Raw genomic sequence first — 110107 nt, 5'->3', positions numbered from 1 at the left:
CTCGCTGAATTCGACTCAAATCCTGGCTCGTCAATATTTAGATGCGTTTGCCCTGACCCTTGATCTGATGTGGACTCCTTATTTTCCCAATCAGGGCGATGATTGGGAAAAGTTGAGATATGTTGCAGGTTTAGGTTGGTGGGTATTCAATTATGGCGATCGCCGAGTAGTTGGTCATAATGGTTCAATATTAGGATTCGCAAGTAACATTACCCGCTTTATTGATGACAAAATTACTGTGATTTTACTTTGCAATCTAGATAAAATTTCTCGACCAGATGCGATCACTAAGAAAATTGCTGAATACTACTGTCCAGTTCTTACAGAACTAGTGCTTCAGCCTCCATTAGGGGAGAGGGAGTAAAACCAGTTACTCCTGACTCTGCCAATTTTGAATTTTGGATTTAATGAAAAATCTAAAATCGAGTAACTCCTATGGCGATATCTTAGCGGGTTTCAAATTTCTGGCTTTATAGAACATTTCTAAGCTATTGCGATCGCCTACAAAACGCCAGTGCCAAGGCTCATAACTCACACCTTGAACATTATCTTTGGGAAATGACATTTCAAAGCTAAAACGTGCTGCATTTGCTTGCATCCAACGATAAGCCTTGGTATTGTCAAAGTTAGTTTGGAGATTAGTTGCTGGTACTGCTCCGTCTCCAATATCCACAGCATAACCTGTGTGATGTTCGCTATGACCAGGAGGAGCGCTGAGGGCAGCTCTTTCTGCTGGCGTCTGATTTCGCTGGGCACCGACACCAAAAAATAACTGCTCCTGGTCTTTGACTGAGCGAAAGCCAGAAATTGGTACTAAAATTACACCTGCACTCCGCGCTGCTGCTACCATCTCCTCAAACTTTTGGGCAGCAGATTTTCGCATTCTAATGCCCCTATTTGCGGAGATGGTTACTAGTTCTGACTCAGGGGCTTCTGGGTATGGAAAATGCCCTAACACAGTATCACTAGAATTATTAGAAGCTGCTGGAGTCGCAGGAGCAGAAGTAGCTGGTAAAGGTTGAGAATCAGCGGTTTTTTTGGGTGCAGTGACAAAAAACAAAAAACCGCTAATTAAAGCTAGCAGGATAAATCCTGTTACTCCCCCAATTAGCATAATTCTGGGTTGCAACCAAATTTTAGGTGTTGCACTAGGGGTATCGCGTACAGCCACTGGAATATCATCACCAAGGTCATTCGATGAGTTTTGCGGTCTTCCAGAAAACCCTGCCTTATTCAAGGGTAAACTCCTGTTTTTGTGGGATAGCCATAACAGATTTTGCACTGGACAAAAGTAGACGTAACAGGTAGCATTTTACATCTGTGGTTATTAGGCGCAATCTTGACAAACCTTTTAGAACTATACGTCAAGCTGGGAGGATTAGTCCTGGTAGGTTTTATTCTGGGACGCAAACTACCTGTGACAGTTCCTACACATTTAGGACAGTTTCTTTTTTGGGTGGGAGTACCTATAAGCATAGTATCGTTTTTGCGTCAATCTAGCTTGTCGGGTCAAATTTGGATTGCACCTGCGATCGCTTACCTAGCCATTGTACTAGGAGCATTTTTAGCTTGGTTAGGGATTAAAGGACAAGCCTATTTTAAAAATACCGTCCCCCAACAATCAACTCAGACTAGCTTGATATTAGCCGCAATGTTGGGTAATACAGGTTATCTTGGTTTTCCCATTACTTTAGCAATGGTAGGCAAGGAATACTTTGCTTGGGCGTTATTTTACGATTTACTAGGTTCATTCCCAGGAACTTATGCCTTGGGTGTGTTACTTGCAGCTAGTTTTGGTGGCGGTGTCCAGAATCATTGGCAGACGACTGCTAGGGCTATGTTAATTAATCCTGCCCTATGGAGTTTCGGATTTGGCTTGCTAGTTAGAGAAGCGACAATTCCCACAGTTGTAGAATTCTGCTTGGAGAAATTTGCTTGGTGTAGTGTAGCTTTATCTCTGGTGTTAATCGGAATGCGACTAGGGCTGCTCAAATCTTGGCGTAGCCTACCACAAGCAGGGATGAGCTTGGGAATTAAAATGCTGCTAGTTCCCTTGATATTGGGCAGTATCCTACCACTGATCGGATTAACTGGGCCGATAGCAAAGATAATCGTGCTACAAATGGCCATGCCTCCAGCTTTCGGCACACTGGTAATTGCTGAGACGTTCAATCTCGATCGCGATCTGGCAGTTACTGCCTTAGCTGCTGGGGCTATAGTATTGCTGCTTACTCTCCCAGTTTGGCTGTGGCTATTTTGATTTTGGATTTATTTATTGTGATGTATATCAGTTAAACTTCTACTGGATGCTGCCCATAATATGGTAAAGCCTCTGACCAATTAGGACACTTGCCCTCTTGCCAATCGAGATTAGCTAGTTCCAAAATACTTGTCACCGTCGCAGCTAATCCAGATTGGGCTTGAATTAGCTGATAATTAGTGTTCCAATTCGCTAAAGTTTCCTGCCATGCTTCTGGTGTCAACACTCTATCTGGTAAACATACTTTTAGTTGAGAAGTATTTGACTTAAACTGATAAATAGCAGCAAAAATTTGACCTCGTTGTGCTGGCATTTCCACAGCAATAGTTTTGGGATTTTGATTTTTGGCTGCTTCTGACCAAGCTACCGCAGCCAAAGTTGAAATCGCAAATACAGGAATATCTAACTGTTGTCCTAATGTCCGAGCAGTGACAACACCAATCCGAGTTCCCGTAAAGCCGCCTGGGCCTTTTGCAACTGCGATAAAGGACAAATCTGCCCAAGTTTGCGGTTTGATGAATTCAATTAAATATTGATGTATGAGGCTAGATAAATCACGCCCCAAATTCCAAACTTGAGAGCGAGTTTCACCTGCAAAATTACTAATTTCTAGCCCCAATTCAGGAGTGGTCGTGTGCAGTGATAAAGCGTATTTCGCTGTTGTGAGATGTTTGAGTTCTGTAGCCAAAGTTAATTAAAATATTGATTTTTCTATAGTTAACTTGATATCTCTATTCAAGCACATCATAGTTAGGAATTTTTACTTTGTTTTCATCCCCGTGAGGACGAGGATACCAAAATTATTAGTTTCCATCCCCGTGAGGGGTAAAGGAATCAAAACATTAAACTGACTCGCGTCACCCAAAGCAACAACATCCCATTCCATCTTAATCACATCATCTTGAGTCCGAATGTTGACATGGATGGCAGGTTAATTCGGATCAAAATTTGGTATTTGAGTGCAGTGAGGCTCTTGGTGCTGCCTTCCTACGGCAATAAATTTAAACTTGAAAGACTACTTGCGATCGCCTGTGGAATATCTTTAGGTGTAGCACCTGTTGTTTACATCGTTATTTTTTGGTCAGGTCAGGGAACTCTATAAATACAGTTCAGTAATTTGCCCAGCACCAACCAGAGAAAGGCTTGCTGTAGGGTGTGGGCTGCTCTGAACCGGATTCTAACGATATTTTGAGTTTTGAGGAGCGGCTGATGGATAAATCAATTATTCAGTTGGTTGACGAATTACCGACTGACAATATTACTGTCAAAGTTTTAAAGGCTCTTGATTATGTCGCACCAGGTGAATGGAGCAATTTAACGGGGTTTGAGAATAATATTCGCACCATTACTGGAGAAACCGATGCTAAGGTAATTCAGAAAATCCGCGATCGCGCTGTCACCTTATACGAAGATCCTCAACAAGGCTACGGGTTCGCAATCAAACTTTATCAAACGATTGATAAAGCAGACACAGCTATGGGAGCAGCGGCTTTAGCAAATAAAGTTAGTGAGAAAATCGGCTTTCTGTCTTTTTTAGGTAAAATTACTCCCAAAGCTGATGTCACTCAATCCATTGACTTGGTACTAAAAATAGCTGTCGAAATTATCGCCTTTTGCAAACTAAATGGTATTCCTCAACCTAATCCTCAAGAGTTTGCTAATTCCCTTGCTAATAACTATCAAAATGCATCCCTAATGCGGATGGTAGCTCTAGTTTGTCTAGACGGAATTCTGCCATTAGGCCCCGACTTCCTCAGCAAAATTCACGGAGTTATTAGTGGTACTGATACTAGCGTCATAGCTCAAAATCCCGTTTTCTTAGCTGTTAATAACTTTCTCCCAGGCAGTAATCCGTCTGATAAAGTTGGTTTTATCAGTCAGGGTTTCAACTCCGTGCAAGGCTGGATGAATAACTTAGTATCCAAGACAGGCGTAACCCCGCAATCAATTTCTAGTAATTTGGGTAATTTTATTCAGATTGCTGATGATAATTTAGATTTGGTTGCAGCATTCCTAGATCAAACTACCAATTACTATGAGCATACGGGAATTCAAACTGTAGCTCGCAGTTTGATTTTGCAAGCATACACTTTAGTGAAAGAGGAAATTAAACAAGAAGAGCAAAAGCCGATCCAAGATGTCTCATCTGCTGTCAAGTCAGATAAGAATCAGTATGAAGTAAGCAAAACAGTGGAAGTCTGGGATAATGAAGACGAGGATTGGTATCAGGGAACAATTGAGAAAATGCAAGATGACCAATTCTTTATTCATTACCTTGGTTACGGTTCATCTTATGATGAGTGGGTGGGCGAAGATGACATTCGCACTCGCGATCTTCGCGCTGCTGATGACAATGGATATGCAGTAGGTCAAAAGGTAAAATGTTGGGATGATGAGCAAGAGGCTTGGTATTCTGCAACTATTGAGCAAATCCAAGGTCAGCAATACTTTCTTCATTACATTGGTTATGACTCATCTTATGACGAGTGGGTTGATAACGATGAGATTTCCTAACTAGTTGAATTAGCAATTAGCACGGGGCAAAGACGATAGCAATATCTCCAATGGGCTACGTCTACTCGCCCGGTGCTAGTGTATGGTACTTTTAAAAATTCCTAATTGAATTACGAATTACGAATTACATTGATACTTGCGCTACGATATCCCCTATTGCTTTTGTGCAATGTACGTGAGGAGTAGTGCAGGTCAAACACATGACAAAAGAATTCAATACACAGGATGCTCGGAATCTGGTGGCGATCGCTAACCAATTCGCCCAACTGGGGAAGGTTATAGGCGTTAAAGCATTTGGCAGTGGTAATATAAATGACACCTTTTTAGCAACTCTAGATTCCTCAAAGGAACAACATTTTGTCTTGCAACGCATTAACACACAGGTGTTTCGTCAGCCACAACTGATTATGCAGAATATGCGTACCTTAACTGAACACGTTCAAAAAAGGTTGCAGGATACACCCCTTAATCGTCGCTGGGAAGTGCCACGCGTACTGTTGACCAAAAACGCTCAAGACCACTGGAAGGATGCAGACGGCTCATTTTGGCGGGCAATCAGCTTTATTCAAGGCTCCCAGTCCTTTGATAGTATGTGCGATCGCTCCCACGCGAAAGAAATCGGTTATGCCTTGGGGATGTTCCACAATCTGATCAGTGATTTGCCAGCAGAAAAACTTGCTGACACCCTTGAAGGCTTTCATATTACACCGTTTTATCTCCAGCATTACGAGGAAGTTTTGGCAAAAACTAGTGCGTCTCAATCTTCGGAAGTTAATTATTGTTTACAGTTTGTTAGCGATCGCCAAATCTTTGCACATATCCTAGAAAATGCCAAAGCTGAAGGTAAGCTACCCCTACGTCTGATGCACGGCGATCCCAAAATTAATAACATGATGTTTGACATTGTTACCCAGCAAGCCGTCAGCGTCATCGACCTAGACACCGTAAAACCCGGTCTGGTACATTACGATATTGGTGATTGCCTGCGATCGGGTTGCAATCCGGCTGGCGAAGAAACCGAGAATTGGGAAAGTATTTATTTCGATACCGATCTGTGTCAGGAAATCCTCCAGGGTTATCTCGCTGTGGCTAAGGCATTTCTGACCGAGAATGATTATGCATACATCTATGATGCCATCCGTCTAATTACTTTTGAACTAGGACTGAGATTTTTTGCTGATTATTTAGCAGGGAATGTCTACTTTAAAGTTAAGCACCCAGAACATAACTTAGCAAGAGCGATCGTTCAGTTTAAGCTGACTGAAAGTATTGAATCTCAAGAAACGCAGATTCGCAATATTATCAAAGATATGAAATGAACAACCAGACATTTTCCCTGCAACCCTTCCCTTCTACCGAGTCTTCTCCTAATTTGAAAATTACAGGCAATATCTGCCGAAATGCTAATCAACTTACCATCTGCTACAACCTTGGAGGCGATTTAAAAGAAATTGCAATTGTTCCACCATCAAATGCACCATCACGCAAGTATGAACTGTGGGGAGACACTTGTTTTGAGTTCTTTCTTGGCATCAAAGATTCTCTACGGTATTGGGAATTTAACCTCTCTCCCGCCGGACACTGGAATATCTATCGCTTTGATGGGTATCGTCAAGGAATGCAAGAGGAAACAGCTTTTGAAAAGCTACCATTTAGTGTTCATAATCAAGCCGACGGTTTAGCACTTGTGTTAGATGTCGATTTGGATAAAATCGTCTCGGCAGAACAAGAAATTGAAATTGGTATTACTACCGTTATCAAACACAGAGATGGTGAGGTGACTTACTGGGCGTTAACTCATCAAGGTGCGGAGGCTGATTTTCATCTCCGAAACAGCTTTATTGCAACGTTGTAAGTTATACCGAAAATTAATCTAAAAATACTAATAGAGTATCGACTCCTGAGTGTCAACTCATTTCTAACTGCTATAGAAGTCTTTTAACTGTTAGTTTGACATCTCTAAGTAAGAAAGGTGGGAAAGGTGGGAAAAGTAGGATCTTGAGTAAAAACTGTTGACAAGCTGTCAAATAACCTGTTAGTTTTCAAGTGGCTCTCAGGCACAATAAATTTAAAAGTAAACGGCTTATGCCTTATCAAATAGGAATTATCTGTTTTTTGATAATTCATCCAAGAGAGTCATAGCACACTCAATTACACAGTTTTAAAATAACCAAAAAGAGTCAAATCATATGTTAAAACTATTTTCAACAAAGAAACAAGCAATAAAACAAGTACCTACAGTCACTCAAGAAGAACTAGAATTGTTTGAAGAACTAGATGATGCTGATTTATTAACTATAGTTGGCGGAGTTGATGCCGTAATTGCTATTGGTTCTCCTGGAGTTATTTCGGGGAACGTTATTCAAGTACCTGTTCATGTACCCATTAATGTTTGTGGTAATACTATCAATGTGATTGGTCTACTTAACCCAGCTTTCGGGAATACTTGTGTAAATGCGTAACCATTTGCGCTCTATTGACTATTACGATTAAATGGCGATCGCAAGCATATTAGATAAATCTTTAAAAGGTTAAGGGATTTTTTTTGAAAAATTAATACATCTAAATCTGAAGTAAATTAAGCATTATAATATGCTTAAATCAATGCAACTTCAATTAATGAACAAAGAACTTATGACAAACAACAAAATTGCTGACTTGGAAACTAGCTTGTTTGAAGAATTGAGTGATGCAGAATTAATGGCAGTAGTAGGAGGTCTCGATCTATCTCCTCAGTTAGGATTAGTTCAAGGAACTCTCAATAAACCATGTATAGGTTTACCTGCTAAAATTAATGCTCAATCCCTACTTGGTGTAGTAAATGTAGGAGTTCAAGATATTAATATTTTAAGTAACCCACAAAATCAACAATGTACAGAGAATTCAACACAAGCAAAAGGAGATGAACCCCTGTCACACATACTAGATAATATACCAGTTTTGTCTTAAAATGGTTCTGCCGGTAGCTGAAACTTAGATGGTATATATAGCTATTGACTATTACGATTAAATGACGATCGCAAGCATTATGTATTCAATCTCTCTGATAAGTTCTTTGGTGGTTGGCAGTGTATTTCTGGTGACTGGTGTTATCAAAGCACTTGCACCAACAAGGTTTCTTATCCACATCAGTCAATTGCAGTTATTTCCACAAAAAGTGAATATAGGTGCAGCGATCGCTTTTACAATTATAGAGTGTGTCCTGGGAATATCCCTGATTTTGCGGCTGTTTCCCCAGTGGCTATTTATCGGTACAATTGTTTTACTATTGCTCCTATCAAGTTTAACTTACTGGAGTACTTCGACCAAACGCACAGATGATTGTGGTTGTTATAACGGTATAATTGATATCAGTCCCAAACAAAGCTTACTCCTCAATGCTCTCTACATTACTTTGATGGGGTTGGCTTGGTTTTATCCGGTTGCCGATATTTTAACTGTTTCCCAACAAGTGACAGCATTATTGATTTCTTTAACAACAAGTTGTCTATTAACTGCTGTTTCTTATGTGTATTTCTGGAAGAAGAAAAAACCTATTCTAGACTTAGATCCGCTTAAGGTTAATCGTCCTTGGCAACCCCAATGGCTAAAAGAATATCCCGAAAGTTTAACAACAGAAGAAAAACTGGTTGTATTTTTAATGCCTGGTTGTCCAACGTGCAAAAACTGGCTCAAAGTGCTAAAAGTCGTTCACCAAAGAACTGATTTACCTGATGTAGTAGCGGGAATTCCCCAAACATCAGAACAAGTTGAAGAATTTGTTCAATCTAATAATATCAACTTTCCGGTAGTGGCAATGAGTCCTACCGTCGTGGCACGCTTAACCAATGCTTTTCCAACTGGTGTATTGTTAGAGGAAGGTATAATTCGAGAGAAATGGTTGGGAGTAATGCCGCTAACCTTCGTGAAACGCGTTAAGCCAAGCTTATCTGTTCCTAGCAGCTAATTCTGAATCTGGTGCATCTTTGCTAACGCCGCGCTCTCGCTGGAAATCGGCGCACCCTTCAGCTTAAAAGAGCAAATTTATGTCTCGTCAAAAACGTACATCGCGCGTTTTAGAAAAAGCTGAATTAAGAGCATCTGAGATGAAGGTGTCTGCTAAATAATTTCGCTTAAGACAAGAGACGCGATAAATCGCCGTCTCTACAATAATTAGATAATAAATAAACTAATTTACTTCTTTCGTTTGATAGAGTTAATTAAAATATAAATAGGATATATAAATAAAAGCAAATTATCAAATGTTAGCTTTATGCAAACAAAATATAGCAATATTCAGGGTAGAAAATCTAGTAAAACAAAACAATTGCAACAGTATTTTAAACAAAATCAACCAAAAGATAGATTCATTTTGCCGAAATTTGTTGAAATACTCGCTGCAATTACTAAAGAAATTGTCTCTGACCAAGACAGGATGCTGCTGGCAGGAGTGCAGACAGAAGATGTATCTGTGCAACTGTTTGAGGATGCGGTTTCTGGGAGAGCTAAATGAACTCAAAATATAACTTTCAATACTTTCAAGGGAGTTCTCTTTCCGATCTGTTTGCTCAAGATATCACAGATGCATCTTATGGGTTTATTCTAAATTACCCTGCAACTGCAAGTTGGGCTGCTTATCCCAACCTGGAAAAATATTTTATTCAAGATGGCAGTAGTGAAGCCACCAAAACCTCCTTTGACAAGATTTGCCAAAAGGAACCTTGGAAAATTTTAGCTGTATTAGGCGATCGCATTCCAGGAATTGCGATTAATCCGCCGCCAAAGTCGCTGCTTGCATACTGGCAAGAGCATTTCGGCTTCAGCTACTCCAATAGGTTGATGATGGATCGCTTAACTTATTTGGACGATCTCAGCCACAGCGATGGCTGCGCCAACGCCAAGGGCGAACGCTTTGACAAACTCATCACTCTATTTCCCTTTGATCGTCTAAAACCTGAAAAACACGCTATTGATTCAGACACTCATTACCGTTTACTCAGCAAAGTAACCCTAGCCGAACTGGGGGTGCAATGTCCAAAATACGAGAGTTACGATTTACACACTTGTAATCTAGAAGACATTTATTTACCACAATTTCCCTACTTAATTAAAACGTCCCACGGACTCTCAGGAGAAGGCACTTATATCATCAAAAGCCTCAGCGATCTGAACTACTGTCTTGAAGAAATCAAGAAATATCTGGATATTAAGTTGCTCGATAGGATTATTGTCTCGGAGTTCGTTAAGAATGAGATACAGAATTACTGCGTACAGTTCTATGTCAACAAAACGGGAGAGATAACCCTCATCGGCACTACCAGCCAACTCGTCACTCCAGAAGGTAACTATTTAGGGGGACTGATTGACTACCGCAACACTGACATGAGCAAGTTCTTTGAGATGATTGCCGCTATTGGTGAGTATGCTCACAAACAGGGTTATTTCGGCGTGATTGGGTTCGATGTGCTTGAAGATCGAGACGGACAATTCTATGCAATCGATGCCAATTTCCGAGTCAATGGATCGACTCCGTTATGCTTGCAGCGTCACACCCTACTGGGACTGGGAAAGGAAGTTGCTAAATATTCTAGTAGCTACCGCATGGAAGGAACGTTAGATTTAATTTTAGTCACCTTAAAACCAGAACTAGATCGCAAGGACTTGATCGTTTTGTCGGCTTTAGAGAGGGTCAAATACGGAAAATTTTACACCGAAATTTATGCGATCGTGACTGGAGAAACTATCCAGGAAATGCAGCAGATCGAGCAGAAACTACAGAATAAGGGATTACAATGGCTCCCTTAAACTTAGCAGTCTAGGAGCATTCCAGCCAATGACAGACTATCAACGCACCTTACCGCCTCTGTGGATAGGTTCGGCGATCGCTTTCTATGCCTTTATTGCCATTGGCATCGCTGAAGCAGGATTAGGAGTTCTTCTACCCTCGATTCTGTCTACCTATAACCTGACTCCAGCAACCGTCACCCTGCTGTTTCTCAGTCAAATTAGCGGTTACATTCTGGCAGCATTTACCAGCAGTATCGTGAGTAGTCGGTTGGGGTTAGCGCGAATGCTGTTGATTGCTGCGGGTGCGCTGACGATCGCACTGACGATCTATGCTACCTCACCCTCCTGGTTTCTTATGGTTGCGGCTGGATCGGGGTTAGGATTGGGCATTGGGTTGATTGATGCAGGTATTAACACTTACGTTGTGCAAGATTCCCGCAGTGCCAGTTTGATTGGTTTGCTCCATGCTTTCTATGGTGTCGGGGCACTTTCAGGCCCCGCGATCGCTACTACTTTGTTAGCAGTTGGCATGAACTGGCGACAAGTTTATGGGGTATTAGCCGGGATTGTCAGCCTATTAATTGTGAGCGTCCTGGGCGTAATCATTTTCAACTACACACCAATGACAGTAAGGGTATTGCCATCAAAGACAACTGCGTTAGAAAATCTGGGCAGAGCGCTGCAAACTCCGATAGTACTGCTAACTGGGTTACTTTTGCTAGTTTATGTTGGTACTGAAGCCTGCATCGGCAACTGGGCATACACCGTGCAGTCTGTCGCTCGTCACACTCCCACGCTGATTGCTGGTTACAGCGTTAGCGCCTATTGGGTGGGATTAACATTGGGACGTTTCATCTTAGGTTATTTTTTGCAACGGCTTGGAGCAGTCCGCACAATCAGTATGTCGCTCAGTCTTGTAATCATTGGATTGCTTGCTTGGTGGCAACTGCCAGATCAATTGATTAGCTTGCCGTTGATAGGCTTTGGGTTGGCAGCCATCTTTCCTGCAACCATTTGGTTAATCCCTCAACGATTACCTGCTCTCCATGTTCCTGCGGCTGTTAGCATTGCCACTAGTGCCGCCAGTTTTGGGGCTGCGATCGTACCCACTGGAGCCGGTTGGGTTGCAAGTTGGACAAGTTTAGAAATCATCCCAATGTTGATGCTGCCATTAGCGTTTCTAATGGTAGGCTTACATTGCTGGCTAGTACAACATTCGGTAAAAGGCAAGTAATACCAATTTGAAAAAAGAATGCGACAAATAGACCATTTGTAGAGACGCGATGAATCGCGTCTTTAGCGAATGGCACAAAGAAAAGCTACATCTAAAACGTGACAATTTTATGCAAACTTATATTTAGTGAGACAATTCAGCTTTCACATAGTCAGCCAATCGAATTGCCAACGCAACAATGGTAAGCGTCGGATTAGCATAGCCTCCTGTAGGGAAAACAGAGCTACCTGCCATAAATAAATTAGAGATGCCGTGAACTTGACAATTTGCATCGACTACTCCTTGTTTTGGGTCGTGATGCATACGCGTTGTACCCATATTGTGATGGGTACTAAGAGAAGCAACTGGACGATCTCCATCCAATTCAATCTGCAACTCACCCAGTCCGGCACTAGCAAATTCTTGTGCAAATACTAACTGCGATCGCTTCACACTATTAATATCTATTTCGCTCCAATAATTAATTAATTTTGCTTGCGGACAACCCAGCTTATCTAGTTGATTACTGAGTGTCACCCGATTATCTGGATTTGGGGTTTGTTCAGTTTGGCTGAGAACTTCAAACTTTGTATATTTCTGTTCATTACCTTCATGGTCAGACCATCCTCCATGACTTAAATCAGGGAATAAATATTCCTTTTTGAGATTATATTTATACCAATCAGCTACTAAATCATCAATATTCGTAATTACATTTTGCAAATGCTGAAAAATATTTTTAGGTAACTGTCTTTGTCGAACTGAAGAGAACAAAATTTTTGCAGAAGCCTTTGCTGCCGATCTATACCTTTCATCTCTGGGATATAGCAACGCGGTCATATTTAGTAATTTCTCGCGGCGCATCACTTGTTCCGTGAGAGCAAATTTCCCCATCACTGTGACATTATTCACGCGGCGTAAGTCATACAAAGCCATCGAATTAAAGATTTTGCGATTTTGCGGAAAAAGCATACCACAACGAATAAAAGGATGATCCATAAAGAATCTACCCACTAAATCATGTTGATTGCCTAATCCATTCTTTTGAATTCTGTTTGATAGTAATAATAAACGCGCGTTTTCAATCCCACCTGCGGCTAAAATAAATACTTTTGCAACAACCCAAAATTTCTTACCAGATAAACAAGCAACTTGCACGCGTTTCACTGTTTGGGCTGTTTCGTCTGCCTCAATTTCTACCACATTGGCGTTGAGGAATGTAGTTATATTAGGAGATTGATTAATTTGATGGCGATATTCATTGGTGAAAATATCGCGCGGGCCAAACTGAAACATACTAGTAGTAACTCGGTCACTTGTGAAATGTGTCCGAGGAGATTGAGCATTTTCCCAAGCCTCAGCCTCATAAGCAAAAGAACCGAGTTTACAGACTGATTGAGCGCGCTCATAAAATGGATTCAGGTGAGATTTACTAAAAGGCCAGCCACTGTATGGAACCCAATCTCGTTTTTCAAAATCTATTTCGTCTAACGGTACGTGCCTCAGACCAAGTTGATTTTTATTAATTTCAATATTCCAGACATTAGCCATTCCACCAAATTGACGATGACGCATATCTTGCAGTGGTGGAAAAGGATCTCCAACCGTTTCGCCTTCACCAAGAGATGCAGTTTCTTGATTAAATTCCAAATCACCACTTTCTAGTAAGCACACTCGAAAGTCTTGCCCAATTAATTCTCGTGCGAGTGTAATTCCTGCTGGGCCAGCACCAACTATACAAACTTCAGTATTGATAATTTCATCTATTGGCAATTTGCGGCTATCAATCAACATTGATTTAGTTCCTTTTGCATAAATATTTTTTGTCTAACGCAGACGCGCAGAGAGTTTTATAATGATTTATCGCATTAATTACGAGGTATAAATGTGTTTGTAGTAAGGACTTTAGTCCTGAATTTTTAAGCCCTAAAGTCCTTATTACAAACCTATCAAAACTTTTGCGATAGAGGACTAGGCATTACAGAGCGAATTGCACTAATAAAATTTTGAGCATAATTCTGCGTTGAGAAATCGAGGGCGCGTTGTCTGGCAGCGACTCCCGCACTTTGGGCAAATTCTTGCTCGTCAAGATAGCGGAGAATTGCGATCGCTAATTGCTCCGCATCGCCGTAAGGTGTTAATAGTCCATTCATCCCATCGGTAATAATTTCTGTTGGGCCGCCTGCACTGCCAGCAATTACAGGTTTACCCAGCGCCATCGCCTCAATAATCACAATCCCAAATGGCTCATTATCTGATGCATGAACAAATACATCCATTGCCTGCACCCATTCTGGGATATTACGCTGTAGTCCAGCCATAATTACTTGGTCTTTCAAACCTAAAGCGGTGATTTCGGCTTTTAAGAAGTCCTCATAATCCGGTTCCAAATCGTGCTTACCACCAACCACCACACAATGGGCATTGGGATACTTCTGTAAAATTTTGGGCATCCCTTGCACCAATACGTGCATTCCCTTCCATCGTTGCAATCGTCCCACAATTCCAATCAACGGCCCGTGTAAAGGTAGGCCTAGTTTTCGCCGTGCTTCTTCTGGAGTTGGTAAAGCATTTGGCTCAAATCGGTCTAATGCCACACCAGGATAAACCAAAGGTGTTGGTCTGTGGGGCCAAATCTCTGCCTGTGCTTGCTTACCATCTTGCGAAAGAGTGATAATTGCCCGCGCTGGAATTAAAGTTGCGAGTCGCACCAACCAAGTTTTATCACTAGGTACTTCTAGTTGATACCACACAGCAGGCAAGCCCGCCAACATTGCCGCCAAACCTCCAGATATATGCGTAATCCACATCCAATTGACAATTATATCTGCACGTTCGCGGCGAGCGATCGCAGCTATCCGCAAAACAGCACCAATAAAACGGTGGATTTGGCGTAAACGTCCACTTTCCACAACTCGCGCATCAATACCGAGAGACTTTACTTGTGCGACCATCGGGCCATCTTCTAAAAATATCACCAGCCACTCAACACCAGCATTACGTCCCTGCTGCACCAAATCCCAAAGCATCATTTCACCACCGCCTCGTTGTTCGGCTAGTGGCATAACAATAATTACTTTCATAATCTATAAGAGTCCTATTTAAGTTGTAATATTTATCAGATTCCTGACTTATTAAAGAAGTCGGGGATCTTGGGATTGCTATAGTACTTATGTCCTGCCATAGCCATAGCTAAAAATCCCCACAGAATCATCCCAGCTACACTCAACATACCGCTACCGATAACTAACTGTGAAGCAGAACTGATACCAATGGCGCGGGCAGCACTGATAAAGCTATCGAAACGACCTTCACCATAGCTGCTAACACTAACAATTAACAAAATTAATCCACCCATATAAAAGATGGCTCCAAACCAGCCAAGGGTGAAAAACATATCTAAAATGCCACTATCAATTACTACTACTTCAATTTGACCAGTTTTTTCGTTGACCTTCCAAATATTTCCTAAGCCGTTACCTAGACCATTAGAAAGAGCTAAACCAAGGTTTTTGTCGTAACTTCCCGATCTATCTTTAAAGCTGCCATCTTCTTGAAGATTAGAAAAAGTTTCTAAACGAGTTGCTACAACTCCAGCAATTGGCTCGATGGTTGTCAACGGTATAACACAAATTGCCATGACCACAATTATGGTAATTAAGCGCATTTGAATTTTAGCTTTGACTGAACCCATAATCATAATTATTCCAAATAACCAGCCCCCCCAATTAGTCCGTGCTTGTGTTAACAGAAAGGACAAGTAACCAACAGCTGAAGCTGGAAAAATTAAGTTGCCTGAACTGGTAAATAATAACAGTAACCCAGCCTGCATAACGGAACCAAAGGGGCCGACTGAGTGCAATGTACTCCAGACGCGCATCCCAAAAGGTACAGGATTTCCAGAACTCATGAATAGTTTTGATTGTATTAGCCAGTACCTATCCCACTCAGGAGCTACCACAAATTGATATACGCCATAAGTTCCTAAAATCAACACACACCAGAGAAATGTTCGCTGAATGTTCTGACGATAGCTGGGATAATCTCGCCAGTTAATAAATAAGTGAAAAGCGAAGATAATCGGACTGAGCCAATCCATTAATCCGCGCGCTACAGGGATAGGTGGGTTATAAACCAGACCGATGAGAAAGCCATAAAACACTCCGATAAAAGCTAAAACAAACGGCAAAGCCCCTTGACGAGAAGCGCGGGGAAAGTGTCGGAAGAATGTTGCTATAGTGACAAATACTACTAAGTAGGGTGCTATGAGCATTTGACGGGTAGGGTCCCAACCCACTCGATAGTCAACTAAGCGGGTAGCTAAAGGTGTGAGAAACCAGATCCACCAGGTAAAACTGACGTAGAGAATGGGATGCCGCAAGTATAAAAATACCGCTACTAGTAAAGCTGTCACCGGGTAAATTAGGCGTAATGCGGCAGTAGCACCAGCAAAATAGCAAACTACAGTTAGTAGTATAAAGCCTGCGATCGCCATCCAACCCTGTAGCGATCGCTCTTCGGGAGAATAGCTTTCTTGTGAAAAACTATTGAAAAGTATCTGTCTAGAATTCATTCAATTTTAGATTTTGGATTTACCAAAGGTTTGCAGTAAGGACTTTAGTGCTTAGAAAATAAGGACTAAAGTCCTTACTACAAACTTATTTACCCATCAATTTCAACTTGACAGACCACTATAGCTAAGAAGAAATTGAATTCATTTTTAATTACGAATTACGAATTACGAATTGTTTATATCCTTGCCAACGCCCACGCCAGGATGCTAATAACTTTTTCCCAGCCAACTGCCCTTGGCTGGGTAAAAATCTCAGCCATTGTACTAAGCCCAAACTATCGCATGTACCCACGAATATTGCCCAGAATAAAAATACAATCCGGCGGATAAATGGTAAATGCTCTAGTAAAACTAAGGTTTCATTATGAACTAAATTAATAAAGGCAATTTCATTAAAGTTATTTCGCTGATCTTCATCAAAACGTTGTGCTGGATAATGATCTACAGCAACGTTAGGATCATAAATTATTTTCCAACCAGCCCGCTTTAATGCCAGGGTAAATGCCATTTCAAAGTGTACCTGCGCTCCAGTACCACGCATCCGTTCGTCAAAGCGCAGTTGTCCAATTGCTTGGGTACGAAAACTCATGTTCACGCCCTTGAGAATATCCACTTCACGGGGTTCTCCCACTCCCAGATGATGGTTGCCAATGACTCGCCCAAACCACTGCAACTGTCCTACTACTGGACGGGATTCGTCTTCTAATTTGCTGCCGTGGTGTATCCAATCACGCCCTCCCAGACCGCCAAGGCGACTATCGCAGGTAAAGTAAGCGGCAATACGCTCTAACCAATCGGGGTGAGGTGCGGCATCATCATCAGTAATGGAAACAATATCGCCCTCCACTGCTGCTAGTCCGGCGTTCAGGGCTGCTACTACCCCTGATTGTGTTACTTTTACGGTATGCAATGGCAGATTGTGCGCTGTGTATTGGGCAAGAAATTGCCAAGTTTCTGCATCCGTATCGCGGACAACCACTATCACCTGATCGACTGGTTTAGTTTGCTCCTGTAGCGCCAAAAGGCAGCGTGAGAGGTCTTGTGGACGACGATAAGTCGGTATCAGAACGGTGTTCCGCATTTTTGCTTAACTCCTCGAATAGATCCACATAAGTTTGTGCCATAGTAGTCCAGCTGTGTTGTTCTGCGACAGAACGAGCAGCTTGACTCATTTGCTGCATCAAGGCAAAATCGCTTACCAAGGACATCATCGCCACAGCCAAAGCATCGATATCATTTGAGTCGGTTAAGACAATGCCACATTCTGGTGTCACCAACTCTGCACCTCCGGTAGCTGTGGCAGTAATTACTGGTAGTCCTGAAGAAAGTGCTTCTAACAATACGAGGCTACAAGCTTCATATCGGGAAGGAAAAATAAATAAATCTACTGACCGCATAATTTCGGGGATATCACGGCGAAATCCGAGAAAATGCACGCGATCGCTTAATCCCAAGGATGCCGCTAATTGTGGGAAGGGACTATCTTCTATATGACCTACCACTGCCAGATGTAAATCGGGAACTTGCACCAAGGCTTGTAGGACTGTATCTAAATTTTTTCTAGGTGTGCGGATGTCTCCGGCGAACAGGGCTAAGGTGACATTCTCCGGTAAACCTAATTTTTGGCGATTGCTTTCACCGGGGGTAAACTCTTCTAAATCAACGCCATTGACAATTACCCGAATCCGAGAACGCGGTACACCAATGTTGACTAATTCTTGGGCTACCTTTTCGGATACAGCTACGACAACCTGCGCTTTTTGGAAAGCCTGTTTTTCCCAACGGGCATTAAAAGCCGTAAACAGCCATTGGTAAAAACCATATAAATCGCGGCGGTTGCGAGAAATATGAACAGGCGATCGCAACCATGAACTATGGACAAAATGTACAGCATTCACATCAGCCGCAGCCAGATTAATTGCTCCATTGACTTTAACTAAATCAATATCAGAGCGATGTTTCCGTAACCAATCTGCACTTTTTTGGGCAAAGATGAAATTACGTACAAATTCTGTAGGATAGCCTTTGACTGGAATTTTAATCCAATTAACTTGACTATTCTGTTCTAGTTCTGGTGCAACTTCACTAGCTAATAATGTCAAGTGATGACCACGACGAATTGCTTCATTAGCAACCTCATAGTTTACCCGCCCCTGACCATCACCTTTTTTGATTTTATGAGTGACAATACAAAGTTTCATCCACTATCTTCCTGAATAATATAAACTTACGAAAAACGCAAGCAAAGATTTAAAAGCATTCTGATTTTTATTACCCTGTGTCCTCTGTGTCTCTGTGGGTTATAAAAAATAATTTCTAATACTCAGATATGATTGCCCGATTATTTCGATGTTTTCATCAACTTACTTGCTAAAAAAGGCGGTGTAAAACTAAGACCAAGTGCTGCCAGATTTCGCACATTAAATTTTTGTTTATTCAGCACCTGCCAAAAATGAGAACGTGCTGCTGTTATCTGTTCACTTCGTAGTAAACCAATTCCCAAAGTGGTATTAGCTTCTAACCATTTCTGTTGAAAATGAGTTCTAAATTTCTGTAGACGAGGGTCTTCCATAAAGACTTGATAACAAAATATTTCGCTTTTAGCTTTGCGGATTTTTGCTTGCACATCTCGACTACCACTGAGCATAGTATCAGTTTGCTCATGGGCACGATATCGCGTCAATCTTTCTGGATAATAGTAAGCGCCATGACCAGATATACAGCACAGATAAGTTAAATATAAATCCCACATCCCGCCAACTTCTGAGGGAATACTATACCAATCCACCAAATTATTGCGAATCACGCAAGATGCCGCAGTAGGTATACTTTTATCTATCAACCCAACTTTATAGAAAGGTTGATGAATTCCTTTCGCTAGTTTATCTCGCTTATAACCCCGTGTATTTTCTTCAGTTCCAATCTCATTAATTATGCCATTAGCATCTATGATATATTGGTCGCAAAAAGCGATGATCAAATCAGAATTTGCTTCTAGTGGTGGTACAAGCTTTGCTAAAAAGTCTTCATTCCACATATCATCGTCATGGAGACTAGCAACATATTTCCCCTGCGCCATCTTGAAGCCATACTGCTGATTAGCTAACATACCCACATTTTGCTGCTGCTGCCAAAACTTGATGCGTGAATCACCAAAAGATGCGACCAGTGCTTGGGGATTTTCTGAACTACAATTATCAGAAATAAGAATTTCAATGTTTTGATAAGTTTGTTTTATAGCACTAGCGATCGCTTGCTTGAGATACTCTGGTCGATTATAAGTAGGGATAATAACGCTAACTAAAGGTTGTTGAGATTCTTGATGCGATGACATATTTTTGTCTCTTGATTTTTTTAAGTAAAAGATGCACCAATTGATATTTTTATCCAAATCTAATTACTTAGCTTGAGGGATACTATATCTATATAAACTTTTAGCTCTAGAAGGAAATTCATCTATTGTTTTTGTATAAATTGTCCGCAGCTTTTTGACATGAGCAGTCATTGTAAATTCCTTCATCAATAAAGTATGACCTTGTTCACCCATGTATCGGCTTTTTTGATGATCTAGATACAACTCATTCATGGCATCAACCAGCTTTTGGATATCATTACCTGGAACAAGAATACCCGTTTCTCCATCTCGTAAATGTTCTGGAATCCCTCCGACTGCACTACCTATTACAGGTCGATAACGAGAGTAAGCTTCCAGAGTTACAAGACCGGCAGGTTCAGGCCAAACACTGGGAAAGATGACTGCAAAACACTGTTGATAAAGTTTATTTAATTTATTAGAATCGCACCAACCATGCCAAGTGATTCGCTTACTTAATCCCAATGTATTTGCTAACTTTTCTAAGCGGGGTCTTTCCCATCCTTCACCTGCAATATCAAGTTGAATTTGCGGATCTGTATGTATTAAAGTTTTGAGTAGCCATTCTAGACCTTTATCAGAAACAATCCGTCCAGCAAACAAAATTCTATGATTTTGGTGAACTTCTAAACTCAGAGGTGCTGTTGCTGTTTGCGGTACAGAGATGCCACAGTGTAGCGTTACAGTTTGCTCAGAAGGTACACCGTTTTGAATCAACTCTTGTCGAACGTATTCGCTATTAGCAATAAAAGTAATTTTTACCTTTTTTAATACATCTAAAAACTGCTGAGTAGTTTGAAGTTCTTTAAGAGTTCTTAACGGTCTACGGCTACCACATTTATCTACTAATTTACCCCAGGTACATCCTAAGTAAGAAAAGTTGCGATCGCAGATTGTCCGCTGCCCTGCTAAATACTTTGTGCCGCTAGGGCAGTAGAATGAGTGATTATGTACGCTGAAAACTGCGGGACACTCGCCTGTAAGCTCCAATAGCAAATCTGGGCTGTGAATGTGCAGCAATTTAAACTGACTTTGGTCAACATTTTTAAGCGATTTTATCACGCGATCGCTAACATCAGGTGGTCGATGTTCAAACAGAGATGCTAAATAAGTTTCAACACCTCCGCCCCCACCTACCTCAAAATTTGAGCATTGATAAATCAGGTCTTGGTCAAATGTTTTCTGGTACATCTTTTCTATTACTGTTAAGTATATGGTACTAATTTAAATAGTTTTTAATAACTTATTTTTATAAATAACAAGACTTTAGACTCATATTTTTCGTGATACTGATGAAGATACATAGCTAGGGGTTACGGCTGTAGCGATGTACAGCCGATTAATATTTTGCAAGTATTTTAGAAATTAGATATTACTTCTAATCTGATTGTCTTACTTCATACTGCATTTGATGATATTTCCAAAGCTTACCTTTGAGTTCCAGGAGTTCTTGATATTTACCTTGCTCTACTATCCGTCCTTGTTCTAAAACTACAACTTTATCTGCCTTAGAAATAGTAGAAAGACGGTGAGCGATCGCAATTACTGTTTTCCCAACAGATAGCTTTTCTAAGGAATCTTGAATTAAGCGCTCGGATACAGAATCTAAGGCGCTAGTTGCCTCATCCAAAATCAAAATTTCTGGGTTCCGCAGTAAAGCACGTGCAATAGCAATTCGCTGCCTTTGTCCTCCAGATAACCTAACACCCCGATCTCCTAATTGGGTATCAAAACCTTCGGGCATTTCCAAAATAAATTCTAGTGCATTTGCTAGTTTAGCCGCTTCTTGAATCTCTTCATTACTAGCTTCTGGAGTCCCGTAAGAAATATTCTGCCAAACATTAGTATTGAAGATAAAAGTATCTTGACTAACGACAGATATTTTGCGACGTAGGGAGTTAATTTCAAACTGCCGGATATCCATTTCATCAATGTAAAGATATCCATCTGTAGCATTATAAAATCTGGGAATTAAATCAGCAAGGGTTGTTTTACCAGCACCAGATGCTCCGACTAATGCTGTCATTTTTCCCTTTTCAATCGTCAGGGTAATATTATGCAGCACTAGATTATCATCATCATAGCCAAAATCCACAGATACTAAATCTATTGACCTGTTTAATCCCTTAAACTCAACTCTGCCATTTTGGAAATAATATTTTTCATCACTTTGCAACAGATTTTTAATGTTGTCTGCCGAACCATGTAGAGTACTAAGATATGCTCTCGTGCCATTAATATCTTGAACAAATGGTATAAAGCGAAATAGTACAAAGAAAAAGGTTAGCAAAGAAGCAACTTGTAGTGTTCCGTTGGTAACAAGACTAGTGAATGCTAAAATAATCATTCCGACCAATACCGTAGTCGCTACCCCTTCGGCAATTGGCTTCACAAGTGTCCAGGTGAATACAACTTTTGTTGTAGTACTTATTACCTTGTCACTAGCTTTATAGTAACGCTGACGCTCAAATTCTTGAGTACCACAGGAGTGAACAGTGCGAATACCATTAATAAATTCTATGGCTGTTGATGTAAAATTAGCATTAGCAGTTGTCATGCCAAAACTTGATTCTCTGACTCTAGCATTCAGATTTGACAGCCCCACACCTAAAAGTGTAAATAGTAATGCTGATATCAGCGTCAGTTGCCATGATATCAAAAACATTGATATTAAGTAGACAAAGGTTGTCAATCCTCTAGTTACTAAAAATGCTCCACCACTGAAACCCTGTCTGATCCTCTCGATTTCTGTGGTAATTGTATTAATTAGTTCCCCAGAACGGGTTTTGGCAAAGTAACTTAATGATAAGGATTGTAGCTGTTCAAAAATTTGTTTACGTAAGCGATCGGCAAGATGTAATTGAGATAATTCAGTATAAACTTGAGAAAAATAATTGAAGGTAGCACGTAACCAAGTACTCAATAAAATCAGCAAAGATACGCGGTATAGACGATTAATTGCCGATGTCTTAGCTCCCAAAATCCAAATATCAAACCAGCTTATTCCTGTTTGGACAGGTTGAGCATTAGGACTAGTTAAGCTTTGCAAAAAAGAAAGTAAGAAACCAATACTTACACCTTCAAAAGTTGCCGCTAGAACCGAGAATATTAGAGCTAAAGTGGCAATTTTGCGGAAGTGTTTAAATTCTCGCAATATCAAATAGTTATCCTGCCAGAAGCTAGTAGCTTTGAGCAGATTACCGAGTGGTTGAGGAAGTTTGAAATGCATGAATTTTATAATAATAGTTTGGCAAGGTAGATAGACCGCCATAGATGCTACGTAAGTAATTTTTTCTGTGGCCCTAGTGCGGTAGATGAAATCATCAATTACCGCACAGATAAGTTACAGTGTTTGGCTATCCAGATGTAACAGGTGAGACTGCGCCTCTACTTCCCATGAAGCCGTAATTTCTGGTAGTTTATTTAGCTGTACTGCATCTTCTAAAGTCCAACAATAAGATCCGGTCAAACTCATGTCACCCCGCAGCACATTAAATAACTGGGGTAGATTGTCAAGACCATATTTATGCATCCAACGCCCTAGTGGAGTGATGTTGTGCTTTGTAGTTGTGCAAAACCTGATCGCCCGAAAGAGTTTACCCCGTTCTCCAACATGCCACTCACGACAAAAAAGTGACCCTGGCGAGTAAACCTGCATTAATACAATCAATCCCAACATTACTGGACTGACCAATAGCAGCAACATGAAAGCAGCAATCCAATCAATTAGTCGCTGCAATTGTCTCCAGGGTTGGTTAGCCAGTTTATTGCCAGGGGATATGCTTAGGAATATTGGTTTTTTAGCTGCTTCACATGCATCTGCCCAAAATTTGAGCAAAGCCTCGCCCAATTTTGGATCTATGCTGACCAAACTTACTGGAGAATGTTGTAAGCATTCTACTAGCGATCGCTTATTATCTAATGCAGGTAAATATGGTTGTTTAACTCGTCCAAGCGGCTTCACCAACAACTTACCCCGCCGCCACTGGAGTGTGCAGTACGCACGATTATCTTGGTGTGACTGGGTTACATCATATAAATTCTGTAGAATTGGAATTATTGAAGTTGTCATAATGTCTTTGGGTTTATACAGGAGTGAATTACTGAGGCGTTATCAAAGACCCAAATCCGAATCTTGTTGTAAGTCCAAAAAGTTGGAGATAATTGAGGGCAAAAATATGCTATAGTATTTGCCACTCGGCCAAGCACATATTGCGTAGAATTCTGCTGATGTAGAGATTTACAAATTAGACAGATACTAATTACATAGGTAGCAATCACCGCTACTATTAACATTCATGGGCAAATCTTGATTTTCCGGAAACTACTGACAGTAGAGAAGTGTAGAGGGAAATTACCCATGAATCTATATCTACGTTTAATTACGCTGAGGCGTTCATTGTCTCGATAGATTTGAAAAACCAGTCTGCTCTTGTCTTCTAGCCTTTATGAAGGTGCTTTAATCTCTAGAATATAAGACTATTTAGAAATAGCGATCGCTCAAATAAACTCTTTATTTACTCTTTAAAGAGCCAGTGATTTCTCTGAAAAACCATAAAGATAGCATAAATATACTGAATTTTTCCTGATCACAACAAAATTCAAGTTTGATTATAAATGCGAAACGCAAAATCCCCGACTTCTCTAAGAAGTCGGGGATTTATCATCTAGCAGTACTAGTACTACGGCGTAAATAATCCACCCATTTGAAATGTCTAAAACCTTTACAGAACAGTAATTACGAATTACGAATTATGCAAAGCAGTACTAGCTACTTTTCTACAGCTTGACGTAGAGCTAATTGCTGTTGTTTGATATTTGGTACGTAATTACTGCTAGAGTTTGATACCCCATTCGCTACAACCCCAATCAGATTTAACTTACTCAGCATGGCTGTAGCTTGAGTCAGCTGACTTCGCGTCACAATACCAATACTTGCCACCATGACCACGCTACGACAAGATGATGCAGTAAGCATAGCATCCACCAAGCCGAGAACTGGGGGAGCATCTATCAGTACCAAATCATAGTTTTCCTCAAATGCTGCCATTAATTGCATCATCCGAGGGGAACTCAACAGATTTGCTGGATCAGCAGGTTTGGGGCCAGCGGTTAAAATATCGATGAAGGCGGAGCCTGAGTATTGAAGACTAATTTGATTAGGTAGAGTTGCATCACTCGCCAATAAAGTTGAAAGCCCCTGCTCATTAGGAAGATTGAGTTGTTCGTGCAGGCTAGGATCGCGTAAATTGGCATCAATCAGTAACACCCTTTTGTGTAAACGGGCAGCACTCATTGCCAAACCCAACGCCAAAGCTGATTTCCCCTCATCGGCTAAAGCCGAGGTGATCATCAAAGATTTTAAATTAGTAACAGTATTTAAAAGTTCAATGTTTTTGTAAATCAGATCCAGCGATTCCCAACGCGGTGGAGATTGCAATACCTGAATTGTCCAAGGAGCAAGAACTTCTGGCTTACCAAAAGGCAACTTGATCATTGATTCTTTCGGTTTGGCTGGCGGTAACTTGGGAGTTGTTCCCAACAACGGCATGGCCATTTGCTTCTCTAATTCAGCAGTGGTGTGAACTGCATCATCAGCCGATTCGCGAATAAAGGCAGCAATGCCTCCTAACATTAACCCAACTACAGCACCTAACAGCAAGTTCTGTTGGAGATTGGGGCCTAATTGTGCGCCTTTTTGGGGATCTTCTACCACTTCCCAATTAAATCCACCTTTGGAAAGTTCTTGCCGTAATTGTTGTTCTGCTCTTAAAAGCTGCTCTAATCTTTCACGACTAAATTGCAACTGTGGTAGCATCCGATTGTAATAAGCCAACAGAGGTGGGAAGCGTTTGATTTCAAAACGCAACTCGTTTTCTTTCTGAGCCAAAGTTTGATCGCGAGCAGTTAAAGCAACTATAGTGGTCTGCGTTTCTACTAGCTGACCGGCAAGGCTGAGATCAATTTCACCAAGTTGTCCTCGTTCAAGAAGAGAGTCTCCAGAAGTGAATGCACCAGCAGACTTTCCGCCTAAAGTTCTTCCTACCTCTTGTTGCAATAATTCCTTCTGGCCCTGAAGCTGTTCTTTGAGCTTTTGCACACTTGGAGTTTGATCTGTAAAGCGTAAGCGTTCCTGTGCTAATGCCAGTTCACTTTTTTGGATTTCGTTCAATAAGCTTTGGTAGCGAGTAGACTGACTCAGACGAGAAGCAACTAGAGCATTTTGAGGAGAACGGTTAAGTTGTTCTTCTAAAGATTTTTGGCGTGCCAAAGCTTCTCCATATTGAGAACGAGTTGTTTGTCGTTCTTGGGCAATATTGTTCAAAGCTGTTTCAATCGCTTTGGCTTGCGATTCTGGATCGATTAAGTTTTGATTTCTCCGAAATCTTTGTAAATTTGTCTCAGCCGCGTTTACTTCTTCACTGGCTTTACTTAACTGTTCCCTGATGATTTGCAGACCTTTTTGTAAACGCGAATTCTGTTGTTGCTTGTTATATTCCACATAAACTTGTCGAATTGCGGCCAAAACTTTTTGGGTCTTTTCTGGATCTCCAGCAGTGTATTCAACTTGAAATATTTTAGTAGCGACATTATCTTCTTTGCTCCTTAATTGAGTTAAGACCAAAGAAGCTTTAATTTCACCTGAACTTATATCTGGATAATCAGACTGAAGTTTATCAACTGCTTTTTGGATAAGTCCTGAACTTTGCATCAAATTAAGCTGGGTAGCAGTATCTATAACTACATCCGAGTCAGTAAACTGGTTGTCTAAGCCAGCACCTTCTTTCTTACCTTGATAGTTAGGTTCTACTAGCAGTTGCATGGAACTTTTATAAGTAGGCTTTGTCTTTACAGTTACTATGCTGGCAATAGCAATACAACTAATTAGTACTGCTAAGAACCAAGGAAATCTCCGCACAAATACGGCAAACATTTGTCCGTAACTTGGTTCACTTTCAGAAGCTGCACTTATTTGAGGATTTAGACTAGTTTGAACCACTTTTATTATCCTTGTCTTCAAGACTTACGCTAAGAGATTCTCCGAAGAATACCTATTTTTTCCGAACCGCCAAGGACGAGAGAGAAAATAAATAGGTAATCTTATTGTGAAAAGAGATTCAGAAATCAAATGAATAATTGATGCACACCACAAGCTTGGTTAATAATTTGCTCAACCTTACCAAAGAAGGCATTCTCTGAAAAGTTTGCTACTGCATGATTACGGATGCGATCGTAATCCCAAGAAATGCCCTTGGCTTCTATTAATGCAAGTTGTAAAGATTCCGGTGTTTGTCTTTTGAAAAAGACTCCTGTTTCACCTGGAATTTGAGTATCTAATACTCCACCGGCTCCGTAGGCGATGACTGGTGTACCGCTAGCATTAGCCTCTACTGGAACTAATCCGTAGTCTTCTAATGCTGCGACAATAATAGACTTGGCTTTGGAAAACAAGTCTTTGCGGGTTCTATCACTTACGTGTCCCAAGAACACAATATTTTGTAATGCTTTGGATTTTAACCGTGCTTGTTCTGGCCCATCACCAGATATTAATAGCCGCCACCCTAACCAATTAAAAGCTTCGACTATTATATCAAGTCGCTTATAACTGATCATCCGGGCAGAGGCCAGATAATATTCATCTTTTATATCAGAAAAAACAAATTTGCTAGTATCAATTGGATAGTTCACCATCATTGCCTTTTTGCCATAGATATTTTCAATCCGGCGGGCAACAACACTGGAATTAGCAATGTAAAGGTCAGGTTCCTGTGCATATTTCAGGTCTACCTTTCTCATTACTTGAAAAACTTGTTCGATTAAAGGAGCAAAATATCTATAATCTCCGTACTCTCTTAAATAAGTTGCTGTATCCCATAAAAAACGGGTGACATTATGGCAAAAGCAAATGTGGCGGGCATTGGGGTTTTTTCGCACTGCTTTGGCGAAGCTAGTACTACTGCTAATAATTAAATCGTAGTCTTGCAAATCCAAGGCACGAAAGGCAGGAAAATATAGAGGAGCCATTGACCGGAAATATTTTGCTGCCCCAGGAATCTTTTGCAAGAAGGTTGTGTTGACTATGCGATCGCCTAGATCGATAGTTTTTTGGGGATCGTACAAAGATGTGAAAATATCTGCTTCAGGATAGCGCTTACAAAGCAGTTCAAACACACGCTCTGCCCCACCTCGCTGGGTTAAATAATCATGGACGAGAGCAATTTTCATGAATTTGACCTAAAGTTTCGATCGGGTTTGTTTGAACGCTCCCCAGCAAGTTATTATCAACAACTTTAGTGTCCCGCAGTATAGCTTTCTATCCTCTTGATGAAATTATTGTTACAAATACGTTGGTAGGGGCGTCGGAGATCCCCCCAACCCCCCTTAAAAAGGGGGGCTTTTTCTTCTTTTTACCCCCTTAAAAAGAGGGTCGCCGCAGGCGGGGGGATCTTATCCGAAACGTATTAGGGGCGTACAGCTGTACACCCCTACAGCCAATTCATTTGTGGCAAATATCTTTGAAACCGATATTATCCAACTGCTACTAAGATTTTTTCTGGAGCGAAATAATTGTTTTGCTCAGTTCGTAGTTGGTCGCAAAGTCTGCCTTCAGGTAATTCTATATCCTCGTATGTGAGGACTTGATCCTTAGAAATATCTCGTTTGAGGCGACACCCTTCAGCTAGACCGATTGGTAGAAGATTTTGCTGTTGGACGATATCGGAATTTTCACATTGTCCGTAGGTCATGTAGTAGCCGATGCCATCTATGGTTTCTCCTGCTTTCAGGTCGATTTTGGCAGTGGTGACAACATCTACTAGCGGGCCTGCTAGTGGAGACATAACGGCATCACCGAAGAGAACAGCACGCGCTACGGACAAGGGAACTTCAAAATGACAGAGGTGATAAGGAGTATAGAAGCTGTAAAGTGGGCCTTCACCTAATTTGTATAAGTTGAGATAATGCTGTTGCTTGGGGTCGTCGTGAGTGGCAAATACATATACGCCTGGGCCTGGTTTTGCTCCAACTACATAATCGACAATGCCGCCCAGTTCTTTGAGTTGTTCAACATCATATATATGGGTCATTTCATCGACATAACCGTTGAAGTCATATCCCAGCATTCCCCGTTTGGCGACTTTCATGCCTGTGGCATTGGCAACGATCGCTTGCTCAAAGGAAATTTTAGTTCCATCGGCGAAGCTAGCCACCATGTGGGGCTTTTGACCCCAACGTTTAGCAAATCCTTCCTGGGTGGTGGGATTGCGATAGGGGTCTTGGAGTCCTTTAATGTTACCGCACAATAAGGGAGTTAAACCAATGCTTTTTACAAAGCGGTAAAGGTTCATTTGTACCCCTGGCTGATCGCCATCACAAGCGCTGAGAATGACGCCTGCTTTGTCGGCATACACTTTCAGAATGGGGCCAATGGTGCCGTCGAGTTCGGCATTCATCATGATCACATGCTTGCAATGAGCGATCGCTTCCATGACGATCCCAGCGCCAAATTCCACTGCACCTGTGACTTCGATTAATGCATCGATGCCCTCAGCCCGACACAGTAACTTAGCGTCTTCTGTGACTGCATATTTACCGTTAGCGATCGCATCTTCTAATTCGCTGACAGTTGCAACAACTTGAATATCTTCAATTCCTGCTTCCGAATAAGCTTGTTTCGCTGCACCAATCTGGCGATTAGAGATAGCAACTAACTCCATTCCTGGCACCGAATTGACAATTTGGTTGGCAATTCCTCGACCCATAAAACCAGCACCAATCATTCCCACTTTAATAGGGTTTCCTGCTGCTGCACGGGCTTGTAAGGCGCGATCGATAATAATCATGAACTAAACTCCTTTTTGGAACTGTTTGTTGTGTTACAAATTCTCGATAATTTTGCACTTAATAATTTGTTACAGCTAAATATTAAGTACATTTGGTGTTAGCGACATCTTAAACCAAGCGACTAGAAGTCGCGGCTACACAGGCAAAACCCACGGAGGTGGGTTTAATATCATGTTCGGGTAAAGACTTATCATTTAGACCGCAGGAGTGCAGGGGGCAGGGAGAAAGAGGTTTTCCTGACTTTTTGCACGGATGCGGTAATCACAAGTAATTAACCGGATTTGATATAAAACCCTTAATTTTTCCTTAGTCCGCGCAGGCAGACTTGGTTTGTATAGCCAAGCCAGTGCGGTCTTGGGGGTTTCCCCCATGAGCAACTGGCGTGCGATTTCTAATCGCCAGGGCTAAATACTAACCAGTTGTTTGCTAGATGTCTGTTTTTTCTGGCTGTGATTTTCGATAATTTGCTCCACAGCATTTTTGTAGGCTTGGGCAAACTTTTCTTTGGTATGATTTGCTCTTGCGTATTCCCATGCCTTCCGAGACATCAGCTTGAGGTCTTCAGCAGGTAAATTAGAAATACTTCTAACTTTCGCCTTAATTTCTTCAAGGGAAAGGTTATCGAAAATCACACCAAAATCATGAACATCTACACCAGATTCGTAGCTTAAAATCGGAATTAATCCGGCTTGTAAGCTAGTGATTACTGCTCCTGCTTGCCCCTCAGAAACGGAAGGATAAACAAGTCCCAAACAATTATTTGTAATTTTTAAAAAGTCAGGGCTGCTAACATCAATCCAACCATAGGTATGAATGTTGGGTGTTTCGTATAGTTCTTTATAGAAAGCTTGCTCAAACTCTTTATCATTACTTACCGGGCCACAAACTGTTAAATGGTATTCCGGCATTTGGGCAAAAGCATCTAAAACTAAGTCTAATCCTTTGAGAACTAAAGCGCTACCACCAAACCAGAGAAAATTCTTTCTTACCCCTTCAAAGTCTTTCTCGTCAGGAGAGGGATAAACGAATGACGAAGAAATGGGAATACGATACATTGGTTTGTTCGCATATTTGAACGTATCAACTGTGAAATTGTTACCTAATACGGTAGCGTAATCAGCATATTCAATTCCTAAATTGGGCGTCTCAAATCGCTGTGGACGTAAGGTAATTCCTCTCCGCTGTTGGAGTTCTAGAAGTCTGTTGCATTCCGCTGCATTGCGAAAAATCATATTAGCAATGTCAACGTGGAAAATCTTGATGCAATCTTTATTCAGTTTTGGTGCAAGCGCTTCTAGGCGATGACGGATATCAATGAAAAATGCGTAGTCTTTTTGAGGAACGAATTTATCATTATGAAATTGGATAACATCAACGTTATAGCCCAAGTCTAAAAAAGTTTGGGCGATTAATAAACATTCCCAGTTCCAACTCTGGTCATTAGGGATAAGCTGACCTGGTTTGATGAGAAATGGTTCAATTCGATAAGAAAGAAGTACATTTCCTTTGGAAGGTTGTTTAGGCTTTAGGGAAACAACCTGCAAAGTCTTGGCGTAATTGATGCGATCTTGGACTTTTTTGGATACAAAAGAGATAGTATTGCTGACGCGAGATAGAATATTATTTGACATTTATTTCTACCCTAATTAATTATTTTTTACCTCATGCAGATGAGCCAGTGTGTTGCGCTGGTTAAGAGCGTTGTAGCAACTGGCGTCGCAAAGAAGCGCAGAGAAAGAGCCTAAAGTTATCTGGAAGCTGCACCGCCAACAGTCATCATTCTCAACAAAGGCCAATTTAAATCTTTTTCGGAGATTTCAGTTACATCTAGAGGCCAATCAATGTTAAAGAATGAGTCGTCATAGCGTAAACCTCTCTCATACCCTGGCGTGTAAAATTCACCCACTTGATATACGACTTCAGTCTCATCTGTGAGTGCTTGATAGCCGTGAGCAAACATTTCTGGAACATACAAAGCGCGGCGGTTTTCTGGCGTTAGCTCTACACCAATGTGTGATAAAAAGCTGGGAGATTCAGGACGCATATCAATAATTACGTCATAAATTGCGCCTTTAGTACAGCGAATCAATTTCGTTTCTGCTGCTGGCAGAATTTGATAGTGCATTCCCCGGATAGTGCCTTTTTTGTAGTTAAAAGACAAGTTACATTGGGCAACTGTTGGCTTTAATCCGTGTGCTTCAAATTCTTGAGCGCAGAAAGACCGAGCAAAAAAACCACGGTGGTCTGGCTTTTCTTCTAAATCAATAATGAATGCGTCTTTGAGTGCGGTTTCGGTGAAAATCATGTGATTCTTTTGAGATGAATGTTGAGGACAGAAAGTACTTGCTAACTACTTAGTTTTGCAGCTGCTTTCGCTGCATTATGCTGTTGCTAACGAAAGGCTATTAAGTCGTAACTTTAACTGCATCTGATGAAGAACGTAACTCTGCTCTGGGATAAGTATCATCCCAGTATTGGGTGCAGAGGTCTGGTCGTTCGGGAGGGTTAGCGGTGTAACAAAAGAATAACGCTGACCGTTCTTCTGTGCGGACTGTGCCGTGATGTAAGGCATTTTTCGTATCTACAAGAATGACTGTACCTGCTGGGCCTGGGCAGGATTTCCAAGCTGATTTAGGGATGACTGGTTTTACTTCTTCGTCATCGATACCCATATAGCCTGACTTCCAAAGTTTGTAATAAAGTCGAAAATAATTCCAACTAAATAAGGAAGTTAAAGAGCGGGGAATGTATTCAAAAGGCCCAGTTTTTTCTTCTACATCATTTAAGTAAATAAAGATTTTGATAATCCGACGGTCTTCTGCATCACTATGCCATAACAGTGTCCCAAACTGATGTCTACTAGGAAAATCTTTGCGTAAATGTACACCATGAAAGGCAATAGGAAGACCGATATAATTTTCGATGATGTTGACCAGTCTTTTCTCTATCCCCCAGGCATAGAATTCTGGTAAACCTGTAACTGTGGAAATTTGCGGTAATTTTTCATCTAGATGGTCGTTATTGGGATTTTCCATCTGAGACAATTGATGGTAAGCAGCTTTGAGCAGTTCGGAGCTAGAATTTAACCCTAAATCTCCCAATGTTGTGACGCAAACGCCATCTTTTTTGAGAGCATTAAGGATCTTGCGATCGCCTCCTTCCAATGCTGTCAGATTTCTGCTATGCTTCCAACGAGCTACGTAATATTGCAAGTCAGAAGACAGTGTAACTATTTTGCGTTTGATTGCACTAAACATGTTGTACATCCCTTCTAGTTTTGATGTATATTTATCAGTGATTGAGTAGCTTAAGGCTTATAGCTCCGTATTTCTTGAGTAGACATTTCACTTGATTCTGCTAACCCAAATTCTTTAGAAACCATCACGTCAAAAGCACACAAACTCACTAAAGCCAAAAATGGAACTACTGTTTTGATAGCGGACATGGGCCATCTTCTTAAAGCTCCCAAGAAAACTTTCAAGTTGACTTCTTTACCATTCTGCAAAAGCATCCGCCTGCAAAACTGTTTAGAATATCCACTCTTCTCCAATTTCAAAATCACTTCGGGTATGTGTTTGTATTGCATTAACAGTGCAGACTTTGGTTCTTTCTGCCAATAACTCACACCAACAACACATTCTAAAAAAGTATCTTTAGTGACAATTACAGTGCCATTAGCAGCACAATAGCCGGCTAAATATGCTAATGATATCCAGTTATTTTCAGCATCTTGCCAATTTTGTAGAGCGCATTTCACTAAATCAGTGCGGTAGATTGTAGCAGTCAGAAAAATGACTGCACCGACACTTTTTGAGAAACAATGCTCAAATATAGCTTTACCATCACCATCACCATCTTCACTATCTATATCAAACCAGCGATTACCAATAATTGTGGGTGGATGAACTGGTTCACCAGTAATTTGGTTCCGACCAGAAAAGTTGAGAAATAATAATGATAAATTTTCATGTTGTCTGAGTTTACTGAGGACATAAGCAATGGCTCTATCTTGAATTGGGTCATCATCACCAATTGTCCAAACGTATTTGGTTGTTGTAGAATTTAGGCAATACATAATATTTTTAACGACGCCTAAATTCTTATAGTTTTTATTTGATTTGAATGTAATATTGCTAAGGGCTACTTGCCATTTCTGAATTACTTCCTGAGTATTATCTGTTGAACAATTATCAGAAACTAAAATTTCACAGTCATCTTCAAAACCTTTAATAGCTTGAGCTAGCCACGCTAACTGTTTATCAAGTAATTCAGCACGATTATAAGTGGGTATAGCAATGGTCAGTAATTTATGCATGGAAAGAAATAGTAGTTAATAAAATTGATATATGAGTGGTTTTCGTCAAAAACTAGTGTTAACAGAACTTAGCAATTAACACACTAAGTTACAAGCTATTCTCTAGCTGCTTGGGTGGAAAAAGAATTGCCCAAGCTGATATGCTCAACAAACGTAGATAAGGAATAAATATCTTGATTGTCAAAAAAGGCCAACGTTTTAAAGCACCTAATAATATTTTTAGGTCGGTTTTTTGTTGGAAATTCTGCCAAATCATTTCCTGACAAAATTTATGAGGATATCCTACCTTTAATAGTTTTATATAAACTTCAGGTATGTACGCATATCGCATTCTAAAGTTCCATGTTGGATCAAGATCCAAAAGACTAGCACCCATAGTACATTCTAAATAAGTGTCTTTAGTGACGATGACACTTCCATGAGCTGCACAAAACCCAGTCCAATATGCTTGAGATGCCCAATTACTAGTAGCAGATGGCCACTTTTTTAAAGCTTGTTGTACTAGATTTGTGCGATAGATTGCTGCTGATATAAAAAGTACACCACCAAAATTTTCGTTCAGATAACCTTGGAATACAGCTTTACCATCAACTCTTAGCTCATCATTATCACTATTTAACCAGCGTTCTACAACAAGTTGACCTGTTCGTTTTTGGCGACCGGAGAAATTTAAAAACATTAATGCCAAATTTGAATGTTTTTTTAGTGTTGTTAACACATAATCTAGAGTTCTCTCCTGAATTGGATCGTCATCACCAATTGTCCAAACATATTTACTGTTTGGGGCTTTTAAGCAACAAGCGATATTACCCATTACACCAATATTTTCACTATTTTTATTTGATGTAAATTTGACATTACTGAGAATTAGCTGCCACTTTTTAATTATTTCTTGGGTATTATCTGTAGAGCAATTATCAGAAATAAAGATTTCACAGTCAGACTCAAACCCTTTAATAGATTTAGCTAACCAGGTAAGTTGTTTATCTAAAAGCTGGGCACGATTAAATGTTGGAATGGCAATGGTCAGTAATTTATTCATATTAAGCTCATATCTGTAGTTAAGTAGGTAGTATAGGAATCCAGTTTGATTTCTGAAATAATTTAGGTATATAGAGTGTGTCTTTTCAAAAATCAAATAGGAACCCTATAACAGCAGCTTAGTAATTTAAAAGCTACTTTCCAGTTTATTTGTTTGCACTTTAACGACAAAAACTTTATAAGAAATACGCCTTTTAATTACTCAAAATACTTAAATTATTAGTAATAAGAGGCGTTTTTTGCTTATATTTAGTAATTACGATGCTATTAAAAGCCTATCCGGAATAGGACAGGGATAAATTTTTACTTCAGGAATTGGCACTACAAACTGTCCACCCCATTCGCCAATAAATGCCATTTGTTCCATAATTTCCTCCTTGAGATTCCAAGGTAAAATTAGGACATAATCTGGTTTGGTTTGGCGGATTTTATCTGGTTCAAAGATAGGAATATGAGTTCCAGGTAAAAATAAGCCTTGTTTGTAGGGATTGCAATCTACTGTGTAATCAATAAAATCTTTCCCAATTCCACAGTAATTGAGCAATGTGTTACCTTTAGCTGGTGCGCCATAGCCAGCGATTGATTTACCTTCTGCTTTAGCCGTCAAGAGAAAATTTAATAGCTTGTGCTTCGTTTCTTTGACTTTTTCGGCAAATGTAATGTAAGTCTCTATGCGATGCAGTCCAGCGGCAATTTCTTTTACTTTCAGATGCCTAACTCGTTCACTAATGCCAGGATTATCAGCGTAGTCATGTTTGGCATAAATTCTTAAAGAACCGCCATGAGTTGATAATTCTTCTACATCAAAAATTTGCAAATTGTGGGCTGCAAAAATCTTTTCTATAGTGAGGAATGAGAAGTAAGAAAAATGCTCGTGATAAATTGTGTCAAACTGATTTTTTTGAATGAGTTGTAAAATATGAGGAAACTCCATCGTCAAGATTCCATTATCTTTAAGAATGAGTTTCATTCCAGCGATGAAATCATTTAGATCCGGTACATGAGCTAAAACATTATTGCCTATCAAAAGGTCAGCCAGTTTTCCTTGTATCACGAGTTCTTTAGCAGTTTCAACTCCAAAAAACTTGTTGATACTAGGAATACCTCTACTTTCAGCAACTTTGGCAATATTTGCCGCTGGTTCTATTCCTAAAACTGGTATTCCTTTCTCTAAGAAATATTGCAGTAGGTAGCCGTCGTTGCTGGCAATTTCAATAACTTGATTATGATGATTAAAGCCAAACTTTTCTACCATCATATCGGTGTAAGTCTTGGCATGTTTTAGCCAACTTACTGAGTAGGAAGAAAAGTAAGCATAGTCACTGAAAATGTGATCTGGGGTTTCAAACTGTTCTAGTTGAACTAAGAGAGTATCTTCAGAGACATAAGCATGGAGAGGATAAAATTTTTCGGCATTATTTAGCTGTTCTGCCCTCAGGTAAGCATTGGCTAAAGGTGACATTCCTAGATCAATAAAGGTTTGGTGCAAGGGTTGACCACTAAAACGACATTTTGCGATCGCCATAAATTTCAACTCACTGATTGCAAATAATTTGATGGATGAAATAAGTCCGAATCAAATATTATTGATTCGGAAGCTTAGATTATTTTTTCGCTGCTGCTAGACGACTCTAGTTACTTTTTATTCCAAAAGAAATCTTTGTCAATTTGCTCTGTACGAATCAGATACTCTAGCTGTTTTAAGCGAGTAAATCCTCTAAACAAGAAGGTATCTTCAGCCATATGTATTTGATTGAATAAATCAAATAGCTGCTGGGCACCAAGTTGGGCATTCCAATCACATTTAAATCCGGGTAGGATTGTGTTGATTTTCTCGAAGGATACGCGATAGCTGCGGTTATCTGCGCCGTTGTCACCAAAGGACAATTTACAATCTGGGAAAACATCAGCAATAATTTCTGCGATTTCTTTAACGCGATAGTTATTTGCTGTATCTCCCACGTTGAAGATTTGGTTATGTACAATATCCCGTGGTGCTTCTAAAGTGCAGACTATTGCTTTGCAAATATCCAATGCGTGGACTAATGGCCGCCAAGGTGTACCATCACTAATCATTTTGATTTCTTTGCTAGTCCATGCCAAGCCTGCTAAGTTGTTTAAAACAATATCAAAGCGCATCCTGGGAGAAGCACCAAAGGCTGTAGCATTCCGCATAAAGGTGGGAGAGAAGTCATCATCAGCGAGTGGTTTGACATCTCTTTCTACGAGAGTTTTGCAGTCTGCGTAGGCTGTTTGGGGATTAATTGGCGATTCTTCTGTGACATCACCTGCGGTAGCAACACCGTAGACACTGCACGAAGACATATATACAAAACGACGCACACCCATAGCCTTAGCCAGACTAGCCAGACGAACTGAACCTACATGATTAATTTCGTAGGTAATATTGGGTGCTAATTGTCCGGCTGGGTCGTTGGAGAGTTCCGCCATGTGAACTATTGCTTCGACACCTTCCAAATCATCAGGGGTGATGTTACGGATATCTTTGTTGAGGGTTTTGGGTGTCACCCCACTAGCGTTATATAGCCAACCAACTTTATAGAAACCAGTATCTAGACCAATAACTTCATGTCCTCGTTCGATTAACAGAGGCGGTAATAACGAACCTAGATAGCCTTCTGTTCCAGTTACTAATATTTTCATTGTAGTTAATGCCTTTGTATTGATGAGTTAAATTCTTCGTTTAGTAGGGGCGCACAGATGTACGCCCTAAAGGGTGTTGCATCCAAGAGGGAACCACTATATTTTTCGTTTGTATGCAATAAACCTCACTTCCATTCCTCTTTCCTAAAAGGAGAGAGGCTTTGAATCTTACTCCCCAACGCTAGTAGGGAAGGGGTTGAGGGTTAGGTCATTGAACTCAACCCAGAAGCGCTATATATGACTTGGCTAACAGTCATTACGTAGTTACTAAAACCTTTGCAGGCTTACCCATTGGGTAGCAGCACTCTATAGCGGTTCTTAATTAGATGCACTACACTTTTATTTTGTGGGATGGGTATCTTACCCGTCTCTTGCATTTCCAGGCAGACAAAGATGCCCACTATACAAGATTCATGCCTTAATTCAGCAGTCCCGGAAATAATAACTAAGCTATCTATGCAGTGACTACACTATCTAGGTGCGAAAGTTGCGGAATTTCTGCCACAAGCGCTTTGCCGATTTCTAGAGAAGATGTAGCAGCAGGAGAAGGAGCATTGCAAACATGGATGGAGTTTTGACCAGAAACAATCAAAAAGTCGTCTACAAGCTTGCCATCGTTCATTAAGGCTTGAGCGCGGACTCCTGCATGGGTGGGAACTAAGTCTTCTGCTTGCACTTCGGGAATTAGTTTTTGCAAACTTCTGGTGAAGGCTGCTTTACTAAAGGAACGAATGATTTCTTGAATGCCTTCATCAGCGTGTTTGGCTGCCAATTTCCAGAAACCGGGATAAGTGATGACTTCCAGAAAATCCCGTAAGTCAAAGTCGGTTTTTTTGTAACCTTCGCGTTTGAGCGACAGAACGGCGTTTGGCCCTGCATGGACGCTACCATCAATCATCCGGGTAAAGTGGACACCCAAGAAGGGAAAATCTGGATTGGGAACTGGGTAAATTAGTGTCTTGACCAGATAGCGTTTTTCTGGTGTGAGTTCGTAATATTCTCCCCGGAATGGGACAATTTTTGCTTGGGGTTCAACTTGACCTAGTTTAGCGGTGCGATCGCTATGCAATCCAGTACAATTAATTACAAAGCGGGTTTCAAAGTTACCGCTGTTTGTTTGCAGTACCTGATTTTTACCACTAGGGGAGATTTTCAGAACTTTTGTATTGAGATGTAAATCTCCACCCTGCTGTTGAATTAGCTGGGCATATTTTAAACAAACTTGCTTGTAATTAACAATACCAGTTGAGAATACCCGAAGTCCACCTACACATTTTACGTGAGGTTCAATTTCCCTGACTTCTTCGGGGCTGATTCTCTTAACTTCTATGCCATTATCTAAGCCGCGTTTATAGAGATTTTCTAAACGTGGTAGTTCTTGTTCTTCTGTTGCAACAATTACCTTACCACAAACTTCATGGTCAATTCCATGTTCTTGGCAGAATTCTACCATTGAACGAGAACCATCACGGCAAAATTTAGCTTTGAAACTTCCGGGTTTGTAATAAATACCAGAATGAATCACCCCACTATTATTGCCGGTTTGATGAAATGCCCATTGGCTCTCTTTTTCTAGTACTAAAATACGCGCATTGGGATAGCGTTTTCCTAAAGCTAACGCTGTAGAGAGTCCAACTATTCCGCCACCTATAATCGCAAAATCATACATTAGTATTATCGCACTTCAAATTACAGTAAATCCATAAAGTTATTTGGGATTGGGTACTGGGTACTGGGTAATGGGTAAGAAAATATGAGTAAAATTTGGTTTGGATGTGAATCTTCATTCAAATCTTCCCAATACCTAGTCTCCAGTCCCCAATCCCCAGTCCCTAGTCCCCAGTCTCCTTACCATACTTTCCAAGGAGCTTGATTGTTCTTCCACAGCCCTTCAAGATAGTTTTTATCACGTAAAGTATCCATCGGCTGCCAAAACCCATCATGCTTGAAAGCAGATAGCTGTTCCATATCAGCTAGCTTTTCTAATGGCTCTTGCTCCCATACCGTAGAGTCATCGGCAATTAAGTTGATTACTTCTGGTTCTAACACAAAATAACCGCCATTAATCCAAGCTCCATCACCTTCAGGTTTTTCCCGAAAGCTGGTGATTTTAGTTTGCTCATATCCTAAGGAAATAGCACCAAAACGTCCGGCTGGTTGAACGGCTGTGAGTGTTCCTAAGCTATTTTGTTGTTTGTGAAAGTTAACTAGCTCGGTGATATTAATATTACTGACACCATCACCATAAGTAAAGCAAAAAGTCTCATTACCAAGATGTTCGCTGATTCGCTTTAAGCGTCCACCTGTCATTGTATTATCACCCGTATTTACTAAGGTGACACGCCAGGGTTCCGCATATCCAGAATGCACGTTCATCTGGTTAAAGCGCATGTCAAAGGTAACATCTGACATGTGTAAGAAGTAGTTAGCAAAATACTCTTTAATTATGTAACCTTTGTAACCACAACAAATGATGAAGTCATTAATGCCGTGGGCTGAGTAAGTTTTCATTATGTGCCAGAGAATTGGCTTACCACCAATTTCAACCATCGGCTTGGGTCTGATACTAGTTTCTTCACTGAGGCGTGTACCAAGACCTCCAGCCAAAATCACCGCTTTCATGCAATTACCTCGGAGATTTGTAGGGATATGATTATTTGACCGTGCCAATTTTAGATTTTGGATTTTGGTGAAGCCGTGAGGGCAGAGCAAATCTACTCATCCGCTCATGACGTTCGATGACTAATCCCAAAGACCCTTGCAGACTCGCTAACGCAAATCTAAAATCCAAAATCGATTAACTTTATCGACATGAAGAGGATGCACTTAGATGGAGAAAAATTTCTTTCTGATTTCTTTTTCTCCGTCAATAATCTAACTGTAATTTCCGGCAAAATTATGAAGGAAAGATAAATTAAAATCTTTTCTATATAAAAGCTGTATGAATATCTATAAATACAGAAATAAACTACTCAATAAAATAAAAATGTCACCCATAAAATAACTAGGATTAGCTGACGCTAACCCTAGTCAGGCTTGATTTTTCAATCAAAACCAATAATATCCAAGTAACAAAAATTACTTGTTTTTAGTTTGTTTTTTCCCCATTACTTGAGCCTTGGAATAAAGGGTCACATTTGTTTTCTACGACTACGCACATGTTACTGAGTGCTTGCTGATAATTATCCATGTCATCTTGCTCAAGAAAGATTTTGGCAGATGCCTGTATATCTTCGACAGCTTTCGTCTGGTTTTTGTTAGATTGACTACCGCCATATTGTGCCAGTTCATAGCGAACCATACCTCGTTTGAGATATGCTTTTGCTAGTCTGGGGCTTATGGTTAATGCTTGGTTAAAGTCAGCGATCGCTTGATTATATTCTTGCTCATAATTGCTGCTATATTGAGCAATTTGATAATAGACAACACCCCGCTGAAAATAAGCTTCTGCTTTCGATACATTAAGTTTTATTGCCTGAGTAAAATCTTTGATCGCTTTTTTATAATCTTGTTGAGATTCACCGCTGTATTTAGCCATTTGGGCGCGGACAATTCCCCGTCTGATATAAGCTTCAATTTCATTATTATCCAGACCGATGGCCCGATTATAGTCAGCGATCGCTAGGTTATACTCTGTATCAGGATCGTTGCTATATTCGGCAAGCATATAGCGGGCATTGCCCCGATTCACCAGGGCTTTAATTTGATTGGGCTTGATTTTGAGAGCTTGGCTATAATCTGTAACTGCTCCTTCGTAGTCTTTCAGGTTATAGCGGGCATTGCCACGATTTACAATCGCTCTGGCATGTGTAGGTTCTTGTTCAATTGCTTCGCTAAAATTGACAATTGCTTTGTCATATTCTCGGTCTTTGTAAGCAGTATAACCTTGCTGATAGTAATCAGCGAAGCTGAGTTTGTTATTAGTCTGCCGAGACTTCAATGTTTGTTGGGTGTAAGCATTTTGGGAAACCAACGGCTGAGTAAATTTAATCATTATGTCCGCATATCCCAATAAACCAAAACCCAACAAGCAACAAATAATCGGGTACAATTTTGACTTATTGGAAGGTTTATATGATGAACGACTGGGAGTCATTACTGGCTGCCAGTAATTAGCTAGGTGCGATGACATAGCCCGCTGTGGAAAACGCGGTGTCTGGGTGTAGTGCTTTCTCGGTTTGATTCGCGGTTGTAGATGTTCTCTAGCTTCTATAGCCCGATGTGATGGAAAGGGGTCGCGTCCACCTAATCGCACGGTCCGTTCACACCACGGACAGCTACGCATGTGGTTGTTGTAGCGATGCTGGGGATTTGTCGTGCAGGTAATTAAGGAATCTTCGGCTTCAGCTATTGCTGAGAGCCAAGTTTGGGCACTGGGACGCAGCTGTGGGTTATTGTGACCCTCTTCAAAACAACGGACAAATAGTTCTTGTAAGCTGGGATGGAGAATTTCCCAAGGCGGTGCAATGGGGGTCGGTAGGTAGGGTACGTAACGCTTTTCGCTGTAAGTGAAATGACCGGATGCAATGCGTGCTTCGTAAGGTGGTGGCTCAATAGCACCTTGAAATATTCCCGAAAATGGGTGCGTGCCTTCCATTAAGAGTTGAAATACCAGCACCGCTAACCCAAATAAATCGTGAGAGATTTCGCGATCGTGCTGGGCAAAAGTTTTATTCTGTAGTTCTGGTGGAGTAAACTCTGGTTTCCCCACTGGACAGCGATAAACAACATTGTTGTTTGGGTCGGTTACTTGGAAAGAGTCTGTGTCTATCAAAGTCACTAGTGCGGTGTCACTGACGAGGATATTAGACTCGTTCACATCACCAATACAATATCCACTAGCGTGTAAAGCTGCAAAAGCTGCCGCTAGGTTACGAGCCGTGCGGAGCAGGTACTGATAGTTGAATAGGGGGCAGTGTTGGCGACGGGTTCTGGGGTTGTAAAAGTCGATGATTGGACGCATCCCCTCAATCCGTGGCATCAAAAAGCCCAGAATGCTATTTTTGCCATCTGCCGCCCGCAATAAATCCTCTGGCCAAGCGATAGATATATGCCCCAAACTAGCCGTGGGATTTTCTGGCGGGTTGGCAAGCATTGCCTGAAGTTTATCAGCATGAGCAGTGGTTGGCTTGTGGTAAATTTTCGCCACCAAGTTGCTATCGGATGGCACTGTGTAAACACAAGCTTCACCGCCACGCCCCAAACTGACATTGAGGCTAAGGATTTCTTTTCTAGGGGAACAACGTAGTACCTGCATAATGAAATTACCGCTAACGGGAGTTATTGTAAGATGTCAAACCTGTAGATTTTTTGCTCATGAGTCGTTGAATGCGGCTATAATGAGTGTCAAATCATCATCAGTGCGTTGCGTAATCCGCTCAGAACGTAAAAATTTTACCAACTGCTCTTTCGCTTCTGTCTTATCTTCGGTATTGGCTACAAATTCAAACAGCGGAAAAAAGAAGGGTTTGTGAGGTTCGCCAACAACCATATTCAAAGCCAGCATTTGTAGTCCGTCGGTGATAATACCAACATTTACTATTTCTGTGCGCCACAATCTCATCTGCGCTGTATCTAAGGCACTAGGCGAAGTTAAAAAAGTGGTTTCGTTGATGTATTCACCGCTGTCAGGCATAGTCAGTGCCAGCAGGTTGCCCATACGATCTTTTGCCACTGCTAAACCATCACCTATCTGTACCACAGCTACAACTTCTGGTGTGGCCACCATGATAATTAAGGTAGTTGCTAAATCTTGAGGCTGTTTGTCAGAAGTAACCGCTTCAGCTTCCACAGCTTTTTTAGCCGCTAATATGGCATCATTTAAAAGCGATCGCACATAGGCATCATCAGTCAAACTTTTTCGGGTCAGTCCTTTAGTGGAAATGTCTTCTATTGCTGTTTCCACAGCAATCATCGCTCCCACTTTCCCAAGGCTAGCAGAACCAGCACCATCTGCTGCGGCCGCCACTAAAACATTATCTGACAATATCTGCCAGTGATGAGCATCCTGACATAACTGCTTGTTTTTTAAATGACTTGTACCACATACAGACGCAGCCACAATCCGCCATTGAGCAATCTGTTTTGATATATTCATAGGTTTTTTCCAGCAGCCAGCTGTGTAAACATCAAGCTGCAATTTTTAATTAAACAGTCCCCCAACCAATCGGCGGTAGTGCTACCTGTTCGTCTACCTGTGAATGAGAAACAGCTGACATACTAGTTGACAGCCAGACAAACATCTCGATAAAATTTAATCCCTTGAGCTTCAGGGGAGTCCGCACAGTTATCTGATTTAAACGCGTCATATTCGCATTCTCTACACCCACTGTAAAAAATGCTACGCGCTTATTTGCTTCATCTCCCTGTAGGCGCTGGGATGCTTGCTCTACCACATGATCTAACTCCCCTTGCGGTTCTCCATCAGTAATCATAAATACCCAAGGACGATAGTAAGCAATGCCATTGGCACGATACTGAGATTTCCGCTCTTGAATTATGTCCAAAGCTTTATGAATTCCTGCACCCATCGTAGTCAAGCCCTGTGCTGTCAAAATAGGCGGATTGAATTGATCGGCAGTCACAAAGTCTTGTACTACATTGATATTACTATCAAAAGTGACGATCGCTACTTCCACCCGTCTGGCGGCTAAGGAATTTTTGACTAATTCATCCTTCAAACTCAGTAAACCCTGATTTAAAGCCTCGATCGGATCTCCTTGCATCGACCCAGATGTATCTAGTAAAAGTACACAAGGACAACGTGGTTCTGGGTTCTCAGCAAATTCTACTACTTCATCAAGTCTTAATGTATCATGCATAACTTTTTGTGTTATGTTAAAGTTCAAAGCTTTATTTCCCTTTGCTCAGAGTATATAATTCCAGTCGCCGAGGCGACTATAGAATATAGTATCTAGTGATAGATGGTCTAATCTTTATTAAACAAATTATTTTCATGAAGTTCTCTATATATTTAAGATGAACTTGAGGACAGCTTAGTTTAGCAAAAAAGAGTTTAGCAAAATTCAGCATTACGTGTTGTAATGTATCTACCAAAAATTTATATCCATTAAACCTACAGTACAATAAATACGTAAACTTTCCTATATAACTTTTTAAAGATTTTATGTAGGAAAATAGTTCCTTTCTCGAAAAGTAATTAACCATAATTAAAATCATCAACTCTAGAAGCATACCAGTGTAACTGCGCCAACTTAGAATCCCATTTGGCTTTTTAAGTGAGTGGGCATAAATAAACGTCATCAATTAAGGTCTTTATACAAGAGTTGTCGGTAGTGAGTAAAGTTTAGAAGCAACTAACATCTACTGTTAGTCTAGTCATAATAAGTGTTTACCTTTATTCATACCCACCTACTTGTTTTTTGAGATAAATTAAGTAGAGCGTACCAAATGTAACAAATAGGTTATAAAACTTATAACTTTTAATATATATACATATTTTAAAAGAAATAGTTTGTGCGTAGAGAAATATTACAAAGAACAAAATACTTCATAGCTCATATTTTCAATCTACAAATGTTCGGTTGTTGATTCCGCAAAAAAAACTTGAAAAATATGAATAACTCAGGTGCATTCACTAAATTACGTCCTTTAAGTTTGTTAAGACAGTTATCCAATTGCTCCGATAGTACTTGTTTACAAGCATTGAGTAACTCCGTTATTTGGTCGATTTACTTAGAACAGGGCAAAATAACTTACGCTACCCATTCAGTGGAACCCTTTGATCGACTAGAACGCCATTTGCGTCGCCTCAGTTACCAAATTCCACTCCTTACTAGTGAGGTTCGTGTTCAAGTACGACTGATGTTTGAAGCTGACTCACACAGTCAGTTAATCGAAGATGACAGCAATTCGAGAATCCATCCTCCTGAATATCAAGCTATATCCTGGCTTGTTAGTCAACAACATTTACATTCTACACAAGCAGCAGTGCTAGTTCAGGAATTAGTTAAAGAGGTGATTGAATCATTTTTGCTCATCAAAGAAGGTACTTATGAATTAACAGAACCACTTGATAGAATGCCAAGAATTTGTAGGCTAGATGCAGAAAAAATTCTAGACCGTTGCCAAGTAAGATTACAGAATTGGCAGGCTTTTATTCCCCAAATCTCTTCTCCATATCAACGTCCATATCTGTTGATTAACAGTAAACTTGAGAACCAAGATTTACCAAACCTCCAGCCAGATTTAACTAACTGGATGAAGGGCTTTAGCCTATGTCATCTAGCTGCAATTTTGAATCAAGATGAGATCCAACTGGCTCGTAATTTATACCCTTATATCCTTAAGGGTGCAATTATTTTGCATGAACCCGATCCACCATTTGATAAATTACCAAAGATTTTTGAAGAGCGATGTCTACGACGGGCTACGCCTACGCTTTTCTCAAAATTGATTCCAGAGGTAGTTGACACCAAAGAAGAATTAAGTGTTACCGTCAACTCTTACCCAAATATTTCTGAAGAGAATATAGCTCCTGTTCAGCAATTACCACAGATTTCTACTCCTCCAAAAGAGAACTTTCAGGAACCAACAATATCAAATAACATAAATCCTGCTTCCCAAAGAGTAACGGCTGCTACTGTAACGGCACAAAAAGTCCACAAAATCGTTTCTGTAGATGATAGCCCCACCATTCTTAAAGAAATTAGTTATTTCTTAGAAAATGAAAATTTTTCTGTAGTGACTATTAACGATCCGGTGAAAGCCGTTTTGTCAATTATAAGGCACAAACCAGACTTAATTTTGCTGGATTTAAATATGTTAGGAATTGATGGTTATGAGTTGTGTCGAATTATCCGAAATAATCCCATATTTCAAAAGACTCCTATCATCTTTGTTACTGGTAGTAAAGGAATTGTAGACAAAGTAAAAGCGAAATTGGTCGGGGCATCTGGATATCTGACTAAACCGTTTACTCGCGCCGAATTACTGAAAATAGTCTTTATGCATTTGACTTAAATTAACCACCCCAATGAGTTTTTTATGCATATAGAAGCAGTTGAAGATAATCATAAATCTGAAGTTATGTCAAATTACCGTACTTTCTATCGTTTTCAATAATCTGCTCAAGTTCTTCTAGAGTGTGCAAAGAACTCATAAAAATTCTCCGTAGATTAGATGGAACAATGTTATCTGCATTCACAAGCTACATAAGTTTTAATCTAGAAGTGTTGCGGCTTACTAGGGGCGATCGCCAAAAATGTAAAGATAAAGTAAAAAAGCGATATTGTTCTGCCAGTCTAACGTAGTAGGATTGTTCAAGTGAAAGGGTACGCCTTGCGGGAAGAGTAGCTATCGATCGCTTCTTGCACCCTAAAATGAGAACAAAAGACGATTCCTAAAACAAGCACACTCCATGCGTATTTCTCTAAATTGGCTGCGCGAACTAGTAGAGATAAAACTTAGTCCAGAAGAATTAGCCGAAACCCTGACAATGGCGGGGTTTGAGGTTGAAGAAATTGAAGATCGGCGCACTTGGGCAAATGGCGTGGTTATAGGGAAAGTACTTGAGCGTCAACCCCATCCCAACGCCGATAAATTGAGTGTTTGCCAAGTGGATATCGGTGCAGATGAGATTTTAAATATTGTCTGTGGTGCTGCCAATGTGAAGGCAGATATCTATGTGCCAGTGGCAACTACGGGTACTTACTTACCCAATATCGATTTAAAAATTAAACCTGCAAAACTCCGTGGTGTCCCATCTCAGGGCATGATTTGTTCTTTAAAAGAACTTGGTTTGCCCACTGATGTCGATGGAATTCATATTTTTACCCAGGAAAATTTACCATTGGGTAGTGATGTGCGACCGTTGTTAGGTCTAGATGATGTAATTTTAGACCTAACCGCAACTGCCAATCGCGCTGATGCTCTGAGTATGGTAGGCGTAGCCAGAGAAGTAGCAGCTTTGACGGGTGGAAAGTTGAGCATTCCTGAACCTGGTGAAGTCTCTATTCCCAAAAATACCGGAAATTTAACTTTAAAAATTGCCGATACCCAAGCTTGTCCTGCATACATTGGTACGGTAATTGAACAGGTGCAAATTGCTCCATCTCCCGAATGGCTGCAACAGCGTTTGCGGGCGGCTGGGGTACGTCCCATCAGTAATGTAGTGGATATTACTAACTACGTTTTGTTGGAATGGGGACAACCACTGCACGCCTTTGATGGCGATCGCATACAATCTGTTGCAAGTAGCAAAAATTTAACCATCGGTGTTCGCTTCGCCAATAATGGAGAATCCCTGAAAACCTTAGATGGACAAACTCGCACCCTAGCATCCCAAAATTTGTTAATCACCGCTAACGACAAACCCGTTGCACTAGCGGGAGTTATGGGCGGGGAAGAAACAGAAGTCCATGAAGGGACTCAAAGCCTAGTTTTAGAAGCAGCTTTATTTGATTCCGTGGCAATTCGCCGTTCTTCCCGGAGTGTAGGGTTAAGAAGTGAGGCTTCTGGGAGATATGAACGGGGAGTTAACCGCGCTGAGTTGGAAATAGCTAATCGCCGCGCCTTATCTTTAATTAACGAATTAGCGAGTGGAATTATTGTCCAGCAGGAAATTGCCGACACCCGCCCCGATCCGTCTACCTGGAGTCGTTCCATCGAACTGCGTTTAGACCGAGTTAATCAAATACTGGGGCCAATCGAATTGGAAGAGGACGCAGGTGAACTCCAAGAACAAGATGTTGAGCGCATCTTGACTGCATTGGGATGTAAGTTAACTCCTTCAGGAGAAGATAGCAGCCATCAACCCACATGGTCTGTCTCTGTCCCACCCTATCGTTACCGCGATTTAGAGCGGGAAATTGATTTAATTGAAGAAATTGCCCGTCTCTATGGCTACAACAAATTCTGCGATACATTACCAGAAAAAGCGGAAGCTGGCTATTTGCCTTTAGATCAGGAACTAATTCGCAAGTTACGAGCTTTCCTGCGGGCTGAAGGATTGACAGAATTAATCCACTATTCTTTAGTCAAACCAGGAGAAGACAGAAACATAGTATTGTCAAACCCCTTATTTGTCGAATATTCAGCGCTGCGAACTGATTTGATATCTGGGTTAATTGATGCCTTTCAATACAATTTAGAGCAAGGTAATGGTGCCCTTAACGGCTTTGAAATCGGGCAAATTTTCTGGCAAGAAGAAGACGGTTTGCAAGAAACAGAAACCCTGGCGGGGATTGTGGGAGGGGATATTTCCCTTGGCAAATGGTCAAAAAGTGGACGCGAACAACCCATCACCTGGTTTGAAGCTAAAGGTATTTTAGAAAGTGTATTTCGGCAACTTAGCTTGCAGGTAGAATTTCAACCCGATCGCCGCGACGATCGCTTACATCCAGGACGTACCGCTTCCCTGTGGATTCGGGGTAGCAGACTGGGTATTTTTGGGCAACTCCATCCCCAATTGCGGCGAGAAAAAGGCTTACCAGATTCCGTTTATGTTTTTCAGTTGGATCTAGATGTGCTTTTAGATTCTCTAGAACAAGATGAGGTTCTCGTTCCAACATTCCAGCCCTATTCTACCTATCCAGCTAGCGATCGCGATATCGCCTTTTTCGCACCCGTAAAAATCTCAGTTACCGAAATTCAAAAAGTAATTACCAAAGCGGGCAAAGATTTGCTCGAATCGGTGGAATTATTTGATGAATATCGTGGCGAAAATGTCCCCGAAGGACAACGGAGTTTAGCATTTCGCTTAGTTTATCGGGCTAGCGATCGGACTCTTACTGAGGCAGAAGTACAACCAGTACACAATAAAGTCCGCGAAGCCTTGGTGGAAAAATTCGGCGTAAACCTCAGAAGTTAGTCATTTGTCATTCGCTAGGAGTGAGAAATTAATAATTCCTCACTCCCCTATGCACTGGCTGCAAAATCTAAAATCCAAAATCTAAAATCCAAAATAGTCTTAGCTATGCCTAAATATGTACTCTGGGGAACTTACTGCGAAGACGTTCTCGAAAAACGCGCCCCCCACCGTCAAGCTCATTTAGACGGATTAGCAAAACAGAAAGAATCCGGTGTGCTGATTACTATTGGCCCCACCAAGGATGTCACAAAAGTTTTTGGGATTTACGAAGCTGAAGACGAAGCCACTGTGCGCCAGTTGATTGAAAATGACCCTTACTGGAAAAATGGCATCTGGACTGAATATTCTGTCAAAGAATGGATTCAGGCTTTTTAAATTGGTGTTGGGTATGGGGAGATGAGCTTGGAGGTTGAGCCTTTGAACTTGAAACTTTCAGTTTTAACTCTCCCTCATCCTCCACTCTGCGGAAAGCTGAAGCTACATCTCCCTTTGTCTTTTTCTTCAATTTTGAATTTTGAATTTTGAATTTTGAATTGATTTCTCCCCACTCCCCACTTATGAAAATTTGGCAGGTTGATTTTTATCGTCGTCCCTTACAGGATACATCTGGACAAGTTTTATGGGAGTTGTTGATTTGTGACGCAACTCGCAGCTTTAAGTATGAAGCCACCTGTCTCCAGTCAGCAGCAAATTCTAATTGGGTTGCGACTCAACTTGAGCTAGCTGCTGGCGAAAAATTGCCAGATGTGATTCAGGTGTTTCGTCCTCAGTCTCTAAGTTTAATTGAGGCGGCTGGACGCCATTTAAGTATTAATGTCGAACCTACCCGCCACACCTTGGCGTTAAAGCAGTGGTTACAAGAAAAGCAATATCCCTCAGCGCTGGATAAACCACCCCCAGCGCCATTACCAGAAAACCTCTGGGGAGAACAGTGGCGTTTTGCAACTCTAGCTGCTAGTGATGTGGAAACAAGATTTAGCGATCGCCCTATTCCCATTTTGCACATCCCAGAACATCTTAAACCGATCAATTTGGGTTTGGCATCAACAGTTCCCGTTCCTGGTGTAGTAATTTATGGTGGACGGCAATCAATGCGTCTAGCACGGTGGTTGCAGCAAGCCCGTTCTGTAGCCTTGAACTATATTTCTGGCGCACCGGATGGCTTAATATTAGAAGCTGGCTTGGTGGATAGATGGATTGTTGCCACTTTTGAAGATCCAGAAGTTACAACAGCAGCCCAAGCATTTGAACAACGAAAACAGCAAAGTCGAGGATTGCATTTTTTGTTAGTTCAACCCGATGATTCTGGTATGACTTATAGCGGCTTTTGGTTATTGCGGTCAGAAAATTGATATTAATTACCAAAAACATGTGTCCGCCTAATTTCTGTAGTCAAAAAAATAGACTAAAGCGATTTCTGACTGCAAGACACTACATGTTTTCACTTTACTGTAATTTGTCTATATAGAATAGATGAGGTGTATGAGTTTAGTAAATTTTGGATGATGATAAAGTCATACTAAATAGTAATACTAAAAATTAATTATAGATACTCAAAGTCATAATTACCTTAATTGTTATGCCATTTCGCTCCGGAAGTAAACAAGCCTCCTACGTTGTGAATGTGAAAGCAACACCAAAGAATGGACTAGACCAAGACCGTTTTATTGATGTTAGGCTAATCTAATTCCCCCTATTCCTGAAAATAAATCCACAAACAGAATTTTATGCATAGAGATAAAAATAATTTTCAAATAAGTGAAATAAAAATTACTGTAGGGGCACAATATATTGTGCCCCTACGCGTGTAGTCTATTAAATTGAAAACCTATGTAACTTACTTAGCCTTCACCCGCGCCTGCTTCACCATCGCAATCAGAGTTTGATGGGCATCTTCCGCATCTGTTAATACATGATCAAACTGAATACGAACTGGTACAGTTTCCCCATTTACTTGCGCTGTTAAATCCATACCTTGTGCATCAATCGACAGCATTTCGGCTGCACTTGCATCTGTTACACCGCCAAAAGCTTTAGCATAAATAACTACAGCATCAGCATGATCATCATTCATGTGTTTGCAGATGCGCGAACTAATTTCAGTAGAGAAATCCTTTGACATTGTGAAGTTGAAAGTGATCAATATGGCAAGAGCCTAAATTTTCCGCTAAGTATATGAAATTCGCTGATATTTCAAATTAGCAAAAAAAGCTGGTCTGACGCCATCGCTATTATAAGTCATATCTGAAAAACAATTGCCGTTGTATATATTTGATAAGTTAAGTTTATGACTCGTACAACAATTAAATTAAAATAAACATTATCCAGTATTTTCACCTTTCATTGCGGAAAGCAGACAGCGTAAACTGTAGCAGAAGTATTAGCCAAAACTATTGCAGCTAAGAGACAATGAGCGAAATTAGCCCCAGACGAATTGTAATTGGGGATGTGCATGGACACTATGAAGGTTTAATGACATTGTTGGAGGCGATCGCCCCCACGTCAGATGATCAAATCTATTTTCTGGGAGACTTAATTGATCGCGGGCCTCATAGCGCACAAGTAGTTAATTTTGTCAAGCGAAATAACTACCCATGTTTGCTAGGAAATCATGAGCAGATGTTATTAAACATTCTGACCAATGAAAGGACTTCCTCTTCAACGATGCAAGCATGGCTGTATGGTGGAGGGCAAGCTACCGTGGCCAGTTACCAAGAGGCTCCAATTCCTGATGACCATCTGGATTGGTTAAAAACTTTACCTACATACCTTGACTTGGGAGACATTTGGTTAACTCATGCTGGTGTTGACCCTTCTAAGTCGGTGATAGAACAAACTGCCGATGAACTGTGCTGGATACGAGAGGAATTTCACAGCATTGAAAAACCCTACTTCCCAGATAAGCAAATTATCATCGGTCACACCATTACCTTTACCCTGCCGGGAGTTTCTCCTGGGAAACTGGCACAAGGACAGGGATGGCTAGACATAGATACTGGCGCTTATCATCCCCGTAGTGGCTGGTTGACTGGACTGGATGTCACAAATCATTTGGTTTATCAAGTTAATATCTTTAAAAACTATATCCGTACCTTGCCTTTAGAAGAGGTTGTAATTAACGTTGATCCAGCCAAAATCAAAGTCGATCGCCGCAATCAGAATTGAGCAATATTTGAGATGAGGGGGAGTGGGGAGAAATCAATTCAAAATTCAAGAACTTCTGCCTTCCCTTTCCCAATGCCCAATTCCCTCAAGACCCCGCTAATGCTCGAATATTAGCTTTATAACTAGCGTTATCCAAGCCATATTTTCCATTACTAGGTTGAGAGTTAATTGCCCGTCTGAGGGCATCAATGCGATCGCTAGTTCCGGGGTGTGTACTCAAAAATGTTGGAGCAGAACCACCCTTTTTTAGCAGTTTTTGCATAAAAGAAACCATCCCAGACTGGGCATAACCAGTACGTGTCAAGGTTCGTAGTCCTCTTTGATCAGCCTCAAATTCATTTTTACGACTGCGTGGCAAGTCTCGCGCTAACTGTACGCCAATTTGCACTGCTGAATTTCGATCTAAGCCAGCTGCTGTTAATAGACCACTTTCGAGGGCTTTTTGCTGCATCTGTTTGACTACGTGTTTCCCGCCAATGTGACCAATTTCATGGGCGAGTACACTTGCCAGTTCCGCTTCATTGTCTGCGGTTTTCAGCAAACCCGTGTGGACATATACATAGCCGCCCAAAGTTGCAAAGGCGTTAATAGCGTCATCCTGAACTATCTGGAAGGTATAGGGGAGATCGGGGCGATCGCTATTAGCTGCTAAACGCCGACCAACTTGATCTACATAACGATTAACTTCAGGATTGCGGTAAAGCCGGACTTGACTGCCGACTAATTCCTGATTAATCTGCTTACCGAGATCAACTTCTTGATTAGGAGATATATTAGAAAGCTGAAATGCCTGAAATCCTTGGAGTAAAAGAGGCAAGAAATCTAAAGTTCTTCCAGGCAAGGGTGTACTCAGGCACAGACTCAGGGCGACTACCACCGAAATTAGGGGATAATACCAGCGACGCCGCCATATACGGTAATTTGCAACAAAATCTTTCCAGTTGAACATAATAGGCTTTGAAGATTATTTCGGGAGAACATAAAATAATGAGACAAATTAGGAGACGGATTTAGAGTATTCTAAGTTGCATTCTTAACTCCAGACCAAAGGAGTTGTGATACAGATAATCCTTACGCAAATCTACCGAATTGCGGCGGGCTAGGGATTCTCTCTAGAGACAGGCTTAAACACTAGATTTTACTTTCTAGGTGCGTCAGTCTTAACAGGTAAAAGTTTGAGGGTTACCTACCTCGACTTGGAACTTACGAACTCGTGATAAACTGTCGCATAACCGCAACCCCCAGATATTTTGAGTTATTACCAAATAGGGAAAATTGCCGTTCCCATCGAAAACCTTCTTGCTACAATCAATTACTTCGCTATTACCTCGGAAAAGTTTTTATGGCTATTTTAGATTCAAAAGGTCGCTTGTTCGGCAAAATCAACCTCCTAGATTTAGGTGCTGCGCTGGTAATTCTGCTAGTTATATTTGGCATCTTTGTCTTTCCTGGCACTTCTGGTTCTGTTGCCCAAGTCGGTGCGAAAACAGTACCTATAGAAGTAGACTTAGTAGTTCGTGGTTTGAATGTCCGTGACCCGGAAAAATTAATTGACAACGGGTTAAAAAAAGGCGGGAAAACTAATGTGATTATCCGCAACCAACCTTATGGACAGATTGAAATTAAATCTGTTCAACAGCTACCCAGAACAGTAAATGTTTCTCAACCTGATGGGACTGTTAAAGAACTACCAGATCCAAAAGCCAACAACTATAGTACAGATTTACTTTTGACTTTAGATGGTAAAGCCCAAGTTACAGAAAATGGGCCAGTTCTGGGTAACAGTAAAGTGAAAATTGGGATGCCATTTGAGTTAGAAGGCTTTAACTACAACTTCAATGCAACTGTTATTGATATCAGATTGAAAGACAAATAGTATTATCACTTTTGTTAATAATATTTTCTTTTGCAATCCTATTTGATTTGTGAGAATTACAATCCGCAGATCCCCGACTTATTTCAAAAGTTGGGGATCTTGTTTATTACCAATGATTCAGGATTGCTACATAATATCCTGGAACCACAACGTGGACAGCGTTTTTGATATTAATTAAGCAAGGGCAAAAATTTGCGAATTAACCCGATTGTCACTGCGGGCAATTCCAACTGTGGTGTTAACCCGGCATCTTCCAACTCTTGAAAAAATCGGATCGCTTGGGGATTAATTTCGGCAAGACGGCGACCAATTGAGGGGCCTGTAAATTCTGACTTTTGTCCCCAAATAATGGCAGTAGGAGTGGTCAACTGGTGAATGTAAAGAGATAAATCAAAGCATAAATCACCACGGACAAAGGACAGTGCTGCATACTCAGCATTAGGCTGTTGAGCGGATTGTAGATAAGCATCTACAATTTCCTGGTAGATTCGATTGGGTTGGGCAAATTGCCGTTGCTCTAGGAAGCCGCGAATGCCACCACTAGTAGCAATTCCAGTGCTATAAAGTAAACGATCAACAATGGGAACGCTAACTAACTGAGCAAAAAAACTACGGGAATAGTCTTCACCAAAGTCGGAAAGTCCGGCGGGGGTGGTAAGAATTAAAGACTTGAATAAATCAGGATGATCTGCTGCTACTCGAATTGTAAATGCTGCGGTCAAAGAAGAAGCGATCGCAGTTACTGGCCCGCTACAAGTTTGCTCGAAAAACTCCCGAATCGTTGTCAAATAATCCTCAATCTTATAACTCCGGGCTGGATGCTCAGACCTACCCCAACCGATCAAATCTGGTGCAATTACCCGATATTCAGCGGCAAAAGCTGGATAAACTTTCGACCACTCATAAGCAGAAGATCCACCACCAAAGCCGTGTAGGAACACCAAAGTTTCCCGATCATCTTTGGCAGTTACGTTGTCCTGCCAAGGTGACCCAGCGGCAATATAATATACCATTCTACCTAGTGAGGTATTTATGGAATGTTGTTCAAATCCTAATGGTTGAAACATAAGTATTGTTGACTGTAGTGATTCGTTGACACAAGTGAAAGAAGAAACCTAGTACGCAGAGACACCATGACACGGAGAGAGTATTTAATAATTTATCCGCGTCCTTGCGTCTTCTGTAGTTACGCTGGATTTACGTGTTTAGTTCAAACTCCCCACTCATTGTTATTATCAGCGAACCAATCACTTTAAGACTTCTTGCTACCGTCAGATTAAGTAGATGTAAAACTATTAGATTACTTGTAAAGATTTGGTGATTTTTTTTCACCATCAAAAGTAACTTAACGTTGTAATTACTGTTTTATAAGGCTTTCTCATGGTAGTGAGTATCACTCAACCGTGAATCTAGCATAAGTTTATATGGTAATCTATCAAAAAAAGCATAAATAATTTTGAGTGGCAAAAATAGTTAAAACGCTTATTCTAATTAAGCTATTAATTCTACTTCTATATGTAGAGGAAATAGCATTTTATGTATAACTAATCTAATTATTGTCTAAGTAATAGTAAGGCGGGATGTCATGGGAAAGCAGGCTACTCTTCAATCAAATAAATTACCAACGATTGAAGACGCTAAATTTGCGCTTGACAAGTTTAATATACAAAGTGAAATTAAAGCTTCAGCTTGGCAGGGTCAGGTCGAATCAGCTATTGACCCTGCCGGAGTGACTGTACCTACTTGTATTTGTTTAGACTTAGAAGACTTAAAGTATTTTGAAGCAGTAGAGCGCCAGTATGAACGCTGGGGAGTCATTTTTCACAATTCTCTAGCAATACAGCCATCAAATCCAGCATTTCCAACCTATTCAGGGCTAACAGTCTTAATGGGAGCGCCCAAAAGCGGATTTTTAGAAGCTACTTTCTTGCGTCCCGTTAACTCGGTTAGCGCCTTTGTCACTAGTTCGCAACGGCTAGTGCTTTCCGCCTACGATCGCGATCGCCAACTGCTCGCTCAAACTGCACTACCAGGCTCTAATCTTGCCAATTCAGACTCGACAATTTCCCCCAATACTTTATTATCTATAACTGGGAATAACATCTACAGCATTACTTTTTGTGCTTTTGATGGTCAATTCACCCTTGATCGCTTTCGTTTTTGTTTTTAAGCTAATTCCTAAAATTCAAACTTTAAAAAGTCTTTATGCCCTTGCTCTAAGCCATTGAAAATGGTATCTTAATTTCCGCCGTGCTGTAATAGTCTACTATCCGTCCATGAAAACCGGGCATCTTGTAGTTTGGGGCTTCACCCTTTCTTCATCCCTAGTAAAACTTATACAATAGGTAATTTCATCATCAAGTAGGTAAACACTGTGGCACAGGCTTCATCTTCTTGGCAGCAATTGATCAACCAGATTCCCAACTGGAACTGGTCGCTGACAAAATCCAAGACAAAAGGAGCTACAAAGCAGCAAACATTTAAGCGCTTCTCTGGGCCTGGGGGCTTTCTTGGGTTCCTGACAATCGTCGTTGCCATGTTGTTGTGGAACTGGAAACTGCTATTGGCTCTCTTGATCGGCGTTGGAGTAATGGTATTGGTTTACTCAATGCAGGAGTGGGACTGGCAATTGCGCTGGTCTAAAATACGTAAGTTCTTAAACAGTTCAAATCGTCGGTTAGTTTTAGCAGTCGTCAGTGGTGGTCTTGCTACTGTCAGCACTTACATGGCAGCCGCAATATGGGTTGACTCTCACAGTTCCTGGATTGCCGCTGGTGCTATTGTGCAAGGTGTGGGAACACTGTTAACTTTAATTTTATTGGTATGGCAAATTGTCAACTTTTATGAAAATCGAGAAGAAGACTACCTCGATCAGCTGTTGGTCAATTTAACAGAAAAAGATCCATTGAAGCGGTTAATTGCCCTACGTCAACTAACTAAATTGATCAGCCGTAAGCGAGTTGATTCTTCAGTGGAGCAAGATATTGTCGAATGCTTGCAACTCCTACTCAGTCGAGAGGAAGAAGTTGTAGTTCGAGAGGCAGCTTTTAAGAGTTTACAAGCCTGCGATCGCCTACAAGTTTTACCCCCCAAAACAGCAGCAACTTTTGTACCTGTATCAGCAAAAGTCAAACACCATGTTTATTAGTCCTTTGTCCTCTGACCTTTGCAAATGACTAATGACTATTTTTGAGACAGCCGTCCATTGCGAACTTGCACTACTGGATGATTGCATCGCCGCACCAATTGTTCATCGTGGGTGGTAACAATTACTGTAGCTCCAAAGGAATTTAACTTCTGGAGAATCTGGATAACTTGCCAGGAATTATCTGGATCGAGATTTCCAGTCGGCTCATCTGCCAATAGCAGGGGTGGTGTCCCAACGATCGCACGGGCAATACTCACCCGCTGTTGCTCTCCTCCAGACAGTTGATCTGGAAAACAGTCAGCTTTATTCAGCAAACCTACCAGCTTCAAGGTTGGTTCTAGGCGTCGTTGAATTTCTTTACGGGTATACCCTTGAGCTTGCAGCACAAAAGTCACATTTTCCGCTACTGTTCGTTGGGTAATCAGTTTGTAGTCTTGAAACACAATGCCAATCCGTCGCCGCAATAATGACAAGCGATCGCCCCGCAAATCCGCTACATTACATTCATCAACAATTACTTCTCCCTGTGTAGGCAACTCCTGGCCATACAGCAGTTTCAAGAGCGTTGATTTACCAGAACCACTTGGCCCCGTGATAAACAGAAATTCTCCCTTTTTTACCTCAAGGTTCGCATTCAACAAGGCGTGAGTGCCGTTAGTATAGGTCTTGCTTACAGATTGCAATTGCACCTTTGCAGTAGTATGGCCTCCGTGCTGTTGAGTTTTACAGTCCTCTCTATGAAGGGATTTGTCTTTCTTAGCTTGAGTTGTTAATACTGGCATTGTTAAATTTTCCTCATACCCAAAACCAAACAGTTTGCCTGCTTAGATGTGACATTCCTCTCAAAAATAAGGATTCCCAGGTTTCGCCTGGGAATTTAAAATTCAACAAAGAAAATTTAAAATTTTTTGAAGACCTTAATACTAACTAAGTAATAACACTCAGAATTCAGCACTCTTAACTAATTGCCCCCCTTGCTGTCACACGATAAACAAACGCTTTCACCGCAAACGCTGGCAAAGCCAACATCCGTCGCCAGCGCCAAGGTTCTTGATAAAGGCGATACAACCATTCCAAATTATTATTTCCTAACCAGGCGGGAGCACGAGTTTTAGTTCCCGACCAAATATCAAAACTGCCACCAACGCCAATCCAAATTGATTGAGGACACAAATGGCGGTTTTCGGCAATCCATAACTCTTGACGTGGCACTCCCAAACCGACAAAAATCACTTGTGGCTGCAATTGAGCAAGAGTTTGTCGCAATTGCGCTTCTTCTTCTGGGGAATGATAGCCTGAATGAGTGCCTACTATACTCAAATCTGGAATTTGCTGCTGCCAAAAATCTGCCGCATTTGCAGCTACTCCAGGCGCTCCTCCATAGAAAAATACCTTTGCCCCTGTCTTCTGTTGCCCAAGTTCTTGCAAAAGTTTTTCTGCTAATTCAATCCCTGGATAACGCTGCACTTTTTGCCATAATAGCCACCGCAAATACAGAACAACCCCGGCTCCATCTGGAATCACAAGTTCAGCATTTTTAATGACCTGAGCTAATAATTGATTTCGCTCTGCCTGCATAGTCATTTCTGCATTGAGCGTTACTACATGAGTTCCTTTGCCTGCGTGCAGGCATTCTAACAACCAGCCTGGATAGTTAGTCATCACATGAACTGGTATTCCCAACACTGAAAATGCTTGATTGTCGTTAGACATAGCCTATTCTTAAGTAACCCTCACACCAGATTTCGCTTGAATGTTAAGTTTATCAAATTTTTTTATATTAGAACTTAGACAGTATCTTACTTTCCACGTCATGTGGAAAAACCAACGAAAAACCTAACCTCCGAGCAAGCTTTCCTAGTAGGGAAGAGGAAAAAATCAAAGCCTCTCTCCTTGTAGGGGAGATGAATGGAAGTGAGGTTTTACAGATGCTGTGAAAAGTAAGAGGCAGGAGAGATACTCCATTGCCCAGCAAGAATAGAAAGCATAATTAAACTAATTAGTCTTGGGCGCTTGTACTTGGACTGAACCAGTCCAACTTTTATTGTTAAAGTGTAATATTCACTCAGTATAAAACGCTCAACTTGCAACTCTGGTTCCGGGAACAGAAGCCCCCACTATACTGCTTACAGTTAGTGTGGGAGTATGTCACGAAACTCGACTTTATGGTTAAGGTAGTGTAACGGGCTGAAGTTGGCTATGAGTAAAATTCGTATCGCTCTGATTGAAGATCATGACCTAACTCGTGTAGGTATTCGGACAGCACTACAGCAAAAGGATGAAATTGAAGTTGTAGGTGAAGCTGCCAATGCTGTCGAGGGGCTAAAAATGTTAAAAATGCTACAACCAGATATTGCCATTGTAGATATTGGTTTACCAGATAAAGATGGCATTGAGTTAACACGGGAGGTAAAATCTACTACTAACGGGCAACAGCTACTTACAAAGGTGTTAATTTTGACGCTGCGGGATAACAAAGAAGCGGTGTTGGCAGCTTTTGCTGCTGGCGCAGACTCTTACTGCATGAAAGATATCAAATTTGATAATTTGCTGGAAGCAGTGCGAGTAACTTACAATGGCAACGCCTGGATCGATCCAGCGATCGCTCGGATTGTATTACAACAAGCACAACAAAATCCCCAAAAGTTGGAATCAGCTTTTGTCGATTCCAAGACTATTGCCTCTAACCCTGATTCTTTTGAGAATCTCGAAGGAATTCAACCTTACACCCTGACAGAAAGGGAATTGGAAGTGTTACAGTTGATTGTCGAAGGTTGTAGTAATGCATTAATTGCAGAAAGACTTTACATCACTGTTGGGACTGTTAAAACTCACGTTCGCAATATTTTGAATAAGCTATGTGCCGATGACCGTACCCAAGCAGCAGTCCGCGCCTTGCGTTCTGGGTTAGTTGGATAAAGTCAATTTTAGTCTGGACAATTGAGGATGATCGAGGGAAACTCAGAACTTTGAGAAAGTGATATTTTCAAAGTGAATGAATTCTCTGATTTTCTGTTATTTATCAGGTGAGATAAACATTATGCTATCTCGCCATTCAAATATGTGAAAACAAAAGTCAAATATGGCTGAGATCGGGGTGGAAAAACTTAAGCTCATGGTGGTAGATGATGAGCCAGATAACTTAGATTTACTCTACCGCACTTTTAGACGAGATTTTCAAGTATATAAAGCCAATGATGCTTTTAATGCTCTGGAAATATTGGATCAATTTGGCGAAATGGCAGTGATTATTTCTGACCAAAGAATGCCAGAAATGAATGGCACCGAATTTTTTAGTCGCACTGTAGAGCGCTTTCCAGACACGATTCGGATTTTATTAACTGGTTTTACTGATGTCGAAGATTTGGTGGATGCGATTAACTCTGGTCAGGTATTCAAGTACATTACCAAACCCTGGAATCCGGATCGGCTGAGAGCGTTAGTTGAGCAAGCCACTGATACATATCGCCTAGTTAAGAAGCGCACCCAAGAGTTGCGTCGGGCCCTACGGCGAGAATCTTTGTTTAATGCGGTAACAACAGCAATTCGGGAGTCTTTAGACTACGACAGTATGCTGCAAAAAATTGTAGCAACTATTGGACAAACATTTGAAGCTACCAGTTGCTTGCTTAAACCAGTAGAGGGCGATCGCCTCACACAAGACCAGTTTTTTTACCACAATCCTGAATCCCCTGTATCCGATTGCTTCTTCGACCCCAGTGTTTTAATTGAAAAGGTGCTGGAAACCTGTCATTATCAACTTGCTCAAGATGTATATAACGGTAATCCTTGTCACCACCTGGTTGTCCCACTTAGCTACCAGCAGCATCTGTTGGCTGTGCTGGCTCTCCACCAATGGGGAAGCGATCGCCCCTGGCAAGACGAAGACATCCAACTGATTGCAGGTGTTGCCGAACAAGCAGCTTTAGCCCTCTCCCAAGCAAAACTCTACCAGCGCCTCCAAGAAAAGCAACAGCAAATTCACACTGAGTTGGAGGTGGCTCGCCAAATTCAATACAACTTGCTACGCCAAAGTTTACCTGACATTAAAGGTGTGAAGGTGCAAGCTTGCTGTTACCCAGCGCGGGAAGTAGGAGGAGATTTTTTTGAAGTTTTTGTCCATCCCAAAGGTGACTTATGGTTGGCAGTGGGTGATGTTTCTGGTAAGGGTGTCCCAGCGGCTTTATTCATGGCTAGTATTATTTCAGTCTTGCGCCGAGAATTATCTCAAGAAGCGCCAGCCGAGCCGAATGTGGTCATGCAGAACCTCAACCACGCTCTCAGTGAAGATTTAATTAGCAACAATTATTTCATCACCCTTGTGTTAGCTTGTTATACCCCTAGCACTAAGGAACTCGTCTACACTAATGCCGGTCATATCTATCCACTATTATGGTCAAACTGCTCGGCTTTAGCCGACAATCCCAATTACCTCAAAGTCCGCAGTGTTCCTCTGGGAATCTTGCCTAAGTGGCAGGCACAATCTGGTCGCTTGGTTCTCGCTGCTGGAGACACATTGTTACTAGCTAGCGATGGAATTACGGAAGCAATGATATCAAATGATTCTGACTCAGCCGGAAAAACAGTGACTGGGGTTGAGCCGATAAACCGTTCTATGCTGAATCAAGATGGTCTTTGGCAACTCTTACAACAGGAGCAGAAACCACTTTCTCTTAACCATTTACTAGCTCGCATCCAGGCAGATAATCACGTTCAAGAAGACGATCAAACTATACTTTCACTGGAGATTTTGTAAGTCATGAAAAGTGAGCTTCATGTACCAAGTGACTTGAATTTTCTTAATATTGTTGAAAACTGGTTGCTGGGATGTTTGAAAATCCAGTTAGGGGAATCTGTGGATTGGTCGCGGCAATCAAGTCGTTTGAGACTGGCTTTAGTGGAGGCCTACTCAAATGCAGTCCGTCATGCCCACAAGGACAAACCAAATTTACCGATTTTACTGCGTTTGGAAGTGAAAGACCGGGATTTTGCCCTAGAAATTTGGGACTACGGCGAAGGTTTTGATATGTCTAACTACTACGCTCCCAACCCTATGGAAAAACAAGAAGGTGGTTATGGTTGGCTGATTATGAATCGTCTCATGGATAAAGTAGATTACCAGTTGCAGATTAATGGTGCTAACTGTCTCAAGTTAGAAGCTACTTTACCTGAGTTAGTCCAATAGACAAAAGTTACTATTTTTCAAGTCATGTGATTTATAGGGATTTTGATGGCTTGATTTTGTTTTGGGTACGAGCAAACGTTGCCTAAGCCATTATACTTATTTGCTACTTTTCACGACGTAAAGAAAGTAACTCTTGGGGAGAAGCTAAAAGTTTAATTCTAGTATAGAAAATTTGCCGTTGTTGGTTGAGGATAAATAACCACAAGACATTCACACTACACCACGAAGTTTGTGCTTTGCCTGTTACCTGGACTTGGATTTTACCATTTTCTAAAGTCTCGGCTATTCCTGTCTTGGGGTAAGCCTTAATGTTTTGGCCTTCTTGTTTTAAGTAGGCTGCGATCGCATCTGTCCCCACAATATCAGATTCAAATGGTGGACGCATCACACCATCTACCGCAAATAAGGCAGCAGTTGCCTCAAATTCTCCTGCATTTAAGGTTTCAAAATAACGCAGTACACTTGGTTCTATAATTCCCTCAATCTGGAATTCTTCTTGAAACTGCGCTGGGGATATAAATTCAGCAGAGGTCATAAAATTACCTGCATTATGCTATATAAATATTAATTTCAATACAAAAATAGGTAAAAAAAAAGCTGCTGTTGAGATAGATTGCTACATATTGCTAAATCTTCCCTACGATGGAAGTTTTACAGAACAAACAGGTTTTTATATCTAGCTTGGAGACTGAGGTTGTATACTTCACTAAATTTCAATCCGCTGTAATTGAGACAAGCCGGAATTAGCATCTTCTAAAGAATTAGTTTCCAGCTATAAATCAATATGCCTGGGTTAAGACTTGATTTTTCCTACCTCTCCTTTAAAAGGAGGAAATTAAGCTCACTCCAGGATCAAGGAGGCAGTGCATTAAACTATAAATAAAACTTATATGTATGATAAAGGACAAATGTTAATCAAAGGTATTGACTATGTAATGTATAATATAAACGCCTTTAGTTAGGCAAAATCCAAATAAAAAAATGAACCAGTATTCCGTAACAAGCAGTAGTGTAGTGAAAGGAAAAGCCAGCGAGTTGGGCTTTCACAAAGTTGGAATTGCTGCTGTAGATAGAGTAGATGCCACAGAAGCGCAGAGGTTGCAAGCATGGATTGAACTGGGTTATCAGGCCGATATGGAATGGATGGCTAACCCAAAGCGTCAAGATATTCGCTTAGTGATGCCAGAAGCGCGATCGCTAGTATGTGTGGCGCTGAACTACTACACACCGCACCAACGTCCTGAAGGTGAAGAATACGCCAAAATTTCCCGTTATGGCTGGGGAAGGGATTATCACAAGGTAATGCATAAAAAACTCAAGCAGTTAGCTATATGGCTAAAATCACTTGATGCAGGTGTACTAGCTCGTTATTATGCAGATACTGGCCCGGTGCAAGATAAAGTGTTGGCTCAACTTGCCGGAATTGGTTGGATTGCCAAGAATGGTAATGTGATTACACGGGAATATGGCTCTTGGGTATTTTTAGGAGAAGTGTTGACCAATTTGGAATTAGAGAGCGATCGCCCGCATACAGAACACTGCGGTAGCTGTACTCGTTGTCTTCAGGCTTGTCCTACAGGTGCAATTACTCAGCCGTTTGTCGTGGATGCTAATCGCTGCATTGCTTATCATACGATTGAAAATCGGGCAGAGGAATTGCCAGAGACAGTCACACCTCATTTGCAAGGCTGGGTCGCTGGTTGCGATATTTGTCAAGATGTTTGTCCTTGGAATCAACGTTTTGCCAGCACAACTGATATTGCAGAGTTTCAGCCTTATCCTGGGAATATTGCTCCCCACCTGCTAGAATTAGCCCAAATCTCAGATCAGGATTGGGATAAACGATTTCCAGTATCTGCCTTGCGGCGGATTAAGCCAGAAATGTTACGACGCAACGCCCTAGCTAATCTTGACGCATCCAGGCAAAGAATGACCCCAAAAGTAATTATTTTTGATTTTGATGGCACAATTGCTGATACAGTAGATGCCCTTGTAAGTATTGCTAATCGTCTAGCTGTAGACTTTGGTTATAGACACATAAGCCCAGAGCAATTAGCCCTCCTCAAGAACTTAACATCTAGGGAAATAATTAAATACTCAGGAGTTTCTCTATTTAAAATACCTTTTTTAGTTAAAAAAGTTAAAGGGGAATTAAAAAACAAAATTCCAGAATTAAAGCCAATTCCGGGAATTAAAGAAGCATTAACAGAACTGCAAAATCAAGGATATAAACTGGGTATTATCACTTCTAATTCTAAAGAAAACGTTACGCAATTCCTCACAATCAATGATTTAAATCACCTATTTGATTTTATCTACTCAGGAATTACAATTTTTGGTAAAACAACTATTATAAATAATGTCTTGAGGCAAAAACAACTCAAACCTCAAGAAGTTATTTATGTTGGAGATGAAACCAGAGATATTGAAGCATCAAAGAAAGCAAATATCCAAGTAATTGCAGTGACTTGGGGCTTTAACTCACCGGAAGTACTAGCAAAGCAAAATCCAGATTATTTGATTCAGCAACCTAGCGAACTCCTAGAAGTTATGAATGCTCATTAATTAACCAATAGTCAAAAGTCGATAGTGAAAATCTTAACTATTGACGATTTATCAAAACAGTAGAGTGGGCAATGTCTACTAATGCGGAGAACTTCAATTTTCATATTTGTGACATTGCCCATCTTACAAAATAGCAAGATGTCAGGAAAAATTAGTTTTTCCGTTCACCCTTTTCTAAAGCTTTTTGTACTAAATCATCACTGACATTATTTGCACCCCCAGTCTGAGAATTTCCAACTTCTTTTGCTGACTCTAGAAAATCATCAGGATTGCCAGTTGACTGTGTTTGAGTTTTTGTCTCTTGTGGCTGAGAGGTTTTCTGTTGAGGTGCAGTCGCGGCTTCGGCTGCTGCTGCACCTTTACCTGTGCGGTCAACTTCACTAACGCTGAATTGTTGTGCCGCTGCATAATCAGCATCAAAATCGACCGTTGGCGCTTTTTCTTCACCACTAGCTATGCTTTCAGCAGCTAATTGTGCATCCTGGGTGGAAGCTTGATTTAAATTGGGCTTCACTTCTTCATCAGGCATAATTAAGTCCTTAGGTAAATTTTTTATTCATTCTTGGTGAAATTATAGCGAAATAATGTGCTGCTTTCTTGCCTCTTGGGGGAGACTTTTACCTCTATTAAAAGGCAGATTAAAACTGCAATTTTTAATTAATTTAACTCATTCTATGGGTAGTAGAATCTGATTCTCAAACTCTGGTAACACTTAGTTTGGCCTGTTAAATTTTCTTGGAAACAAATTTATGACTGCAAGTTACGATAAAACTATTTCTCAAGCCCAGAGCAATGAAACCCAAAAATTGGTGGATGGGTTTAACGCCTTAGACACTGATGCTAAACTAGCTTGGTTCTATTTAGTTTATAAAAAAATGGGTGACTCTGTGACTCCAGCCGCTCCTGCTGCGGCGGAACCAGAATTAGCACCAATTTTGCTAGGAGACTATTTTGAATTGTCAGATGACGAGCAACTAGCGATTATGCGGGATATAGTCAACCGCAAGGATACAGAGTATTCCCGTGCTTATGGGGCGATAAAAGAAAACAATCAACTTTTAGTTTGGTATGCTTGGGCGGTAGCTATGGGAGATACGGTGGTTGATTTGCCAAGCACCTACCAGCCAAGTAAAGAAATTAATGATTTGCTTTCGCAAATTGAAGGATTAGAATTTGAAGAGCAAATTTCGGTATTCCGAACAATATCTGGTGAATTAGGTTACACCGATGTTAAGCCGATCGCAACACAAGCAGAAACTGGCAAAACATCAAGTCTGTAATCATCTCAAAACCGCATTTATCAGTCCCAAGGACTAGAACTCGCAGCTACCCAAACTCTGGTTTGCCTACTCCTTCCCTACAGGAGGCTATACGTAGCAAGATCCCCGAAGGAGTACGGAGAAGCCGCAGCGTAGGCGAACTTTAATAAGTTATGACATGGCCAACTGACTCAAGTCGGCTGGGGTGAGGTTAGAGTGTACTACTTGACCATCACGGAACCAAACGATGCGCTGAGTTTGACGAGCAACTTCTGGTTCATGGGTTACCATGACAACGGTGATTCCACTGGCATTGAGTTCGCCAAAGATATCTAAAACTTCTTGGGTTGTGCGCGAATCAAGTGCGCCTGTGGGTTCATCGGCTAGGAGTACTACCGGACGATTGACGATCGCTCGGGCGATCGCAACTCTTTGTTGTTGTCCACCTGAGAGTTGAGTTGGTTTGTTGTTGAGGCGATTTGCTAAACCTACTCGCGTCAATGCTTCTGTTGCGCGATCGCTTCTTTCTTTTGGATTCACGCTAGCATACACCATTGGTAGCATCACATTTTCTAATGCTGTGAGTTGGGGTAATAAATGGAATTGTTGGAAGACAAACCCCAGCTTTTTATTGCGAATGTGTGCTAATGAGCGATCGTCCATCTGCGCCACATCAATATTATCTAAGTAATAATGTCCGCCTGTCGGGCGATCTAGACAGCCAATAATATTCATGGCTGTGGATTTGCCTGAACCAGAAGGCCCCATAATTGAACAATATTCGCCCTCGTGGATAGTCAAATTCACATCGTTGAGGGCTTTGACTTCGGTTTCGCCACTGCCATATATTTTAAAGATATTCTCCAAACGAATAATTGTTGATTTGGGGATGGGATTGGGAACTAGAGAATCGGTAATTGAAATAGTATTTGCCATAAGGATTTAGTTATTAGTTAATAGAGACGCAATTATAGCGATGTCTTACACCAAGCCGCTCTGCGTCTAGACTCGTTTGTATGTAATACATTTTGGCCTCTCCCCAACGCTAGTAGGGAAGGTCTTGGTCTGTATTCGACTCAACTGCAAACTGCTATATAACTCAACTAAAAGAGTTAGCGGAGGGGCTGTTAGATTTCTCCAGTCCAAATGATTTAGTGAATTACTTAAGAAATATCTCTTTACCTCAATCCAATCAGGAAGATTAAGTTTCGCCATCTCCATCACTAAGCACTTCTCAAAGCCACAATCGGGTCGAGTTTAGCAGCGCGACGTGCAGGAACAACGCCAAAAAATAAACCAATACCACCAGATACACCAACTGCCATAGTAATCGCTACAGGAGAAAGACTCGCTTCTAAAGGAGTCAAGGCTCCCACTAACAGGATGCCACTAACACCAACGGCAGTCCCAACTAAACCGCCAGCTGCGGAAACTATTACTGCCTCAATGATGAACTGTAGCAAAATATCTTGTTCAGTTGCCCCGATCGCTTTTCGCAATCCGATTTCTTGAGTGCGTTCGGTGACGGAGACTAACATAATATTCATAATGCCAATGCCACCGACAAACAAGGATATGCCAGCGATCGCAGCTAGCATAATTGTTAATGCACCTGTAATTTGACCGACAGTTTGCAAAGCATCTTTCTGGGTACGAAGGGTAAAGTCATCTTCACCATTAATTTTGTGTCGTAGACGCAGCAAATTAGTAATTTGAAACTCTGCTGCATCCACGCTATCGGAATCACGAGCCGCAGCAACGAGGTAATCTAAGGCGATACCATAAGGAGAATTCTTGCCCACAAGTCGGTTTGCTGATGTGGTGATTGGTATTAAGGCAGCATCATCATAATCTGCTCCCACGCTGGAACCTTTAGTTGTTAACGTCCCAATCACTTGAAAGCTGGTATTTCCGATTCGCAATTGCTGACCTACAGCGTTACTACTACCGAATAGTTTTTCTGCCAAGTCTCCACCCAGCACAACGACTTGGTTACTGCGCTTAATATCTATCTCAGAGAAAAACCTGCCTTTAGCAGTTTCAAAATCCCGCACTGATAGGAAAGAGGGAGTTGTACCAATGATGTTGACATCGGTGTTTCTGTTGCGGTAGGTAATTACCTGTCTTGTGTTTAACTCTGGTGCAACTCCTACTACAGTTGGTACTTGAGAAGCGATCGCATCCGCATCTTGCAACACCAGAGTTTTTGGCACTTCAAAGGAGATCCGCTGAGTTTCTCGATTACCTGGAATCACAAATAGCACATTTGGCCCTAATGACTCCAACTGTTTATTCACATACTTTTGCCCACCTTCGCCAATACCAATCATGGCAATCACCGAAGCGTTGCCAATAACTATACCCAACATAGTGAGGGCGCTACGCAGTTTATTTGACAGCAGGGTTTTCCCCGCCATTGTCATGCTTTCGAGAAAATTCATATCTTAATATAATTACGAATTACGAATTACGAATTACGAATTATTTTTTTCTTTGGCCTTTTCGATTTTGTAATCTTTGGGTGGGTTAACAAAAATGCGATCGCCTTCTTTAACTCCCTCTAAAATCTGAGTTTGGTCTTGAATTTGTGCCCCAACTGTAATTTCGCGGAACTGGGGTTTATTCTTTGCATCGGGTACGAGGACGCCAGTTTTACCCTTTTCGGTGACGATTGACACCGTTGGTAATACCAAGGCATTATTAACGCGATCGCCTAAAAAAGTCAGATCCACATTTAAGCCAGAACGCAGTTTATCTATACCAGTATCGAGAGCAACCCGCACCTGGAAGGATGTCACACCTTGTTCCACCACTGCTTCTGGAGCAATCAAGCGCACATGACCTTTAAAAACTTGATCGGGATAGGCATCGGCGACAATTTCCACCTGCTGTCCCTGTTTCATTCTGCCAAGATCGGCTTCGGGAACTTGAGCTAATATTTCTAAACCGCGTGCTACAGCGACAATTGAACTGGAAGTTGCCGATGCACTAGTAGAAGCAGAGGTTGTGGGTGTGACAAACGCGCCTGGTTCAGCATACTTCTGGGTAACAATTCCCGACAGAGGAGCGCGAATAATAGTATCTTCCAACTGCACTTGTACACCCTTTAACTGAGCCTCAGCGGATGCAACAGCGGCTTGACGCTGGACAATTTCTTCAGAACGAGTGCCATCTTCTAACAGTACCAAGGCTGCCCGTGCTTCGTTAACAGCGGCTTGGCGTTGGTCGATTTCCTCAGTCCGAGTCCCACTTTGGACTAAAGAAAACCGTTTTTTCGCTTCTTCTAAATTGGCTCTAGCACTTTTGTCGTCGCTGACGGCTTGATCGAGTAATTGTTTTTTCTCTGCTCCCTCTTTATATAGATATTGATAACGCTTTACCTGTTCGCTGGTGTAATTTACCCTTGCTTGAGCCGCATCTACTTGGGATTGAGATTGAGCAATCTCTTGGGGACGATTACCAGCCTTAGCTGCGGCTAATTGGGCTTGAGATTGTGCTAATCGGGCCCTTGCTTGAGCGATTTCTTGAGGACGACTACCAGCAAGGGCTTGGGCTAGCTGTGCTTGACTTTGGGCTAAGTTGGCACGGTACTGGCTCCTTTGAGCCTCAATACCGGCGCTATCCATCCGCGCGAGAATTTGCCCTTGTTGAATGCGATCGCCCTGTTCCACGTATAATCGCGACAGCACTCCGGGATTCTTCGGACTAATATTTACGCTCTGAACCGGTACGACTTTGCCACTAGCTGTAATCCGCAACGTGACATTTTGTGCTGCAACTGGCACAGTTAATTGAGCAATATCTTCTTTGTTTGTCCCTTGATTTACCAAAGTGTAAGTTGTTATAGTACCGACAACCAAGGCACTCCCTGCCATCAGCCCCACCAGCCAGCGCAATGGATACTTAACTTTGCCAATAACTGGAATTTCTATGTGCGTAGCCATACTATAGAAGCCTGTAAATCTTGCTGTATAAGAATATTTTTTAGTTAGAGGACAAGTGAATAATACGGAGTTGTTAAAGCTTTGAGATTAAATTTTTATGAGTGAATTAACAACCAGACGCATAATTCGCTTCATAGTTGCTTAATCTTCCTTCATACTAGGCATTAGTATTTCTGTATGTCTTCACCTGAAAGGGTGACTTTAGCCACAGCATATTAGTGCAATTTTGAACTATTCGTGAGAAACAAGAACCCCGACTTTTTTGAGAAGCTGGGAATCTACGGCTGGCAATTCTCACAAATCAGATAGGATTGCTATAGTGCGATCGCGCTTTAGAGGTTGTTTGAAAAGTTGTAAAGTATACTCAAAACCCCGCTTCCATTCCTCTCCCCGAAAGGTCAAGAGGCTTTGAAACCCCCCTTCCCTACAAGGGAATGGGGGCTGGGGGGTTAGGTTTTCGAGGCTTAGATGTTACCAAAAAACTTTTCAAACATCCTCTTTTAGTTGCTCTGTATCCTTTTCTTTTTCCCTACTCCCCATTTCCTACCGCAAAGCAGTTTGTAATTATTGCTGAAATTGGGTTAATAACCAAGCACCAACTTGACTTTGATTTATTTGACGAGTTCGCCGTAATGCATCGTTTAATAAAGAAATTGCTAATCCTGGTAATACCTGAGATTCTGTAATCCGCCTACTACCTTGGTTTTCAATAGCAAAAGCCATAACTTGGACATTCTGGACATTTAAAATCCAGTATTCTTTCACTCCTAAATCTTCGTATAAAAGTCGTTTTTCACCTTGAGCGTCAGCAAGTGAAGTATTAGCCACTTCAATAACTAAATCTGGTGGTGAATATATATCTAAATTGATGATAGAAGTACCGTAGGGAATGACATCAGCATTTTCACCAATATAGTAAGACACATCAGGTTGAGCTTCCTTAAAGCCTGTTTTCCGATATGTACAATTATCCTTACCATTTAGAGCAATGCCTTTAATGCTCGCAAACAAGTTAACAGCAAAGATAATAATTGTATGGTCGCTGGCATGGTCATTCCCGATTGGCGGCATTTCAATCCTCATCTGTCCATTTTGGTAGTAGCCTTTGGCTTTTTCGTAGGCAGGATTTTCAATTATTTGGATATATTCATCCCAAGTTGCTGCTATCCAGGTATTGGTTGCTAGTTGGGTCTGTAATTCGCTCATAATATTGCGAAAGAGGAACTTTAACAACGATCATACAAGTTTCATTTTCCAGCACTAAGCTGACAGCAGAGCTTTAACTGCATCCTTACTAACAATTCTCATAGGGTGTGTTACGCCGGAGGGTAATGCACCGATGGTCTACTTTAACAAAACCAGTCTTTAAGGTGGATGAACGGAGTTCTGAGGTGGATGAATCCAGTTCTGAGGTGGATGAACGGAGTTCTGAGGTGGATGAACGGAGTTCTGAGGTGGATTAACGGAGTTCAAAGGTGGATGAACGGAGTTCTGAGGTGGATGAACGGAGTTCTGAGGTGGATGAATAAGTATCTTTGCAACTTTTGTGGGCACTGCTTATCATTCGCTTGAACCCATCTGTTTACATTGTAGGCTGTGTTCAACCTACAGTTGTACCCTGAGCAAGGGTTTGTTTAGCTATGCAGTCTATAAATTTATTTCAGGGCGGGTAAACAATGCAGATGCTTAAACTTACTTATAAAGGCTGCCATCCGGTTAGGCACAAGTCTGCTATGGATAACTGTAACAGCCGCTCTCTGAGGATTTGCCAATGTCCTAAGCTAAGCTATCTGACCACTGCTATAGCACTCTAAAGCTAGTAGTTTGTGGCAAAAATTTTCCGCGACTTTTTTCTGTACTTGATTCATAATCGTAGAAACAAATTTGTCAAGGTCTAATGGCTTAAGTAAATATTCTTCAAACTCTACATCTGGAATCTGCTCACAAGTACCTGTGGTAGATGTTGAAGTCACAATGATTGGAATATGATTACCATTGTCTGCTTCTATAGCATTCAATGTACTTAGCAATGTATAAATACTTTCACCTAAAAACCTAATTTCACAGACAATAATGTTGGGTGTGAACCAACTCAGGATTTCTAAAGCTTCTTTTACGGAACCAGCCGTAATCACATTTGCGCTCAGGTCTTTGAGTAAAATTGCGTACAAATCTCTACTATCGCGATCGTTATCTACAACCAGTACTTGTACACCTTTGAGTATCCCAACTGTCAAGCAAAAGTCATTGATTAAATTCATAATAAGACCTGCGATTAAGACTTTAAGGGCAAAGCGATCTGAAAAATCTGTACTCTTAAAGAGATGAGACAACCGGATAGGTCAAATAAAAAGTAGCAGAGGAACCACTTAATGGTTAAGATTACTAGATTTTGTTTTTGTACTATGAGCGGGTGTTGTTTGATTTCCTAAATGAGTTGATTAACTACGACACAAAACGTAGTAAAACTTTTCAAAGAAGGGCACGAGAATGATCATTAGTGTCAACTTAGAGCTAGGGTGAATAGAATTCACCGCTATACAAACATAGATGCAGAGCGGCTTTCCGTAGGGTAGACCACTTGGGCTAACAAAATATCAAGCTTTTTCTAACCCGCACCATACTTACTAGCGATACACAACAGTTCTCAACAGCAAATCATTCAGTTGTATTTTTCTCAATTTCTAGTGCCTCAAAGCTCTGTGTTAACTGCTGCCAGAGGAACTCAATTTTCTCGTAGCACTCCTGTAAAGAAAGTTTTTCTTCACTCTGTAAATTGGAGATGTAATAGACTCTTTGAGAAAATTCCTGAAGATTAGCATTGAATACAAACTTCTGGGGTGTGAATTCACCCAGGTATCGATGGTAGAGAAAATTATTTTTGTCTCGCTGATTGTAGTCATCCATATAAAAATCCTGATAGCGAAAATCTAGATTTTTGAGAGTCCGTTCTCAGGTTGCCCTTAGATATAGTAAATCAGTTAATTTCAAAAACGCTAAATAACCAACTACTAAAATCAAAAGTAAGAGAGAATCTCTTGAATGTTTCTGTTCCTGTACTATAAAGTTGGCATTGTTTGATTTGATGAATGAGTTGATTAACTACGACACAAAATGTAGTAAAAGTTGTTTTTGCAATCCAAACCTCTTTGAAGAATTAACTAAAAGAATTATTGCCATTCCCTGTCCTCAAGTTCCTTCTGAGGCAACAATAAGGTGGCTTCAATTTCCTGCCTGATAGCAGGCGTCACTTCAGAATTGCTATGCAGGCAATCGAGTAGTAACTGATTAGCATCATAGTAGCGTTGCAGCACTTGCTCTTGTTCAGGGCTAAACTGCCACTGGTGGTTAATATTGCGATAATTAATCACCGTGATCTTTAACTGTTCAGCCCAGGCTGAATAGTTGGTTTGCGACCATAGCCGAAACTGTTCTTGACTATGATGAGGATTTGGCAATTGGTCAGAGAGTTGTTCTAGAGATTTATAGAGTCCAACATCGAGAACAATGCCCAGAATGTTCGACAGAGCATCTCCACAGGCGTGGATGTGGGCAAAGTCCTGGCTCTCATCAATTGCACACTCCAGCAACAGGTCATCTAATGCCGCATCCAGAAACATCCCTTGGTCAAGGCTAGCGGCTAGGGCAAAGTGAGAAGCTACGTGAGGAGTCCGACTCAAGGCCAGGTAAAATGCTCGAACTGTTGCATCTTTTGGTTGGGTGAGAATACTGCGAGATTTTTGGCTAGCCCAGGTCAAAAACTCTTGTAAATAAGCGTCTTCGGCAACCAGTGCATCAATCTGTTGCTTCATCAACTGTACTAGAGAGTCTGCACTACGGAGCATGGTAGCTGTCAACAAGAAGATTTCGCGCCAGTGCGGGTCAGTGATGTGACTGACCAGACCTTCAAGTGCTTGCTCAAATGCCTGTAGGTTATGGCTGGCAACGATTTTCCTGGCTGTGAAGTATTCTTGAAAGGCCAGATAGGAGAAGGAAAAAATTCCCCGCGCCCGTTCTGCCAGTAGCCCATGTTGAGCCTCCATTGACTTCAGCGCCGCTTCACTTTCGATTTGCAGTGACTCTGCATCTATTGGCACGTTAGTCAGATTCTGAATATAGTCACCAATGTATTGCTCAACAACACGTTGCTCAAAAAAGTAGTGACCTTGCTCAAACGTCGCTGCGGCAATTTGACTCAATAATTTGAGCTTTTGTGGTAATAAAAACCCTCGGTAAACGTCATCCCGTTCTATGCCTCTGGCTTCATCCCATTTGCCCAATAGAAGGTCTAAACCTTCCTTATAAAAGTCAGTCCGTTTAGCCGGAAATTTTTCTTGACCGTGGAACACCCAGCAGGCAAGATGCAGAAATAAGGGTGTGACGACGAGTTGGCGAAATTGCCAGTTTTCAGCTAATTCCAACTTCTCAATAAACTCAACGGACTGGGCCTTACCATCTTCAGTGTTGGTCTTGGTAAAGGCCACAAACCATTTTTGAGCGAAGGCTCGGATTTGTTCTAAGGTAAATGGAGCAATTTCAACATCGGTAAAGCCTCGGATTCTGAGTTTTTGAGCTGCTGTTCGACAGGTGGCCACCAGCTGATTTTTGTGATACTTCTCTGAAAACCTCCGAATTTCGCTTAAGACAGCATTGCTTTGTTGCTTAAGAACTTCATCCATACCATCAAGTAACAGTAACACCCTGCCTTCATTCAGCAAAGTTTCAATGACTGAGGGATCGGAAATTCCAGAGGTGAAAAACTCCTGGCGAATGTAGTTTAATAGGCTGAACTCATTGGTGACTTTAGATTCTTCAGCAAAGTTTCTCAGTGTGATGAAGATCGGCACCTGATTCGCCGCAAATGCGTTCTGGTTAGACTGAATGGCGAGATATTTCAAAAAGGTGGTTTTACCTACTCCTGGTTTGCCTAGCACCCTGAGTTTGGTGTATGTTTCAACTGCCTGTATACCAGGTATTTGGTTCTGGTCAGCCTCACCTAAACCAAAACGGTCAAATTCTTTGGGATCAAGGTTTTGCAAATCAGTGATTTCTAACCACTGAAAACTGGCAATCTCCTGCAAAACATTTACATCTATATATATGTCATCGATCGCAACGGGACGGCTAATATCCAATAACTGCAAAATGCCACACTGGTATTGAATTTTGTCGAAGCGCTGCGATCGCACTTGTTGCACTAATGTATCAATATCCGGTACAGTTGGCTGAGTATATTCTTCTATTTCCAAGAATTCTGCTGGAGGATTGGTAGCAATCTCCCGCCAATTCAGTTGCAAAACCAAGCAAATCTCAATAAAGGTATGACGCTCAACCGGACGACCACTGAAAAACCGCCAAATAGGTTGTCTAGTTTTGAGGTTAACTTCTGCTGCTAGATTGTCTTGTGTCCATCCCTTAAGAGCAAATGCTCTTTTAGCCTGTTGAATCCCAATGAGTGATGCTTGGAGCGATCGCTTGACCATAGGACAAAAACCCTGCTCCTCAAATCATGAACTTTAACTTTTATAAATATCTGCAATTTTATAGCTTTTTCTGTGATAGTAACATTCTACTCCTTTAAAGTTATACAAAACCCAAGAAACACTCTCAAATTTTTAAACTTTTGTCACAAAATCAAACATTATACGTTCATCTTATACATTTCAAGCTTTTGACAACACCTGAATTTAAACACGTGTCTGTAATACTTAAGTACAGGCTGAAGAATTACTTAGTGGTTACTTGCTAGATTAAAAATCTCTAGCTGCATAATATAGATATTATCTCAGTATACCTTTGTATTGAGAAAGTTTTGGTAGTAAAATTGCTAAGTTATCTCTATTATTTTGTTTGTGTTTATTCACTCTAATCTGAATATAAAAACATGACTTATTTATCAATTAATAAAATAGATAACGTTATTGAAATTGCCGAATTAGTTTATGGATCAACGGGATCTGGGATAAAAAAACAACCAGAAATATTTATAGAGCAATTGTCTAATTATTTAGAAGATTTCAAAATAGCAGAAAGATATTCAGTCAACATATTACATAAATATATTAACAAATTTTCCCAGGAAGAAAAAGCAGAGTTAATAGCTCTGATGTGGCTTGGTCGAGGTATGTCAGATGGACAATTAGAAGACTTCCAAAATTTGCTTAAACAAGTAGTAGAGCTTATACCTGAAAAGTATGCAACCAGTTATATTATCGAAAGACCCCTTTTAGCAAAATATTTGCGAGACGGGCTTCAAAAACTAAATATTTGGACTTCTGCTTTATCCTAAAAAATCGTCAGGACATCAGGCTGACATTGCTTGACTAGTGCAATGATATCTCTGGCTTCTTCTTGATATAAGTCTTCGACGTAGCCACTTCTAGAAAGTTGTGCCTCTTTTTCACTATCAAAATGGCCAAAGTAATAAGTGCAATGTGGAATAGAGGTATTTATTTCTACCCACCAGGCAAACTCTAACTGATTAGATTGAAATAAATTCATGATAGATACCAATGATTAATTGAATTTGATTCAAGATAGTATTCATTTATAAGGTAAGACAACGAATTTTGGCTCACAGATTAAAGTCCAGTTTGATATAGAGATATTCCATTCTTCAATTTTAGTTATGTCGTTTTATAAACTGGCATTTCCTGATAGCAGGAGCTACAACGCCAGTAAATTCTACCCGAACTTACGTGACGTAGTAAGGTATGTGAACAGCAAAGACAAGTATAATTACTATTCATAAATCGACTGATTTCTGTAGATAGATCATTGGGGCTATGAAGAGTAATTAAATTATTCTGTCTAGTAAATAAATATTTCATTTTCAAAGCCTCAACTCTTAAGTTTATTTAGCTGATAATATTTTTATTGTTAGGGCAAATTTGAAGATAAATGATATCAGCGTCTAAGAGGTTGTTTGAAAAGTTTTTTTGGTAACATCTAAGCCTCGAAAACCTAACCCCCCAGCCCCCCTTCCCTACAAGGGAATGGGGGTTTCAAAGCCTCTTGAACTTTCGGGGAGAGGAATGGCAGCGGGCTTTTGAGTATACTTTACAACTTTTCAAACAACCTCTAAAGTATTGACTAAGTGAAATACCCTTAAAAAATATAAAACAGACCTAACCTCCCCCAATAGCAAGGAGGAGTCAAAGCCTTTCTCCTAAAATGAGAGAGGTATGATATTTAATGAAGTTGAGTTACTTCAAATATATTTAGACAGTAATGAGGTAGTGACTATAAATAGTTTCTACCCCACAGATATTATTTGTCATCTATATATTTTATTTATTTACTGAGGAATCAATAATGATGTGGATGACACCGTTATCATTAGCAGCATCGGGTTTTGAGGCTGTGGAGCATGATCAATATTGACATTATGGAAAGGGTCAATTTTAAAACTTGAACTTTCAATCGGCTTTATGGGCATCACTTTGCCGGAAACGATGTGATATGTTAAAAGTTCCTGGAGCTTATTAATATTGTTAAGCAATGTCTCTATAGTATCTGGTGGAAGCTTTGCAAAGGCTTGATCTGTGGATGCAGAGGCGATAAACGAGTCAACACCTTTAAGAGTATCTATCAAATTGGCAGCCTTGATTGCATCAACCAGGGTGCTAAAAGAACTAGCGGTAACGGCAGTATCCCTAATATCAGCCATTTATTTCACTTGGTTATGTGTAATTTGCTAATTATTTCAGCATGACATCCTAGTGTTAGAAATCGTGTTTCAGTAAGCGGTTGAGTAGCGTATAAGTTGTATGATATGGGCTAAAAACCTAAAATATAGCAGAATTTAGGAGTCAATGGAAAATCTTATTACCTACAATCAAAATTTTTTTATTTGGTTTGCGATATATGTCCTAAATTGTAAAACATTATACACTATATTAACTATCGATGCTCACCTACCTATTAGCCCTGCAATTGATTACAAGGCTAATATAGTAGAGGTTTTAGTTATTTCACTTTTTCAAAACTACATGGAAAGAATTTAAATACCCAGTAATCGTTTTAGCTAGTGTCTTCTGCTGTTTTTTTGTAGTTATTGCCATTACTTGATATAGTCTTCCTTCGGCAACATACATTCTACTGATAGTAATTTTACCTCCAGAATTGATGTACTCAATTTCTTTGCCGGGATGATTATTGGAACTACGAATGTTTCGTTGACTAATTAAATTACTTTTTGTAGTCTTTAAAGCCATATCTCGTGCATTATTAAGTACAGCTTGGGGGTCAGCCATTTGACCGTAACTATAAGGAAAATCATTGTAAGCAACTATGTATGCTACTTGCTGTTTTGGTGGTTGAGCGACAAATATTTCTAGGTTAATTTCCCCCATATAAGTTTTTTGGGATTGAGTATTTCTGTTGGGGCTTCCCGGCATCAAAATACTAAAGCGCCCATCTGGAGGAGTGTATAACTTCCATTGTGGCTGCACGGGTTGAGAAACCTTTGGTTTGACAACAGCTGCCGGAGGTTTGGGTTGACGCGCTTCCACCAAAACAGAGCCACCACAGACAATGGTGGCGGCGATTAGTGGCAACAGACTTTTAACTGTCATATTTTTTGCCTTTTGAGATGCTGATCTCACTGATGATGCCAGCTGTTATAACCTAGCAGCACATAAAGCAGCACCAATTAGGCCGACTTGCGAGTTGAGGATAATATACACGGGGATCTCTTCCAGGAGGCGGCGCATCCTACCTTTTTGGGTGAAATTTAATAAGAAACCGCTATTTTGGATTAAGGGCAGGATTTTGGGTGCAATTCCCCCAGCAATGTATAAGCCACCGTAAGGTAGGAGTTTCAGGGCGAGATTGCCGGCTTCTGCACCGTAAGCTTCTATAAATAGTTGCAAAGTTTGTTCCGAGAGGCGATCGCTACCTTGTAATGCAGCTGTACCAATAGCAGCACCAGCATCAACACTTTTCTCTTCCTGTCCCGCTTCTTGTTCCCAAGTTCTGACAACTTGGGCAATATCTGGTGATTCAGTGGCAAATTTGCGATCGCGTAAAAATTGGTAAATTGCCACAATTCCCATTCCAGAAACCACGCGTTCCACAGAAATGCGCTGGATATCATGTTTACCCAGCAGGTATTTCAACAGTTGAAACTCGATCTCGTTACGAGGGGCAAAGTCAGCGTGTCCACCTTCTGAGGGAAAAACTTGATAGTCGTTTCCATGTTTAATTAAAAATCCTTGTCCTAAGCCAGTACCAGCACCAATAATTCCAATGGGAGCATCGGGTTGAGATTTGCCAATTTGCAACGTGTGCAAGTCTTGTTTTTGTAAACCTGAAATGCCATGCCCAACGGCGGCGAAGTCGTTAATCAAAGAAATGTGCGGGATACCCAATTCTTCTTGTAGACGTTCGGTATCCAGGAACCAGGCTAAATTTGTCAGTTTGGCAGTATTTTTGACAATGGGGCCTGCGATCGCAAAACAAGCCTTTTCTGGTATTGGTGTATTAGCTTTGAGCAAAAACTGCTGCACTATGGGTACTAAATCAGGAAAATCAGCACTGTGATAACTTTCCTGATAAATAGTATGTAAAGCTGGTGAATCTGATTTTTCAACCAATTGCAGAATAGTTTTCGTCCCGCCAATGTCTCCTGCTAGTAATAAAGTCATAGAATTTATTCGCGAATTAATTACTTTTTTTGTAGGACATACCCAACGTACCAGAAGCCATGAACGCAAATCTCTATCAAAGGTTTAAGCAAATCGAATAACTTCTTCTATGTGGGTTAAATGGGAAGTATCTCCCGTTAGTTCTAATAACCATTCTGGGTCTTGGCGTACCACTTTTACCAGAGAACATAAAGAAGCTTTAACTTCTGTTTTGGCAATTTCCCCCACTAGCCCCATTGCTCCCCCCAATACAGATGCACCATGTGCTATGAGCAAAATATCCTCTGGAAAGAACTCAGTAGCTAAACATCTAGCAGTTTGTCCAGAACGTTCTCGCACTTTTTCGTGAGTTTCAGGAAATTTTGCGGCGATGCGCGAGGTATAGCTGCTGTCAATTCTGGGGAATAACTCTGCTAATGCTGGAGTTGAGAGTCTGTCAGGTTCTTCTGTCATCCAAACTGGATTTAGCCATTCACTCAAGCCTGTTTCGAGTTTGATTGGCAAGTTGAGCATTTCTGCAACTGCGTTTGCTGTTTGTACAGTTCGCAGGAAAGGAGAAGCGAAAATATGGCCAATATTTTCTCCTTTCAATCGTTTAGCTAATTGTTGTGCCTGCACCATACCATCATCAGACAAGGGTGGATCGTAGCGTCGTTCGGCAGTGAGAAACCAATCAGGGTTTACGAAATCGAGGCGGTTAGCGTGTCTTGCTATCCAGACTATTTGACTCATAAGTTTAATTATTCCGTGAATAGAATTCGCCGCTAAACAAATATATAGATATCTGCAAGGAGCGCTGTAAGTATTAATATATGACAAAAATCGTAATAATATTTAATAATACTAATGATTAGGAAAAGTTATAAATGCTGTCAATATAGCTTTTATTAAAGCCTTTTTAGCCAAGTTTCTAAAGCAATATCGACTATAGTAATCTGCTAAAATGTTTAAGATTGCGATAGTAATACTTTGCTTATAGCCTTTTTAGCCATTTTTCTAAAGCTACCTCAACTAATCCATTTAGAGAATCATAGCGATCAAATTTATATGTATTAAGTCTTCCACCCCCAATAACATGAGTAAATTCATTTGCATCTATTTCTAGTAATTTCCTTTCCTCGGATGTTAAAGGTTCCGAGTTATTAAGCTTTCTAGCTATTCGGTTTCTATCTTTAGAATGTTGGAGCATGTCTTTATATCCTTTGTGATCCTTAGAACCTTTATTTTCTACTATTTAATTCATTATTTTTATTCTAGTTGAAAGTGTCTTTTTGGATAAATTTATCTTTGTACCAATTCCACTTGGTACATATCCCTCTAACAAAGCATTGCCTTGCCAATCTGTCCAAATCCTTGCTCTACTTATACGGTCACTACTATTATTTTTTAAACCTAACCATAAAAATATAATTGGTATTCCTTTACTATCAAAGTAAAATTCAGTGCAGAATTTACTTGTTTTACTATTACCATTTCCATATTTAAAACTAACAGCAGAAGATATTTCTTCCATCCGTTTATCAAAGCTAAGAATCTTTTGACGAAATTTTAATATTCCTTCTTGTTGTTCAGAAGAGCATTTAGCTAGATGGCTCATCAGCCCTCTAGAAGGTGAAGGTATATCTTCACGTCTTTCTCTGTCCTGATGAGCAATTTCTATTTTTAAAACTTTTTCATTATCTAAATCTAAATTTTTTATCTGTAAATAATAGTTAAACTCATCTGCTAAAACTGCAAATTCAAAAAAGTCAATAGACAAATTATGATATTTTTTATCTGTAAAATTATCTCTATGGAAATTAGGCTTAATTGCTATTAAGCTAATAGGTTGTTGATAGTCTATTTCGTCTTCTAAAGGTTTTACTTCCTGTAAAGCGTCATAATATCGAGTTAGCTGCTGAACAATATATCTATCTTCAACATTTTTCAATTCCAACACCACTAACTGTTTATTTTCTCTCAATGCTAAAATGTCGCAAATTTGACCTTTAACATAATATTGTCGCTTTAACGGAATTAATCCGAAAAGTTCCTTTAAATTCGCCCAGACAAAATCTTCTAAATCAGCTTCAGTCGCAAATTTCCAACTATTACCCGTTTTTATTAAATTCACGAAATCCATTATCTGACTCTAACTTGAGTAAATTACTATCTTTAGTATTCCCAAAGCTAGACATGAATATAAACAATTGCTTACAACTTCAACCATCCAAATAGTTGCCCTACAGTTAATTGAAAATCGCTAACTAAATCGGGAACTGGTAATATTTCTTGTTCTTCTTGTAAAAGTTCTGGTTGCTGCTTTGGTGGATAGACTAAAACAGAGCGATCGCCTGGATCAATTAACCAACCTAAACGACTACCATGTTTTAAACAATGTAAAATATTTCCGGTTACTTTAGTCTGGCTTTGTTCTGGCGAAAGAATCTCAATTGTCCAGTCTGGATGTGTCTTAAAGACATTCGCCACATCGCCACGTTCATCTGTGGGAATCCGTTCCCAAGCAAATACAGCTACATCAGGAACAATTGAACGTCCGCCAAAAGTACACCTTAATTCTGGAAATGTAAGGGCAATTCTTTGAGGTTTCGCTACAGAATTGATATTACTGACTAGTTCACCCTGAAGAATACTATGTTTTCCCTGTGGCATTGGCTTTTGAATAATTTGACCGTTGATGTATTCTGAGCTAGGTTTTGCTTCTGGTAGTTTTAAAAATTCTTCCAAAGTTACGGGTTTAGTTGATGATTTTACCATCTGCTTCTACCTCCAAAATTTTCATTTAATTATTTATCCTAAATAAGCTTTTTTAACTCGCTCATCACTAATCAATTCTGATGCTGCGCCTGTTAAAGTAATAGAACCAGCTTCCAAAACATAACCGCGATCGGCAATTTGCAGCGCCAAATTCGCGTTTTGTTCAACTAACAAAATAGTCACGCCTGTAGCCCGGAGATTTTCAATAATTGAGAAGATTTCCCGGACGATCGCAGGTGCTAAACCCAAGCTAGGCTCGTCTAAAAGTAAGAGTTGTGGTTTACTCATGACAGCACGAGCGATCGCTAACATTTGTTGTTCGCCACCACTGAGAGTTCCTGCTAGTTGATTGCGTCTTTGTGACAAGCGGGGAAATAGCTCAAATTGACGCTGAATGTCTGCCTTTATCTCTGCTTGATTGGAACGAATATAAGCACCCAAAAGTAAATTATCAAGTACTGTTTGCCGCGCTAATACTCTACGTCCTTCAGGACAATGGGCGATACCAAGTTGGACAACTTCGTGAGTTTGACGGCGGTTAATATTATGTCCATTATAGATAATTACACCACTCTTAGGATTAACTACTTTAGAGATGGCGCGGAGTGTAGTAGTTTTCCCAGCACCGTTAGCACCAATTAGAGTCACTACCTCGCCTTTTTGAATAATTAAATTAATCTTTTTTAGAGCTTGAATGCCGCCATAATTAACATCAAGTTCTTGAACTTCTAAAATTGTATGATTTGGTCTACTATCGGCTTTCATAAACAGTTTTTATCCATAAAGATTGAATGCTGGTTCACAACTTAACATACATCAATATACGGTTTCAAACTACTGTGTTACCGATAGCGAGTCATCTCTCATATCATGTTCGGATAAAGACTTATCATTTAGACCGCAGGGGTGCAGGGGGCAGGGAGAAAGAGGTTTTCCTGATTTTTTTTTGCACGGATGCGGTAATCATAAGTAATTAACCGGACTTGATATCAAAGGGAGACCGAGCGTCAGAGTTCCTCCTAGACATCGCCTCAAATCAGATTCCTATAACAACGAAATACTGCAATTCTTGTGGTATATCATTAATTCTGATCAGCATAGGGACTTCCAAATAAAAAATACTCAATTACTTCTTGTGAGAATGGGCATCTCACCCGCCCGTAGCCAAAGGCTGACAAGACGCCCACCTCACAAGATTGGATTAATTTATATAAAAGCAGCGGAAAACTCTATCACCTTGGGTGTGGAGAGGGATAGGCGTCCCAACTCTTAAGTCAAACAGGCCAAATAAGGCATTGAGAAGAATTACCAATGCCCAACAAAAAATTCCGTCCCATTAGATGTGGAGTTTTCATTAGATGTGGAGTTTTTCATTAGCAGGGTAAAACGCTGATATGGTTAATTTAGTGGTTTCTGTGCCATGAATGCAAAAATAGCAACCCAATTGCCAATCCCATACTGACAATTATTGTGACTCCTGTACCTAAAAATGCGTAGGCACAGCCCGCCGCAGGCATCGCCAATATTCCAATATTTAGATACAGACCTAGAAATCTAATGCTGCGACAAAAACTTCATTATATAAAAGGTTTTAGGAGAACTTTTCCCACGATTGGGCGACTAATTGGCTTAACCACCGACGTTGTTGCTGATCCAGCAGGGGATCGTCTGCTAGCAACTGAGCGGTTAATTCTTCCAAAGATTGACCCTGAGCGCGGACAATTTTAATAACTCCAGCGATCGCACTGGCAACTAGTTCTTCATCAATCGGCTGTTGTCGTAGGGCAACAATTTCCTGGGGACTGTCTGGAATGGGATAATTCATAGCGTGGGTTTACACTTTTACAAAATGAACAATAAATTTGACAAAATCTTAAAATTTCTTCACTGAATCTTTACGAAACTAATAGGGCGGAGTCTACCTTACTTTGTGCCTTCATAAAATCTGTCTTAGTGAATAGATTGAACGGAAATGTCAGGGAACAAATGAGAGAAATCCTTTATTTAGAAATTCCAACTCCGGATATAGCAACTGTGCGTAGCTGGTTACAAACAGATTTTGAACCCGGAAATGGAGAAAAAGTGCTTACCTCGGAAGGCTTTCGCCTCAGAATACCCAGTGCTACTACAATTGCTGGGGTGACTCTTTCCGAAAACTTGCCTGCGGAACTTTCGGTATTTGTTTGGTCGGTGCAACGAACTACCTATTTAAAAGTGTTTCGTTGGGCAGAACAACCCTTTCCCAGTGAGGGACAAATCCTGCAACGTCTAACCAAGGAAATCAGAAGCCGTTTTCCGCATCATTACCCAGAACCGCCAGCAATTGATTTAGCCCAGCAATCGATTTTTGCAGCACTAGGCTCTGCTTACCCCCTCACCGTCAAATATTTTCAGAAAATGCCCAACGGTGAATACGACCTAACTCGTGCCTATTGGTGGGAACAACGATGGCGCGAGGGAGTACGGAATCCGCAGCAGCCGCGTCAAGTCGTATTTTCCAGTCAAGGGGACTGGGGAAAAGGTAATCCCAATCCCCAATCTCCAATCCCTAATCCCCAGTACGACATCATTTACATCGGTGGCGCACTAGGCGCGATTCATGCAGCACTGATGGCAAAACTAGGATATAAAGTCCTGCTGGTGGAACGAATGCCCTTTGGACGGATGAACCGAGAATGGAATATAGCCCGCGACGAGATTCAAAGCTTGGTTAACTTGGGTTTAGTCACCCCCGCTGAGTTAGAAACCATCATTGCCAGGGAATACAAAGACGGATTCAATAAGTTTTTTGATGCTAATAATCCAGCCAAACTGCGATCGCCCGTCCTCCACACACCCACAGTGCTAAATTTAGGCTTAGATTCCGAAAAATGGCTCCAAATGTGTGGGCAAAAACTGCAAGCGGCAGGCGGTGAAATTTGGGATGAAACAGAGTTTATCCGTGCAGATATTGATATATCACAAGTACTTCTCCAAGTCAAGCACTTACCCAGTCAAATTGAGAAGCAAGTAAGTGGACGACTGCTAATAGATGCAATGGGAACTGCGTCCCCTATCGCTTGGCAATTAAATGGTGGTCGTGCCTTTGATAGTGTATGTCCGACAGTGGGAGCGGCAATTGAAAGCGGATTTGAGCCAGAAGTGTGGGATTCCCAGTATGGGGACGTTCTTTACAGTCATGGGGATATTTCGCGGGGAAGGCAGTTGATTTGGGAACTGTTTCCTGGAGCAGGTGATGAACTGACGATTTATTTATTTCATTACCACGAAGTCAATGCTGAAAATCCCGGTTCCTTGCTAGAGATGTACGAGGATTTTTTCACGATTTTGCCAGAGTATCGTAGATGCGATATGGACAAGTTGGTGTGGAAGAAGCCGACATTTGGGTATATACCGGGGCATTTTAGTGTCGGAAGTCGCGATCGCAAAGTTGCCTTTGATCGATTGATTGCGATCGGTGATGCTGCATCACTCCAGTCTCCCCTCGTCTTCACCGGTTTTGGTTCGCTAGTTCGCAACTTAGAGCGCTTAACAGCGCTGTTGGATACTGCTCTTAAACATGACTTGTTGAGTTTCCGACACTTGAACCAAATTCGGGCTTACCAAAGCAACGTTTCAGTGACTTGGCTATTTTCTAAAGGCATGATGGTACCCACAGGGAAATTTTTACCCCCGCAGCGGATTAACTCCATGCTCAACACCTTTTTTGGGCTGTTAGCAGACGAACCGCCAGAAGTCGCAGATAATTTCATCAAAGATAAGTGTGATTGGTTAACCTTTAACCGCCTAGCACTGAAAGCAGCTAGAAAAAATCCTGCCTTGCTTTTATGGATTTGGGAACTTGCTGGCCCTAGAGATTTAGTGCGATGGCTTGGTAGTTATTTCAACTTCGGTCGTCATGCTCTGATTAGCGCTTTACTGAGTCCGTGGTTTGGGCGCTTCTTGAATCGGGTAGGTTTTTGGCTGGAACCTCGGAATCCGGGATTGTGGCTGTGGCTGTTGGCGATTAATTATGCGATCGCTACAGGCAAACCGCGATCGCGCAGTCAGGTAGTAAAATCTAACCCCGAAGCCATAATTCCGAAGTCAGAAGCAAGGATTCTAAATTAGTCATTAGTCATTGGTCATTGGTCATTAGTATTTAGACAAATGACTAAGGACAAATGACTATTAACTCTTAGGGCGAAAATTCGGCAGTTCCACAGATGCCAATGACTTACGCCCCTTAGGTGGACGCCGGGGATAAACTACTGGTGAGGGTGAATTAGGTGAATTGGCATCATTGGTGTTATCACCTAATGACTCTGGGGAGAAATCAGTTGCCGACAATTGTGAAACTTCAGACCAATAGTCTTCAGTTTCTCCAATAGGCGTCTCGGTGTGAGGTGAAGTAGAAGAAACTAGTAAGTTATTGGCTGGTGAAAGCATAGAATCTGTTGTCCAAGAAGTGGAGGTAGTTGCAGGAGGATTCATTTCTGCTTCCAACTCCCCCTCCTGTGGATTTTCTTGTTCTTCATCGTCTTCTAAGATTGTTGCTAAAGTCTCCCAGGGCGCATCACCTACATCCGTTTTCGCAGCAGGTGGTGGGGATGTCGATGCAGGCTGGGAAGTGAAAAACATTTGAATTAGAGTATCTAATTGCTGATCTAGATTTGATGAACCCAAAGGTGAAACAGCTTCCGCTATCTGTGGGGCATCATCAATTTCTGGAGATGACCCTGAGTCTGTTGGTGTTGGGGTATCTTTCTTAACTGTCCAGTTCCAAGAAGATGATGGCGGCGGAGTAGCTTCATTTCTTTGGAATGGCAGTGGTGTAGAGGGTTCGCCCCAAGAATTATCTAGTTCCTCACTCAAGGATTCTGGTTCTGCTGACCAAGGTTGAATTGGATGTGCGTTAGGAAACAAAGACCGAGCTTTTCTAGAGAATCTTCCTTGGCTACTAGTTATATCTTTGGGATGTTTGGCAGTATCCTCTAGGGAATCATAGCTAGGAACGGATGTATCTAGACATTTTTCCAGAGCTGCTTTGAATTGCAGAGTCTGGCGTTGTTGTCGCATCAGTCTAGTACGTAACTCCCGACAAGCATTTTCCGATTGCAATAACTCCTGAGACTGTTCGTTGTTGTTAGTGTGTAGCAACGTACATTCTCGCTCTAACTGGGCAAGGCGTTGTTGGCTAATTTGTAGCTGTGCTTTATAAGTATCAGTGAAAATTTCCTGGCGTTGAACAGTTTGTACAGCAGTTTCTAATTGTTGAAATAGAGACTTTATTTGTTCTTGAGCCGCAGCTAATTCCTGAGTATGTTGGTTGAGCATCGACTCAGTAACGCTAGAACGCGTTTTCTGCCACTGCAAAACCTTTTCTGACTCAGCTAGGTTGTCTTTTAGCTGCTCCACTTGTGCATACAAATTATTGTTAGCCGCACGTAATTCTTCGTTCAATGCCAGCAGGTTCTGAAATTCCGAGTCAATAAGTGCTTGTTTGCCGCTTTCAGGCTCTGCAACCCAGTCCTGCTGGGTGGTATCTTGGGTATCTTGTGAAAATTGTATATCTTCAGCTGGCATTAGGAGTGGCAGTTGTCTAACTGCCACATTGTCATTAGGCACAACTGAGTAAAAGGGACAACTCGCCTGCTCTGATTGTGGCGAATTAGCAGAATTTAGGGATTCCATCACAGCCCCCTTGTTTGAGGTGTCAGCTTCATTCATCACTCTTGACTCACCTGCTTAAAAATATTCAGCAGTGCTGGCATTAGCATTGCTTATCAACTGTGTCTAATCAGGGTTTGCTCTAGAAGCTAAGTTTAACTCTCTCCAAGCACCAGCAATTAATCATCAATTGGTGTTCCCCATTTTGTATCTAGACTGATGCCGTTATAACACTATGATGCTCTTTCCCGTCAAGAAGAGGCAAGCAGAAGGGGAACTCGATCCGCCTTTGAGGATAGGCAGCAGAGAGGAGAAATCCAATACGTTAAAAACTAAACTGTATTAGCTATTGGCTGATGAAGTTTTTCTACATCAAAAAACTGCCTCACATTACATTTTATTTCTTATAGCCGCATCTGTCTTAGGATATAAATAAAAATGTGTCCTTCAACACATTTTTATACTGGCTTATTTCTTACTCAGGATAGATGTCCGTAGAAGTATCTACTATTCGATGATAATTCTATGATCCTGGGCGATCGCTATTTAATGTCAGCAAACAACTAAGAGCTTCTGCGATGACTGCAATGTTAGCAAAACATGACAAATACGAAAAAACACGGATATTTTTTTGTTTAATAAGTAACGAGAAGCCTAAGTAAAATAATAAAGATTTTTTAAAGAGTAATCTCAACTTAGTCGGGGCTTTTTTATCGTTAAATACAGTCCCAGTAATTAATTCTAAGCTTCGTTAGTGAAAAGCTTTTTCTATCAACTTGTCTTCAATTCGTCAAGTTTGTTTAATGACTACAAGAAAATTGTTTAAAGTATACTTGACTACTTATGAATATAGATTACAATGTATGCTTATTTACAATAAAAATATTTTAATCAAGTATCAATGCGGATATCATTTTTAATTAGTTTATTAAAGAATAATTGGAATAGCCGAGTTTTCTCTTAGGAACAAAGTAATTATAAAGACCATAATTACTGCCAATCGATATGATTTTGGCGTGAAATAAAGCGTTGTAGCAGTTAAGTTTGTCCAAAAAATCCAAATTTAAAATAGGGGTGTTAAAGATGACTGACGTACTTGCAATGGGCGCAAATATCAAGCAAGAGACTGTTAAATTACCGCTGCTTGTAGACAATTGTGATAGCTTTTGGGACAAAGAAATCAGGCCGTTATTTACAGATGAGTCTCTATCTTTCACGGTGAAAACTCTTAACGGAAACTATGTCAAGTACGTCAACTTGGATAATGGGGCTACAACCACTCCCTTTGCCACCCTCAAACAGCATGTGAACGAAATGCTTGACACCTATGGCAGCGTGCATCGAGGTTCTGGGCAAAAGTCCATCATCACTACACGAGAATATGACGACAGTCGGAACATCATTCGGGACTTTGTGGGGTCATCTTCAGACAACTATGTAATCTTTGCGAAGAATACAACAGAAGCAATTAATGGAGCCGCCACACTGTGGGCAAAAAAACCTGGGAAAATCTTAGTTTCTGATATCGAGCATTCATCAAACCTGCTGCCTTGGGTTACTAGAGACGAAGTTGTACAGTACAGAACCCAGTCGGATGGAAGTGTAAGTGTTGCAGAAATTGAAGATATCTTCAAGGCACACAAAAATCTCCCCGAAGCCGAGCAAATTAAGTTAGTAACTATTACAGGTGCTTCCACAATTACAGGTTATAGACCCCCGATTTACGAAATTGCAGCTTTAGCACATCAGTATGGTGCGAAGATATTTGCCGACGTGTGTCAGTTAATCCAGCATGAACGAGTAGATATGCGTGCAGATGATGACCCATGTCATTTAGATTTTGTGGCATTCTCTGGACACAAGATGTATGCCCCTTATGGAACCGGGGTTTTGCTAGGGCCAAAGGAATTTTTTGATAGTTCCTACCCTTATCAAATCGGGGGTGGAAACCTGCCTTATATCACCAGAAATCTAGAGATAAAGCGATTTTATACAGAACGGGCCCATGATCCTGGAACACCAAACGCAATGGGTGCGATCGCTATTGCCAAGGCGATTGAAATTATCGAAGCACTAGGGCGCGATCGCATTGCTCAGTATGAACACTCTTTAGTTGAATTCACATATACACGGCTGGGGCTGATTCCTGAAGTCAAATTACATATCCCCGGAGATAATTTAGCCCATGTTATCCCCTTTGATATTGATGGGTTTGATGGACGCTTAGTAGCAGAAATTCTGGCACAAGAATACGGCATTGGCGTTCGGGCTGGGGCTTTCTGCACTTATGAATACATTCGCAAACTCAAGAATGTTTCAGACGAGCAAGACTGTGAGATTGCCAAGGAAGTAGATAGAGGAATTACGCGCAATATTCCTAGTATTATCCGAGCCAGCTTTGCTGTATATAATACATTAGAAGATTGCGATCGCTTTATAGATGCGATCGCACAAATAGCTAAAAACGGATTGGCTCACTATTTGCCCAACTACACACAAGATCAGATTACTGGTGTTTGGACAGCAATAAACAGTTAGTTATTTGAGGGCATTGGGCAGTATATCAATAGTTCTCCTTCCCCTATTTCTCTTGCTGCTTCATCAAGCCTTATTGTGTGTATCTTAATTACGAATTACAAGGAGGTAATAGCTTGAGCGATGAAAACCTCTTTGACCAGGAGGATTATCTACAGGCACGGGTTGATCAGTGCATTTGGCAAAAAAGTACAGATGCAGGTATTTCGCGCCAGCGCTTTCTGCAAATACTAGCCACTATGGTTGGCGCAACAGCCATCGGAGGGTTAGCTAAACCTGCACCTGCTCACAGTCAGGCAGCTGTTAAAACCAAGGGCAGTAAAATACTTAAGCCATTGCCACCAGGGTATATCTCTCATAGCAAAGGCACATTAGAGATGAACTGGGAAGCGATGTATGGGCGTGGTTATTTAGTACCAAACGATTGGTTCTATGTTCACAACCGCAGTACGCCTCCCCCTTTTGACCCGTCTACATGGCGTTTGCAGATTCACGGAACTGGCGTTTCTGCACCTTGCGAGTTCACTTACGATCAAATCGTCGCCATGCCGTCCATCTCAGTCACTTGTGCCATTGAGTGCGCTGCTAATGGTCGGCGATTTTTTGAAGAAGCTTACAACACACCACTATCTGGAACACGATGGAGGCTTGGGGCTATTGGTGTGGCTGAGTGGACTGGTGTACCACTTGGCATGTTATTAGAGCAAGCTGGACTGAAATCCACAGCAAAAGATGTACTCGTTGAGGGTGCAGATGTGGATTCGCTGGACTCAAAGGGGACAAATAAATCCAAGTTCAACAACGTAGTTCCGATTGCCAAAGCACTAGCAGATAACTCGCTCATCGTCTATGCAATGAATGGAGAACCATTACCTCCAGATCATGGTCAGCCGTGCCGTGCCTTATTCCCTGGTTGGGGAGGAAATGCCAACGTTAAATGGATTGAGCGAATTGAAGTTTCCCAAACGCCGATATATACCCAGTGGGTGACGGAGCAGATGGTGCTGGTTGGTGCAGATTACCCAGCGATCGCTCCCTATAAAGGTAAGCTGATTACCTACCAAAATGTCAAGAGCGCCTTTGAGTTGGCTTGGCCAGCTACGCTTTCTGCGAGAAGCCACTTACTACGTGGACGTTCTTGGTCAGGGAAAGGAAAGATTGTGCGTGTGGAAGTCAGCCTGGATGGCGGTAAAACTTGGCAACTTGCACGATTGAGAGAACCAAATTTTCCATTTGCATGGGTACGCTGGGACATTGAATGGAACCCACTTCCTGGGGAATATTTTCTCCAAGCTCGTGCTACTGACAATTTAGGTAATACACAACCTAGTACAGTTCCGTGGAATGATTCTGGATTGCTCTATGGAGGTGTTGTTAGGCATCCGGTGACAGTACAAGGTTAATTACATCCAAGTCAGTTATTTAGAAAAAGACCTATTTATGATTGATTTTAGTTGGTTGATTTTAGTGATGGGGGGTCTAATATCTGGAGTTATAGCTGGACTTTTAGGAATAGGTGGCGGTATTATCACAATTCCTCTTTTAGTCACACTAGGTTATACTCCCGTTCAGGCGATCGCTACTAGTAGTCTTGCTATTGTGATTACTTCAATTTCTGGAAGTTTGCAGAATTGGTGGATGGGCTACTTTGACTTTAAACGAGTAATCTATTTAGGAATTCCAGCTTTTCTAACTACTGGAATAGGTGTATATTTCGCCAATAAAATTCCATCCTATATAATACTCTTTACATTTGGCATCATACTACTTGCTAATATCTATCTGATTGAGCTTCGTAAGCAATTGGCTTTCAAAGAAACAGAGGATACAGCCCCAGTATTTAACCCATTGGTTTCTAAAATTGGTACTGGGGGAGCAGCAGGAATTTTAGCAGGTTTATTTGGCTTAGGTGGCGGGACGATTATGGTGCCGCTGCAAATGTTGCTACTGGGAGAAGAAATTAAAGTAGCAATTCAAACTAGTTTGGGTGTGATTGTCATCACTGCTTTAGCTGCTTGCACAGGACACACATTAGAGGGAAATATTCTGTTTGCTCAAGGTATAGTTTTAGGATGTGGCGGTCTTTTAGGTGTTCAGATGAGTACTCGTACATTGCCAAAACTACCAGATTATACTGTGAGTTTAGTGCTTCGTATTTTCTTAGGAATACTATCAATTTATATTTTTTGGGAAGCTTGGACAAATTATCAACAAATAGTTCCTAGTTTGTAATTTGGATGTTTTTCAAAGAGCTGAAATATGAGTATTTTTAAAGTTGAAGTTGTCAAAATCAACAGTATTAATCCTCATCCCAATGCTGATCGGCTAGATATTGCCTCTATTGAAGACATGGGGTATCAAGTAATTATAGTCAAAGGTAACTTGCGTCCTGGAGATTTAGCTTTTTACTTTCCTATTGATAGTGTTATTCCAGAAAATTTTTTAGATAAATTTGGTATTCGTAACTACTACTCGAAAAAACTCCGTGCTGCCAAACTTCGCGGAATTTTTTCTGAGGGTTTGCTTATTCCCGTTGGTAATGACTTTATGGGAAATGTCGGAGACGACTACACGGAGTATTTTGGTGTCACAAAATACGAATATCCAATACCTCAAGGGATGAGCGGGGAAGCAGAAAATTTTATTGGACATTACAAATTCCCCAGTCCAGAAAATCTGAAACGTTACCAAAACATCCTCATTGAAGGTGAAGAAGTTGTTGTAACCGAGAAGTTGCACGGAACTAACTTCACTGTCTTAGTTGATGCTGATGGCACAACTAAAATTGGCAGCCATAATTACTTCTGGAAAAACAGCGAAGTCAACAAAAAATTAGTTTATATTCGTGCTTATAACGAAAACGAGGCTTTCCAGAAACTTCCACCAGGAACTCAGATTTTTGGAGAAATCTACGGCGTACAAGATATCAAATATGGCTTGAATAATGGGAATATTGGAATTGCTATATTTGCTGTGCGTCGCGGCAGTTATTTTCTCAATTACAGCGATTTTGTGGCTTTTTGCGAGGAATTTGCTTTGCCGAGAGTACCTGTGCTTTATATCGGTGCTTACACTTGGGAAGCGGTGTCTCAGTTCAATAATGCCAATAGTGTAGTCAGTCCCAATTGCATTATGGAAGGCGTTGTTGTGCAACCGATCATTGAGAAAACGCACCCAGAAATAGGTAGAGTAGTCTTGAAGTTGATTAGCGATCGCTATCTGCTCCGTAAGGATGGAACTGAACTGCATTAGGATGAACTTGAGTTTTAGTGACGACACCTTAACTGACCTTCCGAAATCTACTTACGAATTATTCTCTCAAGGTAGCCACCGGGGATGAAATCCGGCTAAGGGGAGTTGTTCTGGTCTAATTTCAACAGTCGTAGCATCAGCGATGGGCAACAGAGGCATTAACCACAGACTACTCGTAGCGATCGTATCTCCATCATCAGTTTTCAAAGTGTTTGTGGGTAATGATGCTGTCGTATTTGTCTGCGGTACTACTTGGTCAAATAATAAGCCCAAACCATCGGCAGATAAACTCATTTGCACATTCCGTTGAGCGGGAGGCAGTACTAGCAGTGGTTTTTGTTGCCCGGTTTTCAAATCAATTGCCACCACATAAGGCTGTTCTATATATTGTTCCTTAGATACTAGCTGTGTCAGCAAACAGTAGAGGGTGGGTGAGGCGATGTCAAATTGGCAACCGACAATTGAACCTGTTGTTTTTAATAGTTGTTTTTGAACACCTTGGTTTGTCACTAAAAACAAATCTCGCGTGTAATCTGTATTAAACTTGACCATTGCTGCTTGAGAGCCATCTTTGGAGAAAGCCTGTACCAAACCAAACTGCGGCAGAAAATCCAAGGGTTTATTAGCATCACTTTGCAGTGGTAAAATTGCTGCTCCCTGTCCTTGGGCAACTGCAACGGCTTTACTATCTGGTGTGATCATAAAGTCTCCCCCCGGTTGGCTTTGCAGACGTTTCGGGGTGGGTTTTTCTGCTGAAGGGTCGCTGATTGCTGGCATAAACCAGAGTCCAAAGTCGCCAGGATTAGTTTTGTTTCCCCGCTGGATGACAATAGTTTGCCCATCAGGTGATAAGTCAAATTTCAGATTTTGATAATCTTTACTATCTAAAGTCAGGTCAATTTTGCCTCCTGATTCTGCTTTTTGTCCAGATTTACTAGAAACGCCTGTTGTCACTGTGTACAATTGGGCTGAAAGTAATTCTGGGTTGTTTGCGGCGCGAGCAGAAAATAAAATTTTCTCCCCATCAGGAAACGACTCAAAGTCCATTACTACTAAGTCTTTAGGGGTAAGTACCCTTTTTTGCTCTTGGGTCAAGTTGTAAAGAACTAACCGTCCCTGTTCTTCTTGATCGGTTCCGATGTAAAGGATGACGCGATCGCGTGTGCGGAAGCTACCTGTAAAGGGCTGTATCACCCGATTTTTGCCTTCTTGCTGGGCAAACTTATCTTTGGCTCCCTGCAACTGCACTTTATAATTCGTACCGTAGGGTGCTGGTGTCACCAGTGTATAAACCATCCGCCGCCCTGCCCAACTGAATTTACCTGCTAGGGGTGGCTCGATTTTCAAGTTATCCTCGACACTTTTTACTTCCATTGGGCGGCTGAAGGTGAGGGTGAAAGAGTTATCTTCTGCCCCAATTTGTTGATTTTGCCAGGTAAATTCCCGGACACGAGCAGTTACCACATCACCTTGCAAAATAATTAACCCAATCAGCACACTTAGCAGTAGCATCAGTGCGATCGCTATGCGATCCAGTGGTTGGATAAATGCTTTAAATTTAGTCATTTGTCGTTAAGCATTGGGCATTGGGCATTGGGCATTGGTCATTAGGCATCAACAAATGACTAATGACTAATAACTATAAGGATTCTGCGGTTGAGGAATCTTTTTGAGAGAGGTAGCGGCAATGGTAAGTTGGCGTTTACCTGCCAAATTTTCTGTCACCATTTGTCCTTCTACTTCCAGCCAGGTATCAGCAGAGTAAGGCTCTTGATTTTGTAGTTTGACGGGTAATCCCACAGGGTAAGCATCTGCTGCACAGCAAGTTAAGACAAATCGTGCTAAGAACAAATATTCTTTTCCTATATCCGGCGGGTGGATGACAAATCCCTGCACCTTGACTTTTTGTCCTGTATATGTGTCTGGCTCTGGATAGACATTGACGGTACGTACCCAGTCTACAAGCGATCGCTCCTCTGGGCGAACAGTAGCCCGAAAGGCTTGGGGTTTGACACGTGTGCTTCCCAATAAATCAGCCGTTACACCCCTTTGCAGTGCTTTGTCACTAGCAAAAACTTGCGGTGTGATGATAAAACCTAGAATCGCTGTACTCAACAACAAAGCACTGCCCCAACCAGGGGGAAATAAACTAATATGCTGGCTGTTTGGCGTCACATCACGGCGACGACGGCGTTGCCAAAGTTCCTGCATCTTGAAGAAACCGATAATGATCAAGCTGATACCAGTCACGACTACGAACCAAATGTAATTTGGGTGAATCAACAGGTTCAGTTTGTTAGTTAGCCAATATCTCAACATCAAAACGCCCCAAGCTGTAATTGCTATAGCATCCAGCCAAGGGAGTAACAGATTTGGGATTTTAGATTTGGGATTTTTGTTATTCATTAGGCATTGAGCATTGGTCATTGGTCATTGGTCATTAACAAATGACAAATGACTAATTTTTTAAAGGACGTGCAAGTTCAGGAAAAGGGTGAATACAAATGTTAATTGTGCTGCTAAAGCAAATAAGTAAAAAACAGTTTTGGGTTTAAAAATGGATAACATCAAACCAATACCTTTGATATCAATCATTGGCCCAAACACCAGAAATGCCAACAATGAACCGCTGCTAAAGGTTGAAGCAAAAGATAGGGCGAAGAAAGAATCGACTGTAGAGCAAATTGACACCACTACTGCTAGTATCAGCATGACCACAATTGAAGTAATGGGCCCAGCCCCCAAACTGAGAATTAATTCACGGGGAGCTAGAACTTGAATAGCTGCTGCGATCGCACTTCCTAAAACCATGACTCCACCCAGTTCTCGGAATTCTTGGATGCTATTATCCACCACTAGACGCAGTTTAGCTGCCAACGGTTTATTGGAAGTAGAGGCTGAGGTAGGCGGCACTAAATTAGCATCTATCCGCAGTGGTATACCTGCTTTTCCTCCTAAGATATAAGTCCCAGATTGCAAGAGATTCGGTACTGTTGCTTCCTCTTGCGCTTGATAACGCTGACCACGGCGCTTGGTTTCAGGCTGCGCGGGTGGATTAAACTTCATATAACGAGCGATCGCAGGTTGGACTATGGGATCTAAGTCCTTTTGAAAACTGAAAACATACCCGATAATTGTGGCGATTACTAAGGAAAATACAACTCGTAAGACCACTATTTCTGGCTGATCTCGAAATGCTGTCCAAGTTGACCAAATTACAATTGGGTTAATTGTTGGTGCTGCTAGCAAAAAACCAATCGCGACTGGTGTGGGTACTCCCTGAATTAGGAACCGCCGCGCTACCGGTACATTCCCGCACTCACACACCGGAAATAAAAAGCCGATCATACTGCCAACTAAAGCACCCAGCAGCGGATTTTTGGGCATTTTTTCTACTAATTTGCGCTCATCAACAAAAAATAGCAGCAAACTGGAGAATAAAACCCCAAGAAGCAAAAAAGGCATCGCCTCGACTAGCAGACTTAAAAATAGCGTAAAACCATTGTTCAATTGATTCATGGGCGTCGCAGTCAAAAGCGGTTTTTAGTTTTAGGGTTCTGACTAGTTATTCTATCGAAATGGGGATCAAAAGCAGTTCGGGAAAATTAAACATCATTTAAGTAGCAAGTTATCCTACGTTTCAAATAGCGTTTAAGCGCTACAAACCTTTGCTTCAGCCGAGATAGTAATTTTTACCTGAGTGCATTTACTGACGATGACCATTTCTAAGATTGTCTAAGTTCAGAAATTGTTCCGATTCTAGAGGGCAAGTAGCTGCATAGATGATTTGAAGTTACCTATGTTTATACTTACAGTAATTTGCTGGATAAGATATTAGCTAGGCTGTATTTTCATCAAGTATTCACAGTTATTCAACATTTGGGGTAGGCGTAGCCCGTCGTAGACATCGCTCTTGGTTGATACCATCATTAATTTTGGCTAGTTATGGCAAAATTTTATCTAAGCTTTGGTTGATTTTTTACTATAAAAACTCTAAAAATGCAATACCAAAGTTTAGATAACCTGATAAATGCTGATAACTCTTTTGTCTAAAAATCACCATCAGGCTAGAAACCTGGATGGAAGGAGCGTCCGCTGTGTAGGGGACTGGGGATTGGGAACCCCATGAATAAATTCAGGTGTTCTGTCCATTAACGGGGACTGTCTTTTTCCTGATATCCAGTCCTCGGTCACCTTTTCAGTCAAAATCTGAAAAGAGTTAAATCCCCGACTTCTTTAAGAAGTCGGGGATTTAGTTCACAATTATTTTGTACGATCGCTATTACTTACGTTTTAGTGGAATCCCCCAAATCTTGATTTGTTGGTCAAATCCACCACTAGCAAGAATTTTACCATTTGGACTAAAAGCGATCGCACTCACCCAATCTGTATGCCCACTCAGTGTATTTATTAACTCACCTGTAGTTAAATTCCACAACTTAATCCCATCTCTGCCGGCACTAGCCAGGGTTTGTCCATCGGGATTAATAGCGATCGCATTTACCCAATTATTATGTCCTGTGAGGGTGCGGACTAATTCTCCAGTATTAATATTCCACAGTTTGACGGTGCGATCGCGGCTAGCACTAACTAATGTTTGTCCGTCTGGTGTAAAGATGACAGCGCTAACAGCATTAGAATGAGCTACAAATTCACTGATTAGTTTACCAGTACTCAAATTCCACAGCTTGATTACACCCTTATTATCACCACTAGCCAAGGTCTGTCCATCAGGACTAATGGCTAGGGTATAAATCAAATTATCAAAGCGTACTAGAGTCCCTAGAGGGCGTTGCTGTAGTAAATCCCAGAGACGAATCCCATCCAAAGCTCCACTGATGAGAACTTTACTATCAGGAGATACCGCTAAAGATAGTACGTTACTGGTATGTCCTACAAAAGAGCGGCTAAATTTTAAATTTTTCAGGCTCCAGAGGTTAATCGTATTGTCATCACTACAGCTAGCAAGGGTTTGCCCATCTGGCGAAATCACTAAAGATTCTACGGCTGCTTTGTGTGCTTTGGTAATATTCCCCAATTTTTTGCCGTTTGCTGGATTCCACAGGCGAATTACACCCTCGTTTTCTGCACCTCCACTCACGAGAACTCTGCTATCTGGAGTAAAAGCGAGGGATTTAACAGTTCCGTTATGTCCTCTAAGTGTGTAAAGTAGTTGGGCATTAGCAAAGCTGCTAGTAGCTTGGGAGTTTGGTGTTACTTCAATAGCAGCATGAGCTTGATGAATATAAAACCCTTGCCAGGTAGTCACTGGAAGGGCAACAGCGGCCATAAATGCCAAGATAATATCCGGCCGCAGAAAAATACCGCCACCTCTTCCCTCGCTACTCACACTTTTTCCTCACTTTTATAGATACAGTTAATCCAATAAATTTTGCAGAGTTATTATTTAAATAACTCTGCACATCCTAAAGAGGTGGTTTTTTCTTAGAAACGCTCAACATTGGTAAAGGCGCACTAGAAGAACGAGAGGGCAAATAATGTTGCACTACAGGTTCCTCTGGTAAAGGACGACGCTGCTGGAAACGCCACAACTTAAAGCCTAGCGCTATCCCTGCCGTTCCCAAACCAAAAGCGAACAACGACCAGCTATCATTCAATCCGCCAATCAGGGCATCCATAACGCCCATCGTCATCAATACACTGATTAGTGGCTCTTTTCGGTAGGTTGACTTCAAAAAACGAGGTAATACAGCATTCATCACAGCTTGGTTGGTTCCAGTTCACCTTTTGTGTATATTTACCAAGAATACCTCACCCGTAATTTGCCTTTCTCATTCAAGGCAGACACTAATTATGATTTTCTTTAGTAGGGGAGGAAGTTTACTCATTAATCGCATTGTATATACTAGTTGCAAGTCTATGATATTTCAATCACTAATAGGTATTTCTATTCCTCTCTTGCTTACATTCTAGGGCAATTATTTATGAATAAGTCGAATTAAAGTATCTAGGCTGAAGTACTCCGCTATCAATTGTTGAAGTCCAAACCAACTGGTTGTTCCAGCTGGTTGAAACTCTTTTAATTAATAGCTTACTGAAACAGTACTGTTAGCGGTAGCGGGGCGTTGAACTAGTGCCCAGGAACTTGGCTGAGAGTAAAAAAAGCAATAATCGCACTCAACAGTTATGAGTAGTGAGTGTCTTGGCGGAGAGTTTAGTATTACTTTTTACTCAGGACTTGGCAATCAGCACTCCTAAAAGCTTCCACCTTGTGCTTGTTGATTGGCACTACTTCAGACCCAGCCATGATAGCACCCCTTGATTAGTTGTATATTCAATCACCAGCATCAAAGCGAAGCCAATCATTGCAGCTCGACCATTCAAGCGTTCGGCATATTCGTTAAAGCCAAACTTAGGCTGCTCTAGTTTAGGTGTAATCGTTGGTTGTGTTTGTGTCATGTTTAAGAAACCTTTTTTCGGCAGACGGGACTTGATATCAGACTTCTGGCAGAAGTCAGGGAAAGTAGGTATAAGCGGTAAGGTTAAAGGAATAGACTCGTTTTTTCCCCTTAACTTTTACCCTCCACTTGATAGCTTAAAAGCTGGTTGTAGTGCTTGAATACCAAGATGATTTGATAAATTCAGCAAACGCTTCCGAGTAGGGAGCTATACAATCGCTCTTTTAATAAATTGTTACTATTCTTTATATATTGTATAAATACTGGGGCAATAGTCAAGGGTAAGAGTTTGGGCTACTCAGATTGAATTGAGAAACTGAGAACAGAGATTAGCTATCTCTAATCCCGCTATCTCTAATACGGAACTAGCAAGACGGAAGTAGCAAGCTTGAGATTAGCAGGCTACAGTTAAACAAAAAAAATTATCAGAGGCGATATATGGAAATCGGCGTTCCCAAGGAAAATAAGGATCAAGAGTTTCGGGTAGGGTTAAGTCCTTCGAGTGTACGGGTGCTGCGAGAAAATGGTCATAGCATCTTCGTCGAGACGCAAGCAGGGAATGGTGCTGGATTCTCAGATGACGACTACAGAAGTTCTGGAGCCGAGATTGTCCCTACATCAGAAACAGCTTGGAATCGGGAATTGGTTGTTAAAGTCAAAGAGCCGCTGACATCTGAGTATAAATTTTTGCAGAAAGGGCAGATATTATTTACTTATTTACATTTAGCAGCCGATCGCAAATTAACAGAACATTTAATTGATTGTGGCACAACTGCGATCGCTTACGAAACTGTAGAACAACCTGGTGCTAACAGACTACCCTTGCTCACCCCCATGAGCGTGATTGCCGGTCGGCTAGCAGTACAATTTGGGGCCAGATTCCTAGAACGTCAGCAAGGTGGTAGAGGTGTGCTTTTGGGTGGTGTCCCTGGAGTTAAACCAGGCAAAGTAGTAATTTTAGGTGGCGGCGTTGTCGGCACAGAAGCAGCTAAAATTGCTGTAGGCGTGGGTGCTAGCGTCCAGATTTTAGATGTGAGTGTCGAGCGCTTATCTTATTTAGAAACCCTCTTTGGCTCTAGAGTCGAATTGCTTTACAGCAACTCTGCTCACATTGAAGCCGCAGTCAAAGAAGCCGATTTGCTTATCGGTGCAGTTTTAGTGCTAGGACGTAGAGCGCCAATACTAGTATCCCGCGAATTGGTCAAACAAATGCGTCCTGGTTCGGTAATAGTTGATGTTGCTGTTGACCAAGGTGGTTGTATAGAAACCTTACACCCCACTTCCCACACAAATCCGGTATATATTGAAGAGGGCGTGGTGCATTATGGCGTTCCCAATATGCCAGGAGCAGTACCTTGGACAGCAACTCAGGCACTCAATAACAGTACATTACCTTATGTTGTCCAGTTGGCGAATTTGGGAATTTTGGCACTGGAAGTTAACCCAGCATTAGCTAAGGGTGTGAATGTGCAGAATCATCACTTAGTACATCCCGCTGTGCAAGAGGTATTCCCTGACTTGGTAAATTAAGGTTAAACAGTTAATCTAAATGGTTAACACACCCACCCCACTGGTAACTTTTAAGGAATATCTAGCCTAAAGTCTCTATTTGGGGTGACGGTGTTGATTTGGTAAAAAGGTTGGTGTTGCATATTTGCAAGATGATATTTCTCACATAGAGGCGTACAAACGCAGAGAGAATAAGGAGTTTTACATTTTAATAGTTAAAACTAAAACTTCATCCTTCGATTCAGCAATGACCAAAGGTTTAATCAAGAGAAGAAATTGTTTTTAGTGGCAAGACCAGATTATTTTTCAAAGCATGGTGGAATTAAACCTGACAGCCTAGCTGGTGATGCAGCTTAAGAGGTTATCTAAATTTTATCTAAGTACAGCATTTCATAAATCAGGTACGGAATTATTCATTATGGATGAACTGTGCTAGGTTCGTGAAAATTTTGATTTCCGACCCTTTTTTGCAGTGACGTGTACTAAGTTATCCAAGATTCTTGCTTTAACTCCACTAACTACCTTCTAGAAAAAGAGCAAAGTCCTTGGCATTAGCCAGAGGCAAAGTAGGTTTTTTTATCAAAACAGAATAAAGGTGTCAGTTATCATAATTCATTCTGAATTCTGTACGACTGGCGGATGAATAATCGGCATTTTTGCACCATCAAAAAATTGAAAATTTGGTGGTCAACTTTCGTAGTGGCTAGTCTGAATGCCCACAGAAAGAATGCAGAATTGTGCATTCTTTTTCAAGGTTTTCATGTTTACTACAACTTTATTTTTGCACAGTACTTACACACTCAAACAACTCTATTATGAGCAGTAAATCTTCACTGTCCAACATGCCCCAACCCGATTCTTATCAGTCCCAGAAATTTGAAGAGCTTATCTTACAAGAATATCTGCGTCAAGCACAACAGACATTTAATTTATGTCAAGTGGCGATTTACACTTCCCTATTTATTAGTGCAATTGGAGCAGTCCTATTATTTTGTGGCAAAGCTCACGAAGGAACTGCCACAACTGCTACAGGCTTCATTTCCACGGCATTTTGTACTCTGATGGTAAGATATTCCAGTCATAAACTAGAGCAGTTGAGACGGAGTTTAAGAGAAATTCGCTCTCGGAAACGATAGGTAACTTTCTTTTTTAGCAGCGTTATTGGGTTTGAAGCTTCTTGGGGATTCATCCTGGAAGCTGCTTTTTTATCAAATTTCTATCTACATTCATTTTCAAGCTAATAATTCGTCTAGCTGCACAAAATCAGGCTGGGAAATACTTGGGGCTTAAGCCTTTTGTACTATGCAACCTCACAGTTAATCGATATCAAAAGTGTTATAGTTGACATAGATTTATGTGATAAAGTCAACTTTTTAAAGCATTACCAAGCTACCTTCTGCTTCTTCCTCTAGTTCATAACCATTAGCCAATTTTTCAATTGCTTGGTCAATCATTGCCAAACCTTGATCAACTTTTTCAACTAAACTTAGCTGTCCTCGGAGTTCGGCAGCACCAACGAAACCCTTAGCATACCAAGTCATGTGCTTGCGGGCTTGACGCACACCGCGATCGCCTTTATATTCCCACAAGGCTTGTAAATGATCTCTTGCACATTCCAAACGTCCAATTGGGGTTGGTGGCGGTAATATCTCCCCAGTTTTCAGGAAGTGATCAATTTCTCCCACCAAAAATGGATAACCCAAAGTTCCACGGGAACACATCACACCATCAGCGCCAGTTTGTTCTAAACATTTCACCGCCGCTTCAACAGAAAAAATATCTCCGTTCCCAATCACTGGGATAGAAAGCACTTCTTTTACACGGGTAATCCATTCCCAACGCGCATTGCCATTGTACCCTTGGGCACGAGTGCGTCCATGTACCGTAATCATTTTCGCCCCGGCATCTTCCATCCGCTTGGCAAAGTCGAGAATAGTAATTTCGTTATCATTCCAGCCAATACGGGTTTTTACTGTCACAGGGACATCAACAGCTTTTACCACTTCCCGCACAATTGCCTCTGCTACTTCTGGTTGCCGCAACAACGAAGAACCGCCACCATTTTTAGTGATTTTATTAACCGGACAACCCATATTAATATCAACAGTATCAGCACCTTCGGCAACTGCCTTGATTGCTGCTTCTGCTAAAAAATCTGGACGACAATCAAATAGTTGAACGCTAATTGGGCGTTCATTGGGGTCTACCTCCATGATTTTGGGTAACTGCTTAACATAATGCAACCCCGTAGCATTCACCATTTCGGTATACATCATCGAATCTGGCGCATAGCGACGGACAAGACGGCGAAACACCAGATCCGTAACTCCAGATAAAGGCGACTGGAGAACCCGACTTTTTACCTCGAAGGAGCCAATTTTGAGGGGTTGGGAGAGTCTAGCTTGGAGAATGGGAGAGAGCGAAATCATAGAAAAAATTAAAAATTATAGGAATGGAAAATAGCAGGAATATTTATTTGTTTCAAATCACTTAACCCAAACATACCTTCAATCTCCTCTCGACTCATCGCCGGAAACTTGTAAACTAATATTGTCTCTATCAATTCTAATAATAGTAAGCCAGTGTGGTCTTCTCCCAAGGGGAGACGCCAAGGGCGATGGGGGTTTCCCCATGAATAACTGGCGCACCCGAAGGGTAACTGCCGCCGTTGTGGTTCGATGTTGATTTCTTGCTGGGTTCTGTCTATTAACTGCCTAGCAGATGTAATTGCTGTCTCCTCTTCATCGACCACTAATTTGATCGTAGCAATTGCAACGGGCAATGATGCTGTTTCACCTAATTCATTAAGATAAATGCGACTGACGCGCTTGCTAGTGACAAATTCACTGTAATTCTTGATATCTGCTGTGTCTAGCCTGCGATTGGGATAGATAACTACTCCTCGCAAGAATTTTTAGGTTTATTTTGGCGTAAGTATAAAGAAATTTCTGAAAATAGGAGTGAATAAATTTCTGTGTCAGTTTGAGACTGGACTTCAATAAAATAAATCAGATTTTCTTCCCCTTGTGTTGGAAGAAAATCCGATTTATACGCAAGTTGGATCGCATGAAACTAGATTAAATTTGACGCCCTTTCATTACGAATTACGAATTACAAATTGGTATTATGTCCTCTTATACAAATCGATGCATTCTGGTGATTGACGACGAACCCGACCTATGTACCATTGTCAAGTTCACCCTAGAACACCTTAAAAACTGGAAAATCTTCACCGCTGAGTCTGCACAGGCAGGACTGATGCAGGCAAAAATGCAGCAACCGGACGTGATTTTGCTCGATCTGAGCTTGTATGGTGAAGATGGACTGACCATGCTGCAATCTTTGAAAACTAATCCGGCTACGCAGTCTATTCCGGTTATTTTGTTTACCGCTACAGACCCGTCATTTGATTCGCTGGAATTTGACCCCTCTGACTTTGTTGGAGTGATCCTGAAGCCGTTCAATGTCTTGCAGCTTGGCGAGCAGATTATTGAGCAACTGGGGTGGTGAGGTTAGAGGGCGATAATCCAGCGATAACATAGAGATTGTTTGCTGAACTTGAACAAATTAACTAATCTGAATCTAAGAGGATGTTTGAAAAGTTTTTTTAGTAACATCTAAGCCTCGAAAACCTAACCCCCCAGCCCCCCTTCCCTACAAAGGAATGGGGGTTTCAAAGCCTCTTGACCTTTCAGGGAGAGGAATGGAAGCGGGGTTTTGAGTATACTTTACAACTTTTCAAACAACCTCTAATGCTAGTTGGCAAATCTAAGGAAAATCTGAGGTTGATTTGGGTTTTTGCTAAATAGAATTAGGAATGAGATGACCGCTTCTTGACAATGGTGACAGGCTTCACAATCTTTGGTAGGTTGTTAAAGAAATCGGGAGAAACACCGAACAACGTAGCCAAAATATCGTTCGGTATAAGGCTGATTGAGTTGACAATCCCGATGTCGTTGTATGCCTCTGACGTACTACTGTTAAAGACAATAAAGACAACAAGTTCTTCATTATCACTAGCATTTTCAAAGTAGTGAAAGAAGCCTTGAGGGGCAAATACTACATCGCCCTTACGTGCTTCAAATGTATAATTCTCTTGTTGAGTACCAAGAATCACCCACTTAGCCGAACCTGATATAACGTAGTTTATCTCCCATGCGTTTGGATGCCAATGTGGTTCCCGAACGCCGCCAGGCTCGAGCCGAATTAAATAGACAGCACCATTTTGTCCGACAAGAACCGGCCAATTTTCTTCGTTTGCACCACGTAAGTTCCCTCCTTCGTGCTGATTAGAGGGCAAAGCTTCAAGGTGAAACAAGTAAGAGGATAAATGGTCAACACCGCCACCAGTCTTGAGGAGTTCATTCGTATCTGTCATCTTTGTATCTCCTTTTTGATAGGTAAAAGAGTTATCATCGTCAATCTCATATTGAATATTGAAGAAATGTTGTACTTGGAAGCTGCGATCGCCTTTTGCAGTGCGATCGCGGCAAATTTAAAAAGTATTAGAGGTTGTTTGAAAGGTTATAAAGTATACTCAAAACCCCCCTTCCATTCCTCTCCCCGAAAGGTCAAGAGGTTTTGAGACCCCCATTCCCTTGTAGGGAAGGGGGGCTGGGGGGTTAGGTTTTTGAGGCTTAGATGTTACCAAAAAAACTTTTCAAACATCCTCTTAGCTCGACTTTATCCATTTTTTGACAACGCTCAAGCTGACGCTGAAACCTTTGTAGGACAGTAGTTTTACTTTTTCGATTTCACCGATAATCAGTGACATCGAAAAACTTTCTGCCAAAAAGCTAAGGTTTTTGGTTTTTGCCGTATCAAGATAACTAAGTTCTTAATTTTGGATAAACTCGAGCTAAGTTTGAGTTGGAGATTTAGACTAAACTCTTGCCCTATGGTCAGGAAGGCTACGAGAAGCTAATGGAAGCACGATCATCCAAACGCCCGTAAACAAAAAATTAATCCCTACAAATGCTCCCAATACCCAAACTGCGCTGACAGGCCATCGAGCCAGAATAAAAATTCCTAGAATAATAGCCATGATCCCGCTAAATAGTACCCAACCCCAGTTTGGATCTCGACGCATTTGAAATGCTGCAATCACCTCCAATACACCCTCAGTAAAAATGACAATTCCAAAAGCTAAGGTGAGAGAAAGTGCAGCACCAAAGATGTTGGTAATTAACAAAATTCCACCAATTGCGTATAGAATGCCAACTACTAGCTTTGTCCAGAAGCCTCGTTTGTGACGTGATTGAAATGCATGAACAATTCGGACGATACCAGCAATAATTAAAGTCCAGGAAAAGACGATTGTGATGGCAATAGTGGCAATAAATGGTTCTGCAATCGCTGCAATTCCTAGCAGAATCATCAAAGTTCCTAAGACAATTGACCATCCTAAATTTGCTTTAGTGTCTCGAAAATTTTCAGAAGTCATAGCTTTTGCAATTGCGTCACTGCCCTTGCCCGTTGCCCCTGTGCCCGTCACCTAAGTTTACTTTCACAACCTTGTTCTTATCTTCTTCAGCCTTGGGCAGCCTCAGCTTGAGAATGCCATCTTTGTATTCTGCTTGTACCTGATCGTGCTGGACACGGGTAGGCAGCGGAATCACGCGTTGAAACCTGCCATAGCGGAATTCGGTGCGGGTGATGCCTCTTTCTTCGGTTTTGATTTCTGACTTGCGCTCACCGGAAATAGACACTGCCTCTGGCGATACCTGCACATCTAGGTCTTTGCGGTCTAGACCGGGAATTTCTACCTTAAGATGAACCGCATCGGGGGTTTCTTCTATCTCGGCGGGGGGGATAAAAGCAATGCCTTCCTCTGTTCTACGACCTGTCGGTACTATTTCATCAAACAAGCGGTTGAACTGCCGTTGCAAAGTTTCAACTTCTCGGAAAGGTTCCCAACGAACGAGTGCCATAATTTTAAGTCTCCTATCTATACTTGAGTGTTGTGAATCCAACCTATAAACTGGGTTTTGTAAGTAGCAAAGACAACGTTGCTATCCTCCCAGAGCTGAACCTTTGTTGTCACTATAGAGAAGAAATCTAAGGACTTTCTGAGGAAATTATGTATGGTGAATTTACAATTCGTAGGTTGGATTGAGGAACGAAACCCAACCTACCTCGGAGTGCTTTTTTAGGCAAAACCTACGCAGTATTGCAATGAGTCTTGACTCAGCACTCATTATATGGAATTCCTAAATCTCGACAATTTTGTTCTGAAAGTAACTGTTGCTGAAGTGCGATCGCCCTTGAAGGCAAGCGTTAAGCTGTTTGATTCTTGGTGGGGACGGTAGATTTAAGTTTGTTAACAAAATTTTGAGGAATAGCGCACATTCTAACTTGTTGCTGCTGGTTCCTTTCCATTTCCGTTGCTGTCCACATTGGCAATAAATGACGGTTGCTGTGAACTAGAAGTTGACGACTCGCCTCGCAGTCCCTTACGGTGCTGGTTCTTTGGAACTCCTCCCGCCATGCCGTACTCTACACTGCTTTTGCCATATCGAGTTGCAACTCCTAACAGCATGTGTTCTGCCATATCTGCCAACTCGCACTCTGTTTCTAGCATTTCCCGGTAGAACTTATCTAAGCTGGAAAGGGCGCTGTTGTATGTATTCTCTCTGGTTCGCATCGTCTCAATGAGAGTTGAGAAGGCAGTTAGGGTGAGTCCATTGCCTAAATCTAAATTTGGATCGATTGAATTAATGCCAGCAGCACGGCGCACTGCTTTTTCTAACATCTTAGAGGTTCTTTTTTGACGAGCCATGATATAGACCTCGTAATATAGTACGGTTAATATTCTTTACCTTAAAAAACTTACGTATCAATTGGCTTGAGAGAATTTTGGCAAATCTGCAATGCCTTTTGCTACAAGCGCGATAGTTGTCATCAGTGCAGAAATTACTGAAATGAGTTAGCAAACAGGTAAATTTGAAAACAATTTGCCTGTTTGCTTGCGGAAAACACCAAAATGAGTGCGCGATCTACTGAAATGAGAAAGCGATCGCGCATATTGAGAAGGCAATATGCCTATTTACTTGCGGAAAATACCAAAATGAGTGCGCGATCTACTGAAATGAGAAGGCGATCGCGCATATTGAGAAGGCAATATGCCTTAATGAGTGCGCGATCTACTGAAATGAGAAGGCGATCGCGCATATTGAGAAGGCAATATGCCTTTTTGCTTACTAAAATCAACTCGATCTATTTTTACGATGCAGTGACTAGTTAAGGCGATGGTGAAGCCAGAGAATTGCAGCAGGCGATCGCCACGCTAATCAGTCTACATATTGCCCTAACTCCAATTCTCCTAATTGGCGGTTGGCTTCAGATTTGTAATGTCTTTGAGGTTAAATAATTTGGCAATCGACAGTAAAAATGTAATATCAAGGTGTTTACCCCAATAGTTAATTTAATAGTCAATTTTGGGGTAAAACTGGGGTAATGTAAAAGGGTCAAGGTGTTTACAAAGTAGCTGTGTTAAACAAAAATTATGTCGTGCGATCAAAGCAAATTTTATCCTACGACAAGGATCTTTTAAATAAGTATTGGTTTTTATAATTGCAATTTGACACACGGGTGTAAATCCGTTAAACGGAATTTGCGCCTAATTACACCATATATTGTCAAGCTAGACGCTAGCTAGACGCTTGTCTCTTGCAATAGATAACTTTTACCCTCACGACTGGAGAGCAAAATCTTGGGAATAGAATTACGCAGTTTCGTATTTCTCGACAATCTGCAACCTCAACATGCAGCATATATGGGAACAGTAGCCCAAGGCTTCTTACCAT

At 41.1% G+C, this 110107-nt stretch carries 98 protein-coding genes and 4 pseudogenes; 37 read left to right on the top strand and 65 right to left on the bottom strand.

The genetic code is table 11. From position 1 onward, the window contains the following. Positions 1-364: pseudogene (locus HWQ44_RS07955) on the top strand (serine hydrolase); the annotation flags it as partial. Between the two features lie 69 nt (positions 365-433). Here the strand turns inward: HWQ44_RS07955 and HWQ44_RS07950 are convergent. Next, complete coding sequence (locus tag HWQ44_RS07950) at positions 434-1237, bottom strand: M15 family metallopeptidase (protein WP_292717186.1); 804 nt, start codon at positions 1235-1237, stop codon at positions 434-436. 102 nt (positions 1238-1339) lie between these two features. Between HWQ44_RS07950 and HWQ44_RS07945 the strand changes: the two genes are divergently transcribed. Further along, the gene (locus HWQ44_RS07945; protein ID WP_292717198.1) at positions 1340-2260 is read left to right on the top strand and encodes an AEC family transporter; all 921 of its coding nucleotides are present in this window, start codon (positions 1340-1342) and stop codon (positions 2258-2260) included. 31 nt (positions 2261-2291) lie between these two features. Here HWQ44_RS07945 and tsaB read toward each other — a convergent pair whose 3' ends face one another. Both tsaB and HWQ44_RS07935 read right to left on the bottom strand, forming a co-directional pair. Then, entirely contained in the window at positions 2292-2948 is a 657-nt protein-coding gene (gene tsaB / locus HWQ44_RS07940) for a tRNA (adenosine(37)-N6)-threonylcarbamoyltransferase complex dimerization subunit type 1 TsaB (RefSeq protein WP_292717183.1), read from the bottom strand. Positions 2949-3020: 72 nt separating this feature from the next. Beyond that, positions 3021-3146, bottom strand: coding sequence for a hypothetical protein (locus tag HWQ44_RS07935; protein ID WP_292717180.1), 126 nt, complete (start codon positions 3144-3146; stop codon positions 3021-3023). A gap of 15 nt (positions 3147-3161) precedes the next feature. Between HWQ44_RS07935 and HWQ44_RS07930 the strand changes: the two genes are divergently transcribed. The 10 genes from HWQ44_RS07930 to HWQ44_RS07885 all read left to right on the top strand — a co-directional run bounded on the left by HWQ44_RS07930 (position 3162) and on the right by HWQ44_RS07885 (position 11774). Continuing rightward, a complete protein-coding gene (locus HWQ44_RS07930; RefSeq protein WP_292717177.1) occupies positions 3162-3362 on the top strand; it encodes a hypothetical protein in 201 nt (66 codons plus the stop codon). 107 nt (positions 3363-3469) lie between these two features. Beyond that, positions 3470-4774, top strand: a complete 1305-nt coding sequence (locus tag HWQ44_RS07925) for a Tudor-knot domain-containing protein (RefSeq protein ID WP_292717174.1) — start codon at positions 3470-3472, stop codon at positions 4772-4774. A 200-nt stretch (positions 4775-4974) separates the two neighbouring features. Beyond that, entirely contained in the window at positions 4975-6093 is a 1119-nt protein-coding gene (locus HWQ44_RS07920) for an aminoglycoside phosphotransferase family protein (RefSeq protein WP_292717171.1), read from the top strand. Then, complete coding sequence (locus HWQ44_RS07915; protein ID WP_292717168.1) at positions 6090-6629, top strand: DOMON-like domain-containing protein; 540 nt, start codon at positions 6090-6092, stop codon at positions 6627-6629. The genes HWQ44_RS07920 and HWQ44_RS07915 overlap by 4 nt, the downstream gene beginning before the upstream one ends. A 334-nt stretch (positions 6630-6963) precedes the next feature. Next, complete coding sequence (locus HWQ44_RS33515; protein ID WP_334728592.1) at positions 6964-7236, top strand: chaplin; 273 nt, start codon at positions 6964-6966, stop codon at positions 7234-7236. A 172-nt stretch (positions 7237-7408) separates the two neighbouring features. Further along, the gene (locus HWQ44_RS07905; RefSeq protein ID WP_292717165.1) at positions 7409-7723 is read left to right on the top strand and encodes a rodlin; all 315 of its coding nucleotides are present in this window, start codon (positions 7409-7411) and stop codon (positions 7721-7723) included. 79 nt (positions 7724-7802) lie between these two features. Further along, positions 7803-8720, top strand: a complete 918-nt coding sequence (locus HWQ44_RS07900) for a MauE/DoxX family redox-associated membrane protein (RefSeq protein WP_292717162.1) — start codon at positions 7803-7805, stop codon at positions 8718-8720. Between the two features lie 306 nt (positions 8721-9026). Continuing rightward, positions 9027-9266 (top strand): hypothetical protein, encoded by a 240-nt coding sequence (locus tag HWQ44_RS07895; RefSeq protein WP_292717159.1) that lies wholly within the window; start codon positions 9027-9029, stop codon positions 9264-9266. Then, complete coding sequence (locus HWQ44_RS07890; protein WP_292717157.1) at positions 9263-10558, top strand: carbamoylphosphate synthase large subunit; 1296 nt, start codon at positions 9263-9265, stop codon at positions 10556-10558. Before HWQ44_RS07895 ends, HWQ44_RS07890 begins: the two co-directional genes overlap by 4 nt. 28 nt (positions 10559-10586) lie before the next feature. Further along, positions 10587-11774 (top strand): sugar MFS transporter, encoded by a 1188-nt coding sequence (locus HWQ44_RS07885; protein ID WP_292717154.1) that lies wholly within the window; start codon positions 10587-10589, stop codon positions 11772-11774. A gap of 123 nt (positions 11775-11897) precedes the next feature. Here HWQ44_RS07885 and HWQ44_RS07880 read toward each other — a convergent pair whose 3' ends face one another. From HWQ44_RS07880 to HWQ44_RS07765, 24 genes are all read right to left on the bottom strand, one after another. Next, positions 11898-13547, bottom strand: a complete 1650-nt coding sequence (locus HWQ44_RS07880; RefSeq protein ID WP_292717152.1) for a GMC family oxidoreductase — start codon at positions 13545-13547, stop codon at positions 11898-11900. A gap of 155 nt (positions 13548-13702) precedes the next feature. Continuing rightward, positions 13703-14836 carry a glycosyltransferase family 4 protein gene (locus HWQ44_RS07875; RefSeq protein WP_292717150.1) on the bottom strand — a complete coding sequence of 378 codons (1134 nt, stop codon included), beginning with the start codon at positions 14834-14836 and terminating at the stop codon, positions 13703-13705. 35 nt (positions 14837-14871) lie between these two features. Further along, on the bottom strand, positions 14872-16326 hold the full coding sequence (locus HWQ44_RS07870) for an O-antigen ligase domain-containing protein (protein WP_292717149.1): 1455 nt from the start codon (positions 16324-16326) through the stop codon (positions 14872-14874). Positions 16327-16477: 151 nt separating this feature from the next. Continuing rightward, positions 16478-17407: a glycosyltransferase family 2 protein gene (locus tag HWQ44_RS07865; protein ID WP_292717147.1), complete on the bottom strand. Its 930-nt coding sequence runs from the start codon at positions 17405-17407 to the stop codon at positions 16478-16480. Continuing rightward, entirely contained in the window at positions 17325-18527 is a 1203-nt protein-coding gene (locus HWQ44_RS07860) for a glycosyltransferase family 4 protein (protein WP_292717144.1), read from the bottom strand. Before HWQ44_RS07860 ends, HWQ44_RS07865 begins: the two co-directional genes overlap by 83 nt. Positions 18528-18667: 140 nt before the next feature. Further along, entirely contained in the window at positions 18668-19660 is a 993-nt protein-coding gene (locus HWQ44_RS07855) for a glycosyltransferase family 2 protein (protein ID WP_292717143.1), read from the bottom strand. Between the two features lie 63 nt (positions 19661-19723). Next, positions 19724-20890, bottom strand: coding sequence for a glycosyltransferase family 4 protein (locus HWQ44_RS07850; protein WP_292717142.1), 1167 nt, complete (start codon positions 20888-20890; stop codon positions 19724-19726). A gap of 187 nt (positions 20891-21077) precedes the next feature. Continuing rightward, on the bottom strand, positions 21078-22928 hold the full coding sequence (hepA, locus tag HWQ44_RS07845) for a heterocyst formation ABC transporter subunit HepA (RefSeq protein WP_292717139.1): 1851 nt from the start codon (positions 22926-22928) through the stop codon (positions 21078-21080). A gap of 114 nt (positions 22929-23042) precedes the next feature. Further along, complete coding sequence (gene hepC / locus HWQ44_RS07840) at positions 23043-23771, bottom strand: heterocyst development glycosyltransferase HepC (RefSeq protein ID WP_292717136.1); 729 nt, start codon at positions 23769-23771, stop codon at positions 23043-23045. A gap of 699 nt (positions 23772-24470) precedes the next feature. Continuing rightward, entirely contained in the window at positions 24471-26699 is a 2229-nt protein-coding gene (locus tag HWQ44_RS07835) for a polysaccharide biosynthesis tyrosine autokinase (protein ID WP_292717134.1), read from the bottom strand. Between the two features lie 125 nt (positions 26700-26824). Further along, positions 26825-27925, bottom strand: coding sequence for a glycosyltransferase (locus HWQ44_RS07830; RefSeq protein WP_292717132.1), 1101 nt, complete (start codon positions 27923-27925; stop codon positions 26825-26827). A 302-nt stretch (positions 27926-28227) separates the two neighbouring features. Next, positions 28228-29541, bottom strand: a complete 1314-nt coding sequence (locus HWQ44_RS07825; protein WP_292717129.1) for a Gfo/Idh/MocA family oxidoreductase — start codon at positions 29539-29541, stop codon at positions 28228-28230. A gap of 405 nt (positions 29542-29946) precedes the next feature. Further along, positions 29947-31173, bottom strand: a complete 1227-nt coding sequence (locus HWQ44_RS07820; protein WP_292717126.1) for a glycosyltransferase — start codon at positions 31171-31173, stop codon at positions 29947-29949. 116 nt (positions 31174-31289) lie between these two features. Then, positions 31290-31847, bottom strand: coding sequence for a dTDP-4-dehydrorhamnose 3,5-epimerase (gene rfbC / locus HWQ44_RS07815; protein WP_292717123.1), 558 nt, complete (start codon positions 31845-31847; stop codon positions 31290-31292). A gap of 100 nt (positions 31848-31947) precedes the next feature. Further along, entirely contained in the window at positions 31948-32799 is an 852-nt protein-coding gene (locus HWQ44_RS07810) for a phytanoyl-CoA dioxygenase (RefSeq protein ID WP_292717120.1), read from the bottom strand. A gap of 50 nt (positions 32800-32849) precedes the next feature. Then, entirely contained in the window at positions 32850-33857 is a 1008-nt protein-coding gene (locus HWQ44_RS07805) for a glycosyltransferase family 2 protein (protein ID WP_292717117.1), read from the bottom strand. A gap of 88 nt (positions 33858-33945) precedes the next feature. Next, the gene (locus HWQ44_RS07800; protein ID WP_292717114.1) at positions 33946-34899 is read right to left on the bottom strand and encodes a glycosyltransferase family 2 protein; all 954 of its coding nucleotides are present in this window, start codon (positions 34897-34899) and stop codon (positions 33946-33948) included. Between the two features lie 255 nt (positions 34900-35154). Continuing rightward, complete coding sequence (locus HWQ44_RS07795) at positions 35155-36423, bottom strand: class I SAM-dependent methyltransferase (protein ID WP_292717112.1); 1269 nt, start codon at positions 36421-36423, stop codon at positions 35155-35157. 110 nt (positions 36424-36533) lie between these two features. Further along, positions 36534-37562: an NAD(P)-dependent oxidoreductase gene (locus HWQ44_RS07790; RefSeq protein ID WP_292717111.1), complete on the bottom strand. Its 1029-nt coding sequence runs from the start codon at positions 37560-37562 to the stop codon at positions 36534-36536. Between the two features lie 454 nt (positions 37563-38016). Continuing rightward, the gene (gene lhgO, locus HWQ44_RS07785) at positions 38017-39231 is read right to left on the bottom strand and encodes an L-2-hydroxyglutarate oxidase (RefSeq protein ID WP_292717109.1); all 1215 of its coding nucleotides are present in this window, start codon (positions 39229-39231) and stop codon (positions 38017-38019) included. 179 nt (positions 39232-39410) lie between these two features. Then, positions 39411-40184, bottom strand: a complete 774-nt coding sequence (gene rfbF, locus HWQ44_RS07780) for a glucose-1-phosphate cytidylyltransferase (protein WP_292717108.1) — start codon at positions 40182-40184, stop codon at positions 39411-39413. 466 nt (positions 40185-40650) lie between these two features. After that, a complete protein-coding gene (locus HWQ44_RS07775; RefSeq protein ID WP_292717106.1) occupies positions 40651-42819 on the bottom strand; it encodes a tetratricopeptide repeat protein in 2169 nt (722 codons plus the stop codon). A 57-nt stretch (positions 42820-42876) separates the two neighbouring features. Beyond that, positions 42877-43659 (bottom strand): PP2C family serine/threonine-protein phosphatase, encoded by a 783-nt coding sequence (locus HWQ44_RS07770; protein ID WP_292717105.1) that lies wholly within the window; start codon positions 43657-43659, stop codon positions 42877-42879. A gap of 49 nt (positions 43660-43708) precedes the next feature. Next, the gene (locus HWQ44_RS07765) at positions 43709-44383 is read right to left on the bottom strand and encodes a VWA domain-containing protein (RefSeq protein ID WP_069071187.1); all 675 of its coding nucleotides are present in this window, start codon (positions 44381-44383) and stop codon (positions 43709-43711) included. Positions 44384-45137: 754 nt separating this feature from the next. On the opposite strand from HWQ44_RS07765, the gene HWQ44_RS07760 reads away from it, so the two are divergent. The 4 genes from HWQ44_RS07760 (at position 45138) to HWQ44_RS07745 (ending at position 50744) form a co-directional block, all read left to right on the top strand. Then, on the top strand, positions 45138-46544 hold the full coding sequence (locus tag HWQ44_RS07760; protein WP_292717103.1) for a response regulator: 1407 nt from the start codon (positions 45138-45140) through the stop codon (positions 46542-46544). Positions 46545-46941: 397 nt separating this feature from the next. Next, entirely contained in the window at positions 46942-49392 is a 2451-nt protein-coding gene (pheT, locus tag HWQ44_RS07755; RefSeq protein WP_292717101.1) for a phenylalanine--tRNA ligase subunit beta, read from the top strand. A gap of 105 nt (positions 49393-49497) precedes the next feature. Next, on the top strand, positions 49498-49767 hold the full coding sequence (locus HWQ44_RS07750) for a YciI family protein (protein ID WP_100898250.1): 270 nt from the start codon (positions 49498-49500) through the stop codon (positions 49765-49767). A 182-nt stretch (positions 49768-49949) separates the two neighbouring features. Beyond that, the gene (locus HWQ44_RS07745; protein WP_292717098.1) at positions 49950-50744 is read left to right on the top strand and encodes a Tab2/Atab2 family RNA-binding protein; all 795 of its coding nucleotides are present in this window, start codon (positions 49950-49952) and stop codon (positions 50742-50744) included. A 485-nt stretch (positions 50745-51229) separates the two neighbouring features. Here HWQ44_RS07745 and HWQ44_RS07740 read toward each other — a convergent pair whose 3' ends face one another. Further along, positions 51230-51514 (bottom strand): DUF2470 domain-containing protein, encoded by a 285-nt coding sequence (locus HWQ44_RS07740; protein ID WP_292717096.1) that lies wholly within the window; start codon positions 51512-51514, stop codon positions 51230-51232. Positions 51515-51801: 287 nt separating this feature from the next. Here HWQ44_RS07740 and HWQ44_RS07735 point away from each other — a divergent pair, with 287 nt between their 5' ends. Then, positions 51802-52557: a metallophosphoesterase family protein gene (locus tag HWQ44_RS07735; protein ID WP_292717094.1), complete on the top strand. Its 756-nt coding sequence runs from the start codon at positions 51802-51804 to the stop codon at positions 52555-52557. Positions 52558-52642: 85 nt separating this feature from the next. Here HWQ44_RS07735 and HWQ44_RS07730 read toward each other — a convergent pair whose 3' ends face one another. Then, entirely contained in the window at positions 52643-53506 is an 864-nt protein-coding gene (locus HWQ44_RS07730; protein ID WP_292717092.1) for a M48 family metallopeptidase, read from the bottom strand. A 393-nt stretch (positions 53507-53899) separates the two neighbouring features. On the opposite strand from HWQ44_RS07730, the gene HWQ44_RS07725 reads away from it, so the two are divergent. Next, positions 53900-54433: a DUF4330 domain-containing protein gene (locus HWQ44_RS07725; protein WP_292717090.1), complete on the top strand. Its 534-nt coding sequence runs from the start codon at positions 53900-53902 to the stop codon at positions 54431-54433. Positions 54434-54603: 170 nt separating this feature from the next. Here HWQ44_RS07725 and HWQ44_RS07720 read toward each other — a convergent pair whose 3' ends face one another. Then, a complete protein-coding gene (locus HWQ44_RS07720) occupies positions 54604-55500 on the bottom strand; it encodes an alpha/beta hydrolase (protein ID WP_292717088.1) in 897 nt (298 codons plus the stop codon). A 518-nt stretch (positions 55501-56018) separates the two neighbouring features. On the opposite strand from HWQ44_RS07720, the gene HWQ44_RS07715 reads away from it, so the two are divergent. Both HWQ44_RS07715 and HWQ44_RS07710 read left to right on the top strand, forming a co-directional pair. Further along, positions 56019-56603 carry a hypothetical protein gene (locus HWQ44_RS07715; RefSeq protein ID WP_292717086.1) on the top strand — a complete coding sequence of 195 codons (585 nt, stop codon included), beginning with the start codon at positions 56019-56021 and terminating at the stop codon, positions 56601-56603. 204 nt (positions 56604-56807) lie between these two features. Further along, a complete protein-coding gene (locus tag HWQ44_RS07710; RefSeq protein ID WP_292717084.1) occupies positions 56808-57581 on the top strand; it encodes an armadillo-type fold-containing protein in 774 nt (257 codons plus the stop codon). A gap of 35 nt (positions 57582-57616) precedes the next feature. On the opposite strand, the gene ftsE is transcribed toward HWQ44_RS07710, so the two are convergent. Continuing rightward, positions 57617-58363 (bottom strand): cell division ATP-binding protein FtsE, encoded by a 747-nt coding sequence (gene ftsE / locus HWQ44_RS07705; RefSeq protein ID WP_292717082.1) that lies wholly within the window; start codon positions 58361-58363, stop codon positions 57617-57619. Positions 58364-58538: 175 nt separating this feature from the next. Then, positions 58539-59294 (bottom strand): WecB/TagA/CpsF family glycosyltransferase, encoded by a 756-nt coding sequence (locus tag HWQ44_RS07700; RefSeq protein WP_292717080.1) that lies wholly within the window; start codon positions 59292-59294, stop codon positions 58539-58541. A gap of 486 nt (positions 59295-59780) precedes the next feature. Here HWQ44_RS07700 and HWQ44_RS07695 point away from each other — a divergent pair, with 486 nt between their 5' ends. The 3 genes from HWQ44_RS07695 to HWQ44_RS07685 all read left to right on the top strand — a co-directional run bounded on the left by HWQ44_RS07695 (position 59781) and on the right by HWQ44_RS07685 (position 62766). Beyond that, entirely contained in the window at positions 59781-60500 is a 720-nt protein-coding gene (locus HWQ44_RS07695) for a response regulator transcription factor (protein ID WP_292717078.1), read from the top strand. A 163-nt stretch (positions 60501-60663) separates the two neighbouring features. Continuing rightward, a complete protein-coding gene (locus HWQ44_RS07690) occupies positions 60664-62337 on the top strand; it encodes a SpoIIE family protein phosphatase (protein WP_292717076.1) in 1674 nt (557 codons plus the stop codon). A gap of 3 nt (positions 62338-62340) precedes the next feature. Beyond that, positions 62341-62766, top strand: coding sequence for an anti-sigma regulatory factor (locus tag HWQ44_RS07685; RefSeq protein WP_292717073.1), 426 nt, complete (start codon positions 62341-62343; stop codon positions 62764-62766). A gap of 103 nt (positions 62767-62869) precedes the next feature. Here the strand turns inward: HWQ44_RS07685 and HWQ44_RS07680 are convergent, their stop codons facing one another. Next, positions 62870-63301 carry a ketosteroid isomerase family protein gene (locus HWQ44_RS07680; protein ID WP_292717070.1) on the bottom strand — a complete coding sequence of 144 codons (432 nt, stop codon included), beginning with the start codon at positions 63299-63301 and terminating at the stop codon, positions 62870-62872. A gap of 446 nt (positions 63302-63747) precedes the next feature. On the opposite strand from HWQ44_RS07680, the pseudogene queG reads away from it, so the two are divergent. Next, a pseudogene (queG, locus tag HWQ44_RS07675) lies at positions 63748-64721 on the top strand (tRNA epoxyqueuosine(34) reductase QueG). Then, the gene (locus tag HWQ44_RS07670) at positions 64696-65331 is read left to right on the top strand and encodes an HAD-IA family hydrolase (protein WP_292717193.1); all 636 of its coding nucleotides are present in this window, start codon (positions 64696-64698) and stop codon (positions 65329-65331) included. The pseudogene queG and the gene HWQ44_RS07670 overlap by 26 nt, the downstream one beginning before the upstream one ends. A gap of 151 nt (positions 65332-65482) precedes the next feature. Here the strand turns inward: HWQ44_RS07670 and HWQ44_RS07665 are convergent, their stop codons facing one another. Continuing rightward, positions 65483-65860: a hypothetical protein gene (locus HWQ44_RS07665; protein WP_292717067.1), complete on the bottom strand. Its 378-nt coding sequence runs from the start codon at positions 65858-65860 to the stop codon at positions 65483-65485. Between the two features lie 220 nt (positions 65861-66080). On the opposite strand from HWQ44_RS07665, the gene HWQ44_RS07660 reads away from it, so the two are divergent. Further along, positions 66081-66611 (top strand): orange carotenoid protein N-terminal domain-containing protein, encoded by a 531-nt coding sequence (locus HWQ44_RS07660; protein ID WP_292717064.1) that lies wholly within the window; start codon positions 66081-66083, stop codon positions 66609-66611. Positions 66612-66761: 150 nt separating this feature from the next. Here the strand turns inward: HWQ44_RS07660 and HWQ44_RS07655 are convergent, their stop codons facing one another. Then, positions 66762-67526 (bottom strand): ABC transporter ATP-binding protein, encoded by a 765-nt coding sequence (locus HWQ44_RS07655; RefSeq protein WP_292717061.1) that lies wholly within the window; start codon positions 67524-67526, stop codon positions 66762-66764. Positions 67527-67684: 158 nt separating this feature from the next. Between HWQ44_RS07655 and HWQ44_RS33510 the strand changes: the two genes are divergently transcribed. After that, the gene (locus HWQ44_RS33510; RefSeq protein WP_334728609.1) at positions 67685-67795 is read left to right on the top strand and encodes a DUF4351 domain-containing protein; all 111 of its coding nucleotides are present in this window, start codon (positions 67685-67687) and stop codon (positions 67793-67795) included. 18 nt (positions 67796-67813) lie between these two features. On the opposite strand, the gene HWQ44_RS07650 is transcribed toward HWQ44_RS33510, so the two are convergent. The 7 genes from HWQ44_RS07650 to HWQ44_RS07620 all read right to left on the bottom strand — a co-directional run bounded on the left by HWQ44_RS07650 (position 67814) and on the right by HWQ44_RS07620 (position 76017). Then, entirely contained in the window at positions 67814-69031 is a 1218-nt protein-coding gene (locus HWQ44_RS07650) for an ABC transporter permease (RefSeq protein WP_292717058.1), read from the bottom strand. A gap of 33 nt (positions 69032-69064) precedes the next feature. After that, complete coding sequence (locus tag HWQ44_RS07645; protein ID WP_292717056.1) at positions 69065-70534, bottom strand: efflux RND transporter periplasmic adaptor subunit; 1470 nt, start codon at positions 70532-70534, stop codon at positions 69065-69067. 564 nt (positions 70535-71098) lie between these two features. After that, complete coding sequence (locus HWQ44_RS07640) at positions 71099-71740, bottom strand: Uma2 family endonuclease (RefSeq protein WP_292717052.1); 642 nt, start codon at positions 71738-71740, stop codon at positions 71099-71101. Positions 71741-71899: 159 nt separating this feature from the next. Continuing rightward, positions 71900-72088, bottom strand: a complete 189-nt coding sequence (locus HWQ44_RS07635; RefSeq protein WP_292717049.1) for a hypothetical protein — start codon at positions 72086-72088, stop codon at positions 71900-71902. Positions 72089-72315: 227 nt separating this feature from the next. After that, positions 72316-72795, bottom strand: coding sequence for a response regulator (locus tag HWQ44_RS07630; protein ID WP_292717047.1), 480 nt, complete (start codon positions 72793-72795; stop codon positions 72316-72318). A gap of 397 nt (positions 72796-73192) precedes the next feature. Continuing rightward, positions 73193-73441, bottom strand: coding sequence for a hypothetical protein (locus HWQ44_RS07625; RefSeq protein ID WP_292717044.1), 249 nt, complete (start codon positions 73439-73441; stop codon positions 73193-73195). Positions 73442-73704: 263 nt separating this feature from the next. Then, positions 73705-76017: an NACHT domain-containing NTPase gene (locus HWQ44_RS07620; protein ID WP_292717041.1), complete on the bottom strand. Its 2313-nt coding sequence runs from the start codon at positions 76015-76017 to the stop codon at positions 73705-73707. Between the two features lie 401 nt (positions 76018-76418). On the opposite strand from HWQ44_RS07620, the gene HWQ44_RS07615 reads away from it, so the two are divergent. Next, positions 76419-76823 carry a DUF3775 domain-containing protein gene (locus HWQ44_RS07615; protein WP_292717038.1) on the top strand — a complete coding sequence of 135 codons (405 nt, stop codon included), beginning with the start codon at positions 76419-76421 and terminating at the stop codon, positions 76821-76823. On the opposite strand, the gene HWQ44_RS07610 is transcribed toward HWQ44_RS07615, so the two are convergent. From HWQ44_RS07610 to HWQ44_RS07565, 10 genes and pseudogenes are all read right to left on the bottom strand, one after another. Beyond that, entirely contained in the window at positions 76820-77035 is a 216-nt protein-coding gene (locus tag HWQ44_RS07610) for a DUF1816 domain-containing protein (RefSeq protein ID WP_292717035.1), read from the bottom strand. The genes HWQ44_RS07615 and HWQ44_RS07610 overlap by 4 nt on opposite strands. A 788-nt stretch (positions 77036-77823) precedes the next feature. Next, positions 77824-78203, bottom strand: a pseudogene (locus HWQ44_RS07605) (fasciclin domain-containing protein). A 304-nt stretch (positions 78204-78507) separates the two neighbouring features. Then, a complete protein-coding gene (locus HWQ44_RS07600; RefSeq protein WP_292717032.1) occupies positions 78508-79110 on the bottom strand; it encodes a hypothetical protein in 603 nt (200 codons plus the stop codon). A 45-nt stretch (positions 79111-79155) separates the two neighbouring features. Next, positions 79156-80181, bottom strand: coding sequence for a glucokinase (locus HWQ44_RS07595; RefSeq protein WP_292717030.1), 1026 nt, complete (start codon positions 80179-80181; stop codon positions 79156-79158). A gap of 84 nt (positions 80182-80265) precedes the next feature. Continuing rightward, positions 80266-80913: a histidine phosphatase family protein gene (locus tag HWQ44_RS07590; protein WP_292717028.1), complete on the bottom strand. Its 648-nt coding sequence runs from the start codon at positions 80911-80913 to the stop codon at positions 80266-80268. Between the two features lie 241 nt (positions 80914-81154). Beyond that, positions 81155-81370: a hypothetical protein gene (locus HWQ44_RS07585; RefSeq protein ID WP_292717025.1), complete on the bottom strand. Its 216-nt coding sequence runs from the start codon at positions 81368-81370 to the stop codon at positions 81155-81157. Positions 81371-81415: 45 nt separating this feature from the next. Continuing rightward, positions 81416-82303: an endonuclease NucS domain-containing protein gene (locus HWQ44_RS07580; protein WP_292717022.1), complete on the bottom strand. Its 888-nt coding sequence runs from the start codon at positions 82301-82303 to the stop codon at positions 81416-81418. Positions 82304-82374: 71 nt separating this feature from the next. Further along, positions 82375-82938 carry a Uma2 family endonuclease gene (locus tag HWQ44_RS07575; protein ID WP_292717020.1) on the bottom strand — a complete coding sequence of 188 codons (564 nt, stop codon included), beginning with the start codon at positions 82936-82938 and terminating at the stop codon, positions 82375-82377. Positions 82939-82971: 33 nt separating this feature from the next. Then, positions 82972-83703 carry an ABC transporter ATP-binding protein gene (locus HWQ44_RS07570; protein ID WP_292717017.1) on the bottom strand — a complete coding sequence of 244 codons (732 nt, stop codon included), beginning with the start codon at positions 83701-83703 and terminating at the stop codon, positions 82972-82974. Between the two features lie 826 nt (positions 83704-84529). Continuing rightward, a complete protein-coding gene (locus tag HWQ44_RS07565) occupies positions 84530-84763 on the bottom strand; it encodes a hypothetical protein (RefSeq protein WP_196522570.1) in 234 nt (77 codons plus the stop codon). Between the two features lie 161 nt (positions 84764-84924). Between HWQ44_RS07565 and HWQ44_RS07560 the strand changes: the two genes are divergently transcribed. Further along, complete coding sequence (locus tag HWQ44_RS07560) at positions 84925-87048, top strand: flavin-dependent dehydrogenase (protein ID WP_292717012.1); 2124 nt, start codon at positions 84925-84927, stop codon at positions 87046-87048. Between the two features lie 60 nt (positions 87049-87108). On the opposite strand, the gene HWQ44_RS07555 is transcribed toward HWQ44_RS07560, so the two are convergent. Then, positions 87109-88647, bottom strand: coding sequence for a hypothetical protein (locus tag HWQ44_RS07555; protein ID WP_292717010.1), 1539 nt, complete (start codon positions 88645-88647; stop codon positions 87109-87111). Positions 88648-89670: 1023 nt separating this feature from the next. Here HWQ44_RS07555 and HWQ44_RS07550 point away from each other — a divergent pair. The 4 genes from HWQ44_RS07550 to HWQ44_RS07535 all read left to right on the top strand — a co-directional run bounded on the left by HWQ44_RS07550 (position 89671) and on the right by HWQ44_RS07535 (position 94374). Further along, on the top strand, positions 89671-91125 hold the full coding sequence (locus HWQ44_RS07550) for an aminotransferase class V-fold PLP-dependent enzyme (RefSeq protein ID WP_292717007.1): 1455 nt from the start codon (positions 89671-89673) through the stop codon (positions 91123-91125). 113 nt (positions 91126-91238) lie between these two features. Then, a complete protein-coding gene (locus HWQ44_RS07545) occupies positions 91239-92525 on the top strand; it encodes a sulfite oxidase (RefSeq protein ID WP_292717004.1) in 1287 nt (428 codons plus the stop codon). Between the two features lie 37 nt (positions 92526-92562). Further along, a complete protein-coding gene (locus HWQ44_RS07540; RefSeq protein WP_292717001.1) occupies positions 92563-93354 on the top strand; it encodes a sulfite exporter TauE/SafE family protein in 792 nt (263 codons plus the stop codon). 27 nt (positions 93355-93381) lie between these two features. Next, positions 93382-94374, top strand: a complete 993-nt coding sequence (locus HWQ44_RS07535) for an RNA ligase (ATP) (RefSeq protein ID WP_292716998.1) — start codon at positions 93382-93384, stop codon at positions 94372-94374. A gap of 66 nt (positions 94375-94440) precedes the next feature. Here the strand turns inward: HWQ44_RS07535 and HWQ44_RS07530 are convergent, their stop codons facing one another. The 6 genes from HWQ44_RS07530 to HWQ44_RS07505 all read right to left on the bottom strand — a co-directional run bounded on the left by HWQ44_RS07530 (position 94441) and on the right by HWQ44_RS07505 (position 100794). Beyond that, positions 94441-95940, bottom strand: a complete 1500-nt coding sequence (locus HWQ44_RS07530) for an Ig-like domain-containing protein (RefSeq protein ID WP_292716995.1) — start codon at positions 95938-95940, stop codon at positions 94441-94443. A 66-nt stretch (positions 95941-96006) separates the two neighbouring features. Continuing rightward, positions 96007-96780 (bottom strand): TIGR03943 family protein, encoded by a 774-nt coding sequence (locus HWQ44_RS07525; RefSeq protein WP_292717191.1) that lies wholly within the window; start codon positions 96778-96780, stop codon positions 96007-96009. A gap of 60 nt (positions 96781-96840) precedes the next feature. Then, the gene (locus tag HWQ44_RS07520; RefSeq protein ID WP_292716992.1) at positions 96841-97893 is read right to left on the bottom strand and encodes a permease; all 1053 of its coding nucleotides are present in this window, start codon (positions 97891-97893) and stop codon (positions 96841-96843) included. Positions 97894-98656: 763 nt separating this feature from the next. Next, entirely contained in the window at positions 98657-99724 is a 1068-nt protein-coding gene (locus HWQ44_RS07515) for a WD40 repeat domain-containing protein (RefSeq protein WP_292716989.1), read from the bottom strand. 76 nt (positions 99725-99800) lie between these two features. Next, entirely contained in the window at positions 99801-100094 is a 294-nt protein-coding gene (locus HWQ44_RS07510; RefSeq protein ID WP_094349593.1) for a hypothetical protein, read from the bottom strand. A gap of 529 nt (positions 100095-100623) precedes the next feature. Next, on the bottom strand, positions 100624-100794 hold the full coding sequence (locus HWQ44_RS07505; RefSeq protein ID WP_292716983.1) for a chlorophyll a/b-binding protein: 171 nt from the start codon (positions 100792-100794) through the stop codon (positions 100624-100626). Positions 100795-101231: 437 nt separating this feature from the next. On the opposite strand from HWQ44_RS07505, the gene ald reads away from it, so the two are divergent. Together ald and HWQ44_RS07495 are read left to right on the top strand one after the other, a co-directional pair. Then, positions 101232-102323 carry an alanine dehydrogenase gene (gene ald / locus HWQ44_RS07500; protein ID WP_292716981.1) on the top strand — a complete coding sequence of 364 codons (1092 nt, stop codon included), beginning with the start codon at positions 101232-101234 and terminating at the stop codon, positions 102321-102323. 794 nt (positions 102324-103117) lie between these two features. Further along, positions 103118-103438: a hypothetical protein gene (locus HWQ44_RS07495; protein ID WP_292716979.1), complete on the top strand. Its 321-nt coding sequence runs from the start codon at positions 103118-103120 to the stop codon at positions 103436-103438. 237 nt (positions 103439-103675) lie between these two features. On the opposite strand, the gene dusB is transcribed toward HWQ44_RS07495, so the two are convergent. Both dusB and HWQ44_RS07485 read right to left on the bottom strand, forming a co-directional pair. Further along, entirely contained in the window at positions 103676-104731 is a 1056-nt protein-coding gene (gene dusB, locus HWQ44_RS07490; RefSeq protein ID WP_292716976.1) for a tRNA dihydrouridine synthase DusB, read from the bottom strand. Positions 104732-104778: 47 nt separating this feature from the next. Then, positions 104779-105362 (bottom strand): annotated as a pseudogene (locus HWQ44_RS07485) (Rpn family recombination-promoting nuclease/putative transposase); the annotation flags it as partial. Between the two features lie 66 nt (positions 105363-105428). Between HWQ44_RS07485 and HWQ44_RS07480 the strand changes: the two are divergent. Then, on the top strand, positions 105429-105812 hold the full coding sequence (locus tag HWQ44_RS07480) for a response regulator (protein ID WP_292716973.1): 384 nt from the start codon (positions 105429-105431) through the stop codon (positions 105810-105812). Between the two features lie 301 nt (positions 105813-106113). Here HWQ44_RS07480 and HWQ44_RS07475 read toward each other — a convergent pair whose 3' ends face one another. The 4 genes from HWQ44_RS07475 to HWQ44_RS07460 all read right to left on the bottom strand — a co-directional run bounded on the left by HWQ44_RS07475 (position 106114) and on the right by HWQ44_RS07460 (position 109080). Beyond that, positions 106114-106680 carry a cupin domain-containing protein gene (locus HWQ44_RS07475; protein ID WP_292716970.1) on the bottom strand — a complete coding sequence of 189 codons (567 nt, stop codon included), beginning with the start codon at positions 106678-106680 and terminating at the stop codon, positions 106114-106116. A gap of 504 nt (positions 106681-107184) precedes the next feature. Next, positions 107185-107745 carry an HdeD family acid-resistance protein gene (locus tag HWQ44_RS07470; protein WP_292716968.1) on the bottom strand — a complete coding sequence of 187 codons (561 nt, stop codon included), beginning with the start codon at positions 107743-107745 and terminating at the stop codon, positions 107185-107187. 16 nt (positions 107746-107761) lie between these two features. Further along, a complete protein-coding gene (locus tag HWQ44_RS07465; RefSeq protein WP_292716965.1) occupies positions 107762-108232 on the bottom strand; it encodes an Hsp20/alpha crystallin family protein in 471 nt (156 codons plus the stop codon). A gap of 419 nt (positions 108233-108651) precedes the next feature. Beyond that, positions 108652-109080 carry a hypothetical protein gene (locus HWQ44_RS07460; protein WP_292716963.1) on the bottom strand — a complete coding sequence of 143 codons (429 nt, stop codon included), beginning with the start codon at positions 109078-109080 and terminating at the stop codon, positions 108652-108654. A 204-nt stretch (positions 109081-109284) separates the two neighbouring features. Between HWQ44_RS07460 and HWQ44_RS07455 the strand changes: the two genes are divergently transcribed. Further along, positions 109285-109545: a hypothetical protein gene (locus tag HWQ44_RS07455; protein WP_292716960.1), complete on the top strand. Its 261-nt coding sequence runs from the start codon at positions 109285-109287 to the stop codon at positions 109543-109545. Positions 109546-110107: the final 562 nt, after the last annotated feature.

The organism is Nostoc sp. JL34 (assembly GCF_017114945.1).
Classification (GTDB): domain Bacteria; phylum Cyanobacteriota; class Cyanobacteriia; order Cyanobacteriales; family Nostocaceae; genus Nostoc.
Note: the sequence above shows the minus strand (reverse complement) of the source record. Positions and strands in the feature narration are given on the sequence as shown.

Bases quoted from the DNA above. Each gene is read 5' to 3' on its own strand.
- HWQ44_RS07935 (WP_292717180.1), bottom strand. From the start codon at position 3,146: ATGGAATGGGATGTTGTTGCTTTGGGTGACGCGAGTCAGTTTAATGTT.
- HWQ44_RS07925 (WP_292717174.1), top strand. From the start codon at position 3,470: ATGGATAAATCAATTATTCAGTTGGTTGACGAATTACCGACTGACAAT.
- HWQ44_RS07920 (WP_292717171.1), top strand. From the start codon at position 4,975: ATGACAAAAGAATTCAATACACAGGATGCTCGGAATCTGGTGGCGATC.
- HWQ44_RS07915 (WP_292717168.1), top strand. From the start codon at position 6,090: ATGAACAACCAGACATTTTCCCTGCAACCCTTCCCTTCTACCGAGTCT.
- HWQ44_RS33515 (WP_334728592.1), top strand. From the start codon at position 6,964: ATGTTAAAACTATTTTCAACAAAGAAACAAGCAATAAAACAAGTACCT.
- HWQ44_RS07905 (WP_292717165.1), top strand. From the start codon at position 7,409: ATGACAAACAACAAAATTGCTGACTTGGAAACTAGCTTGTTTGAAGAA.
- HWQ44_RS07900 (WP_292717162.1), top strand. From the start codon at position 7,803: ATGTATTCAATCTCTCTGATAAGTTCTTTGGTGGTTGGCAGTGTATTT.
- HWQ44_RS07895 (WP_292717159.1), top strand. From the start codon at position 9,027: ATGCAAACAAAATATAGCAATATTCAGGGTAGAAAATCTAGTAAAACA.
- HWQ44_RS07890 (WP_292717157.1), top strand. From the start codon at position 9,263: ATGAACTCAAAATATAACTTTCAATACTTTCAAGGGAGTTCTCTTTCC.
- HWQ44_RS07885 (WP_292717154.1), top strand. From the start codon at position 10,587: ATGACAGACTATCAACGCACCTTACCGCCTCTGTGGATAGGTTCGGCG.
- HWQ44_RS07880 (WP_292717152.1), bottom strand. From the start codon at position 13,547: ATGTTGATTGATAGCCGCAAATTGCCAATAGATGAAATTATCAATACT.
- HWQ44_RS07875 (WP_292717150.1), bottom strand. From the start codon at position 14,836: ATGAAAGTAATTATTGTTATGCCACTAGCCGAACAACGAGGCGGTGGT.
- HWQ44_RS07870 (WP_292717149.1), bottom strand. From the start codon at position 16,326: ATGAATTCTAGACAGATACTTTTCAATAGTTTTTCACAAGAAAGCTAT.
- HWQ44_RS07865 (WP_292717147.1), bottom strand. From the start codon at position 17,407: ATGCGGAACACCGTTCTGATACCGACTTATCGTCGTCCACAAGACCTC.
- HWQ44_RS07860 (WP_292717144.1), bottom strand. From the start codon at position 18,527: ATGAAACTTTGTATTGTCACTCATAAAATCAAAAAAGGTGATGGTCAG.
- HWQ44_RS07855 (WP_292717143.1), bottom strand. From the start codon at position 19,660: ATGTCATCGCATCAAGAATCTCAACAACCTTTAGTTAGCGTTATTATC.
- HWQ44_RS07850 (WP_292717142.1), bottom strand. From the start codon at position 20,890: ATGTACCAGAAAACATTTGACCAAGACCTGATTTATCAATGCTCAAAT.
- hepA (WP_292717139.1), bottom strand. From the start codon at position 22,928: ATGCATTTCAAACTTCCTCAACCACTCGGTAATCTGCTCAAAGCTACT.
- hepC (WP_292717136.1), bottom strand. From the start codon at position 23,771: ATGACAACTTCAATAATTCCAATTCTACAGAATTTATATGATGTAACC.
- HWQ44_RS07830 (WP_292717132.1), bottom strand. From the start codon at position 27,925: ATGAAAATTGCTCTCGTCCATGATTATTTAACCCAGCGAGGTGGGGCA.
- HWQ44_RS07825 (WP_292717129.1), bottom strand. From the start codon at position 29,541: ATGATTATTATCGATCGCGCCTTACAAGCCCGTGCAGCAGCAGGAAAC.
- HWQ44_RS07820 (WP_292717126.1), bottom strand. From the start codon at position 31,173: ATGTCAAATAATATTCTATCTCGCGTCAGCAATACTATCTCTTTTGTA.
- rfbC (WP_292717123.1), bottom strand. From the start codon at position 31,847: ATGATTTTCACCGAAACCGCACTCAAAGACGCATTCATTATTGATTTA.
- HWQ44_RS07810 (WP_292717120.1), bottom strand. From the start codon at position 32,799: ATGTTTAGTGCAATCAAACGCAAAATAGTTACACTGTCTTCTGACTTG.
- HWQ44_RS07805 (WP_292717117.1), bottom strand. From the start codon at position 33,857: ATGCATAAATTACTGACCATTGCTATACCCACTTATAATCGTGCTGAA.
- HWQ44_RS07800 (WP_292717114.1), bottom strand. From the start codon at position 34,899: ATGAATAAATTACTGACCATTGCCATTCCAACATTTAATCGTGCCCAG.
- HWQ44_RS07795 (WP_292717112.1), bottom strand. From the start codon at position 36,423: ATGGCGATCGCAAAATGTCGTTTTAGTGGTCAACCCTTGCACCAAACC.
- HWQ44_RS07790 (WP_292717111.1), bottom strand. From the start codon at position 37,562: ATGAAAATATTAGTAACTGGAACAGAAGGCTATCTAGGTTCGTTATTA.
- lhgO (WP_292717109.1), bottom strand. From the start codon at position 39,231: ATGTATGATTTTGCGATTATAGGTGGCGGAATAGTTGGACTCTCTACA.
- rfbF (WP_292717108.1), bottom strand. From the start codon at position 40,184: ATGAAAGCGGTGATTTTGGCTGGAGGTCTTGGTACACGCCTCAGTGAA.
- HWQ44_RS07775 (WP_292717106.1), bottom strand. From the start codon at position 42,819: ATGCAGGTACTACGTTGTTCCCCTAGAAAAGAAATCCTTAGCCTCAAT.
- HWQ44_RS07770 (WP_292717105.1), bottom strand. From the start codon at position 43,659: ATGAATATATCAAAACAGATTGCTCAATGGCGGATTGTGGCTGCGTCT.
- HWQ44_RS07765 (WP_069071187.1), bottom strand. From the start codon at position 44,383: ATGCATGATACATTAAGACTTGATGAAGTAGTAGAATTTGCTGAGAAC.
- HWQ44_RS07760 (WP_292717103.1), top strand. From the start codon at position 45,138: ATGAATAACTCAGGTGCATTCACTAAATTACGTCCTTTAAGTTTGTTA.
- pheT (WP_292717101.1), top strand. From the start codon at position 46,942: ATGCGTATTTCTCTAAATTGGCTGCGCGAACTAGTAGAGATAAAACTT.
- HWQ44_RS07750 (WP_100898250.1), top strand. From the start codon at position 49,498: ATGCCTAAATATGTACTCTGGGGAACTTACTGCGAAGACGTTCTCGAA.
- HWQ44_RS07745 (WP_292717098.1), top strand. From the start codon at position 49,950: ATGAAAATTTGGCAGGTTGATTTTTATCGTCGTCCCTTACAGGATACA.
- HWQ44_RS07740 (WP_292717096.1), bottom strand. From the start codon at position 51,514: ATGTCAAAGGATTTCTCTACTGAAATTAGTTCGCGCATCTGCAAACAC.
- HWQ44_RS07735 (WP_292717094.1), top strand. From the start codon at position 51,802: ATGAGCGAAATTAGCCCCAGACGAATTGTAATTGGGGATGTGCATGGA.
- HWQ44_RS07730 (WP_292717092.1), bottom strand. From the start codon at position 53,506: ATGTTCAACTGGAAAGATTTTGTTGCAAATTACCGTATATGGCGGCGT.
- HWQ44_RS07725 (WP_292717090.1), top strand. From the start codon at position 53,900: ATGGCTATTTTAGATTCAAAAGGTCGCTTGTTCGGCAAAATCAACCTC.
- HWQ44_RS07720 (WP_292717088.1), bottom strand. From the start codon at position 55,500: ATGTTTCAACCATTAGGATTTGAACAACATTCCATAAATACCTCACTA.
- HWQ44_RS07715 (WP_292717086.1), top strand. From the start codon at position 56,019: ATGGGAAAGCAGGCTACTCTTCAATCAAATAAATTACCAACGATTGAA.
- ftsE (WP_292717082.1), bottom strand. From the start codon at position 58,363: ATGCCAGTATTAACAACTCAAGCTAAGAAAGACAAATCCCTTCATAGA.
- HWQ44_RS07700 (WP_292717080.1), bottom strand. From the start codon at position 59,294: ATGTCTAACGACAATCAAGCATTTTCAGTGTTGGGAATACCAGTTCAT.
- HWQ44_RS07695 (WP_292717078.1), top strand. From the start codon at position 59,781: ATGAGTAAAATTCGTATCGCTCTGATTGAAGATCATGACCTAACTCGT.
- HWQ44_RS07690 (WP_292717076.1), top strand. From the start codon at position 60,664: ATGGCTGAGATCGGGGTGGAAAAACTTAAGCTCATGGTGGTAGATGAT.
- HWQ44_RS07685 (WP_292717073.1), top strand. From the start codon at position 62,341: ATGAAAAGTGAGCTTCATGTACCAAGTGACTTGAATTTTCTTAATATT.
- HWQ44_RS07680 (WP_292717070.1), bottom strand. From the start codon at position 63,301: ATGACCTCTGCTGAATTTATATCCCCAGCGCAGTTTCAAGAAGAATTC.
- HWQ44_RS07670 (WP_292717193.1), top strand. From the start codon at position 64,696: ATGACCCCAAAAGTAATTATTTTTGATTTTGATGGCACAATTGCTGAT.
- HWQ44_RS07665 (WP_292717067.1), bottom strand. From the start codon at position 65,860: ATGCCTGATGAAGAAGTGAAGCCCAATTTAAATCAAGCTTCCACCCAG.
- HWQ44_RS07660 (WP_292717064.1), top strand. From the start codon at position 66,081: ATGACTGCAAGTTACGATAAAACTATTTCTCAAGCCCAGAGCAATGAA.
- HWQ44_RS07655 (WP_292717061.1), bottom strand. From the start codon at position 67,526: ATGGCAAATACTATTTCAATTACCGATTCTCTAGTTCCCAATCCCATC.
- HWQ44_RS07650 (WP_292717058.1), bottom strand. From the start codon at position 69,031: ATGAATTTTCTCGAAAGCATGACAATGGCGGGGAAAACCCTGCTGTCA.
- HWQ44_RS07645 (WP_292717056.1), bottom strand. From the start codon at position 70,534: ATGGCTACGCACATAGAAATTCCAGTTATTGGCAAAGTTAAGTATCCA.
- HWQ44_RS07640 (WP_292717052.1), bottom strand. From the start codon at position 71,740: ATGAGCGAATTACAGACCCAACTAGCAACCAATACCTGGATAGCAGCA.
- HWQ44_RS07630 (WP_292717047.1), bottom strand. From the start codon at position 72,795: ATGAATTTAATCAATGACTTTTGCTTGACAGTTGGGATACTCAAAGGT.
- HWQ44_RS07625 (WP_292717044.1), bottom strand. From the start codon at position 73,441: ATGGATGACTACAATCAGCGAGACAAAAATAATTTTCTCTACCATCGA.
- HWQ44_RS07620 (WP_292717041.1), bottom strand. From the start codon at position 76,017: ATGGTCAAGCGATCGCTCCAAGCATCACTCATTGGGATTCAACAGGCT.
- HWQ44_RS07615 (WP_292717038.1), top strand. From the start codon at position 76,419: ATGACTTATTTATCAATTAATAAAATAGATAACGTTATTGAAATTGCC.
- HWQ44_RS07610 (WP_292717035.1), bottom strand. From the start codon at position 77,035: ATGAATTTATTTCAATCTAATCAGTTAGAGTTTGCCTGGTGGGTAGAA.
- HWQ44_RS07600 (WP_292717032.1), bottom strand. From the start codon at position 79,110: ATGACAGTTAAAAGTCTGTTGCCACTAATCGCCGCCACCATTGTCTGT.
- HWQ44_RS07595 (WP_292717030.1), bottom strand. From the start codon at position 80,181: ATGACTTTATTACTAGCAGGAGACATTGGCGGGACGAAAACTATTCTG.
- HWQ44_RS07590 (WP_292717028.1), bottom strand. From the start codon at position 80,913: ATGAGTCAAATAGTCTGGATAGCAAGACACGCTAACCGCCTCGATTTC.
- HWQ44_RS07585 (WP_292717025.1), bottom strand. From the start codon at position 81,370: ATGCTCCAACATTCTAAAGATAGAAACCGAATAGCTAGAAAGCTTAAT.
- HWQ44_RS07580 (WP_292717022.1), bottom strand. From the start codon at position 82,303: ATGGATTTCGTGAATTTAATAAAAACGGGTAATAGTTGGAAATTTGCG.
- HWQ44_RS07575 (WP_292717020.1), bottom strand. From the start codon at position 82,938: ATGGTAAAATCATCAACTAAACCCGTAACTTTGGAAGAATTTTTAAAA.
- HWQ44_RS07570 (WP_292717017.1), bottom strand. From the start codon at position 83,703: ATGAAAGCCGATAGTAGACCAAATCATACAATTTTAGAAGTTCAAGAA.
- HWQ44_RS07565 (WP_196522570.1), bottom strand. From the start codon at position 84,763: ATGAATTATCCCATTCCAGACAGTCCCCAGGAAATTGTTGCCCTACGA.
- HWQ44_RS07560 (WP_292717012.1), top strand. From the start codon at position 84,925: ATGAGAGAAATCCTTTATTTAGAAATTCCAACTCCGGATATAGCAACT.
- HWQ44_RS07555 (WP_292717010.1), bottom strand. From the start codon at position 88,647: ATGAATGAAGCTGACACCTCAAACAAGGGGGCTGTGATGGAATCCCTA.
- HWQ44_RS07550 (WP_292717007.1), top strand. From the start codon at position 89,671: ATGACTGACGTACTTGCAATGGGCGCAAATATCAAGCAAGAGACTGTT.
- HWQ44_RS07540 (WP_292717001.1), top strand. From the start codon at position 92,563: ATGATTGATTTTAGTTGGTTGATTTTAGTGATGGGGGGTCTAATATCT.
- HWQ44_RS07535 (WP_292716998.1), top strand. From the start codon at position 93,382: ATGAGTATTTTTAAAGTTGAAGTTGTCAAAATCAACAGTATTAATCCT.
- HWQ44_RS07530 (WP_292716995.1), bottom strand. From the start codon at position 95,940: ATGACTAAATTTAAAGCATTTATCCAACCACTGGATCGCATAGCGATC.
- HWQ44_RS07525 (WP_292717191.1), bottom strand. From the start codon at position 96,780: ATGAATAACAAAAATCCCAAATCTAAAATCCCAAATCTGTTACTCCCT.
- HWQ44_RS07520 (WP_292716992.1), bottom strand. From the start codon at position 97,893: ATGAATCAATTGAACAATGGTTTTACGCTATTTTTAAGTCTGCTAGTC.
- HWQ44_RS07510 (WP_094349593.1), bottom strand. From the start codon at position 100,094: ATGAATGCTGTATTACCTCGTTTTTTGAAGTCAACCTACCGAAAAGAG.
- HWQ44_RS07505 (WP_292716983.1), bottom strand. From the start codon at position 100,794: ATGACACAAACACAACCAACGATTACACCTAAACTAGAGCAGCCTAAG.
- ald (WP_292716981.1), top strand. From the start codon at position 101,232: ATGGAAATCGGCGTTCCCAAGGAAAATAAGGATCAAGAGTTTCGGGTA.
- HWQ44_RS07495 (WP_292716979.1), top strand. From the start codon at position 103,118: ATGAGCAGTAAATCTTCACTGTCCAACATGCCCCAACCCGATTCTTAT.
- dusB (WP_292716976.1), bottom strand. From the start codon at position 104,731: ATGATTTCGCTCTCTCCCATTCTCCAAGCTAGACTCTCCCAACCCCTC.
- HWQ44_RS07480 (WP_292716973.1), top strand. From the start codon at position 105,429: ATGTCCTCTTATACAAATCGATGCATTCTGGTGATTGACGACGAACCC.
- HWQ44_RS07475 (WP_292716970.1), bottom strand. From the start codon at position 106,680: ATGACAGATACGAATGAACTCCTCAAGACTGGTGGCGGTGTTGACCAT.
- HWQ44_RS07470 (WP_292716968.1), bottom strand. From the start codon at position 107,745: ATGACTTCTGAAAATTTTCGAGACACTAAAGCAAATTTAGGATGGTCA.
- HWQ44_RS07465 (WP_292716965.1), bottom strand. From the start codon at position 108,232: ATGGCACTCGTTCGTTGGGAACCTTTCCGAGAAGTTGAAACTTTGCAA.
- HWQ44_RS07460 (WP_292716963.1), bottom strand. From the start codon at position 109,080: ATGGCTCGTCAAAAAAGAACCTCTAAGATGTTAGAAAAAGCAGTGCGC.
- HWQ44_RS07455 (WP_292716960.1), top strand. From the start codon at position 109,285: ATGAGTGCGCGATCTACTGAAATGAGAAAGCGATCGCGCATATTGAGA.